Origin of the sequence: Micromonospora hortensis, from assembly GCF_022230935.1 — a bacterium.
GTDB lineage: Bacteria > Actinomycetota > Actinomycetes > Mycobacteriales > Micromonosporaceae > Micromonospora > Micromonospora hortensis.
On record NZ_JAKKFE010000065.1, the window covers coordinates 115344 to 229430 of the forward strand.

109 protein-coding genes and 2 tRNA genes (2 of these 111 running past the window's edge) are annotated in these 114087 nt (G+C 71.8%); 48 read left to right on the top strand and 63 right to left on the bottom strand.

What is annotated here, in order from left to right; translation table 11 throughout:
* On the bottom strand, positions 1-167 hold the 5' portion of the coding sequence (locus NIE111_RS28695; protein WP_238687397.1) for an LLM class flavin-dependent oxidoreductase. It extends 685 nt beyond the left edge of the window; only the first 167 of its 852 coding nucleotides appear in the window; its start codon is at positions 165-167; the stop codon falls past the left edge of the window.
* 99 nt (positions 168-266) lie between these two features.
* Between NIE111_RS28695 and NIE111_RS28700 the strand changes: the two genes are divergently transcribed.
* Positions 267-1148, top strand: coding sequence for an aminoglycoside phosphotransferase family protein (locus NIE111_RS28700; protein WP_238687398.1), 882 nt, complete (start codon positions 267-269; stop codon positions 1146-1148).
* Positions 1149-1301: 153 nt separating this feature from the next.
* Here the strand turns inward: NIE111_RS28700 and NIE111_RS28705 are convergent, their stop codons facing one another.
* Positions 1302-2111, bottom strand: coding sequence for an Fpg/Nei family DNA glycosylase (locus tag NIE111_RS28705; protein ID WP_238687399.1), 810 nt, complete (start codon positions 2109-2111; stop codon positions 1302-1304).
* 157 nt (positions 2112-2268) lie between these two features.
* On the opposite strand from NIE111_RS28705, the gene NIE111_RS28710 reads away from it, so the two are divergent.
* The 3 genes from NIE111_RS28710 to rocD all read left to right on the top strand — a co-directional run bounded on the left by NIE111_RS28710 (position 2269) and on the right by rocD (position 5858).
* Positions 2269-3171: a DMT family transporter gene (locus NIE111_RS28710; protein ID WP_238687400.1), complete on the top strand. Its 903-nt coding sequence runs from the start codon at positions 2269-2271 to the stop codon at positions 3169-3171.
* A 657-nt stretch (positions 3172-3828) separates the two neighbouring features.
* Positions 3829-4644 carry a dimethylargininase gene (ddaH, locus tag NIE111_RS28715; RefSeq protein WP_238687477.1) on the top strand — a complete coding sequence of 272 codons (816 nt, stop codon included), beginning with the start codon at positions 3829-3831 and terminating at the stop codon, positions 4642-4644.
* The gene (rocD, locus tag NIE111_RS28720; RefSeq protein WP_238687478.1) at positions 4644-5858 is read left to right on the top strand and encodes an ornithine--oxo-acid transaminase; all 1215 of its coding nucleotides are present in this window, start codon (positions 4644-4646) and stop codon (positions 5856-5858) included. The genes ddaH and rocD overlap by 1 nt, the downstream gene beginning before the upstream one ends.
* Before the next feature lie 53 nt (positions 5859-5911).
* Here the strand turns inward: rocD and NIE111_RS28725 are convergent, their stop codons facing one another.
* From NIE111_RS28725 to NIE111_RS28755, 7 genes are all read right to left on the bottom strand, one after another.
* Positions 5912-7066: an FHA domain-containing protein gene (locus NIE111_RS28725; protein WP_238687401.1), complete on the bottom strand. Its 1155-nt coding sequence runs from the start codon at positions 7064-7066 to the stop codon at positions 5912-5914.
* Positions 7063-7356 (bottom strand): 4a-hydroxytetrahydrobiopterin dehydratase, encoded by a 294-nt coding sequence (locus NIE111_RS28730; protein ID WP_238687402.1) that lies wholly within the window; start codon positions 7354-7356, stop codon positions 7063-7065. Before NIE111_RS28730 ends, NIE111_RS28725 begins: the two co-directional genes overlap by 4 nt.
* A gap of 122 nt (positions 7357-7478) precedes the next feature.
* Positions 7479-8528 (bottom strand): fatty acid desaturase family protein, encoded by a 1050-nt coding sequence (locus tag NIE111_RS28735; RefSeq protein ID WP_238687403.1) that lies wholly within the window; start codon positions 8526-8528, stop codon positions 7479-7481.
* A gap of 136 nt (positions 8529-8664) precedes the next feature.
* Positions 8665-12132 (bottom strand): SCO7613 C-terminal domain-containing membrane protein, encoded by a 3468-nt coding sequence (locus tag NIE111_RS28740; protein ID WP_238687404.1) that lies wholly within the window; start codon positions 12130-12132, stop codon positions 8665-8667.
* A gap of 48 nt (positions 12133-12180) precedes the next feature.
* Positions 12181-12501, bottom strand: a complete 321-nt coding sequence (gene cutA / locus NIE111_RS28745; protein WP_091406014.1) for a divalent-cation tolerance protein CutA — start codon at positions 12499-12501, stop codon at positions 12181-12183.
* Between the two features lie 21 nt (positions 12502-12522).
* Positions 12523-13527, bottom strand: coding sequence for a 1-acyl-sn-glycerol-3-phosphate acyltransferase (locus NIE111_RS28750; protein ID WP_238687405.1), 1005 nt, complete (start codon positions 13525-13527; stop codon positions 12523-12525).
* On the bottom strand, positions 13527-14360 hold the full coding sequence (locus NIE111_RS28755; protein ID WP_238687406.1) for a patatin-like phospholipase family protein: 834 nt from the start codon (positions 14358-14360) through the stop codon (positions 13527-13529). The genes NIE111_RS28750 and NIE111_RS28755 overlap by 1 nt, the downstream gene beginning before the upstream one ends.
* A 165-nt stretch (positions 14361-14525) precedes the next feature.
* Here NIE111_RS28755 and NIE111_RS28760 point away from each other — a divergent pair, with 165 nt between their 5' ends.
* Complete coding sequence (locus NIE111_RS28760) at positions 14526-16025, top strand: serine/threonine-protein kinase (protein WP_274531797.1); 1500 nt, start codon at positions 14526-14528, stop codon at positions 16023-16025.
* Between the two features lie 18 nt (positions 16026-16043).
* On the opposite strand, the gene NIE111_RS28765 is transcribed toward NIE111_RS28760, so the two are convergent.
* The 8 genes from NIE111_RS28765 to NIE111_RS28800 all read right to left on the bottom strand — a co-directional run bounded on the left by NIE111_RS28765 (position 16044) and on the right by NIE111_RS28800 (position 24127).
* On the bottom strand, positions 16044-17099 hold the full coding sequence (locus NIE111_RS28765) for a glycosyltransferase family 4 protein (RefSeq protein WP_238687479.1): 1056 nt from the start codon (positions 17097-17099) through the stop codon (positions 16044-16046).
* 148 nt (positions 17100-17247) lie between these two features.
* Positions 17248-17919, bottom strand: a complete 672-nt coding sequence (locus NIE111_RS28770) for a BON domain-containing protein (protein WP_238687408.1) — start codon at positions 17917-17919, stop codon at positions 17248-17250.
* 179 nt (positions 17920-18098) lie between these two features.
* The gene (locus tag NIE111_RS28775; RefSeq protein ID WP_238687409.1) at positions 18099-19736 is read right to left on the bottom strand and encodes a trypsin-like peptidase domain-containing protein; all 1638 of its coding nucleotides are present in this window, start codon (positions 19734-19736) and stop codon (positions 18099-18101) included.
* Positions 19737-19798: 62 nt separating this feature from the next.
* Positions 19799-21355: a sensor histidine kinase gene (locus NIE111_RS28780; protein ID WP_238687410.1), complete on the bottom strand. Its 1557-nt coding sequence runs from the start codon at positions 21353-21355 to the stop codon at positions 19799-19801.
* Positions 21352-22053 (bottom strand): response regulator transcription factor, encoded by a 702-nt coding sequence (locus tag NIE111_RS28785; RefSeq protein ID WP_030336721.1) that lies wholly within the window; start codon positions 22051-22053, stop codon positions 21352-21354. The genes NIE111_RS28780 and NIE111_RS28785 overlap by 4 nt, the downstream gene beginning before the upstream one ends.
* A 95-nt stretch (positions 22054-22148) precedes the next feature.
* Entirely contained in the window at positions 22149-22760 is a 612-nt protein-coding gene (locus tag NIE111_RS28790) for a PadR family transcriptional regulator (protein WP_238687411.1), read from the bottom strand.
* Positions 22757-23581 carry a DUF4097 family beta strand repeat-containing protein gene (locus NIE111_RS28795; RefSeq protein WP_238687412.1) on the bottom strand — a complete coding sequence of 275 codons (825 nt, stop codon included), beginning with the start codon at positions 23579-23581 and terminating at the stop codon, positions 22757-22759. The genes NIE111_RS28790 and NIE111_RS28795 overlap by 4 nt, the downstream gene beginning before the upstream one ends.
* A gap of 192 nt (positions 23582-23773) precedes the next feature.
* The gene (locus tag NIE111_RS28800; protein ID WP_238687413.1) at positions 23774-24127 is read right to left on the bottom strand and encodes a hypothetical protein; all 354 of its coding nucleotides are present in this window, start codon (positions 24125-24127) and stop codon (positions 23774-23776) included.
* A 608-nt stretch (positions 24128-24735) separates the two neighbouring features.
* On the opposite strand from NIE111_RS28800, the gene NIE111_RS28805 reads away from it, so the two are divergent.
* Complete coding sequence (locus NIE111_RS28805; protein ID WP_238687414.1) at positions 24736-25533, top strand: helix-turn-helix domain-containing protein; 798 nt, start codon at positions 24736-24738, stop codon at positions 25531-25533.
* Positions 25520-25708, top strand: coding sequence for a DUF397 domain-containing protein (locus NIE111_RS28810; RefSeq protein WP_238687415.1), 189 nt, complete (start codon positions 25520-25522; stop codon positions 25706-25708). The genes NIE111_RS28805 and NIE111_RS28810 overlap by 14 nt, the downstream gene beginning before the upstream one ends.
* Positions 25709-25818: 110 nt before the next feature.
* Here the strand turns inward: NIE111_RS28810 and NIE111_RS28815 are convergent, their stop codons facing one another.
* On the bottom strand, positions 25819-26757 hold the full coding sequence (locus NIE111_RS28815; protein WP_238687416.1) for a lysophospholipid acyltransferase family protein: 939 nt from the start codon (positions 26755-26757) through the stop codon (positions 25819-25821).
* Positions 26754-27527, bottom strand: a complete 774-nt coding sequence (locus NIE111_RS28820) for a GNAT family N-acetyltransferase (protein ID WP_238687417.1) — start codon at positions 27525-27527, stop codon at positions 26754-26756. The genes NIE111_RS28815 and NIE111_RS28820 overlap by 4 nt, the downstream gene beginning before the upstream one ends.
* A 159-nt stretch (positions 27528-27686) precedes the next feature.
* Here NIE111_RS28820 and NIE111_RS28825 point away from each other — a divergent pair, with 159 nt between their 5' ends.
* The 7 genes from NIE111_RS28825 (at position 27687) to NIE111_RS28855 (ending at position 37858) form a co-directional block, all read left to right on the top strand.
* Positions 27687-28334, top strand: coding sequence for a hypothetical protein (locus NIE111_RS28825; RefSeq protein WP_238687418.1), 648 nt, complete (start codon positions 27687-27689; stop codon positions 28332-28334).
* Positions 28335-28476: 142 nt separating this feature from the next.
* On the top strand, positions 28477-29412 hold the full coding sequence (locus NIE111_RS28830; protein WP_091406038.1) for an ABC transporter ATP-binding protein: 936 nt from the start codon (positions 28477-28479) through the stop codon (positions 29410-29412).
* The gene (locus tag NIE111_RS28835; RefSeq protein WP_238687419.1) at positions 29409-30221 is read left to right on the top strand and encodes an ABC transporter permease; all 813 of its coding nucleotides are present in this window, start codon (positions 29409-29411) and stop codon (positions 30219-30221) included. Before NIE111_RS28830 ends, NIE111_RS28835 begins: the two co-directional genes overlap by 4 nt.
* Positions 30222-30508: 287 nt before the next feature.
* Positions 30509-34279: a multifunctional oxoglutarate decarboxylase/oxoglutarate dehydrogenase thiamine pyrophosphate-binding subunit/dihydrolipoyllysine-residue succinyltransferase subunit gene (locus NIE111_RS28840; RefSeq protein ID WP_238687420.1), complete on the top strand. Its 3771-nt coding sequence runs from the start codon at positions 30509-30511 to the stop codon at positions 34277-34279.
* A gap of 119 nt (positions 34280-34398) precedes the next feature.
* Entirely contained in the window at positions 34399-34584 is a 186-nt protein-coding gene (locus NIE111_RS28845; RefSeq protein ID WP_030490374.1) for a DUF6104 family protein, read from the top strand.
* Between the two features lie 92 nt (positions 34585-34676).
* A complete protein-coding gene (gene pta / locus NIE111_RS28850) occupies positions 34677-36746 on the top strand; it encodes a phosphate acetyltransferase (RefSeq protein ID WP_238687421.1) in 2070 nt (689 codons plus the stop codon).
* Positions 36743-37858: an acetate/propionate family kinase gene (locus NIE111_RS28855; RefSeq protein WP_238687422.1), complete on the top strand. Its 1116-nt coding sequence runs from the start codon at positions 36743-36745 to the stop codon at positions 37856-37858. The genes pta and NIE111_RS28855 overlap by 4 nt, the downstream gene beginning before the upstream one ends.
* 117 nt (positions 37859-37975) lie before the next feature.
* Here NIE111_RS28855 and NIE111_RS28860 read toward each other — a convergent pair whose 3' ends face one another.
* On the bottom strand, positions 37976-38149 hold the full coding sequence (locus tag NIE111_RS28860; RefSeq protein ID WP_167362491.1) for a hypothetical protein: 174 nt from the start codon (positions 38147-38149) through the stop codon (positions 37976-37978).
* Positions 38150-38304: 155 nt separating this feature from the next.
* On the opposite strand from NIE111_RS28860, the gene NIE111_RS28865 reads away from it, so the two are divergent.
* Positions 38305-39201: an alpha/beta hydrolase family protein gene (locus tag NIE111_RS28865; RefSeq protein ID WP_238687423.1), complete on the top strand. Its 897-nt coding sequence runs from the start codon at positions 38305-38307 to the stop codon at positions 39199-39201.
* 290 nt (positions 39202-39491) lie between these two features.
* Positions 39492-40457 (top strand): alpha/beta hydrolase family protein, encoded by a 966-nt coding sequence (locus tag NIE111_RS28870; RefSeq protein ID WP_238687424.1) that lies wholly within the window; start codon positions 39492-39494, stop codon positions 40455-40457.
* 194 nt (positions 40458-40651) lie between these two features.
* Here NIE111_RS28870 and NIE111_RS28875 read toward each other — a convergent pair whose 3' ends face one another.
* From NIE111_RS28875 to NIE111_RS28885, 3 genes are all read right to left on the bottom strand, one after another.
* Positions 40652-41614: a zinc-binding dehydrogenase gene (locus NIE111_RS28875; protein ID WP_112583659.1), complete on the bottom strand. Its 963-nt coding sequence runs from the start codon at positions 41612-41614 to the stop codon at positions 40652-40654.
* 170 nt (positions 41615-41784) lie between these two features.
* Positions 41785-42963 carry an NAD(P)-dependent malic enzyme gene (locus NIE111_RS28880; RefSeq protein WP_238687425.1) on the bottom strand — a complete coding sequence of 393 codons (1179 nt, stop codon included), beginning with the start codon at positions 42961-42963 and terminating at the stop codon, positions 41785-41787.
* A gap of 145 nt (positions 42964-43108) precedes the next feature.
* Positions 43109-43474, bottom strand: coding sequence for a S24/S26 family peptidase (locus tag NIE111_RS28885; protein ID WP_372488424.1), 366 nt, complete (start codon positions 43472-43474; stop codon positions 43109-43111).
* Between the two features lie 69 nt (positions 43475-43543).
* Here NIE111_RS28885 and sodN point away from each other — a divergent pair, with 69 nt between their 5' ends.
* The 3 genes from sodN to NIE111_RS28900 are packed head-to-tail and all read left to right on the top strand — an operon-like array spanning position 43544 to position 44960.
* Positions 43544-43948 (top strand): superoxide dismutase, Ni, encoded by a 405-nt coding sequence (gene sodN, locus NIE111_RS28890; RefSeq protein WP_088987805.1) that lies wholly within the window; start codon positions 43544-43546, stop codon positions 43946-43948.
* Positions 43945-44520 carry a GNAT family N-acetyltransferase gene (locus NIE111_RS28895; RefSeq protein ID WP_238687426.1) on the top strand — a complete coding sequence of 192 codons (576 nt, stop codon included), beginning with the start codon at positions 43945-43947 and terminating at the stop codon, positions 44518-44520. The genes sodN and NIE111_RS28895 overlap by 4 nt, the downstream gene beginning before the upstream one ends.
* 32 nt (positions 44521-44552) lie before the next feature.
* Positions 44553-44960, top strand: a complete 408-nt coding sequence (locus NIE111_RS28900) for an ATP-binding protein (protein WP_210784602.1) — start codon at positions 44553-44555, stop codon at positions 44958-44960.
* Between the two features lie 22 nt (positions 44961-44982).
* Here the strand turns inward: NIE111_RS28900 and NIE111_RS28905 are convergent, their stop codons facing one another.
* Positions 44983-45372 carry a hypothetical protein gene (locus NIE111_RS28905; protein WP_238687427.1) on the bottom strand — a complete coding sequence of 130 codons (390 nt, stop codon included), beginning with the start codon at positions 45370-45372 and terminating at the stop codon, positions 44983-44985.
* Positions 45373-45415: 43 nt separating this feature from the next.
* Here NIE111_RS28905 and NIE111_RS28910 point away from each other — a divergent pair, with 43 nt between their 5' ends.
* Together NIE111_RS28910 and NIE111_RS28915 are read left to right on the top strand one after the other, a co-directional pair.
* Positions 45416-46366, top strand: a complete 951-nt coding sequence (locus NIE111_RS28910) for a diacylglycerol/lipid kinase family protein (protein WP_091406065.1) — start codon at positions 45416-45418, stop codon at positions 46364-46366.
* 449 nt (positions 46367-46815) lie between these two features.
* On the top strand, positions 46816-47073 hold the full coding sequence (locus NIE111_RS28915; RefSeq protein ID WP_088950012.1) for a WhiB family transcriptional regulator: 258 nt from the start codon (positions 46816-46818) through the stop codon (positions 47071-47073).
* 138 nt (positions 47074-47211) lie between these two features.
* Here NIE111_RS28915 and NIE111_RS28920 read toward each other — a convergent pair whose 3' ends face one another.
* The 4 genes from NIE111_RS28920 to NIE111_RS28935 are packed head-to-tail and all read right to left on the bottom strand — an operon-like array spanning position 47212 to position 50625.
* A complete protein-coding gene (locus NIE111_RS28920; protein WP_238687481.1) occupies positions 47212-47979 on the bottom strand; it encodes a sirohydrochlorin chelatase in 768 nt (255 codons plus the stop codon).
* A 17-nt stretch (positions 47980-47996) separates the two neighbouring features.
* Entirely contained in the window at positions 47997-48758 is a 762-nt protein-coding gene (locus tag NIE111_RS28925; protein ID WP_210784604.1) for a phosphoadenylyl-sulfate reductase, read from the bottom strand.
* Positions 48755-48916 carry a hypothetical protein gene (locus NIE111_RS28930; protein WP_165435836.1) on the bottom strand — a complete coding sequence of 54 codons (162 nt, stop codon included), beginning with the start codon at positions 48914-48916 and terminating at the stop codon, positions 48755-48757. Before NIE111_RS28930 ends, NIE111_RS28925 begins: the two co-directional genes overlap by 4 nt.
* Positions 48913-50625 (bottom strand): nitrite/sulfite reductase, encoded by a 1713-nt coding sequence (locus tag NIE111_RS28935; protein WP_238687428.1) that lies wholly within the window; start codon positions 50623-50625, stop codon positions 48913-48915. Before NIE111_RS28935 ends, NIE111_RS28930 begins: the two co-directional genes overlap by 4 nt.
* Before the next feature lie 385 nt (positions 50626-51010).
* Between NIE111_RS28935 and NIE111_RS28940 the strand changes: the two genes are divergently transcribed.
* Positions 51011-52519 (top strand): glycosyltransferase family 39 protein, encoded by a 1509-nt coding sequence (locus NIE111_RS28940; protein ID WP_238687429.1) that lies wholly within the window; start codon positions 51011-51013, stop codon positions 52517-52519.
* A gap of 28 nt (positions 52520-52547) precedes the next feature.
* Here NIE111_RS28940 and NIE111_RS28945 read toward each other — a convergent pair whose 3' ends face one another.
* Together NIE111_RS28945 and NIE111_RS28950 are read right to left on the bottom strand one after the other, a co-directional pair.
* Positions 52548-54140, bottom strand: a complete 1593-nt coding sequence (locus NIE111_RS28945) for a PAS domain-containing sensor histidine kinase (protein ID WP_238687430.1) — start codon at positions 54138-54140, stop codon at positions 52548-52550.
* Positions 54141-54165: 25 nt separating this feature from the next.
* A complete protein-coding gene (locus tag NIE111_RS28950; protein ID WP_124776247.1) occupies positions 54166-55197 on the bottom strand; it encodes an SIS domain-containing protein in 1032 nt (343 codons plus the stop codon).
* 188 nt (positions 55198-55385) lie between these two features.
* On the opposite strand from NIE111_RS28950, the gene NIE111_RS28955 reads away from it, so the two are divergent.
* Complete coding sequence (locus NIE111_RS28955; protein ID WP_238687431.1) at positions 55386-57212, top strand: tetratricopeptide repeat protein; 1827 nt, start codon at positions 55386-55388, stop codon at positions 57210-57212.
* A 97-nt stretch (positions 57213-57309) separates the two neighbouring features.
* On the opposite strand, the gene NIE111_RS28960 is transcribed toward NIE111_RS28955, so the two are convergent.
* Positions 57310-58896 (bottom strand): MDR family MFS transporter, encoded by a 1587-nt coding sequence (locus NIE111_RS28960; RefSeq protein WP_238687432.1) that lies wholly within the window; start codon positions 58894-58896, stop codon positions 57310-57312.
* Between the two features lie 105 nt (positions 58897-59001).
* Between NIE111_RS28960 and NIE111_RS28965 the strand changes: the two genes are divergently transcribed.
* On the top strand, positions 59002-59586 hold the full coding sequence (locus tag NIE111_RS28965; protein ID WP_238687433.1) for a TetR/AcrR family transcriptional regulator: 585 nt from the start codon (positions 59002-59004) through the stop codon (positions 59584-59586).
* 42 nt (positions 59587-59628) lie between these two features.
* Here NIE111_RS28965 and NIE111_RS28970 read toward each other — a convergent pair whose 3' ends face one another.
* Both NIE111_RS28970 and NIE111_RS28975 read right to left on the bottom strand, forming a co-directional pair.
* Positions 59629-60138 (bottom strand): GNAT family N-acetyltransferase, encoded by a 510-nt coding sequence (locus NIE111_RS28970; RefSeq protein WP_238687434.1) that lies wholly within the window; start codon positions 60136-60138, stop codon positions 59629-59631.
* Positions 60135-60356: a biotin/lipoyl-binding carrier protein gene (locus NIE111_RS28975; protein WP_181518367.1), complete on the bottom strand. Its 222-nt coding sequence runs from the start codon at positions 60354-60356 to the stop codon at positions 60135-60137. Before NIE111_RS28975 ends, NIE111_RS28970 begins: the two co-directional genes overlap by 4 nt.
* A 221-nt stretch (positions 60357-60577) precedes the next feature.
* On the opposite strand from NIE111_RS28975, the gene NIE111_RS32485 reads away from it, so the two are divergent.
* The gene (locus NIE111_RS32485; RefSeq protein ID WP_372433306.1) at positions 60578-60652 is read left to right on the top strand and encodes a 50S ribosomal protein bL37; all 75 of its coding nucleotides are present in this window, start codon (positions 60578-60580) and stop codon (positions 60650-60652) included.
* Positions 60653-60785: 133 nt separating this feature from the next.
* Here the strand turns inward: NIE111_RS32485 and rsrA are convergent, their stop codons facing one another.
* The 5 genes from rsrA to NIE111_RS29005 form a co-directional block, all read right to left on the bottom strand.
* Entirely contained in the window at positions 60786-61073 is a 288-nt protein-coding gene (gene rsrA, locus NIE111_RS28985) for a mycothiol system anti-sigma-R factor (RefSeq protein WP_030490399.1), read from the bottom strand.
* A 1-nt stretch (position 61074) separates the two neighbouring features.
* Positions 61075-61899 (bottom strand): sigma-70 family RNA polymerase sigma factor, encoded by an 825-nt coding sequence (locus NIE111_RS28990; RefSeq protein WP_210784612.1) that lies wholly within the window; start codon positions 61897-61899, stop codon positions 61075-61077.
* A 235-nt stretch (positions 61900-62134) separates the two neighbouring features.
* A complete protein-coding gene (locus NIE111_RS28995; RefSeq protein WP_238687435.1) occupies positions 62135-62752 on the bottom strand; it encodes an alpha/beta hydrolase family protein in 618 nt (205 codons plus the stop codon).
* Positions 62753-62803: 51 nt separating this feature from the next.
* Positions 62804-63196, bottom strand: coding sequence for a WhiB family transcriptional regulator (locus NIE111_RS29000; protein WP_238687436.1), 393 nt, complete (start codon positions 63194-63196; stop codon positions 62804-62806).
* 196 nt (positions 63197-63392) lie between these two features.
* Complete coding sequence (locus tag NIE111_RS29005) at positions 63393-64103, bottom strand: SOS response-associated peptidase (protein WP_238687437.1); 711 nt, start codon at positions 64101-64103, stop codon at positions 63393-63395.
* A 103-nt stretch (positions 64104-64206) separates the two neighbouring features.
* Between NIE111_RS29005 and aroA the strand changes: the two genes are divergently transcribed.
* The 4 genes from aroA to NIE111_RS29025 are packed head-to-tail and all read left to right on the top strand — an operon-like array spanning position 64207 to position 68401.
* Positions 64207-65508, top strand: coding sequence for a 3-phosphoshikimate 1-carboxyvinyltransferase (gene aroA, locus NIE111_RS29010; protein WP_238687438.1), 1302 nt, complete (start codon positions 64207-64209; stop codon positions 65506-65508).
* 55 nt (positions 65509-65563) lie between these two features.
* The gene (rsgA, locus tag NIE111_RS29015; protein WP_210784616.1) at positions 65564-66640 is read left to right on the top strand and encodes a ribosome small subunit-dependent GTPase A; all 1077 of its coding nucleotides are present in this window, start codon (positions 65564-65566) and stop codon (positions 66638-66640) included.
* A 28-nt stretch (positions 66641-66668) separates the two neighbouring features.
* Entirely contained in the window at positions 66669-67487 is an 819-nt protein-coding gene (hisN, locus tag NIE111_RS29020) for a histidinol-phosphatase (RefSeq protein WP_238687439.1), read from the top strand.
* Positions 67488-67546: 59 nt separating this feature from the next.
* Positions 67547-68401, top strand: coding sequence for a hypothetical protein (locus NIE111_RS29025; RefSeq protein WP_238687482.1), 855 nt, complete (start codon positions 67547-67549; stop codon positions 68399-68401).
* Between the two features lie 34 nt (positions 68402-68435).
* Here NIE111_RS29025 and NIE111_RS29030 read toward each other — a convergent pair whose 3' ends face one another.
* Positions 68436-69635 (bottom strand): glycosyltransferase, encoded by a 1200-nt coding sequence (locus NIE111_RS29030; RefSeq protein WP_238687440.1) that lies wholly within the window; start codon positions 69633-69635, stop codon positions 68436-68438.
* Positions 69636-69859: 224 nt separating this feature from the next.
* Between NIE111_RS29030 and NIE111_RS29035 the strand changes: the two genes are divergently transcribed.
* The 3 genes from NIE111_RS29035 to NIE111_RS29045 all read left to right on the top strand — a co-directional run bounded on the left by NIE111_RS29035 (position 69860) and on the right by NIE111_RS29045 (position 72310).
* Positions 69860-70858 (top strand): SDR family oxidoreductase, encoded by a 999-nt coding sequence (locus NIE111_RS29035; protein ID WP_238687441.1) that lies wholly within the window; start codon positions 69860-69862, stop codon positions 70856-70858.
* Positions 70858-71649 (top strand): ATP-binding protein, encoded by a 792-nt coding sequence (locus NIE111_RS29040; protein WP_238687442.1) that lies wholly within the window; start codon positions 70858-70860, stop codon positions 71647-71649. The genes NIE111_RS29035 and NIE111_RS29040 overlap by 1 nt, the downstream gene beginning before the upstream one ends.
* A gap of 88 nt (positions 71650-71737) precedes the next feature.
* Complete coding sequence (locus tag NIE111_RS29045) at positions 71738-72310, top strand: DUF5709 domain-containing protein (RefSeq protein WP_091406114.1); 573 nt, start codon at positions 71738-71740, stop codon at positions 72308-72310.
* Between the two features lie 7 nt (positions 72311-72317).
* Here the strand turns inward: NIE111_RS29045 and NIE111_RS29050 are convergent, their stop codons facing one another.
* Together NIE111_RS29050 and macS are read right to left on the bottom strand one after the other, a co-directional pair.
* Positions 72318-72971 (bottom strand): response regulator, encoded by a 654-nt coding sequence (locus tag NIE111_RS29050; RefSeq protein WP_196924633.1) that lies wholly within the window; start codon positions 72969-72971, stop codon positions 72318-72320.
* Between the two features lie 23 nt (positions 72972-72994).
* Positions 72995-74119 (bottom strand): MacS family sensor histidine kinase, encoded by a 1125-nt coding sequence (macS, locus tag NIE111_RS29055; RefSeq protein ID WP_238687443.1) that lies wholly within the window; start codon positions 74117-74119, stop codon positions 72995-72997.
* A gap of 119 nt (positions 74120-74238) precedes the next feature.
* Here macS and NIE111_RS29060 point away from each other — a divergent pair, with 119 nt between their 5' ends.
* The gene (locus tag NIE111_RS29060; RefSeq protein WP_238687444.1) at positions 74239-74694 is read left to right on the top strand and encodes an ATP-binding protein; all 456 of its coding nucleotides are present in this window, start codon (positions 74239-74241) and stop codon (positions 74692-74694) included.
* A gap of 120 nt (positions 74695-74814) precedes the next feature.
* Here the strand turns inward: NIE111_RS29060 and NIE111_RS29065 are convergent, their stop codons facing one another.
* On the bottom strand, positions 74815-75753 hold the full coding sequence (locus tag NIE111_RS29065) for a ribose-phosphate diphosphokinase (protein ID WP_238687445.1): 939 nt from the start codon (positions 75751-75753) through the stop codon (positions 74815-74817).
* Positions 75754-75854: 101 nt separating this feature from the next.
* Here NIE111_RS29065 and glpK point away from each other — a divergent pair, with 101 nt between their 5' ends.
* Positions 75855-77339: a glycerol kinase GlpK gene (gene glpK / locus NIE111_RS29070; RefSeq protein ID WP_238687446.1), complete on the top strand. Its 1485-nt coding sequence runs from the start codon at positions 75855-75857 to the stop codon at positions 77337-77339.
* A gap of 15 nt (positions 77340-77354) precedes the next feature.
* Here the strand turns inward: glpK and NIE111_RS29075 are convergent, their stop codons facing one another.
* On the bottom strand, positions 77355-78188 hold the full coding sequence (locus NIE111_RS29075) for a phosphoribosylaminoimidazolesuccinocarboxamide synthase (RefSeq protein WP_238687447.1): 834 nt from the start codon (positions 78186-78188) through the stop codon (positions 77355-77357).
* A 138-nt stretch (positions 78189-78326) separates the two neighbouring features.
* On the opposite strand from NIE111_RS29075, the gene NIE111_RS29080 reads away from it, so the two are divergent.
* A complete protein-coding gene (locus tag NIE111_RS29080) occupies positions 78327-79646 on the top strand; it encodes an ABC transporter substrate-binding protein (protein WP_238687448.1) in 1320 nt (439 codons plus the stop codon).
* Between the two features lie 58 nt (positions 79647-79704).
* Here NIE111_RS29080 and NIE111_RS29085 read toward each other — a convergent pair whose 3' ends face one another.
* Positions 79705-79953 (bottom strand): hypothetical protein, encoded by a 249-nt coding sequence (locus NIE111_RS29085; RefSeq protein ID WP_030336617.1) that lies wholly within the window; start codon positions 79951-79953, stop codon positions 79705-79707.
* A 163-nt stretch (positions 79954-80116) separates the two neighbouring features.
* Between NIE111_RS29085 and NIE111_RS29090 the strand changes: the two genes are divergently transcribed.
* Positions 80117-83890 (top strand): S8 family serine peptidase, encoded by a 3774-nt coding sequence (locus NIE111_RS29090; protein WP_238687449.1) that lies wholly within the window; start codon positions 80117-80119, stop codon positions 83888-83890.
* Positions 83891-84007: 117 nt separating this feature from the next.
* On the opposite strand, the gene NIE111_RS29095 is transcribed toward NIE111_RS29090, so the two are convergent.
* From NIE111_RS29095 to NIE111_RS29120, 6 genes are all read right to left on the bottom strand, one after another.
* A tRNA-Met gene (locus NIE111_RS29095) sits at positions 84008-84084 on the bottom strand.
* Between the two features lie 143 nt (positions 84085-84227).
* Positions 84228-84301 (bottom strand) — tRNA-Met (locus tag NIE111_RS29100).
* Positions 84302-84389: 88 nt separating this feature from the next.
* Positions 84390-84827, bottom strand: coding sequence for a hypothetical protein (locus NIE111_RS29105; protein ID WP_238687450.1), 438 nt, complete (start codon positions 84825-84827; stop codon positions 84390-84392).
* Positions 84828-85316: 489 nt separating this feature from the next.
* Complete coding sequence (locus NIE111_RS29110) at positions 85317-85826, bottom strand: SigE family RNA polymerase sigma factor (RefSeq protein ID WP_238687451.1); 510 nt, start codon at positions 85824-85826, stop codon at positions 85317-85319.
* Positions 85827-86017: 191 nt separating this feature from the next.
* The gene (locus NIE111_RS29115) at positions 86018-89008 is read right to left on the bottom strand and encodes a UPF0182 family membrane protein (protein WP_238687452.1); all 2991 of its coding nucleotides are present in this window, start codon (positions 89006-89008) and stop codon (positions 86018-86020) included.
* Positions 89009-89104: 96 nt separating this feature from the next.
* A complete protein-coding gene (locus NIE111_RS29120; RefSeq protein WP_238687453.1) occupies positions 89105-90118 on the bottom strand; it encodes a YlbL family protein in 1014 nt (337 codons plus the stop codon).
* Positions 90119-90302: 184 nt separating this feature from the next.
* Between NIE111_RS29120 and NIE111_RS29125 the strand changes: the two genes are divergently transcribed.
* Positions 90303-91568, top strand: a complete 1266-nt coding sequence (locus tag NIE111_RS29125; protein WP_274531835.1) for a zinc-dependent metalloprotease — start codon at positions 90303-90305, stop codon at positions 91566-91568.
* 81 nt (positions 91569-91649) lie between these two features.
* Here NIE111_RS29125 and NIE111_RS29130 read toward each other — a convergent pair whose 3' ends face one another.
* Entirely contained in the window at positions 91650-92258 is a 609-nt protein-coding gene (locus NIE111_RS29130) for a hypothetical protein (protein WP_091406135.1), read from the bottom strand.
* 305 nt (positions 92259-92563) lie between these two features.
* Positions 92564-93097: a M48 metallopeptidase family protein gene (locus tag NIE111_RS29135; protein ID WP_238687455.1), complete on the bottom strand. Its 534-nt coding sequence runs from the start codon at positions 93095-93097 to the stop codon at positions 92564-92566.
* 513 nt (positions 93098-93610) lie between these two features.
* On the opposite strand from NIE111_RS29135, the gene NIE111_RS29140 reads away from it, so the two are divergent.
* The 3 genes from NIE111_RS29140 to NIE111_RS29150 all read left to right on the top strand — a co-directional run bounded on the left by NIE111_RS29140 (position 93611) and on the right by NIE111_RS29150 (position 96457).
* Positions 93611-93781 carry a DUF5679 domain-containing protein gene (locus NIE111_RS29140; protein ID WP_167457767.1) on the top strand — a complete coding sequence of 57 codons (171 nt, stop codon included), beginning with the start codon at positions 93611-93613 and terminating at the stop codon, positions 93779-93781.
* Between the two features lie 220 nt (positions 93782-94001).
* Positions 94002-95114 (top strand): TOMM precursor leader peptide-binding protein, encoded by a 1113-nt coding sequence (locus tag NIE111_RS29145; RefSeq protein ID WP_238687456.1) that lies wholly within the window; start codon positions 94002-94004, stop codon positions 95112-95114.
* Complete coding sequence (locus NIE111_RS29150; RefSeq protein ID WP_238687457.1) at positions 95111-96457, top strand: ABC1 kinase family protein; 1347 nt, start codon at positions 95111-95113, stop codon at positions 96455-96457. Before NIE111_RS29145 ends, NIE111_RS29150 begins: the two co-directional genes overlap by 4 nt.
* Positions 96458-96795: 338 nt before the next feature.
* Here NIE111_RS29150 and NIE111_RS29155 read toward each other — a convergent pair whose 3' ends face one another.
* From NIE111_RS29155 to NIE111_RS29165, 3 genes are all read right to left on the bottom strand, one after another.
* Positions 96796-97161 (bottom strand): WhiB family transcriptional regulator, encoded by a 366-nt coding sequence (locus NIE111_RS29155; RefSeq protein ID WP_030490434.1) that lies wholly within the window; start codon positions 97159-97161, stop codon positions 96796-96798.
* A gap of 130 nt (positions 97162-97291) precedes the next feature.
* Entirely contained in the window at positions 97292-97507 is a 216-nt protein-coding gene (locus NIE111_RS29160; protein WP_181518366.1) for a hypothetical protein, read from the bottom strand.
* Positions 97508-97662: 155 nt separating this feature from the next.
* On the bottom strand, positions 97663-99828 hold the full coding sequence (locus tag NIE111_RS29165) for an ATP-dependent DNA helicase UvrD2 (RefSeq protein ID WP_238687458.1): 2166 nt from the start codon (positions 99826-99828) through the stop codon (positions 97663-97665).
* Positions 99829-99920: 92 nt separating this feature from the next.
* Here NIE111_RS29165 and NIE111_RS29170 point away from each other — a divergent pair, with 92 nt between their 5' ends.
* Positions 99921-100163 carry a mycoredoxin gene (locus tag NIE111_RS29170; protein WP_112681335.1) on the top strand — a complete coding sequence of 81 codons (243 nt, stop codon included), beginning with the start codon at positions 99921-99923 and terminating at the stop codon, positions 100161-100163.
* Here NIE111_RS29170 and NIE111_RS29175 read toward each other — a convergent pair.
* Positions 100153-101520 carry an MFS transporter gene (locus NIE111_RS29175; protein ID WP_238687459.1) on the bottom strand — a complete coding sequence of 456 codons (1368 nt, stop codon included), beginning with the start codon at positions 101518-101520 and terminating at the stop codon, positions 100153-100155. The two genes, NIE111_RS29170 and NIE111_RS29175, sit on opposite strands and share 11 nt — an antisense overlap.
* A gap of 213 nt (positions 101521-101733) precedes the next feature.
* Between NIE111_RS29175 and NIE111_RS29180 the strand changes: the two genes are divergently transcribed.
* From NIE111_RS29180 to NIE111_RS29190, 3 genes are all read left to right on the top strand, one after another.
* The gene (locus NIE111_RS29180) at positions 101734-102714 is read left to right on the top strand and encodes a helix-turn-helix domain-containing protein (protein WP_238687460.1); all 981 of its coding nucleotides are present in this window, start codon (positions 101734-101736) and stop codon (positions 102712-102714) included.
* Positions 102715-102788: 74 nt separating this feature from the next.
* Positions 102789-103028: a DUF397 domain-containing protein gene (locus tag NIE111_RS29185; protein WP_112583698.1), complete on the top strand. Its 240-nt coding sequence runs from the start codon at positions 102789-102791 to the stop codon at positions 103026-103028.
* A 213-nt stretch (positions 103029-103241) separates the two neighbouring features.
* Positions 103242-103517 carry a hypothetical protein gene (locus tag NIE111_RS29190; protein ID WP_091406149.1) on the top strand — a complete coding sequence of 92 codons (276 nt, stop codon included), beginning with the start codon at positions 103242-103244 and terminating at the stop codon, positions 103515-103517.
* A gap of 127 nt (positions 103518-103644) precedes the next feature.
* On the opposite strand, the gene nudC is transcribed toward NIE111_RS29190, so the two are convergent.
* The 4 genes from nudC to NIE111_RS29210 form a co-directional block, all read right to left on the bottom strand.
* Entirely contained in the window at positions 103645-104604 is a 960-nt protein-coding gene (gene nudC, locus NIE111_RS29195; protein WP_238687461.1) for an NAD(+) diphosphatase, read from the bottom strand.
* Between the two features lie 67 nt (positions 104605-104671).
* The gene (locus tag NIE111_RS29200) at positions 104672-106015 is read right to left on the bottom strand and encodes a M16 family metallopeptidase (RefSeq protein WP_238687462.1); all 1344 of its coding nucleotides are present in this window, start codon (positions 106013-106015) and stop codon (positions 104672-104674) included.
* Positions 106016-106070: 55 nt separating this feature from the next.
* Entirely contained in the window at positions 106071-107381 is a 1311-nt protein-coding gene (locus NIE111_RS29205; RefSeq protein ID WP_238687463.1) for a M16 family metallopeptidase, read from the bottom strand.
* Positions 107382-107391: 10 nt separating this feature from the next.
* Complete coding sequence (locus NIE111_RS29210) at positions 107392-108507, bottom strand: LLM class flavin-dependent oxidoreductase (protein ID WP_238687464.1); 1116 nt, start codon at positions 108505-108507, stop codon at positions 107392-107394.
* Between the two features lie 173 nt (positions 108508-108680).
* Here NIE111_RS29210 and NIE111_RS29215 point away from each other — a divergent pair, with 173 nt between their 5' ends.
* Genes NIE111_RS29215 through NIE111_RS29230 form a run of 4 tightly spaced genes read left to right on the top strand, consistent with a single transcriptional unit; the run spans position 108681 to position 111834 of the window.
* The gene (locus tag NIE111_RS29215; RefSeq protein WP_238687465.1) at positions 108681-109745 is read left to right on the top strand and encodes an ABC transporter substrate-binding protein; all 1065 of its coding nucleotides are present in this window, start codon (positions 108681-108683) and stop codon (positions 109743-109745) included.
* Positions 109742-110521 carry an ABC transporter ATP-binding protein gene (locus NIE111_RS29220; RefSeq protein WP_238687466.1) on the top strand — a complete coding sequence of 260 codons (780 nt, stop codon included), beginning with the start codon at positions 109742-109744 and terminating at the stop codon, positions 110519-110521. The genes NIE111_RS29215 and NIE111_RS29220 overlap by 4 nt, the downstream gene beginning before the upstream one ends.
* Positions 110511-111395, top strand: a complete 885-nt coding sequence (locus NIE111_RS29225; protein WP_238687467.1) for an ABC transporter permease — start codon at positions 110511-110513, stop codon at positions 111393-111395. The genes NIE111_RS29220 and NIE111_RS29225 overlap by 11 nt, the downstream gene beginning before the upstream one ends.
* Before the next feature lies 1 nt (position 111396).
* Positions 111397-111834, top strand: a complete 438-nt coding sequence (locus tag NIE111_RS29230; protein WP_238687468.1) for an RrF2 family transcriptional regulator — start codon at positions 111397-111399, stop codon at positions 111832-111834.
* Positions 111835-112055: 221 nt separating this feature from the next.
* On the opposite strand, the gene NIE111_RS29235 is transcribed toward NIE111_RS29230, so the two are convergent.
* The 3 genes from NIE111_RS29235 to cspE form a co-directional block, all read right to left on the bottom strand.
* Positions 112056-112256: a hypothetical protein gene (locus NIE111_RS29235; protein WP_238687469.1), complete on the bottom strand. Its 201-nt coding sequence runs from the start codon at positions 112254-112256 to the stop codon at positions 112056-112058.
* 245 nt (positions 112257-112501) lie between these two features.
* Positions 112502-113815 (bottom strand): DEAD/DEAH box helicase, encoded by a 1314-nt coding sequence (locus NIE111_RS29240; RefSeq protein ID WP_238687470.1) that lies wholly within the window; start codon positions 113813-113815, stop codon positions 112502-112504.
* Positions 113816-114039: 224 nt separating this feature from the next.
* Positions 114040-114087, bottom strand: the end of a protein-coding gene (gene cspE, locus NIE111_RS29245; RefSeq protein WP_007464836.1) for a transcription antiterminator/RNA stability regulator CspE. The gene runs 156 nt beyond the window's last position; 48 of the gene's 204 nt are visible here — the last part of the coding sequence; the start codon falls outside the window, past its right edge — the gene reads right to left on this strand; it ends in the stop codon at positions 114040-114042.

Here is a 114087-nt window from a genome sequence, read left to right on the forward strand (position 1 = left end):
TCGTAGAACGGCGCCGGATACTGCTCGGCCACGTCCGGTGTCACCGCGATGTGATCGGAAACCATCAACAGGTCGAAGCCGAGACCCTCCACCGTCTGCGCCCACCGGCGCAGCACGTCGGGGTCGGTGCCCGGGGCGAAGTTCGGTACGTTCACACCAATCTGCACCCGTCCACGCTAGCCACTGTGGACCGGCGTGTGAACGCCGTGGCCCGGCCGAATCACCTGGCGGCCGGCACGAATCGCCGCACGACTCAGGAGCGCCGGATGGATCTGCCCGAGGGACTCGACTGGGTACGCGGATCACAGGCCGGTCGCGCCTGGCTGGCCGCACTCCCGACGTGGCTGAACGAGTGCGCCGAGCGCTGGTCGCTGCGGGTCGGCCCGCCCTTCCGGCAGGCGTACGCCTCACTGGCGCTCCCCGCCCACCTGCCCGACGGCACCGCGGCGGTGCTGAAGCTCCAGTTTCCCGACGAGGAGAGCCGGTACGAGGCCGACGCCTTGGCCCAGTGGGACGGTGACGCGGCGATCCGTCTGCTCGCCCACGACCCCGAGCGGCGTGCCCTGCTGCTCGAACGCTGCCAGCCCGGCACACCCCTGCACGACCTACCGCCGGACCGAGCGCTGGACGTGGTGGTCGATCTGCTCCCCCGGCTCTGGCGACCGGCCGGCGCGCCGTTCGCACCGCTGGCCCAGGAGGCCGCCGGCTGGATCGACCGGATGCCCCGGGCCTGGGAACGGGCCGGCCGACCGTATGAGCGACGGCTGCTGGACGCGGCGCTCGAACTGGTCACCGGCCTGGCGTCGAGCCAGGGCGAGCAGGTGCTGGTCAACCAGGACCTGCACGCCGGCAACATCCTCGCCGCCGACGCACTCGACGCCGCCCGAGGGCCTTGGCTGGCGATCGACCCGAAGCCGCTGACCGGGGAACGGGAGTTCTCGGTCGTGCCGATGGTGCGCGGCCCGGAGTTGGGCCACTCCCCGGCCGCCGTCCGGCATCGACTGCACCGGCTCAGCGATGAACTGGGCCTGGACCGGGAGCGGGTCCGGGGTTGGACGATCGGCCACACGCTGTCCTGGAGCGTCGCCGACGACACCGTCTTCCCCGAGAAGATCGAAGTGGTCCGCTGGCTGCTCGACACCGACTAAGGCCCGGCTCGGCGATCACGCGGCGGTGCCCCCGACCCACCTCCGCGATCTTGCACTTTCTGTCCCGACCTAGGGTGCATATCCACCCATGCCGACAACAGAAACTGCAAGATCGGCGCGGGGGTACGGGGGCGCGGGGCGGGCGGGGCGGGGTCAGGCGGTTTGGCAGGTGGGGCACCAGTACAGGTTGCGGCCGGCTAGTTCGCCGCGACTGACCTCGGTGCCGCAGACGTGGCAGGGCGCTCCCGGGCGGCGGTAGACGTACACCTCGCCGCCGTGCCGGTCCACCCGCGCCGGCCGCCCCATCGCCTCCGGCAGGTGCGCGTCGCGGACCGTGTCGATCCGGCCGTGCTCGACCGCGAGCCGCATGAGCCCGACCAGGTCGGCCCAGAGCGCGTCCCAGCCGGTAGTGGTCAACTGTCGGCCCGGCATCGTCGGCGGCAGCCCCGCCCGGAAGAGCGCCTCGGTCACGAAGATCAAACCGGTGCCGGCCACCACGGACTGGTCCAGCAACAGCGCGGCGAGAGGGGTGGGGCTGCGGGCGATCCGGGCGTACGCCCGCTCCGGGTCGGCGTCGGCGCGCAACGGGTCCGGCCCAAGACGGTCGCGCAGCGCGGCCACCTCGGGTGGGCTGAGCAGCTCGCAGGCCGTCGGCCCGCGCAGGTCGAGCCAGTGCCGGTCGCTGACCAGTCGTAGTCGCACCTGCCCGACCGGCTCCGGCGGCTCCCCCGGCCCGTCGGTGAACGTGCCGTACAACCCGAGGTGTACGTGCAACGTCAGCTCGCCTGCGTAGTGGTGCAGCAGATGCTTGCCGTACGCCTCGGTGCCCTCCAGCACCGTCCCGGAGAGCCGGGTGGCACCCTCGGCGAAGCGGCCCTGCGGGCTGGCGGCGTGCAGCTTGTCCCCGGCGAACAGCTCGGCGTGCCGGGCCGCCAGGCGATGGATCGTGTGTCCCTCTGGCACAGGTGCCAAGGATAGCCAGCCCCGCCCGGTCAGGGCCGTTCTCGGCGACCGTACCCAGGATTGGTGTCAGGAAACGCCCAGGTGGGTATTTGAGGGCCGACACCGCGTGGGTGCCACCCTTTCCGTCGGCCACCACGCATTCATCAGGAGGTGTGTAGTGGTCAGGATTCCTTCGCTGTCCCGCCGGTCCGAGCCGGCACCGACGCGGGACGAGAACCTCGACGGCCGCGTCGACGGCCGCGACACCCCGGTCACCGAGACCGGTCAGTCCGACGACACCGTCGGCCGCCCGGTGGTCACCGACCGGGACGCCGAGCAGACGACGTATCGCAGCGCCGGCGCGACCGGCGGCCAGACCAGCGAGGCCGAGCGGCGGGCAAACGAGCGGGCGGCGGTTGCCCGAGCCGCCACCGGGCGACCGGCGGAGACCGATTCCCGGGGCACCGCCTCCCGCCCGGTCGCACCCGAGCCGGTGAACGGCACGACCCGCCCCGTCGCACCCGAGCCGGTTACCGGCACGACCAGCCCGGTCGCACCCGAGCCCCGCACCGCCCACGGGGTGGAGACCGAGTCCCGGCCCACCGTCGCCCCGACGACGGCGCGCACCGCCGAGCGGGACGCCGACCTCGACAGCACCACCCGTCGGCCCGACACCACCGACCGGGTCGCCACGGACCGCCCGGTCGACCCGACCCCGGGCGTGAGCACGCCCGAGCCGCCGGTGACGCGTGGCCCGAAGCCGCGGGCCAGCCTGCTCGCCACCCTCGGCCTGATCGTCTCGGTCGCCGGCGCGATGTTCGTGCTGACCGGGACCCTGGCCGGGTACGGAATCGGGCTCGGCGCGTTCGGCGCGGTGCTCGCGGTCCTCGGCCTGATGGCCACCCGTCGTCGGCACGTCGCCGGCAAGACCGACGCGCTCTTCGGCGTGCTGATCGGGTTGGCCGCGGTCGTGATCGGGGTGCTCGCGATGACCGGCCAGTTCGACTGGCCGACCACCGACGGCGACTGGGTGCCGCGCTTCCGAGAGTGGCTTGACTCACAGTTTGTGGATCGTTTCTAGCGGGCACTGTTCCGCTCGCCGGTGATGCACCGGCGAACAGCCGGCGGTTCGCCGGCAGCCCGATCAGTCCGGTGGTTCACCGGCCGGGCGACACCCTTTCAGGGGCGGCGGTTCGCCGCCCCTGAAGTGTGTCCGGGGTTCGACGGTTCCGGTCCAGGTCGCCGAGCAGCGAACTCGCGCGTCCCCGCGGTCGGGAGAACCACGAACACCGCCCTTTGCTCTGCATACCTATATGCGCCACCGGGCGTCCGGCGGGGCTTCCACCGGCGTCCGGCGGGCTTCCACCGGGCGTCCGGCAGGCTTCCGGCGCGGCGGCGCCGGACAGTGGTCGACGGATCCGGTACTCGCCGGTGAGGGTGGAACCGGTCTGGCGGCGCATATAGGGCAGCAGAGCAAAGGCTGCGAACGAGTCCTCCGGCCCCGACTCTCGGCCCCCGCCCCCACTCCGATCGCCTCGCCTGCGGCAAGAGACCCGACGCGTCCACGCTCCAACGCAACAAATCGCTTCACACGGCCCGCCACACGCAACGAATGTTCGGTCTGCGCAACTCTCGGTGGTGGATCCTGCCGCTGACGCCGCATACCGTTGAGCAACGGCGCCAGCCCGTGGGCCACGGTGGCCGGGCGCGCCCGACCCCTGGGAGCAGGACAATGACGATGGACGCCACCAGCCAGCGCCTGTTGATGTGCCGGCCGACGTACTTCGCCGTCGATTACGCGATCAATCCCTGGATGGACCCGAGCGCGCCGGTCGACGCCGCGCTGGCCGTCCGGCAGTGGGAGCAGCTGCGCCAGACGTACCTTGACCTGGGCCACACCGTCGAGGAGATCACTCCGGTGCCCGGCCTGCCTGACATGGTCTTCGCCGCCAACGGCGGCACCGTGATCGACGGCAAGGCGATGGCCGTACAGTTCCGCGACCCGCAGCGCGCCGACGAGGCGCCCGCGTACCGGGCCTGGTTCGAGGCCGCCGGCTTCGAGATGTACGACCCGAAGCACGTCAACGAGGGCGAGGGCGACGTCCTGCTGGCCGGTGACCACCTGCTGGCCGGCACCGGCTTCCGCACGGCGCACGCCGCACACGCCCAGTTGCAGGAGGTCTTCGGCTACCCGGTGATCACCATGCAACTTGTCGACCCGCGCTTCTACCACCTGGACACCGCGTTGACAGTGCTCGACGAGTGGACCGTGGCGTACCTGCCGGAGGCTTTCTCCCCGGGCAGCCAGGCTGTGCTGCGCCGGCTCTTCCCCGACGCGGTGCACGCCACGATGGCCGACGCCGAGGTGCTGGGGCTGAACGCGGTCAGCGACGGACGGCACGTGGTGCTGCCCGCGCAGGCCACCGACCTGGCCGCCAAGCTGCGCGACCGGGGCTACGAAACCATCGGGGTCGACCTGTCCGAGCTACGTAAGGCCGGCGGCGGACCGAAGTGCTGCACGCTGCGACTCCGTCAGGGAAAGGCACGCAAGTGATAGTGGATGACAAGCTGCGTACGCCGGGAGCGGTCCGGGACGCCGAGCGCTGGACCGCGCACAACTACCACCCGCTGCCGGTGGTGATCTCGTCCGCCGAGGGCGCCTGGCTCACCGACGTGGACGGGCGCCGCTACCTGGACTGCCTGGCCGGCTACTCCGCGCTGAACTTCGGTCACCGCCACCCACAGTTGATCGCCGCCGCGCACGCCCAACTGGACCGGCTGACGCTGACCAGCAGGGCGTTCATCCACGACCAGTTCGCCGACTTCTGCCGGGAGCTGGCCGAGCTGTGCGGCAAGGACCTCGTGCTGCCGATGAACACCGGCGCCGAGGCGGTGGAGACCGGGATCAAGGTGGCCCGCAAGTGGGGCTACCAGGTCAAGGGCGTGCCCGCCGGACAGGCCAACATCGTGGTCGCCGAGGGCAACTTCCACGGGCGGACCACCACCATCGTGAGCTTCTCCACCGACGAGGACGCCCGCGCCGACTTCGGGCCGTACACCCCGGGGTTCACTGTCGTGCCGTACGGCGACCTGGCCGCGCTGACCGCCGCGATCGACGAGAACACAGTCGCCGTGCTGCTGGAGCCGATCCAGGGTGAGCAGGGTGTGGTGGTGCCGCCGGAGGGCTACCTGCCGGGCGTACGCCAGCTCTGCACCGAACGCGACGTGCTGTTCATCGCCGACGAGATCCAGTCGGGTCTAGGGCGTACCGGCGCGACCTTCGCCTGTGACCACGAGGGCGTCGTGCCGGACATGTACCTGCTCGGCAAGGCGCTCGGCGGCGGCATCGTGCCGGTCTCCGCGGTGGCCGCGAACGCCGACGTCCTCGGCGTGCTCAAGCCCGGTCAGCACGGCTCCACCTTCGGCGGCAACCCGCTCGCCTGCGCGGTGGCGATCGAGGTGGTCCGGCTGCTGGCCACCGGCGAGTTCCAGCGCCGCTCGGCCGAGCTGGGTGAGCGGCTACGGGCCGGTCTGGAAGGGCTGCTCGGCAAGGGGCTCGTCGGGGTACGCGTCCGTGGCCTGTGGGCCGGGCTGGACATCGACCCGGCGCTGATGAGCGGTCGGGAGGCGTGTGAGCGGCTTGCCGCGCGCGGAGTGCTCGCCAAGGACACCCACGGCTCCACCATCCGGCTCGCCCCGCCGTTGGTGATCACCGAGGAGGAGATCGACCTGGCGGTGACCCGGCTGGCCGAGGTGCTTGCCGGCTGACCCGGGAACGTGGTGAAAGGCGGGCGTCGGGATTCCGGCGCCCGCCTTTCGCGTCAGGGGCGGGGCAGGCGCATGGCCATCGTCGGGGCCTCGGCCATCACCGAGGTGGGGGTGAACGGGGCACCGGTGGGCAACTCCTCGGCCCGACCGATCTGCACCCCCGGGTACAGCTCCACCATGTCGTTCTCACCCAGCACCCGGGACTGCTGCGGCGCCAGCGGGATCCGGTCGGACTCGGTCATCGAACCGGCCGGGCGGATGCCGGAGCCGTTGGTGCTGACGTCGGTCACGATGACCTCGCCGACCCGCAGCTCGAAGCGGACGTGACCACGGCTGATCCAGCGCCGGGCCTCGTCGTTGAGCCACTGCCCGAGCATGATCCCGCCGTCCTGCTCGGGAGCCCGACCGGCCACGATCGGCTGTTCCTCGCTGAGCACGAACCGCCGTCGGACCAGGCCGCCGACGCGCACCGCGAGCACCTCGGTACGCGGACGCGGGCCGGCGTCACCGAGCCGTACGCCATGGCGGGGGCAGGTCGGCACGCCGTTGCGCAGCGCGGGCGGCGGCTGCGCTGCGGGGCTGCGGTCGGCACCCCCGGCCAGGTCGGCGAACGCGCCACCCCCACCACCACCGCCGAACAGCGCGCAGCCCGACTCCGGGCAGCGCCACTGGCGGGCCAGCAGCTTGACGCCGGTCGGCGACCGCTTCCCGGCCACCGGCGAGTGCCCACCACCGACGTGCGCGATGAACACCGGCCCGCCGGCGCCCGGCACCGGCGCGACCACCCGACCGGGCTGTTCGACCAGCCACGGGAACCGACCGCGCAACCCGTCGAAGCGGACTCGGCTGAGCACCGGCAGACCGAGCAGGTCGGCGACCTCCAACATCCGGTCGCCCGGGTTGTCGAGCACCTCGACGAGCCCGTCGTCGGCCCAGCGGCGGACGACCATCCGCTCGTTCGAGGTGAGGTCGGCGTCGGAGAGCAACGCCCGGTGCACGACCGCGTAGACCTGGACGCTGTCCTCCTCCAGCTCGCGGGAGAGCGCGTCGATGACCATGCCGAGGCGCAGCAGGCTGGCCGGCCGGCCACCGTCGATGTCCTGGTAGCGGATCACCTCGGCCAGGTCGATCACGGCTCGGGCCAGTGACGGGTCGGTGCAGACGCGACCCTCGATGGCGTCCAACACCTTGCTGATCTCAAATCTCATGCCGCGCTCCGGACGATGTCGTCGATCCGCCCGGCCAACTCGATGTCCCGGTGGGTGACCCCACCGGCCGAGTGCGTGACACAGCGGAAGGTCAGGGTCCGCCATCGGATGTCGATGTCGGGATGGTGGTCGAGTTCCTCGGCCAGGTTCGCCACCCGGTCCACCACGGCGATGGCCGCCGGGAAACTGCCGAGCTGGACGGTACGGCCGATGCCGGTCGGGTCACCCGACCAGTCGGGCAACCGGCTCAGCTCTTCTCGCACCGCGTCCGCGGTGAGCAGGTCTACCATGCGCCGACCCTACCGGGGACGCCGGCCGGCATCGACCAGCGGTAGCGGGATGTCGATCGGCCCGATACGCGCAGGTGGGGGCGGTGCCGTTTGGCACCGCCCCCACCTTCCCCCTGGTGTGTTCAGCCGCGCAGCGGCCGACCCACCTCGTGCAGGTGGCCGAGAGCCTGCCGGTACGACTCGACCAGCCCGGTCTCCGCGTACGGGATGCCCTGCTCGACACAGTAGGCGCGAACGATCGGCTGGGCCCGGCGCAGGTTGGCGCGGGGCATGTTCGGGAAGAGGTGGTGCTCGATCTGGTAGTTGAGGCCGCCGAGCGTGGTGTCCACCAGTCGGCTGCCGCGCACGTTGCGGGAGGTCAGCACCTGCTTACGCAGGAAGTCCAGCTCATCCTCGGCGGTCGGCATCGGCATGCCCTTGTGGTTCGGCGCGAACGCGCAGCCCATGTAGAGGCCCCACAGCGCCTGGTGCACGACGGCGAAGAGCAGCGCCTTGACCGGGGACATGACCGCCAACAGCAGCGCCACGTAGGCGGCGGTGTGCGCGACGAGCAACGCCGCCTCGACCGCCCGGTGCCGCATCGGGACGGCGTACTTGCCGTCCTCCCGCCCGACGATCGCCCGGATGCTCGCCACGTGCAGGCTCAGGCCCTCGAGCAGCAGCATCGGGAAGAAGAAATACGCCTGCCGCTGCGCCATCCAACGGCCGAACCCCCGGGTCTCCAACGCCTGCTCGGGCGTCCACACCAGGGCCCCCGCGCCGACGTCCGGGTCCTCGTCCTCGTGGTTCGGGTTGGCGTGGTGCCGGTTGTGCTTGTCGACCCACCAGCCGTAGCTGATCCCCACCGCCACGTTGCCGGCGAGCAGCCCGACCAACTCGCTGGGGCCACGCCGACGGAACATCTGGCGGTGCCCCGCGTCGTGACCGAGGAACGCCACCTGGGTGGTGGCCACTGCCATCAGGGCCGCGAGCGGGAGCTGCCACCAGGAGTCGCCGAGCAGGAACACGGCCACCCAGCCGGCCACGAAGGCACCGAGGGTGAGCACGATGCGGGTGACATACCAGCCGGGGCGCCGATCCAGCAGGCCCGCCTGGCTGATCCGTCGGGACAACTGTGCGTAGTCACTGCCTCGCCGTCGTACCGGCGGTTCCGCCACCGCTCCGAGCGCCATCGCTGCTCCCGTTCCGCTTGCGCCCGTACCGGTGTGGTTCGGGCTTAATGTCAAGTCTCCCGATCGCGGTAGCCCTCAGTAACCCCGACAACCCCCGAATGGGGGGTAGGGCAGGCCCTACCCCTAATGGTTCGACTCAGGTCAGTCGGCCCACCGCGGCGCGCAGTCGAGCCAGGTCACGTCGACGCCGCTCGTAGGTGGCGGCGAGCCCGACCAGCGCCAGCCCGCCGATTCCCAGGTAGATCCACCGGGGCAGCAGATCCCACCCCCGGGCCAGCTCGTGCAGCGCCAACAACGTCAACACCCCGCCGCCGAGCAGCACCGGCGCCTGCCACCGGCGGGTCGCGCCGGCCAGCACCGCGCCGGTCGCCGCCACGCCGAGGAGCAGTCGCCGCCAGGGCTGCGGGTCCGCCCCGGCCAGCACCGACACGAGGCTGGGCAGCAACGCCGCGACCAGCCCCGGGCCGAGGGCCGGCCAGCTGGTCAGCCCCGGGCGGGTGCGCAACGCCAGCAGGCCCGCCCCGACGGCGAGCGCCGCGGCCGGCAGCGTGTACGCCTCCAGCACCGTCACCCCACCGGCGGCCAGCAGCACCCAGGCCCCGAGCAACTCGCTGCCGGCGGCGATCCCGGCGAACGCCCACCGCCGGCCGGCCGGTTCGCCCCGGCGCAGCAGCCGCAGCGCGACGGCGACACCCCAGAGCACGCAGACGGTGGCGAGGTGCCGCGCCGCCTCGACGGCGAGCACCGCCGCCACCAGCGCGACGGCCTGCGCGGCGGCGTCCAGCACCCGTCCCAGCCGGACCCGCGCCGGGGTGACCGCCGCGGCGGCCAGCACCAACGCTGCCACCGTCAGCAGTGGGTACGCGGCGGCCCGCAAGGGAAGCCCACCGGCGAGCGGGGCGGTCACCGCCAACGCGGACGCCGCGCCCACGGCGGCGAGACAGCCGGCGACCCGTACCTCGAACCGGCGCGCCCCGGCGGCGACCGCGACCGCCGCCACCAGCAGCGCCCCCTCGGCGGCAAGCGTCCCGGCGCGGGTGACCAGGAGACCGAGCACACCGGAGGCCACCAGCACCACGCCCACCGGCACGGCGACCGGTGTGAGCGCCGGGCGGGCCGCCGCCAGCGCGGTGAACAGCAGCGCCGCCAGGCCGGCGAGCAGAACGGCGGCCGGCAGCACCGGCCACGGCGCGCCGATCGCGATGAGCAGCACCGGCAGCGCCGCCGCGACGAACGGCAGCGCGGGTGGCACCGGCAGGCCGAACCGCCGACCGGCCAGCGCGCCGGCCACCGCCAGCACGAGCAGCGCGAACCCGACCGGGAGCACCGTCGGGTCGGCGACGACAGTGGGCACCCCCGACCACACCCGGTTCCCGCCGCCGTAGGGCGACCCGAGCGCGGTCAGCACTGTCGGCAGGGCCGCCAGGACGGCGACCACCGCCAGCGTTCCGCCGGCCGCCAGCAACAGCGCCGACCGGGCCGACTCGCGCCCGTGGGCCGCCGACCGGTCCCCGAGGGCCGCCTGGCCGGGGGCGCTCGCCGATGGCAGCCAGCAGGCGACGAACGTGACACCCAGCGCGGCCAGCGCCGCGTACAGCACGAGCGGCTCGTCACCCGCCCCTACCAGAGGCGCGAGGCCGGGCACTGTCACTGCCGCGACGGCGCCGGTCACGGCGTACCCGATCAGCTCCACCCGGTGGCGGCGGGCCGCGAGCGCCGCGACCAGCGACAGCCCGGCGGCGGCCAGCGCGAGCCGGGCCTGCCACCAGGGCGGCCCGCCCGCGGCGAACATCGCCACCGCCGCTATCCCGGGCAGCGCGAGCTGCCCGACCAGCAGACCCACGCCGGCCACCTCCCGGTACGCGCCGGCGCCCCGCCGGACGGCCAGTGCCAGCCCGACCACGGCGAGCGCGCCGAGCGCCACCAGGGCACCGGTCGGCGCGGCCAGGGCAACCAGCAGCCCGTGCCCGAGCAGGACGGCACCGCCGAGCGCGCGGGTGCGCAGGGCGACCGATGGGGTACCCGGGCGGGCCAGCACGGCGAACAGCAGCGCGACCCCGCCGACCAGGTCGATGGCCACCACCTGAGGCCAGGAGGCCGACCAGCCGGCGGGTACGGCGAAGAGCACCGCCACCGCGCCGGCCGTGACGAGCACCGCCCGCGTGTTCAGAGGGAGCAGCAGCACCGTGGCGCCGATCGCCAGTGCCACAGCGGGTGCCAGCTGCCAACCCCAGCTCAGGTCGGGCCCGGTCCCGGCACCGCTCCAGGGCGGCAGCGACCGGCCGACGGCGGCGACCGCCAGCCCGATGGTGATCAACGCGGTGACCTGCGCCGTACCCGCCGCGACGACCAGCGCGCCGGCCCGCGGACCGGTCCGCCAACCCCCGCCACCGTCCACCGCCGACACCGCCGGCAGGAACCGCACGGCGGCGGCCATCGCCAGCGCCACCATCGCCGCCGCGAGCAGCAGCACTGACGGCCGCAGCTCCGCCACCGGACGCAGCAGGGCGGCGGCGAGCACCGGCACCAGCAACCCGGCCGCCACCGCCCGCAGCGCCCGCCCCCCGACGAGCCAGGCCGCACCGAACCCGGTCAACGCGACAAGCAACAGCGGCACCCCGGCCAGCAGTGGCGAGCCCCCCGCCCGCCCAGCGACCAGCGGCACCATCGCGCACGCCGAGGCACCCACCAGCGCGGCGACGTGACCGGCACCGGCCAACACCCGGCCGACGAGCTGCGCCGCGCCTCCCCGGCCACGCAGCGCGGCCAGCACGGCCAGGTTCAGCGACGCCACCCCGAGCAGTACCAACGCCCACCCCGCCGCGCCCAGCCCGGCCTCGGCAGCGAGCAGCGGCAACGCCGGCTGGACGGCCACCAGGGCGGCGAACCAGGGCCCCGTCAACCCGCTCCACCGGCCGTACGCCACGGCGACCGCCGCGCTGGCCCCCCCGACCAGCGCGGCGTACCGGCTGCCCGGCCAGCCGGTCACGCCCGCCAGGTCCACCGACCAGGCCGCGTAACCGTCCAGCACCACCAGCAGCAATCCCACCGCGGCGAACGTCTCCGCCGTACCGCGCAGCCCCCGCCGGACCGCCAGCAGCGGTACGCCCAGCGCGAGCGCTGTGAACGCCACCAGGATCAACGCCCGCCCGGCGACCCCCACCGCCGCCCAGGCCACCGCTGTGAACACCACCGCCGCGGTGCCCAGCAGGAGTCCACCGAGGACGAAGAGCAGGCCCTGGACCGTGCGGGTCGAGGTCTCCGCCGCACCCGGCCGCGAACCCGTGGCGACCCCGGGGCCCGGACCGATGAACGGCGCCGGGCCGACGACAGGCGCCTGGCGCGCCACGACCGAGGCCGCCAACCCGGCGCGGACGACGGCGGCCAGTTCGGCCCGCCGCCCGGACACTGTCGACAGCCGCCCGGCCAGCTCGGCGTACGCGCGGCGAGCCCGCTCCACCTGCGGCTCAAGCTCGGCGACCTCCCGGCTCAGCCGAACCACCTCGGCGGCGATCGGGTCGGGCGCGCGTCGGCAGCCGGAGCAACCGGCGCTCAGATCGGCCGGTGCACCGCAGGCGGGGCAGGGGTAACGGGTGTCGTCCACCCGGTCATCATCGACAACCGACCGGGGTACGACCCAGAGTGCGCGTACTCAGGATCGGGTGTGCTCGTACACCCAGGTGGCGTAGTCGGGGTTGCCGCTCTCCACCCTGGACACCAGGATCTCCGGCACCTCGTACGGGTGGCTGACCCGGATCTGGTCCAGCAACGCGGTGAGCCGATCCGGTGCGGTCTTGAACTGCACCGACCACTCGGTGCTCGTCTCCATCCCGGACCGCCACCAGTAGGTGCTGTCCACCTGACCACCAACCTGGGCGCAGGCGGCGAGCCTGCCGGCGACGGCCGCAGCCGCCAGCACGTCGGCGACCGAACGCGCGTCCACCACCGTTGTCACCACGCAGATCTCGTCCACGCCCGCACCCTACGCGGACATTTACCGATTAGCGGCGATCCAGGCATCAATCTGCGCCCACCAATCGAAGAGCCAGTCGATGCGTTCCTGCCGTCCGGTCGGTACGTCCTCCGGCGGCACGGACCAGAACCGCATCACGATCCGCTTGTCCATCGGCAGTTCCCGCCACACGTCGGCGACGGTGAGCATCCGGTCCAGACCGGTGTGGGCGACGAAGATGACCCCGGCGTCCGGTGCGGCGTCCAGCGCGGCGAGCATCCCACCGGGTTGCGGGGCGAGCACGTGGCGCATCCGCTCGGCGCGCAGGGCCATCCTCTCCAGGCCGAGGGAGCGCAGGCGGGCGATGGCGCGCAGCCGTCGCCTGGGGGTGAAGTTGCCACCCTCGGGGAAGATCACGAACGCGTCGTTGTCGTCCAGGCCGGTGGCGAGGTGCCCGACCTGGCGTACCGTCTCCTCGCCGCGCTCCGGGGTCGGCGCGATGAACCGGTTGGGCAGCCGGTTGAGCAGCACGTCGATCGCCGGATCCCACTGGAGGCTGTCCTTGAGGACGATCCGTGGCTCGCGGTGGAACCAGTTGACCAGCCCGTGGATCAGGATGAACGAGTCGCCCGGCCCGGCGTGCCGGCAGAGCACCAGCTCGGGCCGGCCGGGCAGCGCGGTGTCCGGGTCGGTGCCCACCACGTCGATGCTCAGGCGCAGTGTCCAGCGTGCCTGCCAGAACAGCACCCGCAGGAACCAGCCGGCCAGCACGTAGTGCGCGCGCTGGAAGGCCGGGGACCGGGCCCGCCAGCCGAAGCCGGAGACGACCCAGAGCAGGAAGAGCGCGAGCAGCGCGGCGGCGTCCCAGACCAGGTAGAAGCAGCCGATCCAGAGCAGTCGCAGCGGGCGCAACCGGCCGGGGACCAGCGGGGACGCGGCTGCGGCGAGCAGCGCCCAGATCGGCAACGTGGTGACCACGAGGAAGGCGAGCAACACGACGGCGGGAGCGAGCAGCAGCCGACGCAGCCACCGGGGAGGCAGCGACATCAACTCTCCAGGTGGGTGGCGAGGTAGCGCCGGGAGGCGGTGTACGCGCGGCTGATCCGCCGGCCCACCGCCGCCATGTCCCGGTACGCCCACGGCGTGTCGTCGCGCGGGTTGAGCCCGCCGGTCGGCAGGACGTGCACCTCCACCCCCTCCGGCAGCGCCGCCAACTCCCGGAAGAAGCGGTGCCGGCGGGAGATCTCGAACGCGACCTGCGCGATCTCCCACGGCCGACGGGGCGGGGTCAGCTCCCGTTCGATCCGACCCACCTGGAGGACGTAGATCCGGCGGGCGCCGACGGCCACCGCCTCGCCGATCGGGATGGAGTTGACGATGCCGCCGTCCACGTAGTGCGCGCCGTCGATCTCCATCGGCGGAAGCAGGCCCGGCACCGAGGCCGACGCCATCACGGCCGGCACCACCGGACCGCTGTCGAACCAGTGCTCGGCGGCCCGCTCGATGTGGGCGGCGCAGCACCGGAACGGCACCCGCAGGTCGGCGAAGGTGGTGTCCACCCCCAGCTCGGTCTCGAGCAGGCGGCGCAGCGGCCGGGGTGAGTGCAGGTGGGTACGGGCGGCGAAGCGGCGCAGTTGCCGGGCGACCGAGTCGCCGTACACCTCGCTCGCCTCCGGCGAGGCCCAGAGCCGGACCAGCCGGTCGGTCACCGCCTCCGACGGGTCCGCGGCGACCAGCGCGCCGTTGACCGCGCCGATCGAGGTGCCGAGGACCATGTCGGGTTGGATACCGGCCCGGAACAGGGCACGCAACATTCCGACCTCGACCGCGCCGAGCACTCCACCACCGCCGAGCACGAACGCCACCGGTCCCCCCGCCATGTCTCTCATCCTGGCACGGGCCCGCAGCCGCCCGGTGGGCCGCTGTCGACCGGCGGTCGGCGCACGGCAGGCACCGTCCGTCGACGGCCGGTGGCGACGGCGTTGACAGGCAGGACGCATTCGCGCAACCTGATACCGCTCCCACCCCTGAGGCAGGTGCGATCGTTGAAGGCAGCGCTGCATCCGGGCCGATTACTGGCTCGCAGATACCGACTTCTGGACCAGATCGGCGCCGGTGGCATGTCGGTCATCTGGCGTGCCCGGGACGAGGTACTGGACCGGGTGGTCGCGCTGAAGGTGCTCGCTCCGTCACTCGCCGCCGACGCGCGGTTCCGGGGCATGGTGCGCGAGGAGGCACGGGCCGCCGCCCAACTGGTGCACCCGCACCTGACCTCGGTGCACGACTACGGCGAGACGGTCGACCCGGACGGCTCGATCACCTCGTTCGTGGTGATGGAGTTGCTCAGCGGCGAGGAGTTGAAGCTGCGGCTCACCGAGGGGCCGTTGCCGTGGACCGAGGCGGTCCAGGTGGGCGCGCAGGTGGCGGACGCGCTGGCCGCCGCGCACCGGCTCGGCATCGTGCACCGGGACATCACCCCGGCCAACGTGATGATGACCGGGACGGGCGTCAAGGTTCTCGACTTCGGCATCGCCACCCGGATCGGCGCGCCCGACGAGGACGAGGACGGCGAGACCTTCGGCACCCCGGCGTACGTCGCCCCGGAACGTCTCGACGGCGCGCCGGCCCAACCGTCCACCGACGTCTACTCGCTCGGTGTGCTGCTGCACGAGGCGCTCACCGGCCGGGTTCCGTATCCGGCGGACACCTGGGAGCAGCTCAGCGCCGCGCTGGCCACTGGACCGCCGCCGACGCTGGCCGACCTACCGGACCTGCCCGCACCGGTGGCCCAGATCTGCCTGCGCAGCCTCGCCCGGAACCCCGCCGATCGGCCGACCGCCCGGCAGGTCGCCACCGCGCTCCGCGACCACGCGCTGCCCGCCGAGCCCCCGACGGCGACCATCCGGGTGCCCACCCAGCCCCTGCCACAGCAGTCGCCCGCCGTCGCCACGGCCAGCGTCCCGGCGGCGGCACGACTGGACGGAGACACGTCGGACGGCGGAACCTCCTCCAGCGCGGGCGAGCCGGCGACCGGGTCGGGCTGGTCGCGGCGGCGGCTGGTGTTGCTGCTGGTGCTGGCCGTCGGGGTGACACTGGCCGGGGTGGCCCTGCTACCCGAACAGCAGCCGACCCGCCGGGCGCAGCCCTCCGCCGGGCCGGTCACGACACCGTCGACGGACCCGCCGGCCCCCGAGTCGTCCGCGCCGATCACGTCGACCCCGCCGACCCCGGCGCCGTCGACGAAGCCGACCACCGGTGCGCCCACCTCGAACCCGGGCACCCTGACCGAGGTCGCGAACCGGGTCGACAGGTTGATCGGCGCCGGCCTGAGCGCCGGCGAGATCCGCGACGACGTGGCCCTCGACCTGCGCAACGAGCTCCGCAACCTGACGGTGGCGGTCAGCTCCGGCCGCGAAGAGCTGGCGCCGCCGGTGGCCCGGCTGCGCGCGAAGGTCGCCGTCCGTCTCGGTGAGGGTGGCATCAGCCCGGCGTACGCCTCTCGGCTCGACGCCGCCATCGCCGAGCTGGGCGCGACCGGGGCCTGACCCGGCGACACCGGGGGGTCAGCGCACCGGCACCCGGGCCGGTTCACGGACGCCGTGCCGACCGAGGGCGAAGCGCCGATAGACGTCCGCGTAGCCGCTCGCCATCCGCTCGACCGAGAAGTTCCCAGCGACGTGCGCCACGCAGTCCTCCGGGTCGAGTCGCTCCGCCTCGAGCAACGCCGCGGGCAGCTCCTCCGACCGCTCGACGACGAGCCCGGTCAGCCCCGGCCGCACCAGCTCCGGCACCGCACCCCGGTTGAGCGCCACCACCGGGGTGCCGGTGGCCATCGCCTCCAGCATCACCATGCCGAACGGCTCGTCCCACTGGATCGGCATGATCAGGCAGCGGGCGTCGACAAGCATCCGCAGCGTCGTCGCGCGGTCCGCGTTGAGCACGACTGTCACGTCCTCGTCGACCATCGGCGCGACGACCTGCTCGTAGTAGCGGCGCTCGGCCGGCTCGTTGCACTTGCCGGCCAACAGCAGGGGCAGTCCGGCCGCCCGGCACGCGCGGATGGCGGTGTCCGGGCCCTTGTCCGGGCTGAACCGGGCCAGCCACAGCACCGGCCCCGCGCCGGGCGTGTGCTTGCGCGGGAAGCCGCGGATGTCGAGCGCGTTGTGCACGGTGCCGGCCCAGGGCAGGTTCGGGTTCAGCCGGCGCTGGGCGTGCGAGATGGCCACCAGTGCGACGCCCGCGTCGATGTCGCTCAGCACGTCGCCGTACTCCCCGACGGGGTTGCCGTGCACCGTCGCGACAGTCGGCACGGCCCGACGGCCGGCGACCAGCGGACCGATGGTGGTGTGATCGTGGATCACGTCGAAGTCGGCGGGGCTGATCAGCCGATTCACCCGGGCCAGGTGGGCCAGCTCGGGCAGTGACTCGCCGAGCCGCTCGTACTGCACCTCGGCCACTGTGGAGACGAAGCCGTCGGCCGCCGTGCCGTGGTCACCTCCGGCGCCGAACAGGGTCACCGAGTGCCCCTGCCCGCAGAGCGCGTCCACCAGGGCGGCGACGACCTGTTCGAGGCCGCCGTAGCCAGGCGGCGGCACGGACAACCACGGCGGAACCACCATCGCGATGCGCAGCGACCGCTCCTCTGGGCGGCCCGCAGGCGAGTGGTTCACGGCCACGAGTCCTCCCCGTTGCTCCCCGGTGCGGCGGCACCGCCGGTCGGCGGCGGTTTCCCGGTGGCGTCCCAGGTAAACCGGACATGGCGGACGATCACCCGCCCACCAGGAGTTGGTCGTGGACCACCCGCACCCCGGGCGCGGACCACGCCACCCGCTCGACCTGATCGCGTTCCCACCAGGAACGGACCACGCCCGCGAGGACCAGCGTGTCGCCGTCCACCTCGACGCTCACCCGCTCGCCGCCGAGCGTGCGCAGCAACGCCCGCTGGACGTCGCGCCGCAGCCGTTCGGCATCCGGTGGCGCCGCGGGTCGTACCTCGATCAGGTTGGTGATCCCGCGTACGCCGTCGAGCCGGCGCACCTCGCCCTCGGCGGCCCGCCGCTGCCATCCGAACTCGACCTCACCGCGCAGCATCAGCCAGCCGTTCGCCACTGTCACGTCCAGCCGTTCGGCGGGCACGAAGCTGTCCCACTCCAGGGCGCGGGTGGCGGCGTTGGCGACCTCGGCATCGGTACGCCCCGGAGTGCCGGGCAGCCGCACCTCCATCTCGTCGGCCACCGCCCGTACGCCGCGAACCCGCTGCGCGCACCGCGTCGCGGCCCAGCCGCGGGCGGCACCGTCCACGAATCCGGTCAGGGTGACAACGCCCTGGTCGACTGTCACCCCGATCTCGTTCGGTCGCAGCCGGGCGTCCCAGGCCAGCTCGGCCAGAACGTCGCGTTGGATCCGCTGGTCGTCGCGGACACCCACCACCTCGGTCATGGCACCTCACCCCCGGTTCCGGTCGTCGCCCTCCGAACCTGCCGGGCAAACGGGTGACGGCGGTTCACCCGATCCGGGTGAACCGCCGTCTGGGCGGAAAAGAGCGGCGGGTGACGGAGCCGACCCCCTCGGCCCCGCCACCCGCCGCCGGAGGAAGGAAGCAGGTTTCACATAGCTGGTTAGGACGTCTCGGCGAGCGTCACGGTCTCCGTCTTCTCGACACCGTTGCGCTTGAACTGGACCTCGACCCGGTCGCCGACCTTGCCGGCCTGCACCGCGCCGACCAGGTCGTCCGAGTCGTTGACGGGCTTGTCGCCGAACCGGGTGACGACGTCGCCGCGCTGGAGGCCGGCCTTCTCCGCCGGGCTGCCCGGGGTGACCGACGCGACGAGGGCGCCGCCGCCCTCGGCCTGGTTGACGCCGACTCCGAGCGACGGGTGGCTGACCTTCTCGCCACGCTGGAGCTTGCCCGCGACGTCCTTGGCCTTGTTGCTGGGGATGGCGAACCCGACACCGATGTTGCCGGTGCTCTGCCCGGAGGTCGCGATGGCGGTGTTGACGCCGATCACCTCGCCCCGGGTGTTGACCAGCGCGCCACCGGAGTTGCCGGGGTTGATCGGGGCGTCCGTCTGGAGCAGGCCGGAGATCGAGCTGACCGGCTGGCCCTGCTGCTGGGTCGGGTCCTGCGGCTGACCCTCACCGGCCCGGATGGTGCGGTCCCGGGCGCTGAGGATGCCCGAGGTCACCGAACCCTGCAGACCGAGCGGGCTGCCCAAAGCGAGCACCTGGTCGCCGACCTGCATGGCGTCGCTGTCGCCGAACTTGGCCGGCTTGAGGTCGCTCACCCCGTTGGCCTTCACCACTGCCAGGTCGGTCTTCGGGTCGGTGCCAATGATCTTCGCGTCGGCGGTCTTGCCGTCGGCGAAGACCACCCGCACGGCGTCGCCGGCGGCGGACGCGACAACGTGGTTGTTCGTCAGCACGTACCCGTCGGCGCTGAGCACCACCCCGGAGCCCTCACCGCTGCCGGTGGTGATCGATACGACGCTGTCCTGCACCGACGCGGCGATCTTCGGCAGGTCGGCGCCATTGATCACGGGAGCCGCGGAGTAGGTGCGGGTGATGCCGCCACCGTCACCGTCGAGGGCGAGCGCGAGCGCCCCACCGGCAACACCGGAACCGAGCATCAGGGCGAACACCGCCACACCGGCACCGGCGAACTTGGCGATCCGGCCCGGCCGGGGGCCGCTGCCGGGCGGCGCGACCTGCGGGCCCCACGGCGGGACCGGCTGGCCCGGGTGGTGCGGGTGCTGTCCGGGGTGCTGGGCGTGCTGCCCGGGGTGCTGCTGGTGCTGGGCGTACGGCATGCCCGGCTGGCCCCCGCCGGCCCAGCCGGACTGTTGACCCGGGTACCACTGGGCACCTGGGTAGTGGCCGGCGGCCGGCTGCGGGTAGCCGGGCTGGCCGGGCGCCGGGTGACCGGAGACCGGATACGGCGGCGCGGACGCGGCGGCGGCCGGACGCTCGTAGCCGGTCGACGGCTCGTATCCGGTCGGCTGAGCGGCGGCCGGCTGACCGGCGGGCGCGGCGGAACCGGGGTACCCGACCGGCGCGGCGGTCGGGGTGACGGCGGTGGCCTCCGCGTCACCGGTGGTGGAGGCGACCGTCGGGTCGCCGCCGGTCGAGACGACCGGTACGGGAGTGGTCGGGGAGTCGGACTGCGCGCGCTCGTCTCGCGGCAGCTCGGCGGTGGGGTGCGACGGCTCGGCGTCGGTGGGGGCCGGCCGGCGCTGCGGGTCGGACTCGAACTCGGTCATGGGACTACCTTCTCCCTCCGCACTGCAATCAACCTGGAACCGTCCTGGAAGTTGGCTGAAAGTCACTCGCCCGCTCCGTCGACCTGTGGCAGCAACGGCAGCCGAACCCGGAAGGTGGCACCACCGCCGGGCGTCTCGGCCACCTCGACCGAGCCGTGGTGGGCGGCGACCAGCGCCGCCACGATGGCCAGGCCGAGGCCGGTGCCGGTGTTGCCGTCGGCCCGCCGGGTACGGGCCGCGTCGGCCCGGTAGAACCGTTCGAAGACCCGTTCCGCCTGCTCGGCCGAGAGGCCGGGACCGGTGTCGACCACCTCCACGACGGCGAAGTCACCCGGTTCGGCGCGCAGCCGTACCCGGACTTCGGCCTCCGGTGGGGTGTGGGTGAGCGCGTTGGTGACCAGGTTGCCGATCACCTGCCGCAGCCGGGCGTCGTCGGCGGAGACGACGAGCGGGCCGGATTCGGGCGCGATCTCCAGCTCGATCCGCCGGTCCGGCGCCATCGCCCGCGCCGCCTGCACCGCGTCGGAGGCGAGCACCGGCAGCTCCACCGGGGTCAGCGAGAGCGGCCGTTCCATGTCCAACCGGGCGAGCAGCAGCAGATCCTCCACCAGCAGCCCCATCCGGGCCGCCTCGTCCTCGATCCGGCGCAGCAGGCCGGCGGTCTGCTCCGGCGCACTTGCCGCACCCTGCCGGTACAGCTCGGCGAAGCCACGAATGGTGGTGAGCGGCGTCCGAAGCTCGTGCGAGGCGTCGGCGACGAACTGCCGCATCCGCTCCTCGGAGCGGATGGCCCGCGCCTCGGACGCCTGAGCGGCGGCGGCGGCGTCCCGGGCGGCGCTCTCCGCCCACCGGGCCGAGGTTTCCGACGCGGCTCGGGCGGTGAACGCCGCCTCGATCTGGGTGAGCATCGCGTTCAGCGCGCGGGAGAGCCGGCCCAGCTCCGAGGTCGGCTCGGCCTGGCCCTCCTCCGGGTCGGGCACCCGGCGGGTCAGGTCACCGCCGGCGATCGCCGCGGCGGTCTGTTCGATCTCGACGAGGGGCTTGAGGCTGGTCCGGACGATCGCCGCGCCGACCGAGGCCAGCATGATCAGCACTGCGCCACCGACCAGGAGGTCTATCCAGACGAGCTGCTTCACCGCCCGGTCCACCTCGGTCAGCGGCTGACCCACTGCCAGCACCGACCCGTCCGGTTGAGCCGCGTAGTAGACCCGCCACCGGGTGAGGCGATCGTGTGAGACGACAGTGCGCGGTTCGCCCTCCGCCGCCTCGAAGTCCTTGCGGCTGGCGGGGAACGTGGGTAGCTGCGCGGGGTCGAAGTTGCGCTTGTCGTACAGGGGGTCGTACACCCGCCGCTCGTCGGCCACGATCACGACGTAGTCGCTGGGCAGCAACGCGCCGACCTCACCGCTGCGCAGCTTCAGAAGCACCTGGCCGAGGCCCTGGGCTGTCGACCGGACCTGCCCGTCGACCTGGCCCTCCAGGTAGTTGCGAAGGAAGTACGCGGTCAGCGAGCTGATCACCAGAAGCGCGACGGCGACCAGCGCGAGCACCGAGGTGACCAGCTTCACCCGCAGCGGAACGCTGCGCACCCGTCCCTTCGCCTGCTGGACCGCGTTCACGCCGCCGGCTTGCGCAGGACGTACCCGACGCCGCGAAGAGTGTGGATCAGCCGGGGTTGGGTGGTGTCGACCTTGCGCCGCAGGTACGAGATGTAGGACTCGACGATGTTGTCGTCGCCCCGGAAGTCGTAGTTCCAGACGTGGTCGAGGATCTGCGCCTTGGACAGCACCCGGTTGGCGTTGAGCATCAGGTACCGCAGCAGCTTGAACTCGGTAGGCGAGAGCTGCACGCGCTGGCCGGCCCGGTGCACCTCGTGGGTCTCCTCGTCCAACTCCAGGTCGGCGAAGGTGAGCCGGGACGGGGCCTGCTCGCCGGTGGTGGTGCGGCGCAGCACGGCGCGGATCCGGGCGGTCAGCTCCTCCAGGCTGAACGGCTTCGTGACGTAGTCGTCGCCGCCCAGGGTCAGCCCACGGATCTTGTCGTCGGTGGCGTCCCGGGCGGTCAGGAACACCACAGGGGTACGCGTGCCGCCCTCGCGGAGCATCCGGATGACCTCGAAGCCGTCCAGGTCGGGGAGCATCACGTCGAGCACCACCAGGTCGGGCCGGTGGTCCTTGGCGGCGTTGAGCGCCGCGCTTCCACTTGTCGCGGTGGCCACGTCGAAGCCCGCGAACCGCAGGCTCGCGGAGAGCAGTTCGAGGATGTTGGGGTCGTCCTCGACGACAAGCAGTCGCGCCTCGGTCTGGGTAGCGGGCATGCGCCCATCATCGGTGACGTCACTGCGCCAGCGCTGGACGCTTCCTGCAAAAAGGCTGTGAGTCGCCGACGCCCGGCGACTCCCGGCGACGCCCGTCAGCGCAGCAGGCGACGCAGCCCGTCCAGGGCGCCGTCGAGCAGCCGGATCGCGGTGCGCAGCTGGGTGTCGGTGAACTGTCGGGCGCGCATCAGCCGGCCCACCTCGACGGTGAACGCGGCCAGCCGCTTGTCGAGTTCGTCGAGCAGCTCGGCCTGCGGCCCGGTGGTCGACGCCGGCCGGGGCGGCGGCGCGGGCGCCTCCCAGCGGGCCCGCCGAGTCTGCCGGGTGGCCTCGCTCAGCTCCCGCTTGAGGTCGCGTGCCGATCCGCGTACCTCGCTGCGGATCTCGCCGGCCAGGCTGGAGAGGTCCGCCACGGAGGCCGCGATGTCCGTTTCCAACGCGGCCAGCTCACCGGCCCGCTGGCGCAGCTCGGCCCGGCCGGCGTCGGTGATGTCGTACGTCTTGCGGCCGCCGGCCGCGGTGTGGCTGACCAGACCCTCGACCTCCAGGCGTTGCAGCCGGGGGTAGATGGTGCCGGCGCTGGGCGCGTACAGCCCGAGGAAACGGTCCTCCAGCAGGCGGATCAGCTCGTAGCCGTGCTTCGGGCCGTCGTCGAGGAGCTTGAGCAGGTAGAGCCGGAGCCGCCCGTGGCTGAACACGGCGGTCACGGCAGCTCCTCTGCATCGTCGTCGACGGCTCGGGCGAGCAGGGCGATGCTCCCCGAGGTCGCGGAAGCCCAGAGCTTACCGTCGCCGGCGCCGAGCACCCCTTCGCTGCTGGGCAGTGGGAACGTCGAGGTGCGCAGCTGCGGAAAGCCGCTGGTGATCCGGCCGGAGGCGGTGTTCAGCTGGACGGCGAGGTCGCTGTCCGCACGGACCCGGACGGTGATGCTGCCCGAGATGGTGGTCAACCGGATCTCGCTGCGCCGGGGGTTGTCCAAATCACAGGTGATCTGACCTGAGACGGTCTGCGCCCGCACCCGGTCGGCGGCGCTGTCGGCGAGGATCACCTCCCCGGAGACCGTCTCCACTGTGAGGTCACCGCGGACGCCGAGTGCCTCCACCGGCCCCGAGGTGAGCTTCGCGGAGGTGCTGCCGCGCAGCCCCATCAGGGTGATCTGGCCGGCGACGACGTTGGCGGTGGTCTGCCGGCGCAGGCCGGAGGCGACCAGCGAGCCCGCGACGAGGCCCAGGTCGGCGAGGACGTCGGCGGGCACGGCGATGGAGACGTCCACCCGGGGATAGCGGTGGATCATCCGGAACCAGCGCAGGACGTCCGACCAGCCCCGACCGCGCTCCTGGCGGATGCTGAGCCGACCGTCGGTGTGGTCGATCAGGATCGGCCGACGGCCGACCTGGGTCACGTCGATCCGGGTCGGCCCGTCGGTGGCGACCACGTTGAGCCGCCCACTGATCAGTCGCACGTCCAGCCGGACGACCGGAGCGTCCAGTGTGAGCCGTTGCGGGCTCTCGACCGTCCATCCGGCCATGGCGTCCCCCTCTCGACGACGCGCGGGAGGCACGCCGAACCTGAGGAGAATGTAACGCGATACATCGCGACACCACAAGACTGTCGCGAGTTGGTCGGGCCGGCGGCCGGATGCACCTCCGCGAGCGCTATACCTCTGAGTCATATTCATGACTCAGAGGTATAAGCCGGTACCACTCCGACCAGCGGGAATCTATGAGCCGCCGGCCGTCGTGGGGAGATCGACGGCTGGCTTGCGGTACGGGCCCCAGGCGACGAAGCGCTGGAACAGGTCGGTCGGGCTGGGCCCGTCGTGCGGGTTCAGGTGGTAGAGATCCTTGGTCGCCTCGTAGTACATGCCGACCAGGAAGATCGCCAGGCCGATGGGGTTGTCACCGAACTCGGCCTTGAGCCGCAGCCTCGCATCGCCACATGGCCAGTGCTGCCCATCCGCTCGGCAGCACCACATCGGGCGCAGCGGAGTGTGCGGAGTCGGCCCGGCTTGGGACCTCGGAAGGTTGGCCGCTGGGCCAGCTTTCGGCGGATGGATCTGAGTGCTGAGTGTCATGTCGACTCCTGCCGTGGGGTTCGTAGCTTGACGGCCACCGTCAGTTGATCTGCGTTGACTCGTTCCACGCGGGGTTGAAGGGCGGCACGAAGCCGCCCGTGCGGGATGGTCCGAAGCGGTCGTTCGGCTGCTCGGGGAAGCCGGTCGCCCGACTCGGCTTACGAGCGGTGCGACAGGAGGGGCAGGCACACTCCCGGCCCCCAGGAAAGCGCCTCGATCGGTGCGGCCTGTGTCGTGGTTGGACCAGGTCGGCATCGTCGTCGTCCACGAATGCACCCCTCCTGCCTGTTGCACGGAGACGGGCCGCGAGCTGCATGTCCCTCCACGACCCGGGCCCCGAATTCTCGGGGTGAGGCCGCTCTGCCACGGGGGGAGCAGAGCGGCCCCGAGCCGTCGTGACCACGGGCGACGGCCCAAGCGGATCTGCCCTTAACTCACCGGAAGGACCGAGGCGTATCCGCTTGGTGACAGTCTGGTGAGGACACCGCTAGTGTCGGAATAGATAGATGCCGACCAGGGAGAAGTCCGGTCGACGGGACTGTTGAGCCGGCCATCCCGGGGAGGTCCCGGGCTTGTCGTAGCGAGGCCCGGGAATCTGAGGAGGAGTTGTGGAAGGTGAGCCGACAGCCGATCTGATTCGCGCCCAGCTACGGCGGGCGCGAGCCAGTAAGGGCCTGAGTCAGGAGGACTTCGGTAAGCGGGTCAACTACAGCGGCTCGCAGGTTTCGGCCGTTGAGCTGGGCCAACGCCCGCTGGACAAGCTGTTCTTGACGCGGGCGGACGAGGTGCTTGAGACCGGAGAGCTCTTGGTCTCCCTGCTCAAGCTCGCCGAGCGGGACGGGGAGCCATCCTGGTTCATGCCGTGGTTGGATGCCGAGCGCAACGCCAAGCAGCTCCGCTACTACAACCCGACCGTGATCCCTGGCCTGCTCCAGACTGCGGCCTACGCACGCCGGATTTTCCGGTTCGATGACCACCGGCTGGAGGAGGAGGTCGACCGGCTAGTCCAGAGTCGCCTCGAACGGCACGAGATCCTGACCAGCAACAGCCCGCCGCAGGTCGTCGCAGTGGTCGATGAGGTGGCTCTACGCCACTGCGATCAGATCATGCGGGAGCAGCTTGCGCATCTGCTCAAGATGGCCGAGCTGCCGAACGTGCACATCCTGATCATCCCGTCGAGCACCGGCCTCCATGTCGGATGGTGCGGCCCGCTGGCCCTGGCCATGGGCGGTGACGGCGGCTGGGTGGGGCAACTCGATAGTCAACTGACCGGGACTGTGGTCGATGTGCAGGATGATGTGGCTACGCTGCTAGCGAGGTGGGAGAGCATCCGCAACGAGGCGCTTCCCCGGCAGCAGTCCATCAAGCTGATGAAGGAAGTCGAGAGCCAACATGGATCTCAGTAACGCTACGTGGAAGAAGTCCACTCGCAGCGGGACCAGCGGCAACGACTGCGTTGAGGTCGCCGACAACCTCCCCAACGTCGTGGCCGTTCGCGACAGCAAGGACCCGTCCGGCCCGGCGCTCACGTTCGACCCGCAGACCTGGAAGTCGTTCGTCGGCTTCGCCAAGCGCGCCTGACATAGCAGGCAAACAGGCCCCTCAGCGCGACGCTGAGGGGCCTGTTCGTGTCGCTCGACGTGGTGGACATCACGGGGGCAAGGCCAACGTGTCGCAGCTGATGCTCCCTCTCAGGCCGCCAGGTCCAGCTCCCGATCGGCAAGCGGAGCCGGCGCGGAAACGGCTGGGGTCACCGTCGGCACCGGCCGCAGACGGGCCCGCGCCACCGCACCCGCCGTCGGCACCAGGTGTACTGCCGACTCGGCGGCCCGGGCCAGCAACCGCCGGTCGGCGTCACGAGCCGGGTGCAGCGCGGCGGCGATCGTCACCGAGACCACCAGCTCCCGCGCCGCGACCACCCGTGCCACCGAACGCAGCAGGGTGTCCGCACCGAGGAAGGCGGCGGCCGTCGTGGTCGACCCGGTGGCCGCACAGCTATAGGTGAGCCGCAGCGGGACCACCGGGCTGCCCGTGTCGATGGCCGCCTGGAACGTCGCGGGCCGGAACCCACCCCCCGGGCGGCAGTCGGTGGAACCGATCCCGGCACACGACGTCGTACCCTCCGGAAAGACCGCCACCGACCGCCCGGCGCGCAGCGCCTCGGCGACCCGGGCGACGGTCCTCGGCAGCGCCAGAGGTCGGGCGCGGTCCACGAAGACGGTGCCCGCCGCCGCTGCCAGCAGACCGACTATTGGCCAGGAGCGGATCTCCCGTTTCGCCACCATCCGGGTGGGCGCGACCGCCAGCACCGCGAGGATGTCCAGCCAGGAGACATGGTTCGCGACCAGCAGCGCGCGCCGCCGGGGCAACCGACCCCGGACCACGAGACGGACGCCGAAGGCGCGCGCGGTCGCCCGCGCCCAGCCGCTGAGCAGCGCCCGCCGTTCCCGAGTGGGGAGCACTGGCAGCAGCGCCACCACCGGGATCCCTGCCAGCAGCATGCCGAGCGCGGCGACCAGCCGGAGCACCCGGCGGGCCACCGGCACCGTGGGCACCTCACCGGCCGCTGGCAGACAGTCGTCGCCGCAGCCCGAGGAGGGCCGCCACAGGTCGCGCGACACCGCGGTCACCGCTGCTCACCGCCGAGGAAGTGCCGCAGGTAGCGCGGGTTCATCCGGTCCAGGGAGAAGAGGACGTAGAAGTCGGCGCACCCGAAGTCGCTGTCGTACGACGGCTCACCGCAGATCCACGCGCCGAGCCGGAGATAGCCGCGCAGCAGCGGCGGAACCGCCACCCGCCCGGCCGGGGCTGCGGCGACCGGGCCGGCGGCAGCCGCCTCGGTGAACCAGGGCCGCAACGGACGGACCCGCAGCGGCGGCGGCGACAGGTGCCGGGCCCGGGCCTGGGTCCACACCTCGGCGACCGTCCGCCCGCGGTCAGCCACCGGCACCGAGGCGCAGCCGCCGAGCCAGCGGGAGCCGCGCAGGTGCAGGTACCGGATGATGCCGGCCCACATCAGGTTGATCACCGCGCCGGAGCGGTGGTCCGGGTGCACGCAGGACCGACCCGCCTCGACCAGGTCGTCGCGGAGCGGGTCGAGCGGGCTCAGGTCGAACTCGTCCTCGGCGTAGCGCCGGGTCGTACGCCCCGGCGGCAGCAGCCGGTACGTGCCGACCACCTCGCCGGTGCTGTCCTCGCGGACGATCAGGTGATCGCAGTACGCGTCGAAGGGGTCCACGTCCAATCCGGCCTCGCCGGGAAGGAGGGTGGCGCCGAGCTCGGTGGCGAACACCTCGTGGCGCAGGCGTTGCGCGGCCGCGACCTGGGTGGGGTCGTCGGCGATCAGCAGGGTGTATCCGCTGGTCTTCAGGGGTGCGCCAGCGGCATGCAGAACGGCCATGGGATCTGTGTAGGTGCCCGGGTTGCCATCCACGGGGACCACTGGTGTCGATCGGATGAACGCCGGCAGGCGAGACCGCTAGCGACGCCCGGCGCAGACCGTGCGAGGCTGCCGGACCAGGCCGGCGACGGCGCCGACACGCACCACCGGAGGTCGACGATGCGCATCGAAACCCGCTACAACGGGCCCACCGGTTCCGGCAACGGCGGCTGGAGCGCGGGGATCTTCGCCGCCGAGGCGGACGGCAGCGGGCCGGTCGAGGTGACCCTGCGCCGGCCACCACCGCTGGACACCGAGCTGATCCTGGTCGACGGCGAGGTCCGGGACCCGGCCGGCGAGCTGGTGGCCGAGGTGCGCCCGGCCGGGGTGATCGATGCCGTCGTACCCCCTGTCGACCTGGAGACGGCGGTGGCCGCCGCGGCCCGCTACCCCGGCCTGGTCGAGCATCCGTTCCCCAGCTGTTACGTCTGCGGCCCGCAGCGGGCGGACGGGCTGCGGATCTTCCCTGGCCGCCTGCCCGATGGCCGGACCGCCGCGCCGTTCCGCGCGCCCGCACAGGTCAGCGCTGCCACGGTCTGGGCCGCGCTGGACTGTCCCGGTGGTTGGGCGGTGCTCGCGCCGGGCCGCCCGTACCTGCTGGGCCGGATCGCCGCCGAGGTCGCGGCGCTGCCCGGGCCGGGCGACGAGTGCGTGGTGACCGGGGCGTTGCGCCGCGTCGATGGACGCAAGGCGCTGGTGCACACCAGCCTGTACGGCCCGGACGGGTCGCTGCTCGGCGCGGCGCGGGCAACCTGGATCGCCCGCTGAACCCGGGCCGTCGTCCGCAGGGATGAGTCGCGTCCGCCCCGCGACGGAGGCAAACGTAGCGACCGCGCCTGATTGACCTTGTTGCCACGGGCCGTCACGCTGTGCCACGGCGTACCTCGACGCCACACACGGGAGGAGAACGATGACTGACGGGCAGCGAAGCCCCACCAGCGACGGTCAGATCGTGGTGTCCGGTCTGACGAAGCAGTACAAGAACGTCCGGGCGGTGAATAACCTGTCCTTCACAGTGGCGCCGGGACGGGTGACCGGCTTCCTCGGCCCGAACGGCGCAGGCAAGACCACCACGCTGCGCATGCTGCTGAATCTGGTCACGCCGACCGCCGGCACGGCCACCATCAGCGGCCAGCGCTACGCCGACCTCGCCACCCCGCTGCGGCAGGTCGGCGCGGTGCTGGAGGCCTCCAGCGCGCACAAGGGCCGCACCGGCATCAACCACCTCCGGGTCATCTGCGCGGCGGCCGGGCTGCCCAAGCAGCGGGCCGACGAGGCGTTGGCCCTGGTCGGGCTGACCCCGGCGGCGAAGCGCAAGTTCAAGGGTTACTCGCTGGGCATGAAGCAGCGGCTCGGCATCGCCGCCGCGATGCTCGGTGACCCCCGCGTGCTGATCCTCGACGAGCCGGCCAACGGGCTGGACCCGGAGGGCATCCGGTGGATGCGTGGGTTCCTCAAGAACCTCGCCCACGAGGGTCGTACGGTGCTGGTCTCCAGCCACCTGCTGTCGGAGATGCAGCTCCTCGCCGACGACGTGGTGATCATCGCGGCCGGGCAGTTGGTCCGGCAGGGTCCTGTCGACCAGGTGCTCGGGTCGATGGCCCAGGGCGCCCGGGTCCGGGTCCGCACCCCGCAGGCCGAGGCGTTGACCGCCGCCCTCAAGGCGCAGTCGGCGACCATCGAGACCGACGAGCAGGGTGTGCTGCTGGTCGGCGGGGTGGACGCCCCGACGATCGGCCGATCCGCCCTCGCGGCCGGGGTCGAGCTGCACGAACTGACCACCGAACGGCCCGATCTGGAACGGGTCTTCCTGGAGCTGACGGCCGGAAAGGCGGGCATCCGATGAACCTGGTCCGATCCGAGCTACTCAAGATCCGTACCACCAGCACCTGGTGGTGGCTGGCCCTCGGCGCGTTCCTCTCGATCGCCCTGGCGTTCGCGATCAACGCGTGGTTGGCCGTCACGACGCTCGGCGGCGACGCCGAGGACATCGGCGTCAGCGCCGAGCAGGCGACCGCGCCGGCGCAGGCGGCGAACCTCTACACCTCGGGCCAGTACCTCGGGCTGATGTTCGTGATGCTCATCGGCATCCTGATGGTCACCAACGAGTTCTTCCACCAGACCGCGACCACGACGTTCCTGACGACTCCCCGGCGTACGTCGGTCATCGTCAGCAAGCTCGTCGCCGCCAGCCTGCTCGGCTTCATGTTCTGGCTGGCGACCACGCTCATCGACCTGGCCGCTGGCGCGATCTTCCTGTCCGCGAACGACTACGGCACTCAGCTCGGCGAGTGGCCGGTGCAGCGGGCGCTGTTGTTCAACCTGCTGGCCTACGCCATCTGGACGATCCTCGGGGTGGGCATCGGCACGCTGATCACCAACCAGCTCGGTGCGGTGATCACGGCGGCGGTGCTCTACCTGATCGGCACCCAGGTGGTGGGTCTGCTGTTCCTGCTCCTGTCGAACGTGCTCGACAGCCAGGCGGTGCTCAAGTGGCAGGTCATCTGGCCCGCTGTGGCATCCCAGGTCATGATCACGGAGGGCACCTCGGAGTTCACACCGTCCTGGTGGGTCGGGGCCCTGGTGCTGATCGGCTACGCGCTGGTCAGCGGAATCGCCGGTGTCCTGCTCACCCGGCGGCGCGACATCGCCTGATGGCGTCTGCGACCCCGGAGCGGCAGTGACAGGCTGGCCGCTCCGGGGTCGGGCGTCACCCTCGGCGACCGGCCGTGCGCGGGCCGGGTGTTACCAGTTCGACACGGTGCGCGCAGGCGTTGCTGAACTTCTGGCATCTTCTGTGAAACCGGCCACGGGACCGAGGCGGAAATGCCTGCGGGATCGGTACGGCGTAGCCTGGGAGCCGTCTAGTCCGTGCTCCTAATCGGGCGCGACGGACCCACCGCGTGCCACACAAACCCGCGTGAAAGAGGCGATTACCGGCCGTGTCGACCCAGCAGACTTCGCAGGAGAACCCACTGGCGGGTTTCGGCCCGAATGAGTGGATCGTCGAGGAGATGTACCAGCGCTACCTCGCCGACCCATCGAGCGTCGATTCGGCCTGGCACGACTTCTTCGCCGACTACCGACCGGCACCGGGAGCGGGCACCCCGCGCGGCGCCGAATCGTCGGACAAGCCGGCCGCCGCCCCGGAGCCGGACGGTCAGCCGGAGGCAGCCGCCACCGTCGCCCAACCGAGCGCCCCGGCCACGCCGGCGACCGCTAGCAAGCCGGCCGCCGCCCAGGCGGCGCCGGCCAAGCCCGCCGCGCCGGCCACGAAGGCCGCGCCGGTGAAGACCACCGCACCGGAGAAGGCCGCTGCGCCCAAGCCGGCCGCCAAGGCCGCCGCGCCGAGCGCCGACGGCCCGCAGACCACACCGTTGCGGGGCGTCGCGGCGAAGATCGTCCAGAACATGGACGCCTCGCTGAGCGTGCCCACCGCGACCAGCGTGCGCGCAGTCCCGGCCAAGCTGCTGGTGGACAACCGCATCGTGATCAACAACCACCTCGCCCGTGGGCGCGGCGGCAAGGTCAGCTTCACCCACCTGGTCGGCTACGCGATGGTTCGCGCGCTGGTCCAGCACCCCGAAATGAACAACTCCTTCGCCGAGGCCAACGGCAAGCCGGCGGTGCTCCGCCCGGCACACGTCAACCTCGGCATCGCGATCGACCTCGCCAAGCCGGACGGCAGCCGCAACCTGGTGGTCCCCTCCATCAAGGGCTGCGAGCAGATGGACTTCCGGCAGTTCTGGCAGGCGTACGAGGACGTGGTCCGACGGGCGCGGCGCAACGAGCTGACCATGGAGGACTACTCCGGCACCACGATCTCGCTGACCAACCCGGGCGGCATCGGCACCGTGCACTCGATGCCGCGGCTCATGCAGGGGCAGAGCGCGATCATCGGCGTCGGCGCGATGGAGTACCCGGCCCCCTACCAGGGGATGTCCGAGGCCACCCTGGCCGAGCTGGCGGTCAGCAAGATCATCACGCTGACCAGCACGTACGACCACCGGATCATCCAGGGCGCGCAGTCCGGCGAGTTCCTCAAGGTGATGCACGAGCTGATCCTGGGCGAGCACGGTTTCTACGACCAGATCTTCACCGCGCTGCGCATCCCGTACGAGCCGGTGCGCTGGATGCGCGATGTCGCTGTCAACTCCGAGGGTCAGATCAACAAGACCGCCCGGGTGCACGAGCTGATCCACGCGTACCGGGTGCGCGGTCACCTGATGGCCGACACCGACCCGCTGGAATTCAAGATCCGCAAGCACCCCGACCTCGACGTCCTGCAGCACGGGCTCACCCTGTGGGACCTGGACCGCGAGTTCCCGGTCAACGGCTTCGCCGGCCGGCAGCGGATGAAGCTCCGCGAGATCCTCGGCGTGCTGCGCGACTCGTACTGCCGCCGGGTCGGCATCGAGTACATGCACATCCAGGACCCGGAGGAGCGCCGCTGGGTCCAGGAACGGATCGAGCGCAAGTACGAGAAGCCGTCCGCCGACGAGCAGAAGCACGTGCTCAACCGGCTCAACGCCGCCGAGGCGTTCGAGACCTTCCTCCAGACCAAGTACGTCGGCCAGAAGCGCTTCTCGCTGGAGGGCGGCGAGTCGCTGATCCCGCTGCTCGGTGAGGTGCTGGAGTCCTCCGCCGAGAACGGGCTGGACGAGGTCGTCATCGGCATGGCCCACCGGGGTCGGCTCAACGTGCTGGCCAACATCGTCGGCAAGCCGTACGAGAAGATCTTCTCGGAGTTCGAGGGTCACCTGGACCCACGCTCGACGCAGGGCTCCGGCGACGTGAAGTACCACCTGGGCCAGAACGGCAAGTTCACCACCCCCGACGGCGAGCACGCGGTCAAGGTGTCGGTGGTGGCCAACCCGTCGCACCTGGAGGCCGTCGACCCGGTGCTGGAGGGCATCGTCCGGGCCAAGCAGGACCGGATCGACCTCAAGCTGGAGGGTTACACGGTGCTGCCGCTGGCGGTGCACGGTGACGCCGCCTTCGCCGGGCAGGGTGTGGTCGCCGAGACGCTCAACCTGTCCCAGCTGCGCGGCTACCGCACCGGCGGCACCGTGCACGTCGTGGTGAACAACCAGGTCGGCTTCACCACCGCCCCGGAGTACAGCCGGTCCAGCCTCTACAGCACCGACGTGGCCCGGATGATCCAGGCGCCGATCTTCCACGTCAACGGCGACGACCCGGAGGCAGTGGTCCGGGTGGCCCGGCTGGCCTTCGAGTACCGGCAGACGTTCAACAAGGACGTCGTGATCGACATGGTCTGCTACCGCCGGCGCGGGCACAACGAGGGCGACGACCCGTCGATGTCCAACCCCCAGATGTACAAGATCATTGACTCGAAGCGCTCGGTCCGCAAGCTCTACACCGAGGAGCTGATCGGTCGCGGTGACATCACCGTGGAGGACGCGGAGGAGCTGCTGCGCGACTACCAGGCGCAGTTGGAGAAGGTCTTCAAGGCCACCCGGGACGCCGCCTCGGCACCGCGCCAGCTCAACCGGCCGCGCCGCGAGGAGGAGCCGGAGCCGCAGGTCGACACCGCCACCGACGCGTCAGTGGTCAAGGCCATCGGCGAGGCGCACGTCAACCTGCCGGAAGGCTTCACCCCGCACAAGCGGATCCAGCAGCTGCTGGACCGGCGGGCCAAGATGTCCGTCGAGGGCAACATCGACTGGGGCTTCGGCGAGATCATCGCGCTCGGGGCGCTGCTGCACGACGGGGTCACCGTCCGGCTCGCCGGGCAGGACTCTCGTCGCGGCACGTTCGTCCAGCGACACGCCTCGGTGGTCGACTCCCGCACCGGCGACGACTACCTGCCGCTGAAGTCGCTCACCGGCGACGGCGACCGCTCCCGGTTCTTCGTGCACGACTCGCTGCTCAGCGAGTACGCGGCGATGGGCTTCGAGTACGGCTACTCGGTGGAGAACATCAACGCCCTCGTCGCCTGGGAGGCCCAGTTCGGCGACTTCGTCAACGGCGCCCAGTCGGTGATCGACGAGTTCATCTCGTCCGGTGAGGTGAAGTGGGGCCAGCGCTCCGCCATCACCCTGCTGCTGCCGCACGGCCACGAGGGTCAGGGCCCGGACCACACCTCCGGCCGGCCGGAGCGGTTCCTGCAGATGTGCGCCGAGGACAACATGCGGGTGTCCATCCCGACGACCCCGGCGAACTACTTCCACCTGCTGCGCCGCCAGGCCCTGTCGCCCAAGCGCAAGCCGCTGGTGGTGTTCACGCCGAAGTCGCTGCTGCGGCACAAGCTCTGCGTCTCGTCGGTGGAGGACTTCACCACCGGCACCTTCCAGACGGTGCTGCGCGACACGGCCGCCCCGGCGCCGGAGTCGGTGAAGCGGGTGCTGCTCTGCTCCGGCAAGGTCTACTACGACCTGTTCCAGGCCCGGCAGGAGCGCGGCGTCACCGACACCGCGATCCTCCGGCTGGAGCAGCTGTACCCGCTGCCGGTGGAGGAGATCCGGGCCGCCCTCGCGCAGTTCCCGAACGCGGAGGACTTCGCCTGGGTGCAGGAGGAGCCGGCCAACCAGGGTGGCTGGTCGTTCGTCGCGCTCAACCTGCTGGAGCACCTCACTGACGTTCGGCTGCGGCGGATCTCCCGCCCGGCCGCGGCCGCCCCGGCGGTCGGCTCGGCCAAGACCCACGAGGTCGAGCAGAACGCGCTGATCGAGGCGGCACTCCCCCGCCCGTGACCTGACCTGAGCACGGAAGCCGGGGCAGGGCCGTTTCACCACGGTCCTGCCCCGCTCCGTCGGTCCACCCGCCATCTCATCCGCCCGGCCCGAGCCGGGCCGAGCACGAGGACGTACCCATGTACTTCACCGACCGTGGCATCGAGGAGCTGGTCGAGCGCCGGGGCGAAGAGCAGGTCACGCTGGAGTGGCTAGGCGAGCGCCTGCGCGACTTCGTCGACCTCAACCCGGACTTCGAAACCCCCATCGAGCGCCTGGCAACCTACCTAGCTCGCCTGGACGACCCCGACGACGAAGACGCCTAACCCCGTTCCGCACCCGGTGATCAAGAAGTTTCGGTCACGATGGGGGCCGGAGCTGACGCAAACTTCTTGATCAACGGGCAGGGGGTGGGAACGTGGCTCGGAGTGTTTACCTCACCAGCGTGGGGTCCGGCGGGGGCAAGTCGACGATTGCCCTCGGGTTGGCGGAGTTGCTGTCCCGCCAGGTCGGGCGGATCGGCGTGTTCCGGCCGTTGGTGGCCGACACCGGCCAGGACCCGATCCTCGCCCTGCTGAGCGAGCGGTACCGGGTCGAGGTGCCGCTGTCCGAACTGGCCGGGGCGAGCTACGCCGAGGCTTCGGCGCTGGTCGCCGACGGCCGCCGGGAGCAGCTCATCTCCGCCATCGTCGAGCGCTACCGGGCGGTGGAGCGGCAGTGCCCGGCGGTGGTGGTGGTGGGCAGTGACTTCGACGAGCCGGGCGACCCGGCCCACCCCCGGGAACTGGCCTTCAACGCCCGGCTGGCCACCGAGTTCGGCAGCGTGGTGGTGCCGGTCGTGGACGGCTTCGGGCAGGAGCCGGCGGCTGTCGCGTCGGCGATGCGGGGGGCGTACCACGATCTGGCCGACCTCGGCGCAACGGTGCTCGCGGTGATCGCCAACCGGGTGACCGCGCCGATGACGCTGCCCGACCTGCCGGTCCCCGCGTACGCCATCCCGGAGGTGCCGAGCGTGTCCGCGCCGACGGTGGCCGAGGTGGCGGCGGCGCTCGACGCCACCCTGCTGGCCGGAGACGACGCCGCGCTCGGTCGCGACGTGCTGGACTTCGTGGTCGGCGCGGCGCACGTGCCGACAGTGCTGGGCCACCTCACCGAGGGCGCCCTGGTGATCACCCCCGGGGACCGGGCCGACCTGCTCGTCGCCGCGAGCGCCGCGCACGTGGCCGGGCAGGTGTCGGTGGCCGGGCTGGTGCTCACCCTCGGCGAGCAGCCCGACCCCAGGGTCATGCGGCTGGTGGAGGGGCTCAACACCGGGTTGGCGGTGCTCTCCGTGCGTCTCGACAGCTACGACACGGTGGCCGCGTCCAGTCGCATCGAGGGCCGGCCCAGCGCGACAAATCCCCGCAAGGTGGAGGCCGCGCTCGGCGCGTTCGAGCGCTGTGTGGACACCGACGACCTGGCCCGTCGGCTGCGGTTCAGCCGGTCGGCGCGGGTCACCCCACTGATGTTCGAGAACGAGCTGATCGACCGTGCCCGCTCGAAGCCCCGGCACCTGGTGTTGCCGGAGGGCACCGACGAGCGGATCCTGCGCGCGGCGGAGATCCTGCTACGGCGTGGAGTGGCCGAACTGACGGTGCTCGGCCGGCCGGACGACATCTCCCGACGCACCCGGGAGCTGGGCATCGACCTCGGCGACGTACAGGTGGTCGACCCGGGCGCCAGCGAGTGGCGCGACGACTTCGCCGCCGAGTACGCCCGGCTGCGCGCCCACCGGGGCGTCACCGCCGAGTTGGCGCACGACATCGTGGCGCAGCCCAACTACTTCGGCACGTTGATGGTGGCCACCGGCCGCGCCGACGGCATGGTCTCCGGGGCCACGCACACCACCGCAGCTACCATCCGGCCGGCGTTCGAGATCATCCGTACGCTGCCGGACGTCTCGGTGGCCTCCAGCGTCTTCTTCATGCTGCTCGCCGACCGGGTGCTGGTCTACGGCGACTGCGCTGTCAACCGCGACCCGGACGCGGCCCAGCTCGCCGACATCGCGATCTCGTCGGCCGACACCGCCGCCCGGTTCGGCATCGAACCCCGGGTGGCCATGCTGTCGTACTCGACCGGCAGCTCCGGCGCGGGCGCCGACGTGGAGAAGGTCGCCGCGGCCACCGCGCTGGTCCGGGAGCGCCGGCCCGACCTGCTGGTCGAGGGGCCCATCCAGTACGACGCGGCGATCGACCCGGCGGTGGCGGCAACGAAGCTGCCCGACAGCCCCGTGGCGGGGCACGCCACCGTCTTCATCTTCCCGGACCTGAACACCGGCAACAACACGTACAAGGCGGTGCAGCGCTCGGCCGGGGCGGTCGCCGTCGGCCCGGTGATGCAGGGCCTGCGGCGGCCGGTGAACGACCTGTCGCGGGGTGCCACGGTGCCGGACATCGTCAACACCGTGGCGATCACCGCCATCCAGGCGGCCACCGAGGAGGCGTCGTGAGTCGGGTACTGGTGCTCAACTGCGGGTCGTCGTCGGTGAAGTGGCGCCGCTACGACGGTGACCGGGCACTCGACCACGGCACCGTCGAGCGGATCGGTGAGCCCGGCGGCGGCCCGGCGGACCACGCCGAGGCGGTCCGGCAGATCCTGGACGGGCTGGACCTGGCCGGGCTGGCGGCGGTCGGACACCGGGTGGTGCACGGCGGCCGGACGTTCAGCGCGCCGGTACTCGTCGACGACGCCGTGCTGGCCGCGATCAAGAATCTGGTGCCGCTCGCCCCACTGCACAACCCGGCCAACCTGGCCGGCATCGAGGTGGCCCGCGCGGCGCTGCCGGACGTCCCGCAGGTCGCCGTCTTCGACACCGCGTTCCACCACACCCTGGCGGAGGCCGCCGCGACGTACGCGATCGACCGGGACACCGCCGAGCGGTACGACATCCGCCGGTACGGCTTCCACGGCACCTCGCACGCGTACGTGTCCCGGCGCACCGCCGAACTGCTGGGCCGCCCGTACGAGCAGATCAACACGATCACCCTGCACCTGGGTAACGGGGCCAGCGCCTGCGCGGTGGCGAACGGTCGCAGCGTCGCCACCTCGATGGGCATGTCCCCGTTACAGGGGCTGGTGATGGGGACCCGCAGCGGCGACGTGGACCCAACCGTGATCTTCCACCTGCGCCGCGAGGGTGGGCTGTCGGTGGACGACATCGACGACCTGCTCAACCACCGCAGCGGCCTGCTCGGGCTGACCGGCGCCAACGACATGCGCGAGGTGCTCGAACGCCGGGCGGCCGGTGACCGGGCGGCGGCGTTGGCCTTCGACGTGTACTGCCGGCGCATCACCGAGTACGTCGGGGCGTACTACGCGCTGCTCGGTCGGGTCGACGCGATCGCCTTCACCGCCGGGGTCGGCGAGCACGCCGCGCCGGTGCGGACCACCGCGCTGGCCGGCCTGGGCCGGCTCGGCATCACAGTGGACGATGCCCGCAACGACGGCGAGGGTGACCGGTTGATCTCGCCCGACGGCGCCGAGGTGAGCGTCTGCGTCATCCGCACCGACGAGGAGCGGGAAATCGCCCGGCAGACCCGGGACGTGGTCGGGGCGGCCTGACGCAACTGAGGCGCGCACCCCCGGGGAACCCGAGGGTGCGCGCGAGTCGGTGAAGCCCGTTCGGTGCCGGCGCCAGCCACGCGACTCGATCAGCGAGACGCCAGCCAGGCGTCTCGATCAGCCGGTCGCCAGCCAGGCGACGAGTGCCACCAGCACCACGACGACCACTGCCGCACCGATGATGAGCGGCAGGCGGGACGGGGCCTCCGTCGGCGCAGCGGTCTCCGGCGTCTGGTTGAAGGCGCGGAACGCCTCGGTGTTGCCGCTGGGGTCCGTGTAGTTCTCAGGCATGTCGGTGACCCTAGCGAAGCCGGCCAGGCGGCACCGTCCCCGGCCCGCGGCGTCCCAGGGGTGGACCCGGCCGGCGGAGGGGACCGACCGGGTGGCGCGTGCACCCGAGCCGGACGGCGGGGCCGCCACGCCCGCCCGGCACCTACCGTGGAACGATGGGGGCGGGCCGGCTGATGGCCGTACTGGTGACAGCGCTGCTGGCCGGTTGTGCGCCGGCCACCGCCGTGGCCGGCGGGGCCACCGGGCCGGTGTCGGCGCGTCGGGCGCCCGAGGTGTCGTACGCCGTCGGCGTGCGTACGTTCACCCTCGATCCGCGCTCGACGCGCCCCCTGCCGGTGACGATCTGGTACCCGGCGTCGACCGATCAGGTGGCGGCCGGACGGTTCCCGGTGGTGGTCTACAGCCACGGGCTGGACAGCCTGCCCGAGCTGCACGCCGGCCTGACCACCCGCTGGGCGGCGGCTGGCTTCGTGGTGGCCGCACCCGCGTACCCGCACACCCGACAGGGTGCCGCGCACTTCACCCGGGCCGACGTACGCCACCAGCCGGCCGACGCCTGGCGACTGATCCGGTATCTGGGCGACCTCGACCGGAGCCCTGTCGATCCCCTCGCCGGGCACCTCGACCTGACCTCGGTCGCCGCCGCCGGGCACTCGGCGGGCGGCTTCACCACCTCGGGCATGTTCAGCGAGGGTCACCCGGCTCGGCTACGCGCCGGGATCGTGATCGCTGGCGGTGGGCTGCCGGGCAGCTTCGCCGGGCCGGCCGCGCCAGTGCTCTTCGTGCACGGCACGGCCGACCCGGTGGTGCCGGTGACTGTCGGCCGGGCCGCGTACGCCCGCACCCCCGGGCCGGCCGGGTTCCTCAGCCTGCTCGGCCAGGACCACGGCACCTACCTCACGCCGGGTCACCCCGGCTTCGCCCCGGTGCTCGCCACCACCACCGACTTCCTGCGCTGGACCCTCTACGGCGACCGGGCCGCCGGTGCCCGCCTCCCCGCCGACGCCCACTCCCCCACCCTGACCCGTTACGAGTCCCGCCCGGCCCACTGACCCGACCGACACAGGTGGCGGCCCAGGTCGAGTTCAAGCAGATGCACCCGGTCTGGATGCCGGAACGACGCGCCCCCGACCGGATCGACGAGATCGTTGCGCTGGAACGAACCGGTACACCCCCAACGCCGCCTTCCCTCCGCGCGCGCTGACCGACGCCGCATGTCGGCGACGCCCGCTCGCCGAACGTGCTACGGCCTGATACCGACCGCGCAGCGCTGGGTGAGTCGACGGGCACACCGCGTCGAAGTCCACCAGGCACGTCGGCGGGGCGAGGCACAATCGGATTCATGCCACGTCGCGTCACCCCCGCCCTGCTGGCCAGCGCCGTGCTCATGGCCGGTCTGGTCGGCTGCTCAGCGGACGCCAGGAAGACCGAGGGTCAGCAGGCGCCCGTCGAGCCACCGCCCGCCGCCACGCCGACACCGCAGGTCCCCGCCGGCGAGGCCCCGCAGCGCGCCTTCGCGGTCGGCGTACGCCAGCTCAAGCTGAACCGGGACGGCCGCGCGCTGCCGACGACGCTCTGGTACCCGGCGGCCGGGCAGTCTGGCGGCGCGGCCAAGCGGTCGGCGACGGCGGCTGAGGGCCGGTTCCCGGTGGTGATGTTCAGTCACGGCCTGGGTGGAAGACCGGACGACTACGCGACGCTGCTGACCCGCTGGGCGGCGGCGGGTTTCGTGGTGGCCGCGCCGACATTCCCGCACACCTCGCGGGGCGCTGACAACAACGTCCTCGACGTGCTCAACCAACCCGCCGACGTGTCGTACGCGTTGGACCAGGTGCTGGCGTTGGACGGCAAGGCCGGCGACGCGTTGCGCGGCCGGCTGGACGGCGAGCGGGTGGCCGCGGCCGGGCACTCCGCGGGAGGGGTGACCACCATCGGCCTGTTCACCGCGAGCCGGGACGAGCGGCTGGACGCGGGTGTGGTGTTCGCGGGCACGGCGCTCGGCGTGGGCACCGCGTTCGCGGGTGCGGCAGCGCCACAGCTGTTCGTGCACGGCGAGTTGGACGAGGTGGTCGAGTACGCGGCGGGCAGGGCCGCGTACGACAAGGTGCCCTGGCCGAAGGCGATGCTGAGCCTGCCCAAGGGCGACCACGGGCGGGCGCTGCTCGGCGACGGCGCGACGCTGCGGGTCGTCTCGGACACGTCGGTCGAGTTCCTGCGTTGGTCGCTCTACGGCGACGCCGACGCCAAGAAGCGCATCTCCACCGACGCGACGCGCGGCGACATCGCCACCTTCGACGACCACCTCTGACGGCCGCTCCGGCACTCGACCGCCACAAGATCGTGCAGTAACCAGGAAATAGTGGCCTCCCACGACGCGGAGGCCACTATTTCCGTGATGTTGCGCGATCTTGCGGCGGGCCAGGCCAGGCCAGGCGGGACCAGGCGGGACCAGGCCAGGCGGGACCAGGCCGGGCGGGGCGGCGACGCCGCGCGCGGTGCGCGTCAGGCCGTGTGGTCGATGACGACCTTGCCGAAGGCGTCGCCGGAGTGCAGTCGGGCGAAGGCGTCCTCGACCCGGCTGAACGGGATGACGCTGTCCACCACCGGGCGCACCTCGTTGTCGGAGCAGAACGCCAGCAGCTCGTACAGCTCGCCGGGCGTGCCCATCGAGGTGCCCAGGATCTCCAGCTGCATGGCGAACACCCGGCGCAGGTTGACCGACGGCTCGTGCCCGGCCGTCGCGCCGGAGACCACGATCCGGGCCATCGGCGCGGCCGACTTCAGCGAGTGGTCGAAGGTGGCCGCACCGACCGTCTCGATCACCACGTCCACCCGCTCCGGCAGCCGGGCACCGGGTTCCACGGCGATGGCGCCGAGGGCCGAGATCCGGTCCCGCTTGACGGCGTCGCGGCTGGTGGCGTACACCCGCTTGCCCATCGCGACGGCGAGCGCGACGGCCGCTGTGGCCACGCCGCCGCCCGCGCCCTGGACCAGCACGCTGTCGGCGTCCGCGACGCGGCCCTTGGTGGTCAACATCCGCCATGCGGTCAGCCAGGCCGTGGGGAGGCACGCCGCGTCGGTCGCCGCCATGCCGTCGGGCAGCGGGATCAGATTCGACCGGGGTACGGCCACCCGCTCGGCGAGCGTCCCGGCAAAGTGCTCGGAGAGGATGGAAACCCCGCGCGGGTCACCTGGTGTGACGACCACCGGGTACACGACCACCGGGCGCCCCTCCGGGTCCAGCCCGACAGCGTCACAGCCGAGGATCATCGGCAGCTGGGCCTCGGTGAGACCCACCCCGCGCAGCGACCAGAGGTCGTGGTGGTTGAGCGAGGTGGCCCGCAACTGCACGGTCACCCAGTCGTCAGCCGGAGGGGTCGGCTCGGGCCGCTCGCCGACGGTGAGCGCGGCGAGCGGATCGGCGTCGTCGAAACGGGAGGCAAAGGCAGCACGCATGATCGGCACGGTAACAAGCTGAGCGCTCGTTAAGAAGCCTGCGCGCAGGCCGGCGGCGCATGCTGCGCCGGAGCGCCCCCGGCCAACGAGTGCGCACAGGCCGGCGGCGTCGGAACGCCCCCGGCCCACGCGTGCGCACAGGCCGGCGGCGTCGGAGCGCCCTCGGCCAACGCGTGCGTTCAGCGGCGGGCGACGCCGTCGCGGCGGGCGGCCTCGGCGACCGCCTCGGCCACGGCCGGCGCGACGCGCGGGTCGAGCGGGGACGGAACGATCGCGTCGGCGGTCAGGGACTCCGCCACCACACCGGCGATGGCGTCCGCGGCGGCGACCTTCATCGCCTCGGTGATCCGGGTGGCGCCGGCATCCAGCGCGCCGCGGAACACACCGGGGAAGGCCAGCACGTTGTTGATCTGGTTCGGGTAGTCGCTGCGCCCGGTGGCGACCACAGCGACGTGCCGGGCGGCCACCTCGGGGTGCACCTCGGGGGTCGGGTTCGCCAACGCGAACACGATCCCGCCGGGCGCCATCCCGGCCACCGCGGCCTCGGGGATCTGCCCGCCGGAGACCCCGACCAGCACGTCCGCGTCGCGCAACGCCTCGGTGATGTCGCCGTGGCGGCCGTCGGCGTTGGTGCTCGCCGCCAACTCGGCCTTGGTGCCGGTCAGCTCGGTGCGGTGCCGGCCGATGATTCCCTTGGAGTCACAGACCACCACCTGGTCGGGGTTGACGCCCCCGGCGATCAGCATCTTCGTCACGGCCACGCCGGCCGCGCCCGCGCCGCTCACCGCCACCCGCAGGTCACCGAGCTTGCGGTCGAGCAGCGTCGCGGCGTTGCGCAGCGCGGCCAGCACCACGATGGCGGTGCCGTGCTGGTCGTCGTGGAAGACCGGGATGTCCAGCGCCTCGTCGAGCCGACGCTCGATCTCGAAGCAACGCGGCGCGCTGATGTCCTCCAGGTTGATCCCACCGAAGGACGGTGCCAGCGCCCGCACCACGGCAACGATCTCGTCCACGTCCTGGGTGTCCAGGCACACCGGCACGGCGTCCACCCCGGCGAACTGCTTGAACAGCACCGCCTTGCCCTCCATCACCGGGAGCGCGGCCCGGGGACCGATGTTGCCCAGCCCGAGCACCGCCGAGCCGTCGGTGACCACCGCGACCGTGTGCGACACCCAGGTGTAGTCGTCCACCAGGGCGGGGTCGGCGGCGATCGCCTCACACACCCGGGCCACCCCCGGGGTGTACGCCAGGGAAAGGTCCTCCCGGCTGGTGAGCGGCACTGTCGAGGTGACGGCCATCTTGCCGCCCCGGTGCAGGAGGAAGACGGGATCAGCGGGGTCCACGGTGGACGACGACATGGTGGTGACTCCAGGATCTGTCGAGCAGATGTGAGGCGGCCTGCCTCGCCGCGAGGTGGGCGGCGAGCGGTGGCACGCGGTGCGGGGGGTCACCCGGGCACTTTCCGAGCATAGTGTCGGCACCACCCCTCGGATGTGAGCAGGGTCATAACTGACGGCGAGGTACCCGTCCGGGGCGTGGCCAGTAGCGGGCCACCACCCGCCCCCGTACGTCGGCCACCCCGTACGCCCGGGAGTCATCGGTGATCAGGTCGTTGTCGCCACGCAGCCACCAGCCGCCGTCCTGCGGCCGAACCGCACGCTTCACCACCAGCAGATCGGGCCGGGTCCGGAAGACCGCGACCACCACGTCGCCGGCGCGGATCGGGCGGCCACCGGGACGAACCAGAACCGCGTCGCCGTGCCGCAGGGTCGGGGCCATGGACGGGCCGGTCACCAGAACGGCGGTCAGCGGCCCGCGCAACCGGGGCACCTCAGCCGGGTGATCGGCGGCCACTGGTTTCACCTCCACTCCGTTCGGGGAGCATTCCCAGGAGTAATGTCGCCTTTGATCATCGCAAACTTCCCATGGAGGATCCCGATGCGACTTCCGCGCATCCTTGCGCCCCGCGTCACCGCGAGCGCTCACTGCGACCTGCCGTGCGGTGTCTACGACCCGGCTCAGGCCCGGATCGAGGCCGAATCGGTCAAAATGATCTGCGAGAAGTACCAGGCGAACACCGACCCGGAGTTCCGCACCCGCGCCGTCATCATCAAGGAGCAGCGCGCCGAGCTGGTCAAGCACCACCTCTGGGTGTTGTGGACCGACTACTTCAAGCCGCCGCACTTCGAGAAGTACCCGAACCTGCACAGCCTGTTCAACGAGGCCACCAAGCTCGCCGGCGCCGGTGGCGTCAAGGGCAGCCTCGACCCGGCCACCGCCGACAAGCTGCTCGCGAAGATCGACGAGATCTCGAAGATCTTCTGGGAGACCAAGAAGGCGTGACCTCCCCGGTCATCCCGACGATCCGGCCGGCACGTCCCGAGGACGTGCCGGCCGTCGTCGCCATGGTGCACGAGTTGGCCGAGTACGAGCGTGCCGCGGAGCAGTGCCACCTCACCACCGAGCAACTGACCTCGGCGCTCTTCGCGACTGCTCCAGGTCGCGGCGTGGCGTCAGACGCGCCGAGCTGGAGCGGTCGTACGACCGCTCCGGCGCTCTTCGGTCACGTCGCGGTGGACGCGCACGACGAGCCGGTCGGCTTCGCGCTGTGGTTCCTCAACTTCTCCACCTGGGCCGGCGTGCACGGCATCCACCTGGAGGACCTCTACGTCCGGCCGGCCGCCCGGGGCACCGGAGCCGGTCGACTGCTGCTCGCCGCGCTGGCCGACATCTGCGTACGACGCGGCTACCAGCGGCTGGAGTGGTGGATGATCGACTGGAATCCGGCGGCCGGGTTCTACGCCTCGATCGGCGCCGAACAGATGAGCGAGTGGGTTCCCTACCGACTCAGCGGCGCCGCGCTCCGCGAGCTGGCCGAGCACGCCACCACCGCCGGCACGCGTACGGGCGACTGACCGGGTAGAGTCCCCGACCGGGGGGATGAGGCGTGACTCAACTGACTGGCCAGCCAGCGACCGACGACGACGTGGTGCACCTCACGGTGCCTGCCGACGGCGGTTACCTCGGCGTGCTCCGCACCGCCACCGCCGGTCTCGCGGCCCGGTTGCAGTTCGCGCTCGACGAGATCGAGGATCTACGGATCGCTGTCGACGAGGCGTGCGCCATGCTGCTCGCCATCGCCACCCGCGACGCCGAGTTGGAGTGCCGCTTCGCGGTCACCGAGGACGCGCTGACCGTCGAGGTGACGGTGCCGACCGTGCGCGGTGCCACCCTGCCCGGCGAGTCATCGTTCGCCTGGAAGGTGCTCACCGCGCTGACCACCTCGGCGTCCGCCACCTCCGCCGACGATCGGGCCACGATCGCGCTGCTCACCCGCCGCTCCGGCGGCTACTAACCGGTCCGACGCACCGGCGGGGTCACTCGAAGCCGAGGGCCCGGGTCGTCGGTGGGCAGATCAGCAGCCAGGCCACGCCCAGGCCGAGCGCCATCAGCGGCACGCCCAGCCAACCCAGTCCGGCCTGGATCATGAACCACCCGATCGGCAGCACCATCAGCTGAAGCACTATCGCGGGGGCTCGTGCGCCCGCCTGACGGCGTAGCAGCGCGCGACCCAGGGCCCAGAGCGCGACGGCCGCCCCGATGGCGAACACTGTCACCAGCAATGCCACCAGCAGGTCGGTGCGGGTGGCCGTGAGGTCGGCCCAGATCAGCCAGACGGCGATCAGCCCGACGACGGCCGCCTCCGCCCACAGCAGCCGGACCGCCCAGCGGAGCGTGACGGGGATCGGGTCCGAGTCGATGGTCACGCGCGCCACGATACCCGGGCTGCCGGAAGGTACAGTGCCGCCCATGCGGGCCGTCCTGGTGGTCAATCCGAAGGCCACCACCACCAGCGAACGCAGCCGGGACGTGCTCGTCCGGGCGCTGCGCAGCGAAGTCGATCTCAGCGTGCGCTACACCCGTCGGCGTGGACACGCCGTGGCGCTGGCCCGGGAGGCAGCCGCTGAGGGCGTCGACCTGGTCGTCACCCTGGGTGGCGATGGCACTGTGAACGAGGTGGTGAACGGCCTGATGACGGCCGAACCGCCGACTCGCGCCGGCGACGCGCCGATGGCGGAGCGACTGCCCGCGCTGGCGACCGTCCCCGGTGGCTCGACAAACGTGTTCGCCCGCGCTGTGGGTCTGCCCCGGGAGTGGCCGGAGGCGACCAGCATGATCCTGGAAGGGCTGCGGCTGGGCCGGAGCCGGACGGTGGGGCTGGGCCTCGCCGACGACCGCTACTTCACCTTCTGCGCCGGCTTCGGCCTGGACGCCGCGGTGATCCACCGGGTGGAGCAGGCCCGGCGGAAGGGGCGGGTCTCGACACCATCGCTCTATCTGCGCTCGATCATGAACCAGTACTTCTTCGCCTCGGACCGGCGGCATCCGGCGATCGTCCTGGAGCGTCCGGGTGAGCCGGCGGAGGCCGAGCTGGCCACCGTCATCATCCAGAACACGGCGCCGTGGACGTACCTGGGCGACCGGGAGGTCAACCCGAACCCGGCGGCGTCGTTCGATCTCGGGCTCGATGTGCTGGCGTTGCGTCAGCTCCGGGTGGCTAGCACAACACGGACAGTGACGCAGTTCCTGTCCCGGCAACCGGATCCACGCGGTCGGCAGGTGTTACGACTCCATGACACCGCGGAGTTCACGCTGGTCTCCAGTCGTCCGCAGGCGTTCCAGCTGGACGGGGACTATCTCGGCGAGCGGGAGAAAGTCAGATTCACCTCCGTTCCGGCCGCACTGAGAGTAATCTGCTAGGTCTCGGGTACTGCCCTTGGTCGACACGGTGGCCACAACCGATCGACTTGGTCGCCGCCACACCGAGGGGCAGGTGCCGGAAATGTCAGCAATGTCACGCGGACTGTACTATATTGATCCTCGACTGTGGCACGGCGGGTAACCAGGAAAGCACTGGAATCCGGACAAATGGGTTGTGGGCTTGCTCACCGCCCGGAGTTTTTCCGAGCGTCACCCTTGACATCGCGACTGTTCGTGAAAGTATTCACAAGCGAACTTGAGTTACCGGGACATTGCCTGGATATGCTCGTCAGGTTGAGCTGTTCCAGCAGGTCCCCGGCGCTGAACGCCTGCTCACGCACTGCCGAATGGACAGACGCTAACTGTCACCATCGGCACTGCGGATGCATATAGGAAAAGCACGACAAGCAATTGTTCGCCACCCATCCAGAATGAGGAGTGTTGCCGCCATGGACTGGCGTCACCATAGTGTCTGCCGCGACGAGGACCCCGAGCTGTTCTTCCCGATCGGGACGTCTGGACCGGCTCTGCTGCAGGTCGAGCAGGCCAAGGCCGTCTGCAGGCGCTGCTCCGTGACCGACCAGTGCCTTCAGTGGGCACTCGAGTCTGGTCAGGACGCCGGCGTCTGGGGCGGAATGAGCGAGGAGGAGCGGCGCGCCGTCAAGCGGCGCGGCGGTCTCCGGGTGTTGCGCGCTCACTCCGCCTGAACCCCAACACACAGCTGTACGCCCCGGTGGGTTCGCCCACCGGGGCGTTCTGCTGTCCGGCACCGGATCACCCAGTGCCCGCACGGGCCGGGATCACCCAGTGCCCGCACGGGCCGGATCACACAGCGCCGGCACGGGTCAGCCCGTAGACGCCAGCACCGGCCGATCGTCGACCCGACGCAGCACCAACTCGACCAACTCCGGTGCGTCGGTCAGCGGCGCGGCGACCGCCACCGCACCCGCCGCCCCGGCCGCCTCGGTCACCGCGTCATGGAACAGCCCCGGCGCGAGGAAGTACGCGGACACCGCGACCCGACGCGCGCCGGACGCCCGCAACCGGGACACCGCCACACCGGCCGCTGGTGGAGCCGCCGAGGCGTACGCCACCCGGCAGGGCACCCCGAACTCCACGCCGAGCGCATCGGCGACCCGGCCCACCGATCGCCGCGCCCGCGCGTCCCGGGTGCCCGCCGCGGCCAGCACCAACGCGTCGAAGCGGCCCGGACGCGTCTCACCCAGCCGTCGGCACAGCCCGGCCAGCAGCCCAGGATCGGGAGTGTCCTCCGCCGGCCCGAGCACATCGGTCACCCGTACCGACAGCGGTGGCCCGGACCGCGTCGCCGCGGCGACCGCCGCCGGAATGTCCACCCGATGGTGGTACGCGGCGGTCAGCAGCAGAGGCACCAGCACCGCCCGGCGGTGACCGGCCACGGCCAGGTCCCGCAGCACCTCGGTCGGCCCCGGCTCGGTGTGGTCCAGCCAACTCGCCCACACCGGTGTGCCCGGCCGGGCCGCCGACACCGCCCGAGCCAGCGCCCGGGTGGCATCGGCAGCCCGTGGGTCACGACTGCCGTGCGCGACAAGCACCACCGGGTCCGCCCCGCCAGCCGCACCGAGGCCGGTCAGGGGCGTCGCCGGGGAGGTCAGACGTGCAGCCCGCACTCGGTCTTCTCGAACATGGCCCACCGGCCGGCCCGCGCGTCCTCGCCGGCCTTCGTACGGCGGGTGCACGGCCAGCAGCCGATCGACCCGTAACCCTGCTTGAACAGCTCGTTGACCGGCACGTTGAAACGGGCGATGTAGGAGTCCACATCCTTCTGCGACCAGGCCGCGATCGGGTTGACCTTGACCTTGCCCCGACGGGCGTCGAAGGTCACCACAGGTGTGTTGGCTCGGCTCGGCGACTCGTCCCGACGCAGACCGGCGGCCCACGCGTCGTACCCGGTCAGCGCCCGCTCCAGCGGCTCCACCTTGCGCAACTGGCAGCAGTCGTCCGGCGACTTGTTGAACAGCCGAGGGCCGTACTGGCCGTCCTGCTGGCCGACGGTGAGCCGGGGCCGGATCGACCTGACGTTCACCGGCAGCGTCCGGGCGACCTCGTCGCGTACCCGTAGCGTCTCGGGGAAGTGCAGGCCGGTGTCGAGGAAGACCACGTCCACCCCGGGGGCCACCCGGGAGACCAGGTGCGCCAGCACGGCGTCGGCCATCGAGCTGGTCACGCAGAACCGCTCACCGAAGGTCTGCGCCGCCCAGCGGGCGATCTCCAGTGCCGGGGCGCCCTCCAGGTCCCGAGCGGCCTGCTCGGCCAGGGCCCGCAGCTCGTCCGGGTCGCGCCGGGCCGGGTCGGCCGACGTCGAGCCGCCCGGGCCCACCAGGCGCAGGCTCGCGGCTGAGACGAGACTCATGAGGTCACCGCCCGACTCAGCAACCCGGTGAACTTCACCGAGAAGACCCGGGTGCAGGCGTGGCACTCCCAGGCGCCGTGACCCGCCTCGTGCGGCCGTAGGTCCTCCTCGCCGCAGTACGGGCAGTACAGAGGTGCCGCTCGGTTCTCGCTGCTCACCGCAGTTCCTCCTCGTCGACTCTGATCACCCAGTTGGCGAACGTCTCGCCCTCGCTCCGACCGGCCAGGTAGCGACGGGCCAGCCGTTCCACGTACTCCGGAAGTTCGTCGGCGGTGGTCTTCAGGCCGCGAAGCTTGCGGCCGAAACCGGCGGTCTGCCCCTGGGCCATGCCCAGCCCGCCGCCCAGGTGCACCTGGAAACCCTCGACCTGCCGGCCGTCCGGGCCGACCACCAGTTGCCCCTTGAGCCCGATGTCGGCCACCTGGGTGCGTGCGCACGCGTTCGGGCAGCCGTTGATGTGGATCGAGATGTCCGCGTCGAAGTCGCGCAGCCGCTGCTCCAGCCGGGCCACCAACTCCTCGCCGCGGGCCTTCGTCTCGACGATGGCGAGCTTGCAGTACTCGATGCCGGTGCACGCCATCGTGCCGCGCCGCCAGGCGGACGGCCGGGCCTCCAGACCGATTCCGCGCAGCGCGTCGATCAGCGACTCCGTCCGCTCCGACGGCACGTCGAGCACCAGCAGCTTCTGGTACGGGGTGAGCCGCACCCGGTCGCTGCCGTGCGCCTCGACCACGTCGGCCAGCTGGCTGAGCTGCGCGCCGGAGACCCGCCCGACCACCGGAGCGGCGCCCACGTAGTGCCGCCCGTCGGCCTGCTCGTGCACGCCCACGTGGTCGACCGGCTTCGACGGCAGGATCGGCGCCGGGCCGTCGAGCAGCGTACGACCGAGGTAGTCCTTCTCCAGGACCTCGCGGAAGCGCTCCACGCCCCAGTCGGCCACCAGGAACTTCAACCGGGCCCGGTTGCGCAGTCGGCGGTAGCCGTAGTCGCGGAAAATCCCGACCACCCCGGCCCACACGTCCGGCACCTCGGCCAGCGGCACCCAGACGCCGAGCCGCTTGGCGAGCATCGGGTTGGTGGAGAGTCCCCCGCCGACCCAGACGTCGAAGCCGGGCCCGTGCTCCGGGTGGTCGACACCGAGGAAGGCGATGTCGTTCGACTCGTACGGGGTGTCCACCAGCCAGGAGATCGACGTCTTGAACTTGCGGGGCAGGTTGGAGAACTGCTTGTCGCCGACGTACCGGGAGACGATCTCGTCGATCGCCGGGGTCGGGTCGAGCAGCTCGTCGCGGGCCACCCCGGCGACTGGGCTGCCCAGCACGATCCGCGGGCAGTCGCCGCAGGCCTCGGTGGTTTGCAGACCGACCGACTCCAGCCGACGCCAGATCTCCGGCATGTCCTCGACCCGGATCCAGTGGTACTGGATGTTCTGCCGGTCGGTGATGTCGGCGGTGTCCCGCGCGAACTCCCGGGAGATGTCCGCGATCACCCGCAGCTGGGCAAGGCTGAGCTGCCCGCCGTCGATGCGGACCCGGAGCATGAAGAACTCGTCCTCCAGCTCGTGCGGCTCCAGCACCGCGGTACGCCCGCCGTCGATGCCCGCCTTGCGCTGGGTGTAGAGGCCCCACCAGCGGAACCGGCCCCGCAGGTCCTGCGGATCGATCGAGGCGAAGCCGCGATGCGCGTAGATGGTCTCGATGCGGGCCCGGACGTTGAGCGGGTCGTCGTCCTTCTTGATCCGCTCGTTGGGGTTGAGCGGCTCGCGGTGGCCGAGCGCCCACTGACCCTCACCCCGTGGCCGGCGCGGCGCTCGGGTCGGGCGAGCCGTCGGGTCCTCGGAACGGGCCGGGATGCTGCTGACCGCCATCGCGGCGTCCTCCGTTGTCTGCTGTGCCTCGGGATACGCGGGGCGCGGCGGCCGGCCCGGCGAAGCGGGCGGGACAACGGTGTCTGAGACAGCCGGCGCGGAGCGCGCCCGAGACAGAATGGTCGGGCGTCGTCAGTAGGCCGGACAGATCGCGCTGCGCACGCGGCCGTAATCGACGTGGCGACGTGCCACGAAGCGGCGGACGACTGCGGCGGTCATGGGCCCATGCTGCCACACCCCATGGGGGCCGGCCAATGTCCACGTGCTGGATCCCACATCACGGGCCGGAGCTCAGCCGACCAGCTGGTCACCAAGGACAGTTCGGGCATAACGGGGAGAGCGCCGGTGACGCCCACGGAGGGGGTGGTCGTGGCAGGCTCGGACCGTGCGGCAATTGTCCGAGAGGTCGGCCGGCGCGGCGTGGGAGCACCTGCGCCGCCTGCCGGTCTGGCTCCCCCCGGCGCTGTTGACAGTGGCGGTGACAGTGACCGGGCTGGGCTCCGCCCAGCTCTGGCGCGACGAATTGGCGACGTGGAGCGCGGCCACCCGGTCGCCCGGCGACCTGGCCCGACTGGCCGGCACCATCGACGCCGCCACCGGGCCGTACTACCTGCTGATGCACCTCTGGACGGGGGTCTTCGGCGACTCCACGATCGCCCTGCGCGTACCGGCCGTGTTGGCGATGACAGTGACCGCCGGGCTGCTCGCCGTGCTCGGCGCGCGGCTCGTCGACCGGCGCGGCGGTCTCTTCGCCGGGCTGCTGTTCGCGGTGCTCCCCGGCACCTCCCGCTACGGGCAGGAGGCTCGCCCGTACGCGCTGGCCACCATGCTCGCCGTGCTCGCCACAGTGCTGCTGGTGGCCGCGTTGCGTCGACCGAGCTGGGCCCGCTGGGCCGGTTACGCCGCCGCCGTCGCCGCTCTCGGGCTCATCCACCTGATCGCGCTCACACTGCTCGCCGCCCACGCGCTGGTCGTCCTCATCGTCTGGTGGCGCGGCCCGGCCCCGGCCGGCATCGCCACCCCGGCCCAGCCCGACGCCGAGCGGGACCGGCGGGTGTGGCGGTGGCTGGTCGCCGTGGTGCCGGTCGCGCTGCTGGCCGGCCCGCTGCTGGTCAAGGCGCGTAGCCAGCAGTCCCGGCAGTTGAACTGGGTCCACCTGGCCCGGCTGGACGACCTGAGCGCGCTGCCCGGCGGTGTGGCCCAGAGCAGTGTGGTCGGTGGCCTGCTGGTGGGGGTCGCCGCGCTGGGCGCGGCCCGGCTCGGGCGGCGCTCCCTGCTGCCGGTCGGCGCGGTGCTGCTGCCCGTACTGCTGCTCTTCGCCGCCGGCACTGTCGTACCGCTGTGGGTGCCCCGGTACCTGGTCTTCGTGGTGCCCTTCGCGTGCCTCCTGGCGGGCGCGGCGCTGGCCGCCGTGGCCGCTCCGGCCGCGCTCGTCGTGGTGATCCTGGCCGGGCTGCTCGGCCTACCCGACCAGGCCGCGCTGCGACGGACCCACGAGTGGCCACGCAGCGCGCCGGTGGACTACGCGGGGGCGGCCCGGGTGATCGCCGACGGCCAACGCCCGGGGGACGCGGTGGTCTACTCGCCCCGACACAGCTGGCTCTTCCTCGATCTCGGCATCGAGTACCACCTCAGCGACCCGCCACGCGACGTGCTGGTCACCGAGGACGAGGTCCGCCGCGGCGACCTGTGGGCCGCCGAGTGCCCCCAGCCAGCACCGTGCCTCGCCGGTACGACGAGGGTGTGGCTCGTCGTCTCCGGCCGGCACGCGGAGCCGCTGGCCGCTGTGCCCGGCCCCAAGGGCGACGCCCTACGCACCGACTTCACCGTCACCCAGGTCTGGCCGCGCCCCGGCCTGACCATTGCCCTGCTGACCAGCCGCCCCGACCGCTGACCGGCCCGTCCACGGGCAGGCCGGCGGCTCAGGTCTGCGAGCGGCCGTCGTGGGTGTTGCGGGCCAGCGGGACGACCAGCATTGCCTCGGTGCCACCGTTGGCGCCGGCACGCAGTTCGATGGTGCCGCGCAGCTCCCCGGTGATCAGCGCTCGGACGATCTGCAGGCCGAGCCGGCTGCCGCGTTCGGCGTCGAAGTCCGGGGGCAGGCCGCGCCCGTTGTCGGTCACCGAGACGTGCAGCATCTTGCGGAACCGGTGCGCGGAGACCACCACCTCGGGTCGCAGCGACGGGTCCACCTCGGGCGCGGCGACCGGCACCATGCCGGAGGCGGAGGCCACCGGGGGATCCTCCGCCTCGTCGGCCGGTGGGAAGCCGTGCTCGACGGCGTTGAGCAGCAACTCGTTGAGAACCATCACCAGCGAGGTGGCGATCTCCGCCGGCAGTACGCCGAAGCTGCCCCGCCGGCGCATGCCGACGCTCACCTCGGTCGCCGCGACCTCGGTCGCCGCGCTGGCCACCCGGTCGACGATGCCGTCGAACTCCACCGCCTCGTCGCTGGACATCGAGAGGGTCTCGTGCACCAGGGCGATCGAGGCGACCCGACGGACCGATTCCTCGAGCGCGACCCGGGCCTCCGGCATCGCCACCCGGCGGGCCTGCAACCGCAGCAGCGCGGCCACCGTCTGAAGGTTGTTCTTCACCCGGTGGTGGATCTCCCGGATGGTGGCGTCCTTGGTGATCAGCGCCCGGTCCCGGCGGCGTACCTCGGTGATGTCCCGGACCAGCACCAACGCTCCGATCGGCACCCCGGCCGGCATCAGCGGCAGCGCCCGGGTGAGCATCGTGGCACCTCGTGCGTCGATCTCCCGGCGGGGTGGCGCCTCACCGCGCAGCGCGGCCAGGATGCCGTTCGAGGCCTCGGTGCCGTCCAGCGGGTCACCGGCCAACCGGCGGTGCAACGCGGCCAGGTCCTCCCCCACGAGGTGCGAGGCGTAGCCCAGGCGGCGGTACGCGGACTGCGCGTTCGGGCTGGCGTAGGTGACCTTGCCGCCGGCGTCGAGCCGGACCAGGCCGTCGCCGACCCGGGGCGCCGATGTGGTCTCGCCCGGATGCCGCGGCGGCGGGAAGGTGCCGTCCGCGATCATCTGCGCCAGGTCGTCGGCGGTGGTGAGGTAGTTGAGCTCCAGCTGGCTGGGTGTACGCGCGGTGGAGAGGTTGGTGTCCCGCCCCACCACGGCGATCACCTCGCCGGCCTCCCCCTCGGCGGTACGCAGCCGAACCGGGATCGCCTCGTGGCGGGCCGGCACGTCGCCGTACCAGACCGGGTCGCCCTCGCGCCAGATCCGGCCCTGGGAGTACGCCACCCCCAGGTGGGCCACCTCCGGACCGCCGACGATCCGACCCACCTGGTCGTCCTGGTAGGCGGTCGGTGCGGTGGTCGGGCGCACCTGGGCGACGCAGAGGAACGTGCCGTCGGCGTCGACCGGCACCCAGAGCAGCAGGTCGGCGAAGGACAGATCGGAGAGCAGTTGCCAGTCGCCGGCGATCCGGTGCAGGTGGTCGATGTCGGCCGGACGGAGATGGGTGTGCTCCTCGGCGAGGTCGCGCAGCGTGGACACGGTGACCAGGGTGCCACGCCGCGCCTCACATCGTCGCGGTGACCTTCTTCAACCCGCGCGGCGCGTCCGGGTCCTCGCCTCGGGTCAGAGCCAGGGCCAGCGCCAACCGCTGCATCGGCAGGATGTCCAGGAGCGGGGCGTACCGCTCGTCGACCTCGGGGACGGCCAGCCGGGTGGCGCCCGGTACGTCGGCGGAGCCGACCACCACGACGTCGGCGCGGCGTTCGCCGAGGCGCGGCAGCACCTCACCCATCGACCGGCCGCCGGGGCCGGAGCCGACCACGGCGAGCACGGGGACCTCCGGGTCGGTCATCGCGAGCGGGCCGTGCAGCAGGTCGGCGCCGGAGAAGGCGAGTGCCGGCAGGTACGAGGTCTCCATCAGCTTCAGCGCGGCCTCCCGCGCGGTGGGGTAGGCGTACCCCCGGCCGGTGGTGACCAACTGCCGGGCGAACCGGTAGCGCGGGGCGAGCTGTGCCGGGGTGCCGTCGGCCAGGGTGCGGGCGGCCAGCTCGGGCAGTGCGTCGAGCGCCTCCCGTTCGGCCTTCGGGAGCACGCCGTCGCCGGCCCGGATCCCCTCCACCAGCATCAGCAGGGCGAGCAGCTCCGCGGTGTACGTCTTGGTGGCGGCCACCGCCCGCTCGTGCCCGGCGGCGATGTCGACGCTCAACTCGGCCACGTCGACCAGCGGCGAGTCGGGGGCGTTTGTCACAGCGAGGGTCAGCGCACCGGAGGCTCGGGCGGCGCGCAGCACCTCGGCCAGGTCGGGCGAGCCGCCGCTCTGGCTGACCCCGACGACCAGCGCGTCGGAGAGGTCGGGGCGGGCCCCGAACAGGGTGACGACGCTGGGCGAGGCCAGCCCGGCGGGGAGGCCGAGCCGGATCTCGGTCAGGTAGGCCCCGTAGAGCGCCGCGTGATCGGAGGTGCCCCGCGCGGTGAAGACCACGTGCCGTGGCCGACGTTCCGCGATGACCGCCGCCACCCGGGCGATCTCGGCGGCGTTGGCAGCGGAGAGCAGGCGCGCGTAGCCAGCCGGCTGCTCGTCGATGTCGGCTGCCATTCCAGCCCCTGCACGTGTCACGGAAACCCTCCCCCTGCGCGGTTGCCGCGCGATTCTTGCTCAGTCTTGCACTTTTGAGCGTATCTCAGCAATCGAACGAGCAGGATTGCGCAGCTGATCACCAGTTGATCTCAATATCAACTAAGCTTTACCCGTTGCACCCGGTCTAACTGCCACGAGAGGACGACGTGCCCGAGGGAACGGACGATCCCGCGCTCTCCGCGACGGAGGAGCTGGCGCTGGCCCGGCTGGCACTCGACGAGGGCGACCTGCACCACGCCGCCGGCCACCTCGCCGGCGCGTTGGCACGGGCCCCCACCCTGCCGGAGGTGCACGAGACGCTGGCCCGGCTCGCCGTGTCGAGCGGCGGCGGCCTCGACCTCTTCCCCATCAACCACCACACGTTCGTCGGCGCGGTCGTCGCCCGCGCCCACCTCCTCGCCACCGCCGGGCGCCCCGCCGAAGGGCTGGAGCTGCTGGCCGCCGCGACGTCGTACGCGCCCGGCACCGAGTGGGCCGGCGTGCCCTGGGTCACCGCGCCCGAGCTGGCCGAACGACTGGAACCGGAGCACATCGCCCGCGTCCTCATGCAGGTCTGCGCCGCACTGCCCGACCCGGTGCCGCGGATCGGCCGGGCCCCGCTGACCCCGTACCTCACGCTCGCCCGCAACGCGGCCACAGTGCACCCCGAACACGGCCTGCTGCTGGGCGCGGCGTCCGCGCTGGCCCGGCGCCTCGGCGAGGTCGAGCTGGCGGTCCGCTGGGCCACCCGAGGGGTACGCGCACAGCCCTCGAAGATGGGCGAGGTGTGGCTCGGGTACGCGTACCGCAGCTCGGGCCGGACCCGTGACGGCCTCGCGGCCCTCGGTCGGGCCGTCGAGCTGGACCCCGACGACCTGGCGATCTACGCGGACATCGCCGGCACCCTGGCCGAGATCGGCCGACTGGACGAGGCGTTGGAGTGGACCGAGCGGGCGCTGGCGCGCGATCCGTCGTTCGACTGCGCGGTGCACACCGCCCACCGCCTGCGGCACCTGCGCGACGGTGACCTCGCCCACCTTGTCGCGCTCGCCGACTTCGTGCGGGACCACCCGGACGACAGCCACGAGCACGGCGACCTGGCCCAGTGCTGCCGAGGTAGGCCCTGGCTCGGCCAACTCACCCCGGCCGGTGGGCCCCTTGTCGACGCCATGCGCCAGGCGGTGGCCGATGACGAACTTGGTCTCGGTGGTGCCGTACGCCTGCCCGCCGCCGCCCCGCCAAGCGCGGTCGGGACGGCGATCTCCACAGCCCCCGGGCTGCGGATCGAGGTGGTCGGCACGCCCGAGCCCGACCCGCGCGAGCCCCGCCGGGAGACCGCTCAGCGGTTGTGGCACTACGCGGACGCCGTCCCGACGCCCGCGCTCGCGGCGCCCTCGGCGACGGCTGTCGAACGGATCGGGCAGATCGCCCACCCGGCGTGGGCACATCCACCGGCGGCGTACGACGCCGCGGTGGGCCTGGCCGGCCTCGACCTGGGCGACCTGCTCGGTTTGCTGGTGCACCCGCCGGCGGCGCCGGCCAACGCGGTGGGTCGACTGCTGGCGGCTCACGACCCGTCGGTCTGGGTCCGTGGAGTGCAGGTGTGGGCCTGTCTGGGGCTGCTGCACCACCGCACCGACGAGCCGTGGGAGGGCTCGACCCGGCGCCGGGTGCTGCTCGATCTGATCTGGGGCGTCGAGGACTGGGTCACCGAGGCGGCACTGTTCGCCCTGGTCACCGCCGCCTGGGTGGACCCCTCGGTGCGGTCGGACGTGGCCCGGGTGGTGGCTGAGCGGCTGGCCGACGCGGCTGCCGTGGCGCGGAGCCGACCGGTCCCGATCGCCGCCTCGCTCGCTCACCTGGCACTCGCCGCCCCGCAGTTGGATCCGGCGACGGCGGCACTGGCCACCGAACTGCTGGCCATCCACTCCCCGCGGCTCCCCCGCCCCCGCAACCCCCTACGCCGCCTCTGGCAACGCCTGCTCCGCCGCTGACTCCCACCACCCCGCGATCTTGCACTTACTGTCGCCGTTTTGTCGGAAACAGTGCTTATGCACGCGCACAAAGTGCAAGATCGCGGAGGTTCGTGGGTCAGGCGACCGGGGCCTTGCCGAGGGCGACCTCGGCGTCCTCCTCCGGGGTGGCCTGCGGCGGCGCCTCGTTCGCGGTGCGCAGCGGGATCTCCTTGATGAACCAGGCGAGCACCGGGATCACGATGGTGAACAGCACCGCCCAGAGGAAGACGTGCGAGATGGCGTCGGACAGACCACCGAGCACCGCCTCGCGCGCCTGGGCGGGCAGTTCCCTGAGCTTCTCCAGGTCCATCCCGGCGCCGGCCTCGCCGCCACCGAAGGCCCGGCCGCCCTCGGAGCTGGCCAGACGGTTGGCGAAGATCGCGCCGAACAGCGAGATGCCGAACGAGCCGCCGATCGACCGGAAGAAGGTGGCCGCGCCGCTGGCCGCGCCGAGGTCCTTCTGCTCCACGCTGTTCTGCGCGATCAGCATCGACGTCTGCATGAGGAAGCCCATGCCGACGCCGAGCACGATCATGTAGAGCGAGGACATCAGCTTGCTGGTGTCGGTGTCGAGCATGGACAGCAGCGCCATGCCCGCCGTCATCGTCACGCCACCGATGATCGGGTACGCCCGGTACCTGCCGTTGCGGGTGATCGCCCGGCCGATGACCAGCGAGACGACGAGCATGCCGAACATCAACGGCAGCAGCAGCAGACCACTGTTGGTGGCCGACGCACCCTGCACTGTCTGCTGGTAGAGCGGCAGGAAGTTCATCGCGCCGAACATCGCGAAGCCGAGCAGGAAGCCGATCACCGAGATCAGCGCGAAGTTGCGGTTGGCGAAGAGCGCCAGCGGCAGGATCGGCTCCTGGACACGGCGTTCCACAAGGCCGAACGCCGCCAACGCGACGACGGCCAGCACGGCCAGGCCAAGGATCGGCAGTGACACCCAGTCGTACTCGTTGCCACCCCAGGTGGTGATGAGCACGATCGCTGTGATGCCGACCGAGAGCAGCCCGGCGCCGAGCCAGTCGATCCGGTGCTCGGTGCGGTACTTGGGCAGGTGCATGGTGGTGATCAGCACGAGCAGCGCGATTCCGCCCAGCGGCAGGTTCACGTAGAACGCCCAGCGCCACGAGAGGTGGTCGGTGATGAACCCGCCGACCAGCGGGCCGGCGACCATGGCGATGGCCATGATGCCGGCGATCATGCCCTGGTAGCGCCCGCGCTCGCGGGGCGGGACCAGGTCACCGATGATCGCCATCACGCCGACCATGAGGCCACCGGCGCCGAGGCCCTGCACGGCCCGGAAGGCGATGAGCTGGACCATGCCGTCCTCTGGGCCGCCGAGCATCCCGGAGCCGGCCATGCCACAGAGGGCGGAGCCGACCAGGAAGACGACGACCGAGGTCAGGAAGACCGACTTGCGGCCGTAGAGGTCACCGAGCTTGCCCCAGATCGGGGTGGAGACGGTGGTGCCGAGGACGTACGCGGTAACCACCCAGGTGAAGTGGTTGAGCCCGCCGAACTCGCCGACGATCCGCGGTAACGCGGTGCTGACGATCATATTGTCGAGCATCGCGAGCATCATCGCGATCATCAGCCCGAACAGCACGACCCGGATGTTGTTGGGTCGAGTGCCGGCCTGGGTTGCCTGAGTCATGGGTAAGCTCCCCCCGAGGATTGCCGTACTTACTTGCCGCCCGGCTAGTCACCTTACTAGCCGCACGGTAAGTTGGGTACAAGCAACGGTCAAGCCATTTGGAGGGTGTGCGTGAGCGAGAGCACAGGCGGCGGAACGCGGGAACGGATCAAGGCCGTCGCGCTCGAACTCTTCACCGAGCAGGGGTACGAGAAGACCTCGCTCCGGGAAATCGCCGAGCGCCTCAACGTCACCAAGGCCGCGCTCTACTACCACTTCAAGAGCAAGGACGACATCGTCGCCAGCTTCGTCGAGGACCGGCTGGAGGGGATGGACGCGCTGATCGCCTGGGCCGCCACCCAGCCCGCCACCCTGTCCACCCGGCGCGAGCTGATCTCCCGGTACGCCGACACGATGTTCGACGGCACTCAGCCGTCGGTGATGCGCTTCTTCGAGCAGAACCAGACCGCGCTCAAGAGCCTCTCCTCCGGGCAGAAGATGCGCGGTCGGATGTTGGAGCTGGCCGACGCGCTCTGCCGGGGCGACGACTCCCCCGCCGCCCAACTGCGCGCGGCGCTGTCAATCTTCGCCGTGCACACCAGCTGGTTCGCGGTCCGCGCGCCGCACATCAGCGACGACGAACGCCGCAAGCTCGCCCTGGAGGTGGCAGACGAACTGCTGGCCGCCATCGGCACGCAACCCGACGCCTGACCGGGCGTGATCGTGCCGGCCCGGGGCTCGTCGGTCGCCGGCTCAGCCGCGCGTCAGCTCCAGCCGCAGGCCGAGCAGATCCACACCCGGCAGCGGTGACCAGTCCTTCTCCGGAGAACGGACGAAACCGCGCCGCGAGTAGAGCCGGTGCGCCGAATCGGCCATCCCGGCCCGGACGCAGATCGCCACCGCCGTGCAACCCAACTCGGTCGCCCGGTCGACACACGCCTCGACCAGCGCGGCACCCACACCCCGCCCCTGGGCGCCCGGGTCGACGGCGAGCATCCGGAACTCCGCCTCGCCCGGCCCGGCCAGTTCGGCGAACGGGGTGCCCGGCAGCACGAACGTGACCGAGCCGAGCACCGCCCCGGTCACCTCGTCGACTGCGATCAGCACCTCGCCGCTGGCGGCTCGGGTCGACACGTCGGCCAGCACCTCGCCGTACCCGTGTTCGCCCTTGAGCTGGCCGTCCGCCTCGTACGCGGCCACTGTCAGCCGGGCCACCGCCGGGAAGTCGGCCGACTCGGCCAAACGGACCCGCAACCCGGTCAAGCGATCACCGCGATCAGGTCACCGTCCTGCACGACGTCGCCCTCGTTGACGACGAGCTGCTGGAGCACACCATCGGACTCGGCGACGACCGGGATCTCCATCTTCATCGACTCGAGGATCACCAGGGTGTCGCCCTCGGTCACCGTGTCACCCGCCGTGGCGACGACCTTCCAGACGTTGGCCACCATCTCGGCGCGGATCTCCTCGGCCATGTCCAGGCCCTCCCTCTTCGCGACGTGCCTGCCGATGTATCCAATCATGCGTCGACCGGCGATGGGCGGGCAGCGGCGCAGCCGGGATGACAGGCCCGCCCTGGGGAAGGCGGCGGCTGTCGACCGCACTACCATCAGCGGGTCGGACCCGACGCCGGACCGCCGGTGGCCGCATCCGCGCCGAGGTCGTGCGCAGGACGGATCCGACCCATCACGAGGAGGTCAGCATGGCGAAGAAGTCCCGGAAGAAGAAGGCTCGTAAGAAGAACGCCGCGAACCACGGCAAGCGTCCCAACTCCTGAACGGGTCGACGGGCCGACTGCCCGTCGCCGCTCAGCCGGCCGAGGCCGGGTACACCGGTGGCCCGGGTCGACATCGACCCGGGCCACCGGTCTTGCCAGCTGGTGCCGGCGCTCGATCGGCCAGCTCAAACGATCAGTCGGCCAGCTCACGAGAGTCGCTGGTCTCGAAGACCACCAGCTCGGTGAGCTTGACCCGCAGCCGCTCGCGCAGCTGATCCGGCGCGGTCTCGTTGCCACAGCAACGCGCCACCAGCGCCCGCACCTCCTGCTCCAGCCCGTACTCGCGCAGGCAGGGCCCGCACTCGTCCAAGTGGTGCCGGATCAGCGAGCGGCGCTCGTCGGCGCACTCCAGATCCAGGTAGAGATACACCTCCGCGAGCACTTCGCGGCAGTCCGTCTCGTGCGGCTCCCCACAGCTCACGTCACACCTCCCGGCCGGCAGCGGCGGTCGAGCCCTTCGCCGAGCGGGCCGCACTGAAGCCCCGCTCCCCGGCGTAACGCTCGAGCAGCTTGCGCAGATTACGACGGCCCCGGTGCAGACGCGACATCACGGTGCCGATCGGCGTGCCCATGATGTCCGCGACCTCCTTGTAGGAGAAGCCCTCGACATCGGTGAGGTAGACGGCCAGGCGGAACTCCTCCGGCAACTGCTGGAGGGCCTCCTTGACGTCGCTGTCCGGCAGCCGGTCCAGTGCCTCGGTCTCGGCCGAGCGCAACCCGCTGGAGGTGTGCGACTCGGCCTCGGCGAGCTGCCAGTCGGTGATCTCCTCGGTGGGCGCCTGGATCGGCTGACGCTGCCGCTTGCGGTAGGAGTTGATGTAGGTGTTGGTCAGGATCCGGTAGAGCCAGGCCTTGAGGTTCGTGCCCTGCTCAAACTGGTGGAAGGCCGCGTACGCCTTCAGGTACGTCTCCTGGACCAGGTCCTCGGCATCCGCCGGGTTGCGTGTCATTCGCAGCCCAGCAGCGTAGAGCTGATCGACGAATGGCATCGCGTCCCGCTCGAATCGGGCCCTGCGCTCGTCCGTCTTCTCGGTGGTCAACCGCACATCCCCTCGCGTCGGATGCTTTCCCGCCGAGGATACGCGCACGGACCTGCCCGCAGATTCACTTCCGGCCGGTGTGCCCGTGCTCACCGCACCCACCACGCCCGGTCCCGCCGTCGCCGGCCACTCCGGACCGTCCAGCAGCCGCTTCAGCTGCCGGGCGTCCCGCTCGTCCCGTTCCAGGCTTCGTGTCTCGGTTGGCACCGGTCACCCCCCTCGCAGAAAAGTCGTCCGGGGGTAGTAACGCGAGATGACCACTGGGGCATTCCGGCCGGTCCTCCCCGTTCCTGGTCCCGGCCCCGACGGCGGCCGGCGCTGGGACCAGGAAGGGCCTGGGAGGACTGGTGTAACGGGCCCTGCTCGGGCCTGCGGCACCAACGGATGCAACGACCCGTGCCCGCGCCGGAAACGGTCGCCCCGGCGAGCCGGCCGCGACGCGTCAGCCGGCCGCCCAGCCCTGGGCGGACAGCCAGTCGCGCACGGCGGCGGCGGTGCCGGCCGGATCGCGGCGCAGGTCGTGCGTCTCACCGGGACGGCTCACCACCTGCACGGCCGGTCCCGGCTCCGGAGTCCCGAACGGATCCCGGTCTCCGTTGACGACCAACGTCGGCAGGCCCGTGCCCAGTTCCGCGGCGCGCGAGCGTTCCGGCCGGCCGGGCGGGTGCAGTGGAAAGGCCAAGGCGACCACGCCCGCCGCGCCCACCGCACGGGCCGTCCGACAGGCCACCCGTGCGCCGCTGGAACGCCCACCGACCACCACCGTCGGCACGTCGGCGTGCCGGTCACGCAGCTCGGCGAGCACCGCCGCCCAGGCCTCGTCGAGGTGACCTGCCGGTGCCGGCGCACGTCGACCGGCGACCCGGTAGGGCTGCGTGACCCGCACCACCGCCAGGCCGGCCGCCACCGACGCGTCCCGGACCGCGAGCAGGTCGGGCGCGTCGACGCTGCCGCCCGCGCCGTGCCCGAGGACGAGCAGGGCGGTGGCCGGGCGGACCGGCAGGTCGGTGTCGATCCACGCCGGACCGCGCGGGGTGTCGATCTCGTTGCTGGCTGGCACCGGCCTATTCTGCGCCGCCGGACGGGCGTCGGGTGCGAACCGGGCCGTCGATCAGCTCAGCGGGACCAGGGCCAGCAGGCGATCGCGCACCGGCGGGCCCGCGTCGTCGACGGCGTCCGGATCGGGTTCGACCTCGCCGCGCCAGGCGACAAGCATCGCCCGTCGTTCCCGCGGCGTGGTGCCGCCCCACACGCCGTGGCAGTCACCGACGTCGAGGGCCCAGGCCAGGCAGGACCCCTGCACGTCACAACTGCGACACAGCGCGACGGCGGCGTCCGCCGGCTCGTTCGGTGCCGGAAAGAATGTCTCCGGATCGACGCTCTGGCAGGTTCCTCTGGTGCGCCATGCGTCGTCCTGCCGCCGTTCTCGCACGGCCCGCAGCAGTCGCGGATCTCGCCGCGCCGCCGCCACCTCGTGCGGGCGCGGCATACGTGCCCGTGTCATCCACCCACCTCCCCCGTGGGACCGGCAAGAGCTGTGGACGTCGTCCGCCCCGTGCGGACCGACAGCCACTACCGGCGCTGTGTTCTATCGCACTTCGCAACACCGGGACAAGGGTCTGCCGGGAACATGACTGAACAGCCAGGAGACGAATCGCGCGGAACCCTGGCAAATCGGCGGCCGACGATGCGCGGCGGCGTCAGAAGAGGGTCAGCTCCTGCGGTGTCACAGTCGGCGCCACCGCCACCCGCGCGGTCAGCTGTGGCCCGTCGTTGCGAACGTCTCCCACCGCCGCGCCCACCGGGCGGATCTCCAACCCGGCCAACTGCTCGGCCGACGCCGGAGTGAGCAGCCGCTCCGGCTCCTCGGTCGGCGCGAGCCACGACGACCACCGCTCGGGTGGCAGCAGCACCGGCATCCGGTCGTGCACCTCGGCCAGGTCGCCGAGCGCCGCGGTGGTCAGCACGCTGAAGGTGAGCCGGGTCTCCGCGTCGGACTTCCAGACCGACCAGATGCCGGCCAGCGCGAGCACCGAGCCGTCCCGGGGGGTCATGAAGTACGCCTGTCGCCCGCCCTCGGGCAGCCGGACCCACTCGTACCAGCCGTCGGCCGGAACCAGGCAACGGCGACGGGAGAAGGACCGGGCGTACGCCCGGCTGGTGGCCACGGTCTCCGCCCGCGCGTTGATCATCCGGGCGGCTCCCGAGGCGGACCGGGACCAGTGCGGCAACAGACCCCAGCGACCGACACAGAGGCTGCGGTGCCCCTCCGGGCTGACCCGGACCAGCGGCACCGGGTCGGTCGGCGCGACGTTGTGGTCCGCCCTGATCAGGCCGTCGGAGTCGTCGGACGACTCGAACAGCGCGCTCAGCTCGCCGGAGCTCCGGGTCGTCGCGTACCTGCCGCACATGGGGCACACGCTAACGCGTCGGAGGCCCCGTCGGCTGTCCCGCCAACCGGGAGTACGAGTGCCGGGCGCCGCCGCCCGCCCGCCGACACGGCAGAATGTAACCGTGGGCAACCTGACCGCGACCCGGCCGCCGCAGCCGTGGACCGCACCGACCGCATCCGACCCGGTGGCGGCGACGCTGCGCCTGCCCGGTTCCAAATCGATGACCGCCCGGGCCCTGGTGCTCAGCGCACTGGCCGCCGGCCCGTCGACACTGGCCCGGCCACTGCGCGCCCGCGACACCGAGTTGATGGCCGCCGGCCTGCGGGCGATGGGCGCACACGTCTCGATCAGCGACGACGAGCGCTGGCTGGTCCGACCGCACCCGCTGGCCGGCCCCGCCCACGTCGACGTCGGGCTGGCCGGCACCGTGATGCGGTTCGTGCCACCGGTGGCGGGCCTGGCCGACGGGCAGGTCACCTTCGACGGTGACCCGTACGTGCGCACCCGCCCACTCGGCCCGCTGGTCGGCGCGCTGCGCTCGTTGGGCGTTCGGATCGACGTCACCGGCACCGGTAGCCTGCCGCTGACAGTGCTCGGCGCCGGCCGGGTCACCGGCGGCGAGGTCGTGATCGACGCGTCGGCCTCCAGCCAACTCGTCTCCGGGCTGTTGCTGGCCGCCCCACGCTTCGACCGGGGCGTCGTGGTCCGCCACGTCGGCCCGCCGGTGCCCTCCGCGCCGCACGTTCGGATGACGGTGCAGATGCTGCGGGCCGCCGGCGCGGCGGTCGACGACAGCACCCCCGACGTCTGGGCAGTCGAGCCCGGCCCGCTCACCGGGCGCGGCTGGGACATCGAACCGGACCTCTCCGGCGCCGTGCCGTTCTTCGCCGCCGCGCTGGTCACCGGCGGCGAGGTCACCTTGCAGGGTTGGCCGCACAGCAGCGGTCAGCCGGTCGAGAAACTCCGCTCGCTGCTGCAGCGGATGGGCGGCGAGGTCACCCTCTCCACAAACGGGCTGACCGTCCGGGGCACCGGCGTGGTGCACGGTCTGACCGCCGACCTGTCCGACGTCGGCGAGCTGACCCTCGTGCTGACCGCGCTGGCAATGCTGGCCGACTCGCCGTCGGTGTTCACCGGCGTCGGGCACATCCGTGGCCACGAGACCGACCGGCTCGCCGCGCTCGCGCGCGAGTTCGGCGGGCTCGGGGCGGACATCACCGAAACACCGGACGGGTTGGAGATCCGGCCCCGACCGCTGCGCGGCGGCGTCTTCCGCACCTACCACGACCACCGGATGGCGCACGCCGCAGCGGTGGCCGGGCTGGCCGTTCCGGGCATCGAGGTGGACGACGTGGGGTGTACCTCCAAGACCATGCCCGAGTTCCCGGCACTATGGTCAGCGATGGTGACCGGCAAGAGCTGACGCGAGAAGAGGACAGGTCCTGGCGACCAAACGGCGGGAGTACGACGAGGACGACGTGCGGGTCCGGCCCGGAAAGTCGTCGCGCCCGCGTACGCGCACCCGCCCGCAGCACGCCGACGCTGTCGACGGGTTCGTCATCGCCGTCGACCGGGGGCGCTACACCTGCGTGCTCTCCGGGGCCGAACGCGGCGTGGTCGGCGCCGAGCTGCCCACTGTCACCGCCATGCGGGCCCGCGAGCTGGGCCGCAAGTCGGTGGTGGTCGGTGACCGGGTCAGCCTGGTCGGCGACACGTCCGGCGCGGAGGGCGCGCTCGCCCGCATCGTCCGGATCGCCGAACGTCGTTCGGTGCTGCGCCGCACCGCCGACGACGACGAGACCACCGCCGAGGGGCGGCTGGAACGGGTCGTGGTGGCCAACGCGGACCAGTTGGTGATCGTCAGCGCGTTGGCCGACCCGCCGCCGCGCACCGGGTTCATCGACCGCTGCCTGGTGGCCGCGTACGACGCGGACGTCGAGCCGCTGCTCTGCCTCACGAAGGCCGACCTGGCCGGGCCGGAGGAGGTGCTCGGCTACTACACCGAGCTGGAGCTGCCGTACGTGCTCAACCGCCCCGACTCCGACCTCGACGCGCTCCGCGCGCTGCTCAGCGGCAAGGTGTCGGTGCTGGTCGGGCACTCCGGGGTGGGCAAGTCGACGCTTGTCAACCGCCTCGTTCCGGACGCGCTGCGCGCGGTCGGCGTGGTCAGCGCGATCGGCCGGGGCCGGCACACCTCGACCAGCGCGGTGGCGCTGCGACTGCCACCGGTGCCCGGGATAGACACCGATCCGGGCTGGATCATCGACACCCCCGGCATCCGCAGCTTCGGGTTGGCGCACGTCTCGGCCGACAGCCTGCTGCACGGCTTTCCGGACCTGGTCGAGGGCACCGTCGACTGCCCACCGAACTGCCCCCACACTGCCGACGAGGCCGACTGTGGGCTGGACGCCTGGGTGGCCGCCGGTAAGGCCGACCCGCGCCGGCTGGCCTCGTACCGTCGGTTGCTCGCCTCCCGGGCCGGCGAGGGTGACTCGCGCGGCGACAGCGACCAGCGCGGCCCCGGCGAGGGTGACCGGCGCGGCCCCGACGAGTGACCCGAAGGGCGTGGGCTAGGTTGCCGGCATGACCGGGTACGCCGACGACCTCGCCCTCGCCCACCTGCTCGCCGACCGGGCGGACGCCATTGCCACGGCCCGGTTCCGCGCGCTCGACCTGCGCGTCGAGGCGAAGCCCGACCTGACCCCGGTCTCCGATGCGGACACCGCGGTGGAGCGGGACATCCGGGCCCTGCTGGCCGAGCACCGACCGACCGACGGCCTGCTCGGCGAGGAGTACGGCGCGCAGCCGCCCGCCGACCCGAACGGCCGCCGGTGGATCATCGATCCGATCGACGGCACCAAGAACTTCGTCCGTGGCGTGCCGATCTGGGCCACCCTGATCGCGCTCTACGACGGCGACCAGCCCGCGGTCGGCGTGGTGTCCGCACCAGCGCTCGGGCGACGCTGGTGGGCCAGCGCGGGTGCGGGCGCGTACGCCGGGCCGGGCCCCGCGGCCGGCGAGCGGATCGGCGTGTCAGCGGTGCGGGGGATCGCGGACGCCAGCTTCTGCTACTCGTCACTGAACGGGTGGGAGGAAGCCGGGCGGCTCGACGCTGTGCTCGACCTGATGCGGGACACCTGGCGCAGCCGGGCGTACGGCGACTTCTACGGCTACATGCTGTTGGCCGAGGGGGCACTGGACGTGATGGCCGAGCCGGAGTTGTCACTGTGGGACGTGGCGGCGCTGGTGCCGATCATCACGGAGGCGGGTGGCACGGTCACGGATCTGGCCGGACAACCGGCCCCCGCCGGCGCTCCGGGCACCGACAGCAGCGTGGTGGCCACCAACGGTGTGCTGCACGCCGACATCCTCGCCCGCCTCAATCGACCAGCCGAGCGCTGACCCCCGGCAACCTCTATCCTCGCCAGGTGGTCTCCTCCGGTTGGTGCTTTCTCGCGGCGATGATCGTCGCGTACGGCTTCGCCAACCTGCTCCAGTCGGTGGCGGCGGCCCGCACCACTGTCCACCACACCTTCGATCCGGGTCTGCTGCTGCGCCTCGCCGGGCACCGGACGTATCTGGTCGGTCTGGGCTGTCAGATCGCCGGTTTCGTGCTCGCCTTCCTGGCCCGGCGGGACCTGCCGCTGTTCCTCGTGCAGGCCAGCGTGGCCGCCGGGCTCGGGGTGACCGCCATTCTCGGCGTGTTGGTGCTGAAGTGGCGGCTGCCGGCGGCGGAGGTGGTGCTGCTGGCGCTGCTCTTCGCGGGGATCACCGCGCTGGTGCTGTCCGCCCGGCCGGCGCCGTCGAAGCAGCTCGGCACCGCCGGCTCGATCGCCCTGCTGGTGGCGTTGGGCCTGATAGCGGTGCTCGGCTTCTTCGCCGTCCGACTGCACGGGGCGCCGGGTTCGGTGGCCCTCGGCTCACTGGCCGGGCTGGCGTTCAGCTCGGCCGCGGTCGCCGCCCGACCACTGGCATCCGCGCCGTCCGCGGAGGCGTTCCTCGCCGACCCGCTGTTCTACCTGCTGATCGCCCACTCGATAGTGGGTCAGCTGCTGCTCGGTCTGGCCATGCAGCGCGGCTCGACGACAGCCGCTGTCGCCGCGATGGACGCCGCCGGCGCGGTGCCGGCCGCGATCGTCGGCCTGCTGCTGCTCAACGACAAGATCTGGCCGGGACGGGAGTGGCTGGCCGCCGTCGGCTTCCTGGTGACCCTGGCCGCGGTGATCGGCCTGACCCGGTATGCCGAACCGCAGCAGCACCGTTCGGTGGCACGCCGTCGGGACCCCGCCATGGTCGGTGCCGGCCGGCCGGGCTGACCGTCCGGCACGGCACCACAACAGAGCTGGAGGCTTAGGCCTCGACCGGCTTGCGGCGGCTCACCACACGTTCGTAGAGGCGCTCCAGCGCACCGGCGGTCCGCTCCCAGGTGTAGCTGCTGCGCACCCGGTCCACAGCGGCGTGCCCGTACGCGAACCGACCGGCGTTGTCGGCGAGCAGCCGGCGCAGCGACACTCCGAGTGCCCGTACGTCACCGGGGGGCACCAGGCGGCCGGTGACCTCGTCGACGACGGCGTCCGCCAGCCCACCCATCGCGTAGCCGATCACCGGCACCCCGCAGGCCATCGCCTCCAGCGAGACCCGCCCGGCCGAGGAGTAGTGCGGCGTGCAGGCGACCACGTCCGCCGACCGGTACCAGGTGGCCATCTGGTCGTGCGGCACCGCCCCGACGAGCCGTACCTGGTCGACGACGCCGAGCTGTTCGGCCAGTTCGCGTAGCCGTCGCGCCTCGGCGTGGTTGGTCAACTGGTCGGCCGGCGGCCCACCGGCGATCACCAGCTCGGCGTCACCGACCAGCCGCATCGCCCGGATCAGGTCCTCCTGGCCGTGCCCGGCGGCCAGCGAGCCCACCGAGAGGATGCGCGGCCGCTGTTCGCGCGGTGCTGCCTCGCCGTCGGGATGGAACAGGTCGATGTCGACGCCGGCCGGCACCAACGCTACCGAGCTGCGTTGCAGACCCATCCGGGTCAGCTCGTCGACCTCGTCGTTGGACTGGGCCACGGCGATGTCGACCGCCCGGGTCAACGCGCGCTCCAGCGTGATCCGCTGACCCGGCCCGTCGTAGTGGCCTCCCAGGTGACGCAACTGCTCGATGCCGAGCGAGTGGAACGTCTGCACCACCGGAATGTCGGTCTCCCGAACGGCGTGCGCGGCGGCCAGGCCACCGACCCAGTAGTGCCCGTGCACCACCTCGGGCCGCCAGGAACCCGACCACTCGTCGGCCAGCCAGCGGCCGACCTCCGTCACGTGCGGGATCAGCTCGACGGTCGGTAGTGGGGTGGGCGGGCCGGCGGGCACCTGGTGCACCTGGTAGCCGTCGACGTTCATCGTCGCCGGCAGCGCCGGGTCGTCCCGGCGCACGTAGAGCCGGACGTCATGGCCTCGCTCGGCCAACTCGGCGGCGACCCTCGCTGTGTGCTGTCGGGTGCCGACCGGCGGGCCGTCGGCGTGGCGGTAGGAACTGGCGTGCGCGCAGACGAGGCCGACGCGCATGGGTCACCTCCCTGCGATCTTTCCTCGGCGGTGGTCCTCCCGGTCAGAGCGTCCCATTAACCCCGCGACGCTGAGCCGAAACCTGGCAGATCAGGAAGAGTCAGCGCGAGTGCCACCGACACTTGCGCCACGGCAAGCACACGCGACACGTGGCGGCACGCTTCGACGATGATCGACAAGCCGTCGTCGGTGTGACCAGGCCCGGCCCGGGGTACCGATCAGGAATGCCGCTGACCCGCAGTCTCGACGATTCGACCGTGGTGATCACCGGCGCGTCCAGCGGGATCGGCACGGCGACCGCGTACGCGTTGGCCCGCCGGGGCTCCGCCGTCGTGCTGGCCGCCCGCAGCGAGCCGGCACTGATACAGGTCGCGCAGCGCTGCCGGGAGTTGGGCGGCCGGGCGCTCGTCGTACCGACCGACGTCACCGAGTTGGAGTCGGTGCGGCGGCTGGCCGAGCAGGCGGCGGCCGAGTTCGGCCGCATCGACGCCTGGGTGAACAACGCCGCGGTGAGCGCCGTGGGGCTGTTCGACGAGATCCCGGTCGCCGAGTTCCGCCGGGTGCTGGAGGTCAACCTGCTCGGGGCGGTGCACGGCATCAAGGCTGCCCTGCCCTACCTGGGCGCCGCCGGTGGTGGTGTGCTGATCAACAACGCCTCGGTGCTGGCCGAGGTGGCCATGCCGTACCAGTCGGCGTACAACGCCTCCAAGCACGGCATCCGCGGGCTGGCCGACACCGTCCGACAGGAGCTGCGGGTCACCGGTCGCGGTCACATCTCCGTCTGCACGGTGCTGCCGGCCACTATCGACACCCCGTTCTTCCGGCACACCGGCAATCACAGTGGTCGGGAGCTGAAGCCGCCTCCTCCGATCTACCCGCCGGAGGTGGTCGCCGAGACCATCGTCCGGCTGCTGCGCCGACCCCGCCGCGAGGCGTACGCCGGCGGCGCGGCCCGGCTGATCGGCCTGCAGTGGCGGCTGGCGCCCGCGCTGGTCGAGCGCACCCTCGGCTGGTACGCCCACCGCACCCAGTTCGGCCCGGGCGCCCGGGTGGACAGCAGCGGCAACGTGTTCCACCCCGATGCTCGGGCGCGTCAGGACGGTGACTGGCACGGTCGGCGGCGACAGTTGGTGCGGATGACCGCCGCGTTCGGTCTGGCCGCCGCCGGCACCGCTGTCGGCACCCTGGCGGCCATCAACCGCCGCTCCCGGTCGGACCGCTGATGGCCGATGTCGAGCGCCCGAATGCGCTGACCGTCACCGGCGCGCACAATGGGACGATCATGTCGAGCTGTCTCGTGGAAATCGACGAGTCGTCAGCGGTGGTCCGGCTGACCGGTGTGCTCGATGCCGCCGGCGCCGAGGCGGTACGCGGCGCGCTGCTCGCCCGTCTGCTGGCCCGGCCCGGCCCGGTGGTGGCCGACGTGACCGGCCTGCGGGTCGTCGACCCGGCCGGGCGCGGCGTCTTCGCCGACGTACGCCGGGAGGTCGCCGACTGGCCCGCCGCGGACCTGCTGCTGTGTGACCCGGCGGTCGACGGGCCCGCCCACCCGGACGCCGCGCTCGCCGGGGTGCCGGCCTGGCCGACGCTCGACGGGGCGCTGGCCGCTGTGGCGGCGACACCACTGGCGGCGGTGCTCACCGCCGACCTGGCTCCGGCGGTGGGAGCGGCCAGGCAGGCGCGCGAGCTGGTCGCCACCGGTTGCGAGCGCTGGGGCATGCCGACGCTCACCGACCCGGCGTGCATCGCGATCACCGAGATGGTCAACAACGTGGTGGCACACGCCCGGACCCCGATGACCGTTCGGCTGGCGCCTCAGGAGGCCACCCTTCACCTGGCGGTTCGCGACCACTCCCCGCGTCAGCCGACCTTCGCCGGGATCTCCCCGCCGAACCGTGCCGGCGGCCGGGGCCTGCTGCTGATCGACACGGTGACCCGTCGCTGGGGCAGCAGCGCCGTACCGGACGGCAAGGTCGTCTGGTGTGTGCTGCACCCCGACGACGAGGCCGCCTGACGGGGCTTTCGCCATCGGCGCACGGTTCGGCGACGTACCGCCGGAGCCCGCCCGGTTATGGCGGCAGGGCAGCGGGTAGTGATCAGACATGCGCGACAACGAGTACCCGACCCCCCTGTCCGACACCGAGGCGCAAGGGCTGCCCGACACCGCCGATGACGACTCGACCGCCAACGACGACGTCCTCACCGGGCGCGAGGCGGACGGTCCGGACCCGGCCCAACTGCCCGGCGATCGGACGCCGGTGGCGGTGGACCGGTTCGGAACGACCGCCGAGGAGCAGCTCGACGGTGAGTCGTTGGACTACAAGCTCGACCGCGAGGTCTACGAGCGCCCGGCGGACGACCCGCTGGCCGGCACCATCGACCCGAAGATCGCCTTCGAGGCGGACAACCTGGAAGCCGCGGCGGAGGCTCAGTTGGACGCCGACGTGATGGATCCCGGGCCGACCTCGGATCCGAACTCACCGGTCTCCCTCTACGACCACGGTCAGCTCGGCACGGTAGCCGACGCCACTGTGGGCCGACTGGTGGAACCGGACGAGGGATCGCACACCGACCAGGAGACCGACTCGGTGGCGTACGACGCCGGATCGGCCGGGGGCGGAGCGACAGCCGAGGAGTTGGCCATCCACGAGACGGAGCCGCCGCGCTCGGTCTGACGTCCGCTCAGTCGTCCAGGCCGCGTTCGATGGCGTACCGGGTCAGCTCGACCCGGTTGTGCAGTTGCAGCTTGCCCAGGGTGTTCTGCACGTGGTTCTGCACCGTGCGGTGCGACAGGCCGAGCCGCTGGGCGATCTGCTTGTACGACATCCCCTTCGCCACCAGCCGCAGCACCTCCGTCTCCCGTTCGGTGAGCTGGGGGGTCGCGGGTTCGGCAGCGCCGGCCGGGCCGGTCCCCCGCCCCGGGCCGGCGGCCAGCCGGCGGTACTCGCCGAGCACCAGGCCGGCCAGGCCGGGGGTGAAGACCGCGTCGCCGGCAGCGGTGCGGTGCACCGCCTCCAGGAACTCGGCGGGCGCTGTCGACTTCACCAGGTAACCGGTGGCCCCGGCCTTCACCGCATCCAGCACGCTCTGCTGTTCGCCGCTGGCGCTGAGCATCAGCACCCGTACGGCGGGCAGCGCCGCGCGCAAGCCCAGGATCACCTCGACGCCGGAGATGTCGGGTAGTTGCAGGTCGAGGACGACGACGTCGGGCCGGGCGGCGGCGGCCACCCGGATGGCCTGTCGTCCCTCGCCGCTGGTCGCCACCACCAGGAAACCGGCCTCGGTCAGGTCGCGGGCCACACCCTCCCGCCACATCGGATGGTCGTCCACCACCATCACTCGGATCGGGTTCGCCGCTGTCACCTCGGCACGCTCAGCTCGATCTCGGTGCCTGCCTCGGGGGCGGACACGATCCGAACCGTGCCGCCCACGTCGGCCACCCGACCCCGGATCGACTGGGTCACGCCGAGCCGGCCCTGGGCGGCCGCCTCGTCCAGTCGACCGTCCGGGATGCCCGGCCCCTCGTCGCGGATCGACACGGTCACCGTCGCCCCCTCGTCCTCGATCAGCACCCAGGCCCGTCCGCCGGCGTGCCGCCCCACGTTGTCCAGCGCCGCGCCGGTCGCGGCGGCCAACTCTCCGGCCACCCGCCGGGGCAGCGGCACCGGGGTGGCCGGGGCGGAGAGCGCCACCGCCGCCGAGGCGTACCGGCCGAGCAGGGTCCGCAGGTCCACCGCCTCGCCGCCGTCCGGAAGGCTCGCGGCGGTCGGGCCGGCGCCGGCGATCAGCGCCCGCAGGGCAACCTCCTGCTCGCCAGCCAGCCGGGCCAGCTCACCGGCCTCCCCGGGCAGGTCGGCGCCGCGCCGCTGGACCAGCGCCAGCACCTGGAGCACCGAGTCGTGAATGTCCCGGGCCAGCCGCTCCCGCTCCCGGGTGGCGGCCTCCAACTCCACAGCGCGCTGCAACCGCTCCTCGGCGCTCGCCGCGAGCCGGGCCACGTGCCCGACCACCACTCCGGCGAGCAGCATCAGGATGACCCCGGTGAACGAGGACTGGCCGATCCGCTCCCGGGTGGCCAGGTCCGCGCCGGCCACCAGCAGCGCGGCGACAGTGCCCCGCCGCCGGCCGCCGGAGACGGCCCAGGCCAGCACCGGGCCGGCCATCCAGGCCACCCCCAGGGTGGGTACGCCGTGGGTGAGCGCCGTCCGGCCGACCACCCACGGGGTGGCCAGCACGATGGCCATCACCACTCCGAGGTCGGCCAACAGCAGCGGCCAGCGCCGCCAGGCCGGTCGGGCGTACCCGATCGCTGTCGCGCCGGTCCAGGCGATCATCAGCAGGATCAGGGCGCCGACGGCGTACGGGTGGGCGTACCGGTCGGCGTCGCGCACCGCGAGCGCGCAGACGTACGCCAGGGAGGCCAGCCTGAACACGGTCAGCGCACGCCACAGCGGCACCTCGAACCCACCCGGCGGCGACGGCATGGCGGTCAGGATGCCACAACCGGGCCGGCGCACGGCGGGCAGCGAGTGCGGTTCGGGAAACCCTGACGTACGGTGGAAAAGCCGCGAAATACTCCGAGATGCGCCGCCGGGACGGGCCCATGACGAACGCAGATCCGCACGCACCGCGTACGGTTGTGCCCATCGAACCTGCCCTCCTGATCGCCGAAGCCTTTGACCAGGCCCAGGTGACCGAGATTCGACACTCGGTCACCTCCTGCGCGCATGCCTCGGGTCTCAGCGGCCAACGGCTGGACGATTTCGTGCTCGCGATCAACGAATTGATCACCAACGCGGTGCGCCACGGCGGCGGGCGCGGCTGGCTGCGGCTCTGGCACGAGTCGGGTGTGCTGGTCTGCGAGGTCGCCGATCACGGGCACGGGATCAGCCCGCAACGTCTGGGCGACCGCAGCCGACCCGCCCCGGACACCGCCGGCGGCTGGGGTCTCTGGCTGGCCCGCGAGCTGACCGACGCGATGGAGGTCGTCACCGGCACCGCCGGCACCACCGTCCGCATCACCACCGGCGTCACCACCCAGAACCCCACCCCGCGCTAACCCCGAACACCCCTCCCCCTCAGCGCGCGATCTTGCACTTACTGTCCCGACGAATCGCCCGAGACCACTCATCCCGACGACACAAAGTGCAAGATCGCGCGGTAAGGGCGCGGGGGTGGATCAGGCGAAGAGGGCTGAGACGGATTCCCCGTTGTGGATTCGGCGCGTCGCCTCGGCCAGGGCGGGGGCCACCGACAGGACCTGCAACTTGGGGACCCGCTTGTCGGCCGGGATGGGCACCGTGTTGGTGCAGACGATCTCCAGGACGCCGTCCTGGTCGCTGAGCCGCTGCAACGCGTCGCCCGAGAAGAGGCCGTGCGTGCAGGCGAGCCGGATCGACCGGACCTTCAGGCCGCGCAGATGCTCCATCAACTCGACCACTGTGCTGCCCTTGGCGATCTCGTCGTCCAGCACGATGACGTCCCGGTCGGTCACGTCGCCGATCACCGCGCTGATCTTGACCAGGTCGTCGCTGAACCGCTGCTTCGCCCCGGCCGCGACCGGCGTGCCGAGCAGCCGGGCGAAGGCCGCGGCCTCCTTGGCGTTGCCCAGGTCGGGCGACACCACCACGGTGTTGCTGAGGTCGTAGCGCCGGAAGTGGGTGGCCAGCTCCCGCAGCGCGTGCAGGTGATCCACCGGGACGCTGAAGAAGCCGTGCACCTGCGGCGAGTGCAGGGTCATCGCGAGCACCCGGTCCGCCCCGGCCGAGGTGAGCAGGTCGGCGACGAGTCGCGCGCCGATCGAGATCCGTGGCGCGTCCTTCTTGTCCGATCTGGCGTACGCGTAGTGCGGGAGCACCACGGTGATCCGACCGGCGGAGGCGCCCCGGGCGGCGTCGATCATCAGCAGCAGCTCGACCAGGTGCTCCTGCACCGGCGGCACCAACGGCTGGATCAGGAAGACGTCCCGCTCCCGGCAGTTGGCCTGCAACTGGACTTCCAGACAGTCGTTCGCAAACCGGGAGACCCGCACCGGGTGCAGCGGCACCCCCAGGTGGGCGCAGATCTCGGCAGCCAGGTCGGGATGGGCGGTTCCACTGAAAACTGCGATGTCGCGCACGTTCGCACATCGTAGGGGAAGCCGACGGCCACCGACGGCGGCGGGCCGGAACCCGCCGTGACGCCTGTCGCGCCGCGCCGCCGTCCGGGTACGGTGCTGCGGTGACCCCCCAGTACGTCGCCGCCATCGACCAGGGCACCACCTCCTCGCGGTGCATCGTCTTCGACCGGGCCGGGGACATCGTCGCCGTGGCTCAGCGCGAGCACCGGCAGATCTTCCCCCGACCGGGGTGGGTGGAGCACGACGCCGAGGAGATCTGGGACAACGTCGAGCAGGTGGTCGCCGAGGCGCTACGGGACGCCGGCACCGACGCGGCCGGGCTGGCCGCCGTCGGCATCACCAACCAGCGGGAGACCACAGTCGTCTGGGACCGCGCCACCGGCCGCCCGGTGGCCAACGCCATCGTCTGGCAGGACACCCGGACCGGGCCGCTACTGCGCGAGCTTGCGTCGGCGTACGGCGAGGAGCGGTTCCGGGCCCGCACGGGCCTGCCGCTGGCCACCTACTTCGCCGGGCCGAAGCTGCGCTGGCTGCTCGACGAGGTCGACGGCCTGCGCGAGCGCGCCGAACGCGGTGAGGTGCTCTTCGGCACCATGGACAGCTGGCTGATCTGGAAGCTGACCGGCGAGCACGTCACCGATGTGACGAACGCCAGCCGGACGATGCTGATGGACCTCACGACCCTGGACTGGGCCCCGGAGCTGCTGGACACGATGGGTGTTCCGGCGGCGATGCTGCCGGAGATCCGCTGCTCCGCCGAGGTGTACGGCACTGCCGGCGGGGTGCTCGACGGGGTGCCGGTGGCCAGTGCGCTCGGCGACCAGCAGGCCGCCCTGTTCGGGCAGACCTGCTTTCAGCCGGGTGAGGCGAAGTGCACCTACGGCACCGGCAGTTTCCTGCTGCTCAACACCGGCGCCAGCCCGGTCCCGTCGACACACGGCCTGCTCACCACGGTCGCCTACCGGATCAAGGACCAACCACCGGCGTACGCCCTCGAAGGCGCCATCGCGGTCACCGGTTCGCTGGTGCAGTGGCTGCGCGACAACCTCGGGTTGATCTCCACGGCCGCCGAGGTGGAGGAGTTGGCCCGCACCGTGGACGACAACGGCGGCTGCTACGTGGTGCCGGCGTTCTCGGGGCTGTTCGCCCCGCACTGGCGCAGCGACGCCCGCGGGGTGATCGCCGGCCTGACCGGTTACATCACCAAGGGGCACCTGGCGCGGGCGGTGCTGGAGGCGTCGGCGTGGCAGACCCGCGAGGTGGTCGACGCGATGAACGCCGACTCGGATGTGGCGTTGCGCCGTCTCCGGGTGGACGGCGGGATGACAGCGAACGGCCTGCTCATGCAGTTCCTCGCCGATGTGCTCGACGTGCCGGTGGTCCGTTCCCGGATCACCGAGACCACCTGCCTGGGCGCCGCGTACGCGGCCGGTCTGGCGGTCGGCTTCTGGCCGGACCTGGCCACCCTGCGGGCGCAGTGGCGCTCCGACGCGCAGTGGGAGCCGGCCATGGCCCCGGACCTGCGCGAGACGGAGCTGCGACAGTGGCGCAAGGCAGTGCGGCGCACCCTCGACTGGGTGGAGTGAGCGCCGCCGCGGCGATCACTCCCAGCGGTTGCCGGTGAGCTTCTCGTAGACGTCGATGTAGCGAGCCCGGGTCGCCTCGACCACCTCGGCCGGCATGTCCGGGGCGGGGGCCTGCTTGTTCCAGCCGCTGCCGGTGGCCCAGTCCCGCACGTACTGCTTGTCGTAGGAGAACTGCACCCGGCCCGGCTGGTACGACTCGGCCGGCCAGAACCGCGACGAGTCGGAGGTGAGCAACTCGTCGGCGAGGACCAGGGTGCCGTCCGGCGCCCAACCCAGCTCGATCTTGGTGTCGGCGACCAGGATGCCCCGGTCGGCGGCCAGCTCGGCGCCGCGCCGGTAGATGTCGATGGTGATCTGCCGGAGCCGCTCGGCGGTGGCCTGACCCACCTTGTCCACCACGTCGTCGTACGTGATCGGCTCGTCGTGCTCGCCCGCCGGGGCCTTGCTCGACGGCGTGAAGATCGGCTCGGGCAGGATCGACGCCTCGCCGAGCCCTCGCGGCAGTGGCACACCGGAGACCGCGCCGGTCTGCTCGTACTCCCGCAGGCCGCCGCCGGTCAGGTAACCGCGGGCGACACACTCGACCGGGACCATGTCCAGCCGCTGGCAGCGGATGGCCCGCCCGGCGAACTCGGCGGGCACGTCGGTGGCCGAGATGACGTGGTTCGGCACGAGGTCGGCGAGCTGCTCGAACCACCAGAGCGAGAGCGCGGTGAGCAGACGGCCCTTGTCCGGGATCGGCGTCGGCAGCGCCACGTCATAGATCGAGATGCGATCCGAGGCCACCAGGATCAGGTCGTCGCCGTCGGCGTAGACGTCCCGGACCTTGCCCGAGTGCAGAAGTTCCACGCGCCCTAGTACACCACGCGATATGGGAAGCCCCTGATTCGACCACCCAGCCGAGGGTGACCGGACGGACGTTGACACCTTCGTGTGCTGCCTGCGTGAATGGTCCGACCGCCACCCCCGTAGGTCCAGGAGAGCCCCGTGCCCGTTGTTCGACCCCCGCTGGACCGCCTCGGCGTCGACCCGGGCCGACGCCGACTGCTCGGCGCGCTGCTCGGCGCACCTCTGCTCGCGTCCGGCGGGCTGGCGGGGTGCAGCGACGGCGCCGCCACCTCGACCCAGGACGGGCCCGTCGAACTGTCGGTCTTCTGGTGGGGTGGCACCAAGCGGGCCGAGCTCACCGAGAAGGCGCTGCGGCTCTACTCGGATCGCAACCCCCGGGTCACCTTCCGGGTCACCTGGCAGGGCGCCGACGGCTACTACGACCGGCTGGCCACCCAGGCGGGCGGCGGGAACGTACCGGACCTGATCCAGATCGACGACGCCATGCTGACCGAGTACACCCAACGTCAGGTCATCCTCGACCTCACCGACCACCACCTGGATCTTCGGGGCCTGCCGGAGGGTCTGATCCGCTACGGCACCGTGGAGGGGCGGACGATGGCGGTGGCCGCCGGGCAGACCCACGCCGTTGTGGTGTTCAACCGGGACCTGCTGCGGGAACTGGAGATGCCAGAGCCCCGCGGCGGGATGACCTGGGCCGACTACATCTCCTGGGCCACGCAGGTCACCGAGGCCAGCAACCGCCGGGTGGCCGGCACGATGGACGGGTCGGGCGACTACCGGGCGCTCTGGCTCTGGCTGCGGTCGCAGGGCGGCGAGTTCTACCGGGGCAACCAACTCGGCTTCGGCGCGGACGAGCTGATCGCGTGGTTCGAGTTGTGGCAGCGGGCCCGCCGGGGCCGAGCCACGCCGAGCGCCGCCCTGGTCGAGCAGGCCGACAGCGGCGAGCCGGCCCGGCAACTCGTGGTGAGCGGGGTGACGGCGGCGTCCTTCGCCTGGTCGCACCAGCTACCGGAGCTGCAACGGCTCACCGATTCCGAGTTGGGCATCGTCGGCGTTCCCGGCCCGACGGGGGCTCAGTGGGCACGAGCGTCGATGTACTGGGCGGCGTTCCGGGGCACCCGCCACCCGGACACGGTCGCCGACGTGATCAACTTTCTGACCACCAATGGTGAGGTTGGCGCGGTTCTGGGCCACGAGCGCGGGCTGAACGCCAGTGCGGCGGTGCGCCGCTACGCCGAGGGCAGCATCACCGACCCGGCCCAGCGACGTGCCGCCGAGTTCGGCGCCAGCATCGCCGACCTGCTCGGGCCGGCGCCGGCGCCGCCGCCCAGGGGGCACGCCAAGGTGCGCACCCTGCTGGTCACCGCCGCCGAGCGCATCCGCGTCAAGCGCGACGGCACCCGCGAGGCCACCGCGCGCTTCCTGTCCCAGGCGATCGCGGCCCTGGCTGTGTGAGCACCGGCGGCCGGCCCCGGAGCCGGCCGCTGGTGACCCGCCGACGCCTCGGGTCCGGTCAGCGCGGCGGGCCACCCCGGCGGTTGCGCATCAGACGCAACACCAGGAACACGACGATCGCGACCACCACCAGGCAGCAGAGCAGCGGGAGCACCCCGAAGCCGCTGCGGCCTCGCCGCCGGGCGGCCTCCACCACGAGTTCGCCGGTGCCCGTGGACGCCCAAGCCGCGACGGGCACGAAGACCGCCAGTACGACCGCACCGAAGACCGCGCTCAGGCGGCCCCACCACTTTCCGAATGAAGACATGTGCCCATCCTCGCCGAAGCGCGCAACCTCGGCACGTCGGTCCACGCCGAATCACGGGACCGGATGGTCCGAAAGCTCTCCGGGCGGTGCGCAACGCGCTCGCAACATCCCGGCAAAGATGATGATCTTTACATGAATCTCTCGAGGTGATCGGATTCGCCTCATGCTCAACTCTGTAGACAGTGCGCGGATCTCTCGCACCCGAAGATCTGCGGCGGCAGCGGTCGGCGTCACCCTCGTCGCCGCTCTCCTCACCCCCACGGCGGCGCACGGCGCCCCGCCACCCCAGCCGCCGCCGACGAGACCCGCTCCGAACGGCAACGCGGACCGCACACCCGTCACTGTCACGCTGATCACCGGCGACCGGGTGACGGTGACCCCGGGCGTCCACGGCGCAACCGATTCGGTGGACGTCAAGCGCGCCCCGGGCGCCACCGGCTCCGTACGCGTCTCCACTGAGGGCCGGGACACCTACGTGTACCCGGACGAGGCGATGCCGTACCTCGCCACCGGTCGACTCGACAAGCAATTGTTCGACGTCACCCAGCTCATCGCCCAGGGCTACGACGACGCGCGGACCGCCGAACTCCCCCTGATCGTCACCCGCACGACGGGTGCGGCGAAGCTCAGGACCGGCACCACGCTGCCGGGCGCGCGGACCACGCTGGAGCTTCCCTCCGTCAGTGGTGAGGCGATCCGCGCCCGCCGATCGCAGGCTGCGGACTTCTGGTCGGCGCTCACCAGTGGACAGTCGCCGACCGGCCGCAGCGCTGTCACCCCGGCACCCTCCTTCGCGGCCGGCGTCGACAAGGTGTGGCTCGACGGCAAGGCGAAGGCCACCCTGGCCGACACCACCGCCCAGATCGGCGCGCCCGCGGCGTGGGCCGCTGGTGGCACCGGCAGCGGTGTCCGGGTCGCCGTCCTGGACAGCGGGGTGGACACCACCCACCCGGATCTCGCCGACCAGGTGGTGGCCTCCCGGAGCTTCATCCCCGGCCAGGACGTGATCGACCGGAACGGGCACGGCACCCACACCGCCTCCACCGTCGCCGGGACGGGCGCCGCCTCCGGCGGCAAGGAACGGGGCGTGGCCCCCGACGCCGACCTGGTGATCGGCAAGGTCCTCGACGAGTACGGCAGCGGGTCCATCTCCGGGATCATCGCGGGCATGGAGTGGGCGGCACGGGCCGAGCACGCCAAAGTGATCAACATGAGCCTCGGCGTGAGCGCCTGGCACACCCAGGACGACCCGCTGAGCCAGGCCGTCAACCAGCTGACCGCCGAGACGGGTGCGCTCTTCGTCGTGGCCGCCGGCAACAGCGGACCAGACCCGTACACCCTCGGTGCGCCGGGCACCGCTGACGCCGCGCTGACCATCGGCGCGGTGGACACCTCCGACCACCTGGCGGGCTTCTCCAGCGTCGGACCCCGGATGAACGACGAGGCCCTCAAGCCCGACATGACCGCTCCCGGGGTGGACGTGCTGGCGGCGCGCTCGCAGCACATCTCCTGGGGCGAGGGCTACTACTACGCCGACAGTGGCACCTCGATGGCGGCGCCGCACGTCGCCGGGGCGGCCGCCCTGCTGGTGCAGAAGCACCCGACCTGGAGCGCGCGGCAGATCAAGGACGCCCTGATGAGCACCAGCGTCCGCACGCCCGACTACGACGCCTACCAGGCCGGCAGCGGTCGGTTGAACGTCGCCGCCGCCTACCACCAGGACCAGGTCATCGCGTCCGGGTCGGTGGACGCCGGACTCGTCGGCTGGGGCACCACGCCCCAGCCCGTCAAGCGGACGATCACCTACACCAACACCACTGACAGCCCGATCGCGTTGGAGCTCTCCGTCGACCACGGCACCGCCCCCGCGCAGACGTTCACGGCAACCGCCGACAGCGTCACGGTGCCCGCTCGGGCCAGCGCGACTGTCGACGTCGTGGTGGCCCCGGCCGGCCTTCCCGCCGGCAGGTACTCCGCCCAGGTCACGGCCCGCTTCGCCGCCGGCGAGGTGCACACGGCCGTCGGGGTCGCCGTCGAGTCCAAGAAGCACGACCTCACCATCCACCTGAAGGACCGCGCCGGCCGGCCCATGAGCGGCGAGGTCGAGGTCGTCAACGCCGAGACCGGCTCCGCCTTCCTGTGGGTGCCGGACGGAAAGCTCACCGCCCGCCTGGCGCCCGGCTCCTACACAGTCGTCACGGCGGCGGACGTGGAGGGTCTGCACGGGCCCCGCTCCCTCGGGCTCGCGATGCTGACCGCTCCCGAGGTCGACCTGACGACCAACCGGGTCGTGGACCTCGACGCCGCACGGGCCCGCCAGGTGAAGGTGGCGACGCCCCAGCCGACCGCCGTCGTCAACAGCAGAGTCGACGTCTACCGCTCCTTCACCTCGAGCGAGCCGACGCCCACCGACTGGAGCGCCCTGCGCGAGACGTTCTGGCCGGGCGCCGCCTACGACAGCCTGTGGGCCCTTCCGACCGGGGACAAGGTGCGCAAGGGCAGCTTCGTCTTCACCACCCGGATCCGCGCCGCGCAGACGCCACTGGCGATCAGCTACCACGGCCGGCACCTCAGCGACCCGCTCGCGCAGCCCGGTTCCCCGCCGCTGCCCGACGGCACCTCGCGCCTGGACGCCGTCTTCGCGGGCGTCGGCGGCACCGCCGACTACGCCGGCGTCTCCGCCCGTGGCAAGGCGGTGGTCGTCCGCGGCAGCGACTCGGTGACCCCCACTGACCAGGCAGCGGCGGCACACACCGCCGGTGCGGCGATGCTCGTCGTGGTCAACGACCGCGCGGGTCGCAAGAGCGATTGGTACGGCAACCCCGACGCCGTGACGCCCGGACCGATCCCGGTGACCTCGGTGACCACCGACGAGGGCGAGGCGTTGATCCAGAAGATCACCGCCGCGGGCCGCGGGCCGGTACGACTGGTGGTGGTCGCCCACCCCAGGGCGACGTACCTGTACGACCTGGTGGACTACCACGATGGCGGGGTGCCGAAGGACCCGTCCGCCACCACCGACCCGCGCAGCCTCGCCCGGATCGATCTCACCTTCTCCCCGCCCCCCGGAAAGCAGTCCAGCGAGACGCGGATGGACTTCCCGCCGTACGAGTACGCGGCGGCACGGCCGTTCCCGTTCGAGCCGGTCGCGCCGGGGCCGCGTACCGACTGGGTCTCCGCGGGTGGCGGCATCAAGTGGATGCAGTACGCCGACGTCGCCGACTGGGCGCGGTCCAACACGGAGGCCGTCGCGTACCGGCCGGGCAGCGTCCAGAAGGACCGCTGGTTCGGGCCCATCACCCGGCCTCGGCTGCTCAGCACCGAGATCCCGTTCCGTGGTGAGACCGCCATGAGCGCCTACATCCAGGGGTTCGGCGACGCGGGCGCGGCGCACAGCGGCGGGGCCAGCATGTCGCAGATCGCCACGTTCTATCAGGGCGACAAGCAGCTGACCCGGTTCGACGGCTGGCCGGAGGTCGGCGCTGGTGACCTGTCGCCGGAGAAGCTGCCGTACCGACTGGTCGTCGAGACCACTGGCAAGCCCGAGTTCAGCCCGTACTCGACCGCCACGCACACCGAGTGGAGCTTCGTCTCCGGCGGCAGCACCGAGGTGCAGGCCATCCCGCTGGTCCAACTGGACTACGGAACGGACGTGGACGTCGCGGGTCGGACGAAGCGCCGAACCGACTTCTCGATCACGCCCGTGGTGGTGGGCAGCACCGCGGCTCGGGACGCCGTGTCGTCACTTCAGCTGGAGATCTCCTACGACGACGGGGCGACCTGGCAGCGGCAGGCCCTGCGGGAGAAGAAGGGCACCTGGCAGGCGTCGCTGAACGCGCCGCACCGGACCGACTTCGTGTCGATCCGGGTCACCGCCAAGCAGCGCAACGGCGGCGGCGTCACCCAGACCGTCACCCGGGCCTTCGGCCTGCGGTAGGACCCGCCGGGGGCCGGTGCCGAAGAGGTGCCGGCCCCCGCGGGCCCTCAGTTCTGACAGCGACACCAAACAAGTCCGGCCCCCACACTGTGGGGGCCGGACTCACATCACTTTCAGTGGTAGCGGGGACAGGATTTGAACCTGCGACCTCTGGGTTATGAGCCCAGCGAGCTACCGAGCTGCTCCACCCCGCGTCGACTGGTTAAGACTAACTCACCCGTTCCGGGCAATGATCACCGGGGTCACCAACCGCTGCGGGGGCCCGTACCCGACGATGCCCGACGTGCCGGACAATGCCGAAAGCCCGCCCCGGTTTCCCGGGACGGGCTTTCTCTCGTAGCGGGGACAGGATTTGAACCTGCGACCTCTGGGTTATGAGCCCAGCGAGCTACCGAGCTGCTCCACCCCGCGTCGGCTCGATAACCGTAGCGCACCGACCCGGGACACCGCAAAGCGACGCCGATACCGCACTCGCCGACACCCCTGACCTGGGCCGTTGTCAGTCGAGCCAGTTCTCGATCGCCGCGACCGCCCGTCGACTGTCAGCATCGACCTGGGACCGAACGGCCGCCGTGTGCTCCCAACCCTGCTCCCAGAGCACCGTCACGACGTCGCCGACCCGGACCGCCCGGACCAGCCGAACCTCCTCCGCACCCGGCTCGCCCATCCCGTCCGGCATCGGAGCCCGCATCTCGAACAGCACCGACCCGTCCCCGTACGCCCCCGAGGCCAGCAGCCGCTGCCGCCACGTCCTGTTGTCGTCGGACAGCTTCTGGTCGGGGCAACCGCGCACGGCCTGCCGCAGCTCCCGCAACGCGTCGTCGGCCCAGCCGGCCCGGTAGATGGTGATGGTGTGCCGGTAGCTGCCGTCCGGAACGTGCCCCGTCGGCGTCCCCGGCAACTTGTAGGCCAGGTAGCGACCACGGCGTTGGACCATTGCCGCGTCGCTGGGCAGGCGCGTCCCGCACATGGTCGGCAGGGCCGGACCCTCCCCGAGGATTCCAGTCCGGTCCGGTTCGGGGCCGCCAGCACGAAGAAGGCGCGGTCCGGGATCGAGGTGGGCGGCCGAGGTGCCGCCGGTCCGGTGGCCGGCTGGGACGGCGTACCGCTCGGGGTGGTCCGCGACGGTGGCGGGAACGAGGGTGTCGACGCCGGGGTCGGCGTGGGTGACGGCCGGGAGGTCGCAGTCGCCCCGGTCGGCAGCGGGCCAGGGGTGTCGGCGGGCGGCGGCAGCGGTGCGGAGCCGTCCGCCGGGTACGCCAGTCGGCCACCGACGGCGACCCCGCCCACGAGCAGCGCCACCGCGAGCGTCGAACCGGCTACTCGGGCTCGGGCCCTCCGGTCGGCGAACCGTCGAAGTGACTCGGGGTGGGTCAGCTCGTGCCCGTCCGCGACGGTGCTGAGCGACCGGTACAGGTCAGAGAGTTCAACTGACATCGTTCGCCTCCAACTCCACGGTGCTGAGGTCGGGCAGCAGCGCGGCCAGCCGGGACCGGCCTCGGGACAGCCAGGACTTCACGGTGCCGACCGGGACGTCGGTCTCCCGGGCGATCTCCTCGACGGACATGTCGAAGAGGTAGTGCAGGGCCAGCGCCTGGCGGTGCGTGGCGGGCAACTGCCGGAGCGCTCCGACCAGGAGCACCCCGTCCTCGCTGGGCGGGGGTGCGACCGCAGGCGGTCCGGTGCGGCTCAGCACCACCCGCCAACGGTGCAGGCGGCGCCAGCGGTCGGTGGCCAGCCGGGCCACCACGAGCCGCAGCCACGCCTCCGGCGCCGGATGCGACGACAGTCGCCCCCACTGCCGCCAGGCCCGGGTGTACGCCTCCTGCACGAGGTCCTGCGCCTCACTGTGGTCGCCAGCGACCGCATAGCCGTACCGCAGCGTCCGCCGGGCGGTGCTGCGGTAGAAGTCATCGAAGCTCTGCGCGTCCCGCACGACTGTTCCCCCTCGTCCCCACCCCGTTGCATTGAGGACGGCGGACCGGCGTCGCAGGTTGCGGAGGTGGAGGGTGCTGTCGGTGACGTGACAGATACGCACAGATCAGGACAACGGTCGAGCCCCCGCCGTTCGGACCTGATGCGGTCCGAACGACGGGGGCTCGGGAAGGAACTGCGTGCGGTGGCGGATCAGCCTCCGGCACTCGGACTGGCACCCGGCGCACCAGCGGCCTGCTGCGCCTGCTGGAACGCGGTGAGCGCCTCGTCGAGGGCCTTCAGCGCCCGCCCGTACCGCTCGAAGTCGCCGGACGCCTGCGCGGCCCGGACCTCGGTGATCGCGGTCTGCACCCGGTCCGCGGCGGCAGCCAGGTCACCGGTCGGCGGTGGGGTGCCCGGGCTCGGGGTCGCCGTCGGCGCTGGCGTCGCCGTACCCGAAGGCGTTGGCGTCGGCGTCGGCGTCGTCGGGTTGCCCCCGGTCGTCGGTGGCGGCGACGTGCCCTGCCCGGCCTTCTTACCCTGCTCGACCAACTGCTTGATGCCGTCGTTGATGTTGTCGGCGAGCGCCACGAACGAGCCGCCGTCACCGTACGAGAGCAGCACCTTCTGCAACAGCGGGTACGCGTCCTGCTGGTTGCTCTTCACGTAGACCGGCTCGACGTAGAGCATGCCGTCGGCGAAGGGCAACGACAGCAGGTTGCCGTACTGCACCTGCGCCTGGTTGCTGGAGAGCAGGTTGAGCTGCTGACGGATGTTCGCGTTGTTCGTCATCTGCTGGTGCACCTGCACCGGGCCGGAGATCCGGGTCTGGTCCGGCAACTCCAGCACCTCCAGCCGGGGCTTCCCCTCGACGTACGACCCGGAGATCAGCGCGGCGAGGTTCTGCCGGCCGTTCGGGGTGACCGCCGAGGTGAGCTGGAACCGAGGGCTCTCCTGCCCGGGGAACTGGGTGAACAGGTAGTACGGAGGCTGCTTCTGGCCGCTGTCCGGGGCGTCCGGCACGTTGGGCACCTGCCAGAAGTCCTGTGCGGAGTAGAAGTCACCCGGGTTGGTCACGTGGAACTTGGTGAGCAGGTTGCGCTGCACCTTGAACATGTCCGCCGGGTAGCGCAGGTGCTCGGTCAGCTCGACCGGGATCTCCGCCTTCGGCAGCACCAGGTCACCGCCGAACGCCTTGTTCCACGCCTTGAGCACCGGGTCGGTGTCGTCGTACTCGTAGAGCTTCACAGTGCCGTCGTACGCGTCGACGGTGGCCTTCACCGAGTTGCGCATGTAGTTGACGTCTTCCCGGGCGAGCTGGAAGGTGCCCCGGTTGGTCAACTCGTCGGTGGTCTCGGTCTGCAGGTTGACCCTCTCCGCGTACGGGTAGGAGGCCGCCGTGGTGTAGCCGTCCACGATCCACTGCACCCGACCGTCGACCACCGCCGGGTACGGGTCGCCGTCCAGGGTGAGGAACGGCGCCACCTTCTCCACCCGGTCGCGCGGGTTGCGCACGTAGAGCAGCTTGGAGTCCTTGTTGACCGCCTCGGAGAGCAGGAAGTTCGACTCCTGCTCCTTGATGGAGTACAGCAGTCGCCGGGTGAAGGAGCCGATCTCCACGCCGCCCTCACCGGTGTAGGTGTAGGACTCGCCGCCACCCTCACCGACCGGCCTGTCGAACTCGGCCTTCTTGTTCGGGTCGGACTGCCCGACGATGGCGTAGTCGTCGGCCGCCATCCGCTCGCCGTAGTAGATGCGCGGCTGCTTGGCCGGGATCTGCTCGGTCTGCGAGGAGCACGCCTCCTGGGTCTTCTCGCCGAGGAAGCCGGAGACGAAGAACGGCTGCCCGCCGCAGACCACCTGGTTGGCCGGGGCGGCCACCAGCCCGTACCCGTGGGTGTAGACGGTGTGCCTGTTGATCCAGGTGTTCTGCTGGTCGGTCAGCTCGCCGTAGTTGATCTCCCGGACGCCCACCACGTAGTCGGAGACCTTGCCGTTCACCCCGTACCTGTCGATGTCCAGCTTCGGACCGAAGTCGTAGAAGCCACGCACCTGCTGGAGCTGGGTGTACGTCTCGCTGACCAGTTGCGGGTCGAGCAGCCGCACGTTCGACACCACCGAGGTGTCGGTCGCCAGGTTCCCCGGTGGGGTGAGATTGTTCGCCGCGTACGGGGTCGTCTCGGTGGCCCCCAACCCGAACGCCGCCCGCGTCGCGTCGATGCTGCGCTGGATGTACGGCGCTTCCTTGTCCTTGGCGCTCGGCTTGACCTCGAAGGTCTGCACCGCCCAGGGGTAGATGCCGCCGATGGCCACCGCGGACACGCCGAGCAGCGCCAGCGAGATCCCCGGCCAGACCAGGTTCCGCATCCAGGCGTTGGAGAACACGAGGATCGCGATGGCGACCACGATCGAGATGTAGGCGAGGATCTCCTTCGCCGGCAGCAACGCGTTGACGTCGGCGTAGCCGGCGCCGTACAACTTGGCGCCCTCGTTGTACTCCAGCAGCATGGCCCGCCGGTCCAACACGTACGCGATCGCCTTCAACAGCACGAAGACCGCGACCAGCGTGCTCAGGTGCGCGCGGGCCGCGTTGCTCATCCGGTCGCCGACGCCCTGCAGGCGGACCCCGCCGAAGAGGTAGTGCACCGCCAGCGCGCCGATCACGGCCAGCACCACAGCGGTGAAGGCGACCCCGAGCAGGTAACGCCAGAACGGCAGTTGGAAGACGTAGAAGCCGATGTCGACACCGAACTCCGGGTCCTTGATGCCGAAGTCACCGCCGTTGCGGAACAGCAGCCACTGGTTCCACCGGTTCTGCGCGGAGAGACCGGCGAAGAGCCCGACCACAGCGGCGGTCAGCGAGATCCAGGTGCCGAGACGCGGGCTGAGCACCATGCGGTAGCGCTCCAGCGTCGCCTGCTCCACCGAGTGCGGACGCAGTCGCGGGCGCAACCGGTAGGCCAGCCAGAGGTTGCCGCCGACGATCAGCGCCATGCCGAGGCCGATGGCGAGGAAGAGCACCAGCCGGGTGAGCAGGACGCCGGTGAAGACCTCGGTGTAGCGAACCTCGTCGAACCAGAGCCAGTCGGTCCACGCCTGGACACCCCAGCCGAGCAGGGTGAAGAGCACGAACACCCCGACCAGGACCGCGATGGTGACGCGCCCGCGCCGGCTCATCCTCGGGAGGGGGCTGCTGCTACGCATGACCACTGTTGGCTCCGCACGCTCGATATGATCGGCTCCGACCAGGCACCCAGAGTACGGGGTGTTCCTGAGCGTGGCGGGGCACGGTCACACCGGTCAGCAACGCGTCGGCTGACCACCCGCCCGCAACGTCTCCAGAGCGGTCATCGCCTCGTCCAACGAGCCCACCCGCAACAGCGGCAGATCGGGCTGCGGATTGCGGACCGCCTCGGCGCAGTTGTCCGCCGGCACCAGGAAGACCTTCGCCCCGGCGCGCTTGGCGCCGACCAGCTTCTGGGCGATCCCGCCGATCGGGCCGACGGCGCCCTCGTCGTCGATGGTGCCGGTACCGGCGATGATCTGGCCGCCGGTGAGGTCGGCCGGGGTCAACTTGTCCACGATCCCCAGGGCGAACATCAGACCGGCGCTCGGCCCACCGATGTCCCCCAGGTCGATGCCGAGCGTGAACGGGTGGGGCTGCTGCTGATCGATCTCGACACCGATCCGCGGTCGGCCGTCCTGCTCCTGACTGGTAACCGTCGCGGTGGCCGGCACGCCGCCACGGGTGTAGCCGATGGTCAACGCCGTGCCCGCCGGCTTGGCCCGGACCAGCTCGGTGACCTTCGCGGCCACCGGCACCGGCTGGCCGTCCACCGAGGTGATCACATCGCCGGCCTTCAGCGCCCCGGCCGCCGGGCCGTCCCCGGCCACCGTCTTGATCACCACCTGCACCGCAAAGCCCAACTCCCGCAGCGCGGCGGTCTCCGCGCTGGTCTGCGACGCCTTGAAGTCCTCGGCGTTGCGCTGCTCGACCTGCTCCGTCGACTCCCCCGGCGGGTAGACCAGCTCACGTGGCACCACCGCCTCGTCGTCGGAGAACCAGCCAGCGATCGCCCCCCGCAACCGCACGGTGGGCTGCACCCCCACCGTGGTCAGCCGCAACTGGCCGGCCGAGGTCGAGGTCTCCCGACCGGAGACCTGGATGACCTCCTTACCGTCGGTCGTACCGAGGGTGTTGACAGTCGGCCCCGGGCCCAGCACCACGTACGGAATCGGCACCCTGAGCACCCCGATGCTCAGCAGGGCGGTGAACAGGGCACCGAGCAGGACCGTCAGGCCACGACGTCTCATGCCGCAGAGCGTACCGATCGGTTGCGGGCCACCCGCCGGATGCGGCGCGCGACTTCGCCCTCAGCGCAACGCCAGCGGCGGCTACCTGGGGCGCGGTCCGCGTACCGTAGATGTCGTGCCTGATATTCCGTTCGGTTTCGCGCTCCCGGGTGGGCAACCACCAGACCCCAACGATCCCGCGCAGATGCAGCAGTTCATGTCGCAGTTGCAGCACCTGCTCTCCGCGCCGGGCAGCGGGCCGGTCAACTGGGACCTGGCCCGGCAGGTAGCAGCCAGCCAGCTCGCGGCCGCCGGTGACCCGGCGGTGTCGATGTACGAGCGCAACGCGGTCGAGGAGGCGCTGCGCCTCGCCGACCTGTGGTTGGAGCCCGCCTCGGCGTGGCCCTCCGGCATCCAGAACCCCGTTGCCTGGAACCGCAACGAGTGGATCTTCAAGACGCTGGACGTGTGGCGCAAGCTGTGCGATCCCGTCGCCAGCCGGATGGTCGGTGCGATGGGCGACCTGGTGCCACCCGAGGCGCGCGCCCAGCTCGGCCCGATGCAGTCGATGGTGGCCTCCCTCGGCGGCGCGCTGTTCGGCGGTCAGCTGGGCCAGGCCCTCGGCTCGCTCGCCGCGGAGGTGCTCTCCGCCGGCGACATCGGGCTGCCGCTCGGCCCGGCCGGCACGGCCGCGCTGATCCCGGCCAACATCCGGGCGTACGGCGAGGGCCTGGAGCTGCCCGAGGACGAGGTCCGCCTCTACGTGGCGCTACGCGAGGCTGCCCACCAGCGGCTGTTCCAGCACGTCCCGTGGCTGCGTGGGCATGTGCTCAGCGCTGTCGAGATGTACGCCTCGGGCATCCGCGTCAACCGGGAGGCGATCGAGGAGGCGATGGGCCGGGTCGACCCGACCGACCCCGAGTCGATGCAGGCCATCGCCCTGGAGGGCATCTTCACCCCGGAGGACACTCCGGCGCAGAAGGCCTCACTGGCCCGCCTGGAGACCGCGCTCGCCCTGGTCGAGGGCTGGGTGTGCCACGTCGTCGACAGCGCCGCCAGCGACCGGCTGCCCAATGTCGTCCGGCTGGGCGAGGCCTTCCGCCGTCGCCGGGCCGCCGGTGGTCCCGCCGAGCAGACCTTCGCCGCGCTGGTCGGTCTGGAACTGCGCCCCCGCCGACTTCGCGAGGCCGCGGCGCTCTGGGCCGCGCTCACCCAGCACCGTGGCATCGAGGGCCGCGACGCCGTCTGGGGCCACCCGGACCTGCTCCCGTCGGACGACGACTTCGCCGACCCGGTCGCCTTCGCGATGAACGACATGGACCTCAGCGAGCTGGACAGCTTCGATTTCAGCGCCCCCGGGGGCGTGGAGGAGAAGGCCCCCGGCCAGTCGGGGCAGCCCGGTCCGTCGGGTCAGTCGGGGCAGCCCGGTCCGTCCGATGAGACCGACGGCGAGGACGACGCCAAGTCCTGACGCCCGCGCATCGATGGCCTGCGCCCCGGGTGCCCGCAGATCGACGGCGGGCACCCGGGCGCGTTCGTCAGGTGCGTCGGTTCAGGTGGGTCGGCCCGACCCGGAGAGCAGGGCGCGGGTCGCTTCCCAACCCTCGAATGCCGGGTCCAGCGTGGCCAGGTCAGCCGGGCCGCGCAGTCGTCGCCAACCGGTGGTGACCGCCACGTCACCCGGGCGCGGGGCGTTGGCGCGCGCCTCAGCCGGCGTCGCCGTGTCCAGTTCCAGCGTCGGCAGCCAGTCCGGCGCGGGCAGTCGTACCGCGACCCCGAGCAGACCCGGGCCACCGCCCTCGACCGGCGCCACAGCGACCGGCCGGCTGGTGAGTGGGCGGAGCAGCTTGCCGACGGTCAGGGCGGGCAGGTCAGGCACGTCACTGACCAGCACTGCCGCTTGGTCGTACCCCTCGAGCGCGGCGAACACGGCGTTCGGCGTCGGCTCGGCCACCTCGTACACCGCCGTGCCGGGCCACACCAGCGCATCGGCCAGGGCCCGGTCGGCCGGGGTCACCGCGACCGCGACCTCCACCTCGTTGAGCGTGGCGAACAGGTCGATGACGTCTTCCGCGAGCGCCGCTCGCCACTGCGCCAGGTCGACACCGGGCGGCGACCAGTGCACCGGCCCGAGCAACGCCACCACCACCCGTCGCGCCATGCCCCGACCCTAGCGCCCCACCCCACCCACCCCACCCACCCCACCCGGCTCGGTCGGCCCGCTCGGCCCGCTCGGCTCGGCTCGCTCCGCAACATGATCGACTCGGCCTCATTGAAGTCGGGGTGTCCCGGCAGCCTGGACAGCGCGTTTTTCAGGAAGGCGAGTGGATCTAGGCCGATCGCGCGTCAGACAGCGGTCGGCGCTCGGCGCGGCGCCGCAGGGTCTCGACCCGGCGCCCGAAGAGCGCGGCGCGGTGTCCGAAGGGATTCGACGGGCTGCGCCAGCGCCTCGGGGGTGGGGGGATCTCAGCTGGGGAGCGGCGGGCAGGAGGAGGCTGCGGCGACCCCTTCGAGGTAGCCGCGGGCGCGTTCCGCCTTGGGGTAGCGGCCGACCAACGCCCAGAACCGGGCGTTGTGGCTGGGCACGATGAGGTGCGCCAACTCGTGCAGCAACACGTAGTCGATCACCCAGTCGGGCATCTCCTGGACGCGGTGCGAGATGCGGATGCTGCGGTCCGCCGGCGTGCAGGAGCCCCACCGGCCGTTCTGGTTGGTGACCCATCGGACGCTGGCCGGCACCGCCTTCGTGGCGTATCCGGGGAGGTAGAGGTCGATGAGCCGATTGGCCCGGGCCAGCAGCTCGTCGTCGGACCGGGCGAGGCGCCCCTCCCGGGCGGCGAGCCGGGCGAGCATCCGGTCGACCCACTCGCTCTCCTCGGCACGGGAGAACTGGTCGGGGATGAGGACAACCACTCGCTCACCGTCACGGTACGCGGACACCGTGCGTCGTCGACGCTGACTGCGCCGCACCTCGACGACCGGCTTGCGCGTCCCCGCCATCACTGGCCCGCGCAGCCTCGACTACGTGTCACGAAGGCAAGCTAATGCCCACTGACCAGGGGTCCGCAAGAGTCAACCGCACGACACGCGCCCGGAAAATGGTGATTGGTCGCCAGCCGTCCCGAAAATTTCTTGACCACGGCGTCATCGCGCCATCTCGTCACCCTTGGTGAACCCCGATGGCACCGGCGCGCGGCACGTCTCCACCGTAGGTGATCACGGCCTCGGATGCCGCCGCGGGGGCACTCGCACGGGTGGCTGTCAGGGTTTGGTCGGCGTGTCCCCGCCAAACTGACTTATCCGACCTATTTCGCCATGCACACTCTCGACGTCGACTTGCTCACAGTGTCGATGCACAGCTGACATGGAACCGCCCAGACCTGGGTAGGGTCCGCGGACCAGCGGTCACGAAGGTGGCCGCGGAGTGAGACCCAGCGCCGGCGCCCCGTGTGGCCCGCCGCCGGGCACCCCGCCGGAACGGCATTGACCGGCGGACGAGACGAGGAGGGCACCGTGGCCGACCAGGCCCAGACGACCTACAACGGTTACTGCGTGAAGTGCAAGGAGAAGCGGGACTTCGAGGGGCACGTCGAGGTCTCGAAGACCGGAATGAACATGGCCAAGGGCAAGTGTCCGGTGTGCGGCACAACAGTGAACCGCATCCTGGGCAAGGCCAAGGTCTGACCCGAACGGGTGGACGGGGGTGGGGTGGCCGGGTGGCCGCCCCACCCCCGTTGCCGGACCGGGAGCGCGTGCCACCGCTGCCAGCCCTGTCGGGTGACCGACAACAGGCGCGAGGGGCTGTGGAAAACCCGTCAAATCCTGTGGATAGCGCTGGACAGCGGCCTGACCGCCTGTGGACAACGATCGACTGAAAGCGAAGATGCGGTCACGATTCGTGACCATGAGCCGCACCGTACTGCCCCGCCCCACCCTGCTGCCCGGCCTCAACCGGCTCTGGCGGGACCGGCACACCCTCCAACTCGGCGTCGGCCCTGGGCCGGCCGCCCTACTGGAGCTGGCCAACCCCCGCGCCGCCCACCTGCTCGACCTGCTCGACGGCACCCGCAGCGAGCGGACCGTGCTGACCCAGGCGGCATCCGTCCAGGTCAGCGCTGACGACGCGCGTACCCTGCTCGACACCCTGCGGGCCGCCGGCCTGTTGGTGCCCGCGCACAGCCTGCTCCCCCGCGACCTGGCCGGTCCGGTCCGCGCCCGGCTCGCGGCGGAGGCCGGCGCGCTGGCCCTGGCCGCCGCCCGACTGCCCGGCACCCCCGCGCAGGTCCTGCGGAGGCGACGTGCGGCCCGCGTCCTGCTCACCGGCCCCGGGGCGCTCGGCGGGCCGCTGACCGTGGCGTTGGCCCAGTCCGGCGTCGGGCACGTGATTCCCCAGCTCACCGGCTCGGTACGCCCCGTCGACCTGATCGGCACCGGCATCCCCGCCGCCGAACTGGGTCAGCCGCTCGCACCGGCGGTGCGGGCTGCGGTCAACCGCGTCGCACCGGGCACCGGCACCCGCCCGAGCCGCGCCGTACGGATCGACCTGGTGATCCAGCTCGGCACGGATCGGCCTCCCGCGCTGCTCGCCGCCGGTCTCGCCCAGCGCCGGCAGCCGCACCTGCTGGTCACACTGCGCGAAGGCGTACCGGTGATCGGGCCGTTGGTCCGTCCACCCGCCGGCCCCTGCCTGCACTGCGTCGAGCTGCACCGGGCGGACCGCGACCCGGACTGGCCCAGGCTCGCCGCGCAACTCGCCGCCGCCGACCCGGTGGCCGCCGCAACGACCGGCGCGCTGCTCGTCGCCTGCGGGTACGCCCTGACCGAGGCGCTGACGCAGCTGGACGGCGGCCAGCCGGAGACGCTGGGCAGTGCCATGGAGATCACCGGTGCCGGCCGTTTTCGTCGTCGGGGTTGGCCGCCACACCCGGCGTGTGGGTGCTCACGAGGCCGAGTGTCCGCACCAGCCCGGCCGCAGAGCAGCAGCGGGGCCCTCCGGTCGGTAACAATGACCGGGTGACCGACATCCCGCGCCGCGCCGTGTCCCGCACCGCCAAGCTCGCCGCCCTGCCGCTCGGCTTCGCCGGCCGGACCGTTCTGGGAATGGGAAAGCGCGTCACCGGGCTGGCCTCCGACGTGATCTCCGCGGAGATTCAGCAGCGCACCGCCGAGCAGTTGTTCAGCGTGCTGGGCCAGCTCAAGGGTGGGGCGATGAAGTTCGGTCAGGCGCTGTCGGTCTTCGAGGCCGCGTTGCCGGAGGAGATCGCCGCGCCCTACCGGCAGGCGCTGACGAAGTTGCAGGAGGCGGCGCCACCGCTGCCGGCCGCCAGCGTGCACAAGGTGCTGGCCGAGCAGCTCGGCCCCGACTGGCGGGACCTGTTCGTCGAGTTCAACGACGTCCCGGCCGCCGCCGCGAGCATCGGCCAGGTACACCGGGCGCGCTGGCGCGAGCCGGGCTTCGACGAGTCGGGCGAACCGAACAGCCGCGACGTGGCGGTCAAGATCCAGTATCCGGGGGCCGGCGACGCCCTGCTCGCCGACCTCAAGCAGCTCTCCCGACTCGGCGGAATGTTCCGGGCCATCCAGCCCGGCCTGGACGTCAAGCCGCTCCTGGCCGAGCTGCGCGAACGGATCACCGAGGAGTTGGACTACGAGTTGGAGGCCGAGTCGCAGCGCACCTTCGCCGCCGCGTACGCCGACGACCCGGAGATCTACATCCCGGAAGTGATCAATGCCTCGCCCCGGGTGCTGGTCACCGAATGGGTGACCGGCACCCCGCTGGCCGACATCATCCGCGAGGGCACCGAGGAGGATCGGGACGAGGCGGGCCGATTGATGGCCACCCTGCACCTCTCCGCGCCACAGCGGGCCGGGCTGCTGCACGCCGACCCGCACCCGGGAAACTTCCGGCTGCTGCCCGACGGTCGGCTCGGGGTGATCGACTTCGGTGCGGTGGCCCGGATGCCGGAGGGCACTCCGGAGCCGATCGGTCGTATCGCCGCGACGGCCCTGCGCGGCGATGCGGACGCGGTGGTGGCGGGGCTGCGGTCGGAGGGGTTCATCGGCTCGGCCGAGGAGATCGACGCCGAGGGGGTGCTCGACTTCATCCGCCCCATGTTGGAGCCCATCGCGGCGGACGGTTTCCGGTTCACCCGAGCCTGGCTACGGGCCGAGGCGGGTCGACTGGCCAGCCCTCGCTCTCCCACGTACCAGCTGAGCAAGCGGCTCAACCTGCCACCGTCGTACCTGCTGATCCACCGGGTGACGCTCGGGTCGATCGGGGTGCTCTGTCAGTTGGAGGCGAAAGCCCCCTACCGGAGCATCCTGGAGCGCTGGCTTCCCGGCTTCGCCCCGGTCGCCTGACCATCGAGGCCCCGGCGCCTGAACACTCGAGACCCGGGCGCCTGAGGACATGGGGAAGGGCGGGTGCCGACCGGCACCCGCCCTTCTGCGTGAGGTGGTATCAGAGAACGCCCAGGTCGCGGGCCGCCTGGTTGCGGCCGGTCATGGCGACGGTACGGGCGGATCGGGTTGCCTCAGTGCTCGTGGTGGTACGACCGGCCTGAGGCCGGCGCATTCGAGCCCGGGTCAACGCTTCGTGGAGTAGTTGCATCTCGAAGGCTCCACTCGGAACGTTCAACATCGTTTTCTCACTCACTGCCGGTGTGCCACCGGCGTAGTTGGAACGGGTCGGGAACATGTCAGGCTGCCAGCCGGACCGCGCCACGCACCTCGGACAGCCCACTGGCCGCCAGGCGCGCCTCGGCCTCGACCCGAAGCTCGGCGTCACGGGCGACGTCCTCCTTACGCGGACGGCCACGGGGCCGCTTACGCGGGACAACCGCGCCACGCTCGAAGATCTCGCCGCCCCAGACGCCCCAGGGCTCCGCTCGCTCAACGGCTCCGGCCAGGCATTCGACACGCAGCGGGCAGTCCCCGCAGAGTGACTTGGCCAGCTCGAGCTCGGTGGGCGAGTCGGAGAACCACAGGTCGGGGTCGAACTTCCGGCAGGGCAGGTTCGCCTCCATCTCGACGCTCATGTCGAGGGGGGCCAACGCCAGACTCATCTCCCGGTCACCTCTCTCTCACTTCGATCTCGTGGATCGCATTCCGACGTACTTACGGCGGGCAAAAAACTGAGGCCGCGGATCCCGGTAAGCGGGTTCCGCGGCCTCGAGGTGAGCCGGAGTCTGATGGTCAGACCGGTTTACCTCGAGGTGGAACGCCGCGGACATCCATGCGCTTCTTGGCGACCTGGATGCCATTGCCCGTGAAGCCACTGGTCCCCTCGACTCCAGCGGGCGCGACGGTCAGGATCAGCTCGGCCTGAACCTGGTGCACCTGTGGAACCGACGGTCGTGCAGCCGCAAGGGCCACCCGGACAGCCGACAGCGGAGCGCAGACAGACGGCATCGCCGCCAGACGCTCATAGGTGAAGATCTTCACGGGAACCACCTCCCTCACGTTCCTCGAATCGACTGGACCGCACCCCGTGAGCAGCCGGAATGGCGCCGCTCGCGTGGTGTGTCCTGAGGCTATTCCTCGCGCCGGGGCGAGGGCAAACGAATTTACGACGAGATTTCGAAAGTTTTCTCCGGGCAGACATCGTCCACCCCGGCACCGGCCACGAGGGCCAGCACCGACTCCCCGTAGAGACCCAGTTTGCGCGGGCCGATACCGGCGATGGCGATCAACTCTTCCGACCGGCCCGGACGTCGCTCGGCCAACGCGACAAGCGTCGCGTCGGTGAAGACCACGTACGCCGGAACCTTCTGCGCACCGGCCACCCGCTGCCGCCACTCGCGCAGCCGTTCGTGCAGCTCATCGTCTATGTCGGACGGGCAGGTGGGGCAGCGGCCGAGCTTGCGGTCCGGGCCGGCGAGCAGGGTGGCGCCGCAGATCCGGCAGGAGACGATCTGGGTCCGCCGTCGTTCAGGACTGCGGGCCGGAGCGGCGCCGCCGGTCGCCCGTTCGGTGCCGCCGGAGCGGTCCAGCTGCGGCAGGAACCGCGACGGCCGCCGGGCCCGTCCGCCCGGCGAGCGCGCGGCGGCGTACGACAGCCACAGCCACTCCCGGGCGCGGGTGATCCCGACGTAGAGCAGCCGGCGCTCCTCCTCGACCTGTTCGACGGTCTTGGCGTAGATGGTGGGCAGGGTGCCCTCGGCGAGGCCGACCAGGAAGACCGCGTCCCACTCCAACCCCTTGGCCGAGTGCAGGGACGCCAGCGTCACGCCGTCCACCGTCGGCACGTGCTGCTGGGCGGCCCGGCGCGCCAACTCCTCGGTGAAGTCGGTGAGGGTGACCGGGCGCTCCACCGAGGCGGCCTCGCCGATCGGCACGACCTCGGGGGTGGCCGCGTACTCCTCGGCGAGCTGGACCAGCGCGGACAGCGCCTCCCATCGCTCGCGGGCGGCGCCGCCGGCCGGGGGCGCGTCCGGGGCCCAGCCGACGGCGGTGAGCGCCTCGACGACGGCGGCCGGCAGCGGTGTCTCCCCCGGGATCGATCGGGTGGCCGCACGCAGCGCGACCATCGCCTGGCGCACCTCGGTCCGTTCGAAGAACCGCTCCGCGCCCTGCACGACGTACGGCACCGCGGCCTCGGTGAGCGCCTTCTCGTACGCCTCGGACTGCGCGTTGACGCGGAACAGCACGGCGATCTCCTTCGCCGGCGTGCCCGCGTCGATCAGCGATCGGCAGCGCGCGGCCACCGCGTTCGCCTCGGCCGGCTCGTCGGTGAAGATCCGCAGGTCCGGCTCGGGGCCGGGTGGGCGTTGCCCGCTCAACTCCAGCCGCAGGCGCGCCTCGGTGCCGCGGGCCTGGGAGATCACCGCGTTGGCCAGCCCGACCACCTGCGGTGTCGAGCGGTAGTCGCGGACCAGCCGGACCACTGTGGCGTTGCGGTGCCGGCGGGGGAAGTCGACCAGGTACGCCGAGGTCGCCCCGGTGAACGAGTAGATCGTCTGGCTGGCGTCGCCGACCACTGTCAGGTCGTTGCGGCCGGCCAGCCAGGCGTCCAGCAACCGCTGCTGGAGTGGGTTGACGTCCTGGTACTCGTCGACCACGAAGTGCCGGTACTGGGTGCGGATCTGCTCGCCGACGTCCGGGTGCTCCTCGATGCCCCACACCGCGGCCCGCAGCATGTCCTCGAAGTCGATCACGCCGTTCGAGCGCTTGAGCTGCTCGTACGCGGTGAACACGTCGGCGACCTTCGTCGGCTCGTGCGGTGTGTCGCGCAGTGCCCGGGCCGCGGCCACCACGTAGTCCGTCGGCTCGACCAGCGACGACTTCGCCCACTCGATCTCGCCGGCCAGGTCGCGGGCGGCGGCCCGGTCGGTACGCAGGCCGACCCGGGCGGCGGCGAGGGTGACCAGTCGTACCTTGCTGTCCAGCAGTTCGGGCATGGCGCGGCCGGCCAGCAGCCGGGGCGCGAAGTACCGCACCTGGCGCAGCGCGGCGGCGTGAAACGTCCGGGCCTGGACACCGCTCGCCCCGAGCAGAGTGAGGCGGTGTCGCATCTCGGCGGCGGCGCGGGCGGTGAAGGTGACCGCGAGCACGTGCCGGGGGGAGATCTCCCCGGAGAGCGCCCGGTGGGCGATTCGGGAGGTGATCGCCCGGGTCTTGCCGGTGCCGGCGCCGGCCAGGATGCAGACCGGGCCGGCGGGTGCGGTCACGGCGGAGCGCTGCTCCGGGTCCAGCCCGGCGAGCACCTGTTCCGACGCTGAGTGAACCACCACAACCAGGAATCATCTCAGCTCCTCCCAGCGTTGCAGCGAACAGGCTCGGCTTGATCCGCAAGCCGCGGCCGGAGGAGTTGGAGGATCCGAGGATGCTGACGATGTATTCCACCCCCTGGTGCGGCTACTGCCACCGGCTGAAGTCGCAGCTCGACCGGGAGGGCATCGGGTACGAGGTGGTCGACATCGAGCAGGACCCGAAGGCCGCGGACTTCGTGATGAGCGTCAACGGCGGCAACCAGACGGTGCCGACGCTGCGCTTCGCCGACGGCAGTGCCCTGACGAATCCCTCGATCACCCAGGTGAAGCAGCACCTGGAGACGCTCAACGCCTGATCTTCCGGTTCATTCTCGGTGCGCGGCCGCCCCACCCGGGGCGGCCGCTCGTCGTGTTCGGGAACGGGTGGCCGCTGTCGGTGGGTGCCGGAGGCCCGGGTCGGTCGGCGTCCTCGGCCGGACGGCGAGGTGCCGGAAGCGTCGGGCGGGTGGGCGGCGTCGGCGGGCGGGCCCCGCCCGGCGCGCTCAGGTGCCGGCCCCGCCACAGGTAGCTGCCAGCGGCGAGGGTGGCCACCCCGACCAGCGCGAACAGCAGCCGGTAGTCCACGAACCCGACCAGCAGGGCACCCGCCCCGATGGAGACCGCCTGCGGCCCGCTGACCATCGCCTGGGTGGCCGCGGCGACCCGACCGACCAGCGACGGCGGCGTGCGGCGCTGGATCAGCGTGTGCAAACCCACCATCGTCAGCGGGAGCGAGACCCCGGCCAGCAGCACCGCGGCGAACCCGAGCCACAGATCGGGGAACGCGAGCGCGAGCGCGGCCGGAGAGAAGAAGGCGACTCCGGCGGCCAGCGTGCCGACCTCGCCGAGCCGGCGGACCAGCGTCGGTGAGCAGAGCCCACCGAGCAACCCACCGACGCCCTGCACGGTGACCAGCACCCCCACGAACGCGGCATCCCGGTGCAGCCCCTGGTCGACGTAGGCGAAGATGAGCGACTCGCTGAAGCCCATCACCAGTGACCCGAGCCCGTAGCCGAGCAGGGCCCGTCGCAGGGCCGGCTCACCGGCCAGGTGCCGCAGACCGGCGCCCAGTTCGGCCGGCCACCGTAGCCGTACTGGCGGTGGCAGCCGTTGCGGGGTGGGCAGCGCGGTGACCACCGCCGCCGCGGTCAGAAATCCGACCATGCCGATTCCGGCCAGCACCCACCCACCGAGCGCCGCGTAGAGCGCCGCGCCCACCAGCGGTCCGACCAGCCGGATCCCCTGACGTACGGTCTGCAGCACGCCGTTCGCGTCGGCCAGCAACTCGACCGGCACCATCTCGCGGATGAGCCCACTGAGCGCCGCGCCGAGCGTGATCGACGAGAGTCCGTACAGGGCGGCCACCAGATAGACGACCCAGACGTCGCCAGCGTCCCGGACTGTGAACAACGGGGCGAGCAGGGCCGCGGTCAGCACGTTCGCGGCCACGAAGAACGGTCGGCGCGGGTAGCGGTCGACAACCCAGCCGACCAGCGGCGCCAGCGTCATCGGCGCGATGACCGCGAAGATCGTGGCACCGGCCAACCCGTTCGAGCCGGTCAGATCCTTGACCCAGATGGCGAGTGCGAGCAGCAGGATCGACTCGGCGGTCATGCTGGCCAGCAGGCCGCCGAAGAGCAGGCGGAAGTCGGGTCGGCGCAGGATCGTGCGCATGGGTCCCTCCGGCGGGATGGCTGCCCAGGTGGGCGAGGTCGACGGGCCGCGACCGCGGGTCCGTCGTCATCCGGCATTCCCGTGGTGCGATTTTCGCAAGACACGCCCTCGCCGGAACCTCCGACACCGGTCGCGCCGTCCATACTGACCGTGGGGGGCGAATTTCATACAGTTACCGTCGCGTCTGCGGCGGTCGACGGGAAAGAGGACACTGTGCCTCCTGCCGCACCCAGCCCGATCCTGCGTCGTCGCCGGTTGGGCGTCGAGCTGCGCCGCCTTCGTGAGGCCGCGGGCCTCACCGGCGATCAGGTCATCGAGCGTATCGGTTGGGCCTCCGCGTCCAAACTGTCCCGCTTGGAGAACGGCCGCAGCCGACCGGACCCGCAGGACGTCGGCGACCTGCTCGACCTCTACGGCGCCGACCAGGCGCTGCACGACGAGCTGCTGGGCATCACCAACGAGGCCGGCGACATGCGCGGCTGGTTGAAGAACTTCCCGGTGATGACGCAGCAACAGCGCGGTTGGGCCGAGTTGGAGGCGGGCTGCGCGGAGATCTCCGAGTACAACCCGGTGCTGGTGCCGGGCCTGTTGCAGACCCCCGGGTACGCCCAGCTCCGGATCATGTCGGCCCGACAGGTGAACGCGGGCGCGGGCGAGCCGGAGCCCGGCGACGAGCCGGAGACCGAGGTGCAGGCGCGGCTGGCCCGCCAGTCGCTGCTGACCCGCGAGCCGCATGCTCCCCGCTACACCGCCGTGTTGGAGGAGGCGGCTCTCGGCCGCCGGGCCGGGCCGCCGGAGGTGCTGCACGAACAACTGCTCCAGCTCTGCGAGTTGGCGCTGCTGCCCAACGTGGCCCTGCACGTGCTCCCCCGGGACACCCAGATCGGCAATTGGTACCTTCCGCCGACCGCCTTCTCGGTCTATCGGTTCGCCGATCCCCTCGATCCGGAGACATTGGCCATCGAAGGTGGCTTCACCGACGTCATGTCGACCGAGTCAATCACGCTAAATCGCTATAAAGTGGTGTTCGAGTGGCTATGCACGGCGGCACTTAACGCCTCGGACACCCTCTCCTGGCTGATCGAGGCGACGGGACGGCTGACCGAGGCGACGCCCCCATCCACAGTGGCGTTCGGGCCGGCAACGGCGCCGACCCAACGCCGCAGGGAATCGGGGCGACTGACGGACCGGTGATCCACGGGGGACCCTCCGTCGGGACGTGCGGCACCACTCGTCCCATCGGATCGCTGCACATCAGGAGCAGAGCCATGAACGAAATCCGCAACACGCCGTCCGTCTCCGCCCACTCGTTGGCGGACGCCCCGTGGCGTACCAGCACACGCAGCCAGACCTCCAACTGCGTGGAGGTCGCCCCACTGGCCACCGGCCCGTCGGCGGTCGCCCTGCGCGACAGCAAGGACCGGGGCGGCCCGGTCCTGCTGTTCAACCGCGCGGGATGGCTCGGTTTCATCACCGGGGCGAAGAAGGGCCAGTTCGATCTGAACTGATTCGGTGACTGGTACGGGGCCGTCGGCGCACTGCCGGCGGCCCCGTCGCTGTACGACCCGGCGACCCTGCTGAGCAGCCATCCGCCGATCGGACGAGGCTCGAAACCGATAGGCGCGTTTCAGTTGCTGGGACGAACACGGGGCGTAACATGACCCTCGAGTACGTGGAACTTCCACACTGGCTCATCCGTCGCGGTTCATCCGGAGACCCTCATGCGGTTCCTGATCGTTCGCACCGACATCCGCGCCGTCGCTGACGGGGACATCGCCGCCGCCTGGGCGGACGGCCACCGACTCCGCGACGAGACGACCACGCCCGAGCCGCGCCGGCAGATCGTGCACGCCGAGGACCGGGACGCCGCGCTGCTGCTGGCCCGCGCCCTTGCCACCGTCGGCGCGGTCCGCGCCGGAAAGCAACGGGTCAAGGTCCTCCCGCTGATCGAGTCGCGGCCCGCCTTCCGACACAGACCGGGCCGCACCGGCACCTGATTCCACAGGTCGTCCGTCGTGGTCGGACCGGCTCCCCCGCCGCGTTACTCGCACCCGCCGACCACGACGGCCCGTGTTCCCGGCCCGTGACCGCCGCGGCAACGGCGGCCACGGGCCGGGACCGTGCTCAACTGTCGGCGTCCACCCATCCGTCCAGCCAGCGGTGGATGAGGAACAGCGCTATCGACGACGGAGGCGGCAGAATCAGCCGGGCCCCGTCACCCACGTCCACCGTCTGCCCGGCCAACGCCGCCCCGATCTCCCCGCGGGAGAACCACCTGGCGTACGCGATCTCGGACGGGTCGACCCGCACCGGCTCGGTCGGGTTCGCGGTGGCCAGGAAGCCCAGCATCAGCGAGCCGGGGAACGGCCAGGCCTGGCTGCCCACGTACCCGATGCGCTCGACCCCGATGCCCACCTCCTCGCGGACCTCGCGCAGCACGGCGGCCTCCGCCGACTCCCCCGGCTCCACGTAGCCGGCCAGGCAGGAGTAGCGACGACCACCCGGAGTGCCCTGCCAGCCGGCGTTGTTGCCGAGCAGGCAGCGGCCGTCCGGGCCGTCCACCCCGTCGTGGACGAGCACGATCATCGCCGGGTCGGTACGCGGCCAGATCCGCCCACCGTTGCGGTCCACCCGGGACCAACCCGCCTCGTCCATGGCGGTCGGCGCGCCGGTGCTCGTCGAGTAACCGTGTCGGGTGTGCCAGTTGACCAGCGCCAACGCGGTGGTGAAGATGCCGGCCTCGCGGTCGGCGAGCAGGTGACCCACCTCCCGGAGGTGGACCGCCCGGGTCCCCGGGATTGCCGGCAGCGGCGCGTCGACAGCGAAGACCGGCACCCCGTCCGGCTCGACACCCAGGAACATCGCCATCGACTCCGACCCGGCGGGCACGTCAGCCGACCCGAACAACACCAACGTCGGAGGCGACGTCTCGGTCCGGGCCAGAGTCCGACCCTCGTCGGTCGAATCGAGCAGCAGCACCCGGGCGCGCAACCACGCCTCGGTCAACCACTGCGAGTCACCCCGCCGGTGCGCGGCCCGATCCAGCGTGGACCGCGCCAACGGCGGCGCCGCCTCCCCGCTCACGCCGCCGCTCCGCTGCTGAGCCCCATGGTTCGCTCACTTCGCTCGCTCACGCCAGCGCTCCGCTCGCTCACGCCTTCTGCTCGGTGTGAACAGTGGTCAGCGCGGCCAGCCCGGGGGTGATCCGCTCCGCGTCGCCGAGCACCACTATCGCCGCCCGAGCCGGGGCAAGGTAGCGGGCTGCCGCCTGCGCGACGTCGTCGATGCTCGCCTTCGCCAACCTCGCCGCGTACTCGGCGAGGAAGTCCAGGCGCAGACCGTTGCCGGCGTACGCGCTGGTCAACGCCGCCAACCCGGCCTGGGTGGACATGCCGAGCTGGAGGGTGCCCAGGGCGTACTGCCGGGCCTGCTCCAACTCCTCTGGCTTCGGCGGCAGCGACGCCAACCGACCCAGCTCGTACGTCGTCTCCAGCAGCGCCGGGCCGGTGACCTCGGTGGCCACGTCGGCGGCGGCGACCAGCACCGACCCGGCGACCGAGTGCTCGATCACCGAGTGCGGGCCGTACGTGTAGCCCTTGTCCTCGCGGATGTTCTCCACCCACCGGGAGGAGAAGTAGCCGCCGAAGATCAGGTTGGCCAGTTGCAGCGGGGCGTGGTCCGGTTCGGTGCGCGACACCGCTGGCAGCGCGATCCGCAGCGAGGACTGCACCGAGCCCGGCCGGTCGACCAGCAGCAGTGGCCCCGGCTCCAGCGGCGGGGTCGCCGGCAGCTCGGCCACCCGCCCGGCACCCGACCAGCCGCCGAGCGCCCGCTCGGCCGCGTCCAGTGCCTTCTCCGGCTGCACGTCACCGACCAGCACCAACTGCGCGCCGGTCGGGTGGACCCGCTCCGAGTGCAGGGTGCGCAGCGCCGCCGGTCGGACGGCACGGATCTGGCCGGGCTCCGGCGTCTGCGTCGCGTACGGGTGCCGGCCGTAGATCCGCTTCAGCAGCGCCTCCCGGGCCAGGTGCGAAGGCTGGCTCTGCGCCACCTGGATCCGGTCGACCAGCCGGTCCCGTTCGGTGGCCACCTCGTCGCTGGGGTAGCTGGCACCGGTCAGCACCTCGGCCAGCAGCTCCAGCATCCGGTCCAGACCGGTGACCAGCCCGGCGCCGGAGAGCATCAGCCGGTCCGGGTCGACGCCCGCGGACAGCCCGCCGCCCACCTTCTGCAACTCGGCGGCGATCTGCACGCTGGTCATCGACTCGGTGCCGGAGAGCATCGTCTGCGAGAGCATCGCGCCGCGGGCCAGGTGGACCCGACCGAACGGCACCCAGAGCCGCAGTTCGACGAGGGGTACGGCGGGCCGGCGTACGGCGATCACTGTGAGCCCGTTGCGCAGTGTGCGCTCGGCCTGCTTGGGCACCTTGAGCTTGCGGGTCGGCCCGAGCGGCGGCAGCGTACGCGGACCGGCAGGAGAAGTAGCGATACTCACTGTGTCACCTTCGTTCGCGACTGTGGGGCTCGCAAAACCGGCTCGCTCCTCGCGCTCACCGAACGCCTCCGGCGATGACCTCGATGGCGGCCCGGCGCTCCGGGCGCACTGTGGCCGCGGCGGCCCGGACCTGCTCCTCGGTGACCTCGCCGACCAGCCGGGGCAGTTCGTTGAGCAGACCCGGTTCACCGCGTTGCTGCTCCAGCACGGCCATCCGCAGCGCCCGACCGAGCACCGCGTCGGTGTCCCGTAGCAGGTGGGTCGCCATCCGGGCCTGGGTGCGGGCCAGTTCACCGTCGGTCAGCCCGTCGGTGGCCAGCCGGTCCAGTTCCTCGTCGATGGTGCGCAGCACCTTGTCCACGTCGCCACCGGGCGGCAGGTGCGCCTGCAACAGCAGCGCCGTGGGGTCGCGGACGTCGAACGGGTCGCCCATGAAACCGATGTATCCGCCGAGGCTGGTCACCGTGCGGTCCCGCTGCACCAGTCGTTCGACCAGCCGCGACGCGTCGCCGTCGGTGAGCACCTCGGCCAGCACCACGTACGGCAGGTAACCGGCGAAGTCGGTGACCGGGTCGGGCACGCGCCAGGCGCCGGCCACCGCCGGCAGCGGCGCCAATGCATCGGTGTACGAGGTGCGCCGCTCGGCACTCAGGTCGGGCTCGGTGAAGTCCGGCCGCTGCGGTGCCGGTCGGGCCGGCACGTCGCCGAAGTGCCGGGTGACCAGTTCGGTCGCCTCGGCCACGTCGATGTCGCCGCTGACGGCCAGCACGGCGTTGCCGCTGGCGTAGTAGCGGCGGAAGAAGTCCGCGGCGTCGGCGACGGTCGCCGACTCCAGGTCGTCGAAGGAACCGTAGCCGTCGTGGGCGTTCGGGAAGGTGTCGAACATGACCGGCGGCAGAGTGAGCCAGGGGAAGCCGCCGTACGGCCTGTTGAGGACGTTGACCCGGATCTCCTCCTTGACCACGTCGACCTGGTTGCGCAGGTTCTCCTCGGTCAGCCGGGGCCCACGCATCCGGTCCGCCTCCAGGAACAGCGCGCGCTCCAGCGCGTTGCTCGGCAGCGTCTCGAAGTAGTCGGTGTAGTCCAGGTGGGTGGAACCGTTGAAGGTGCCACCCGCGCCCTGCACGTGCCGGAAGTGGGCCAGCTTCTCCAGGTTCTCCGAGCCCTGGAACATCAGGTGCTCGAAGAGGTGGGCGAAGCCGGTACGCCCCTCCGGTTCCGAGCGGATGCCGACGTCGTAGACCACCGCCACCCCGATCACCGGGGCACTGCGATCGGGGGTGAGCACCACCCGCAGGCCGTTGTCGAGGGTGAACCGCTCGACCGGATACTTCGTCGCTGGAATTCTGGATCTCCGCGCCGCCACGGAGTCGACCCTAGCGCGTCGGCACCTCCGCCACCCGCGACCTTCCCGGAGCCGCCGCGACCGGGGCTGTCACCAGGGGCAGCACCTCGGCGCCGACCCGCTCGGCCTCCTCGCGGTGCGGCCAGCCGGAGAGGATGAATTCGTCGACGCCGAGCGCGGCGTACTCGTCGATGCGGGCCGCAACCTCGGCGTAGCTGCCGACCAGCGCGGTGCCGGCGCCCTCGCGGACCAGGCCGACGCCGGCCCAGAGGTTCGGTGCGACGGTGAGCCCGTCGCTGCGGCCGGCGTTCAGCGCGGCCATCCGGGCCTGACCCACCGAGTCCATCCGGCGGAACCGGGCCTGGGCGGCGGCGATCCGCTCCGGGCTCATCCCGGCCAGCAGCCGGTCCGCCTCGGCCCACGCCTGCGCGCTGGTCGGACGGGCGATGACGTGCAGGCGGAGGCCCGTGCGCACTGTGCGGCAGTGCTCGGCGGCGAGCGCCCGGACCCGGGCGACCCGGGCCGCGATGGACGTCGGTGGTTCACCCCACATCAGGTACACGTCGGCCTGCCGGGCGGACACCGTCTCGGCAGCCGGGGACGCGCCGCCGAAGTAGACCGGCGGCGGCGCGGCGAGCGGGGTGGCCAGGCCGCCGCCGTCGACCCGGTAGTGCTTTCCGGCGTAGTCGAACGGCCCGCCGGCCCAGGCACGGCGAAGCACCTCGACGAACTCGCCGGTGCGCGCGTAGCGGTCGTCGTGCCCGAGGAAGTCGCCGTACGCCCGCTGCTCGGCCGGGTCGCCCCCGGTCACGATGTTGAGCGAGAGCCGGCCACCCGAGACGGCCTGGAACGCCTCGGCCTGCTGGGCGATCAGGGTGGGCAGCGCGAAACCGGCCCGGACCGCGACCAGCATGCCGAGCCGCTCGGTGTGCTGGGCGACCGCCGCGCAGACGATCCACGGGTCGGGGCAGCCGGCGCCCACCGGTGTGAGAACGGCGGTGAACCCGTTCGTCTCGGCGGCCCGGCCAACCTCGGCCAGGTAGGCCACCGTCGCGGCCCGGTCGTGCCTCGCGGCGCCAGCGGTGACTGTGGCGGCACCGACCTGGTCGCCGTCGCCGGAGGTGGGCAGGAACCAGTGGAAGGTCATCGCGAAGTCGCCTCTCTGCCGGTGACCGAATGCCGGTTACCCTAGCAAGCTGGTAGGAAATACCGACATAACTGAGACGCGCCATCCCGCCATGTGGATGAGCCTTGACGCTGACCGCGGCCTGGCCCACTCTTCCTACCAACTAAGTAGGAATACTGCGGATTGGATGGACGATGAGACGGCTCCCCCTGCGCCGGTTGGTCACCCTGGCCACCCTCGCCGCCCTCGGCGCGGCGACCCTGGGCAGCACCGCCGCGTGCGGCGACGACAGCGATGGCGCGGGCGGCAGCTCCGGCCCGGTGACGCTGCGCCTCGGCTACTTCCCCAACATCACCCACGCGCCGGCGGTCGTCGGCGTGGAGAAGGGCATCTTCGCGGAGAAGCTCGGCACCAACGTCAAGCTGGACCCGAAGACCTTCAACGCCGGTCCGGCCGCCATCGAGGCGGTCTTCTCCGGCGCGCTGGACGCCACCTACATCGGTCCGAACCCGACGGTGAACGCCTTCTCCAAGTCAAAGGGCGAAGCCGTCCGGGTCATCTCCGGCGCGGCCTCCGGCGGCGTGGCACTGGTCGTCAAGCCCGGCATCACCGGGGCGCAGGACCTGAAGGGCAAGAAGATCGCCACCCCGCAACTGGGCAACACCCAGGACGTGGCGATCCGTTACTGGCTCAAGCAGCAGGGCCTCACCACCACCAAGGAAGGTGGAGGCGACGTCAAGATCGTGCCGCAGGAGAACGCCCAGACCATCGAGACGTTCAACAGCGGCGCGATCGACGGTGCCTGGGTGCCCGAGCCGTTCGTCTCCCGCCTGATCAACGCCGGCGGCAAGGTGCTCGTCGACGAGCGCGACCTGTGGCCGGACAAGAAGTTCGTCATCACCAACCTGCTGGTCAGCACCAAGTTCCTCAAGGCGCACCCGGACGTGGTGCAGAGGCTGGTCGACGGTCAGGTGGCCGCCAACGAGTTCGTCAACACCAAACCGGAGGAGGCGCAGCAGGCCATCTCCGACGCCATCGGCAAGATCACCGGAAAGCCGCTGGACCTGAAGCTGATCAAGCAGGCGTGGCCGACGTTGGAGTTCACGAACGACCCGATCTCGTCCTCCCTGAAGGCAGGGCTCGACCACGCCGTCGACGTGGACCTGACCGAGCCGGTGGACCTCAAGGGCCTGTACGACCTGAAGTACCTCAACAACGCGCTCAAGGCGCAGGGCAAGTCCGAGGTCGTCCAGCCATGACGTCGACGACGACGACGCCGCGGAGCGCGACCACAGCGGTCGCGCTCTCCGGCGTGACCAAGGTGTACGGGCGCGGGGCGAACGCCGTCCTGGCCCTGGACGGTGTGTCGCTGAACGTCGCGCCCGGCGAGTTCGTCTGCCTGGTCGGCGCGTCCGGCTGCGGCAAGAGCACCCTGCTCAACCTGGTGGCCGGGCTGGACCGGGTCAGCGGTGGGCAGATCACCCTGGCCGGCGACGCCAACCCGGGCCTGATGTTCCAGGAGCCGGCGCTCTTCCCGTGGCTGACCGTCGACGCCAACGTGGAGGTGCCGCTCAAGCTGCGTCGGCTCCCCCGGGCCCAACGCCGTGAGCGGGTGGCCGAGCTGCTGCGGACGGTGCACCTTGCCGACTTCGGCCGCAAGCGCCCGCACGAGCTCTCCGGCGGAATGCGGCAGCGGGTCGCGCTCGCCCGCACGCTGGCCCTGGACACTCCGGTGCTGCTGATGGACGAGCCGTTCGGCGCGCTGGACGCGATGACCCGGGACATCCTGCACGACGAGCTGGAACGGATCTGGTCCGAGCGCAAACTCTCGGTGCTCTTCGTGACGCACAACGTCCGCGAGGCGGCCCGGCTGGCCGACCGGATCATCCTGCTCTCCAGCCGACCCGGCCGGATCATCTACTCCACCGAGGTGAACATCCCGCGCCCTCGCCGGATCGACTCCCCCGAGGTCGCCGCCATCGCCGCCGAGGTCACCGAGCGGCTCCGTACGGAGGTGGGCCGCCATGGCCAGTGACACCCTGACCAGTTCGGCGCGTACCGACGCGGAGATCACCGGCCTCGACGCGCTGGAGATCGCCGGTCGGGACAAGGAGGTCTCCCGGGGCACCCGGATCTGGGCGGCCACCTGGCCCAAGCTCGCCGCCCTGGCCATCACCATCGCCGCCTGGCAGTTCGTGGTCTGGACGGGTTGGAAGCCGCCTTACTCGTTGCCGGGGCCGCTGGAGGTCGGCCGCGAGTTGCTGACCCAGGCCCAGGGCCCGCAGCTCTGGGAAGGCATAGCCACCACGTTGCGCCGGGCCGCCGTCGGGTACGTCTTCTCGGTAGCCGTGGGCCTGCTGCTGGGCCTCGCGGTAGCCCGGTCCACGGTGCTGCGCGCCGCCATCGGCTCGATGATCACCGCGTTGCAGACCATGCCGTCGATCGCCTGGTTCCCGCTGGCCATCCTGCTCTTCGAGCTGAGCGAGAAGGCGATCTTCTTCGTGGTGGTGCTCGGCGCGGCACCGTCCATTGCCAACGGGGTGATCTCCGGAGTGGACTACGTGCCGCCGCTGCTGCTGCGTGCGGGCCGCAACCTGGGCGCCCGAGGGCTCAACCTCTACCGTTACGTCATCGCACCGGCCGCCCTTCCGGCGATCGTCGCCGGCCTCAAGCAGGGCTGGGCGTTCTCCTGGCGCAGCCTGATGGCGGGTGAGCTGCTCGTGGTCGGCATCTCGCAGACCTCGCTCGGCGCCCAGCTCACCTACTCCCGCGAGTTGTCCGACTCACCCTGGCTGCTCTCCACGATGATCGTCATCCTGGTCGTCGGCCTCGTCGTGGACGCCGCGTTCGGCGCTGCGGACAAGGCGATCAGGCGCCGCTGGGGCGTACTGGACCAGGCCGGTCAGTGACGTGTTCGTCTCCGCGCGCAGCGACTACGCGCTCCGGGCGATGCTCGCCGTCGCTGCCGCCGGTGGTGGCGGCGACGGCGACCGGGTCGGGGAGTTGGTGAAGGCGGCCAGCCTGGCCGAGGTGCAGGACATCCCGCTCAGCTTCCTGCAGGGCATCCTGCTCGACCTGCGTCGGGCCGGTCTGCTGCACAGCCATCGTGGCGCCGACGGCGGGTACGCGCTGACCCGCCCAGCCGACGAGATCACCGTCGGAGACGTGCTGCGTGCGGTCGGCGGCTCGCTCACCACGGTGCGCGGCCTGCCGGCCGAGCGGGCCGGCTACCACGGGGTGGCCGCCGGGCTCACCGACGTCTGGCTGGCGGTGCACGGGGCGATCGCCACCGTGGTCGACAGCACCACCCTGACCGACCTGCTCACCCACGCCCCCACCACAAGGTGAGTCCCGGTCACACCCCCAGCTCCGCGATCTTGCACTTACTGTCCCCGCATAAGAGACATTTCGATCATATCGACATCCGAAAGTGCAAGATCGGCGCGTCGGGAGGGGCTGCGGGGGCGTGAGGCGATGTGGCCGGGCCGGTGCCCCGCCGACCCGACCACATCTCGCACCGATCCTGACCGGGCCTGCCCCTCCGCCGGCACCGGTAGGCCGGTCGCTGCTCAGCCCACGTGTGCGGTCGCCGGGGCGAGGCCCGGGTCGCCGGGACTGTGCAGCTCCACCAGACCGGCGGGAGCGTTACCCGCCGGGGTGGCATGCCAGGGCGCGAAGGCCGCGACCATGGCGAGCAACAACCCAGCGAGCGCGACCGCGACCACCAGGATCAGTTCACGCAGTGCGCCCGAGCCGGCTTCGCCCGCCATGGTCACCCCTCCCGTGCCGGGCCCCCCGCCCGACATCCCCCGTCGGTCAGCCTCGACCACGTCCGGCCGGGGCGCAGTCGGCCAGCCGACCCAGCGAAGGCTGATTACCGACTCAGCAGAGCGGGCCGCACGGCGCGGTCGGCTGACCGGTCGGGCCGCACGGACAGCCGACCGGCCCGGAACACCGCGCAGACAAAACCGACCCGCCCCGCCGAAGCGGGACGGGTCGGTCGACGTGCAGACGATCAGACGGTACGGGGACGACGCGGCCGACGGGACCGGCCCGACGCGCGGTGCGCCGGACGGGCGCCACCATCGGCGGCCGAGCCGCCGGAGGTACGGGCCCGAGAGACGGGCGCCGGCGGAGCGACGATGGTCACCGGCACGCCGGACGGCTCGCGGGCGCCGGTCACCCGGGCCAGCGATCCGTCACCCGCGCGGACCTGGACCGACTCGGGCCGGATACCGGCGGTGGCCATCAGCCGGGACACGTCCCGGCGCTGCTCCGGCAGGACCAGGGTGACCACGGAACCGGACTCGCCGGCCCGGGCGGTACGGCCGCCCCGGTGCAGGTAGTCCTTCGCCTCGGTCGGCGGGTCCACGTTGACCACCATGTCCAGGCCGTCCACGTGGATGCCACGGGCCGCCACGTCGGTGGCGACCAGGGCGGTCACCTGACCGTTGCGGAACTGCTCCAGGATCCGGGTGCGCTGCGGCTGGGACTTGCCGCCGTGCAGCGCTGCCGCGCGTACGCCCTTGGAGAGCAGTTGGCGGGCCAGCCGGTCGGCGCGGTGCTTGGTGCCCATGAACAGGATGGTGCGGCCCTCACGGGCGGCGATCCGGGTCAACGCGTCGGGCTTGTCCGCAGCGTCGACGTGCAGCACGTGGTGGGTCATAGCGGTGACCGTCGCGGTGCCCGGGTCGACCGAGTGGGTGACCGGGTTGCTCAGGAAACGGCGGACCAGCCGGTCCACGCCGCCGTCCAGGGTCGCGGAGAAGAGCATCCGCTGCCCCTGCGGCGCGACCTGCTCCAGCAGCTTGGTGACCTGCGGCAGGAAGCCCATGTCGGCCATCTGGTCGGCCTCGTCGAGCACTGTGATCTCGACCTGGTCGAGCCGGGCGTCGCCACGGTTGATCAGGTCGTGCAGGCGACCGGGGGTGGCGACGACAACCTCGGTGCCGGCGCGCAGGGCGTCCGCCTGCCGCTGCAACGACAGCCCGCCCACGACGGTGGCGCAGCGCAGCCCGACGGCGCGGGCGTACGGGGCCAGCGCGGTGGTGACCTGCTGAGCCAGCTCGCGGGTCGGCACCAGCACCAGGGCCAGCGGGCGACCCGGCCGGGCCTTACGGCCAGCGGTACGGGACAGCAGCGGAAGCCCGAAGGCGAGAGTCTTGCCGGAGCCGGTACGACCGCGGCCCAGCACGTCCCGGCCGGCGAGCGAGTCGGGCAGCGTCGCCGTCTGGATCGGGAACGGCTCGGTGATGCCCTGCGCGGTCAGCGCGGTGAGCAGCGCCGGTGCCAGACCGGTATGAGCGAACGACGGAATAACTGTGGTCATGCGAAAGCCTTCCTCGACGCGGCACGTGTCGAGGGAGGGCGCCGAAGTCGGCGCTGTCAACCGGCGGCGCAAGGCAGCCAGGACTCACAAGCACGAACCGAAAGGGAGTACAGGCCGGCCCGCCGCCGGGCCGCCGCCTGCGTAGGCAGGTGGCAGCGGGGCGGGCCGGTCCCGTCACCGTCACACCCGGAGGGCGCGACAGGTAATGCTGACCGATCCGAAGATCAGAGCGGGCGGATGTTCTCCGCCTGCGGGCCCTTCTGGCCCTGGGT

Bases quoted from the DNA above. Each gene is read 5' to 3' on its own strand.
- NIE111_RS29210 (WP_238687464.1), bottom strand. From the start codon at position 108,507: ATGACCTTCCACTGGTTCCTGCCCACCTCCGGCGACGGCGACCAGGTC.
- NIE111_RS29115 (WP_238687452.1), bottom strand. From the start codon at position 89,008: ATGCGTAGCAGCAGCCCCCTCCCGAGGATGAGCCGGCGCGGGCGCGTC.
- NIE111_RS29145 (WP_238687456.1), top strand. From the start codon at position 94,002: ATGAGCCGCACCGTACTGCCCCGCCCCACCCTGCTGCCCGGCCTCAAC.
- ddaH (WP_238687477.1), top strand. From the start codon at position 3,829: ATGGACGCCACCAGCCAGCGCCTGTTGATGTGCCGGCCGACGTACTTC.
- NIE111_RS29000 (WP_238687436.1), bottom strand. From the start codon at position 63,196: ATGACACGGGCACGTATGCCGCGCCCGCACGAGGTGGCGGCGGCGCGG.
- NIE111_RS28860 (WP_167362491.1), bottom strand. From the start codon at position 38,149: ATGCCTGAGAACTACACGGACCCCAGCGGCAACACCGAGGCGTTCCGC.
- NIE111_RS29030 (WP_238687440.1), bottom strand. From the start codon at position 69,635: ATGCGCGTCGGCCTCGTCTGCGCGCACGCCAGTTCCTACCGCCACGCC.
- NIE111_RS28810 (WP_238687415.1), top strand. From the start codon at position 25,520: ATGGATCTCAGTAACGCTACGTGGAAGAAGTCCACTCGCAGCGGGACC.
- NIE111_RS28735 (WP_238687403.1), bottom strand. From the start codon at position 8,528: ATGGCGCTCGGAGCGGTGGCGGAACCGCCGGTACGACGGCGAGGCAGT.
- NIE111_RS28915 (WP_088950012.1), top strand. From the start codon at position 46,816: ATGGACTGGCGTCACCATAGTGTCTGCCGCGACGAGGACCCCGAGCTG.
- NIE111_RS29125 (WP_274531835.1), top strand. From the start codon at position 90,303: ATGCAGCAGTTCATGTCGCAGTTGCAGCACCTGCTCTCCGCGCCGGGC.
- NIE111_RS29130 (WP_091406135.1), bottom strand. From the start codon at position 92,258: ATGGCGCGACGGGTGGTGGTGGCGTTGCTCGGGCCGGTGCACTGGTCG.
- NIE111_RS29105 (WP_238687450.1), bottom strand. From the start codon at position 84,827: ATGGTCCAACGCCGTGGTCGCTACCTGGCCTACAAGTTGCCGGGGACG.
- NIE111_RS28865 (WP_238687423.1), top strand. From the start codon at position 38,305: ATGGGGGCGGGCCGGCTGATGGCCGTACTGGTGACAGCGCTGCTGGCC.
- NIE111_RS29160 (WP_181518366.1), bottom strand. From the start codon at position 97,507: ATGCCGTCTGTCTGCGCTCCGCTGTCGGCTGTCCGGGTGGCCCTTGCG.
- NIE111_RS28910 (WP_091406065.1), top strand. From the start codon at position 45,416: ATGCGGGCCGTCCTGGTGGTCAATCCGAAGGCCACCACCACCAGCGAA.
- NIE111_RS28755 (WP_238687406.1), bottom strand. From the start codon at position 14,360: ATGGCGGGGGGACCGGTGGCGTTCGTGCTCGGCGGTGGTGGAGTGCTC.
- NIE111_RS29045 (WP_091406114.1), top strand. From the start codon at position 71,738: ATGCGCGACAACGAGTACCCGACCCCCCTGTCCGACACCGAGGCGCAA.
- NIE111_RS28870 (WP_238687424.1), top strand. From the start codon at position 39,492: ATGCCACGTCGCGTCACCCCCGCCCTGCTGGCCAGCGCCGTGCTCATG.
- NIE111_RS28700 (WP_238687398.1), top strand. From the start codon at position 267: ATGGATCTGCCCGAGGGACTCGACTGGGTACGCGGATCACAGGCCGGT.
- NIE111_RS28730 (WP_238687402.1), bottom strand. From the start codon at position 7,356: ATGGTAGACCTGCTCACCGCGGACGCGGTGCGAGAAGAGCTGAGCCGG.
- NIE111_RS28795 (WP_238687412.1), bottom strand. From the start codon at position 23,581: ATGGCCGGATGGACGGTCGAGAGCCCGCAACGGCTCACACTGGACGCT.
- macS (WP_238687443.1), bottom strand. From the start codon at position 74,119: ATGCCGTCGCCGCCGGGTGGGTTCGAGGTGCCGCTGTGGCGTGCGCTG.
- NIE111_RS28770 (WP_238687408.1), bottom strand. From the start codon at position 17,919: ATGACCGAGGTGGTGGGTGTCCGCGACGACCAGCGGATCCAACGCGAC.
- NIE111_RS29225 (WP_238687467.1), top strand. From the start codon at position 110,511: ATGGCCAGTGACACCCTGACCAGTTCGGCGCGTACCGACGCGGAGATC.
- NIE111_RS29235 (WP_238687469.1), bottom strand. From the start codon at position 112,256: ATGGCGGGCGAAGCCGGCTCGGGCGCACTGCGTGAACTGATCCTGGTG.
- NIE111_RS29170 (WP_112681335.1), top strand. From the start codon at position 99,921: ATGCTGACGATGTATTCCACCCCCTGGTGCGGCTACTGCCACCGGCTG.
- NIE111_RS28785 (WP_030336721.1), bottom strand. From the start codon at position 22,053: ATGCCCGCTACCCAGACCGAGGCGCGACTGCTTGTCGTCGAGGACGAC.
- NIE111_RS29185 (WP_112583698.1), top strand. From the start codon at position 102,789: ATGAACGAAATCCGCAACACGCCGTCCGTCTCCGCCCACTCGTTGGCG.
- NIE111_RS29085 (WP_030336617.1), bottom strand. From the start codon at position 79,953: ATGTCTTCATTCGGAAAGTGGTGGGGCCGCCTGAGCGCGGTCTTCGGT.
- NIE111_RS28925 (WP_210784604.1), bottom strand. From the start codon at position 48,758: ATGAGTCTCGTCTCAGCCGCGAGCCTGCGCCTGGTGGGCCCGGGCGGC.
- NIE111_RS28935 (WP_238687428.1), bottom strand. From the start codon at position 50,625: ATGGCGGTCAGCAGCATCCCGGCCCGTTCCGAGGACCCGACGGCTCGC.
- NIE111_RS29025 (WP_238687482.1), top strand. From the start codon at position 67,547: ATGATCGTCGCGTACGGCTTCGCCAACCTGCTCCAGTCGGTGGCGGCG.
- sodN (WP_088987805.1), top strand. From the start codon at position 43,544: ATGCGACTTCCGCGCATCCTTGCGCCCCGCGTCACCGCGAGCGCTCAC.
- NIE111_RS29240 (WP_238687470.1), bottom strand. From the start codon at position 113,815: ATGACCACAGTTATTCCGTCGTTCGCTCATACCGGTCTGGCACCGGCG.
- NIE111_RS29005 (WP_238687437.1), bottom strand. From the start codon at position 64,103: ATGTGCGGCAGGTACGCGACGACCCGGAGCTCCGGCGAGCTGAGCGCG.
- NIE111_RS28765 (WP_238687479.1), bottom strand. From the start codon at position 17,099: ATGGTGGTTCCGCCGTGGTTGTCCGTGCCGCCGCCTGGCTACGGCGGC.
- NIE111_RS29135 (WP_238687455.1), bottom strand. From the start codon at position 93,097: ATGGCGGGGACGCGCAAGCCGGTCGTCGAGGTGCGGCGCAGTCAGCGT.
- NIE111_RS29190 (WP_091406149.1), top strand. From the start codon at position 103,242: ATGCGGTTCCTGATCGTTCGCACCGACATCCGCGCCGTCGCTGACGGG.
- NIE111_RS29120 (WP_238687453.1), bottom strand. From the start codon at position 90,118: ATGAGACGTCGTGGCCTGACGGTCCTGCTCGGTGCCCTGTTCACCGCC.
- hisN (WP_238687439.1), top strand. From the start codon at position 66,669: ATGACCGGGTACGCCGACGACCTCGCCCTCGCCCACCTGCTCGCCGAC.
- NIE111_RS28880 (WP_238687425.1), bottom strand. From the start codon at position 42,963: ATGTCGTCGTCCACCGTGGACCCCGCTGATCCCGTCTTCCTCCTGCAC.
- NIE111_RS28750 (WP_238687405.1), bottom strand. From the start codon at position 13,527: ATGTCGCTGCCTCCCCGGTGGCTGCGTCGGCTGCTGCTCGCTCCCGCC.
- NIE111_RS28960 (WP_238687432.1), bottom strand. From the start codon at position 58,896: ATGACTCAGGCAACCCAGGCCGGCACTCGACCCAACAACATCCGGGTC.
- NIE111_RS29035 (WP_238687441.1), top strand. From the start codon at position 69,860: ATGCCGCTGACCCGCAGTCTCGACGATTCGACCGTGGTGATCACCGGC.
- NIE111_RS28825 (WP_238687418.1), top strand. From the start codon at position 27,687: ATGCGCATCGAAACCCGCTACAACGGGCCCACCGGTTCCGGCAACGGC.
- NIE111_RS28830 (WP_091406038.1), top strand. From the start codon at position 28,477: ATGACTGACGGGCAGCGAAGCCCCACCAGCGACGGTCAGATCGTGGTG.
- NIE111_RS28835 (WP_238687419.1), top strand. From the start codon at position 29,409: ATGAACCTGGTCCGATCCGAGCTACTCAAGATCCGTACCACCAGCACC.
- NIE111_RS29220 (WP_238687466.1), top strand. From the start codon at position 109,742: ATGACGTCGACGACGACGACGCCGCGGAGCGCGACCACAGCGGTCGCG.
- NIE111_RS29155 (WP_030490434.1), bottom strand. From the start codon at position 97,161: ATGAGTCTGGCGTTGGCCCCCCTCGACATGAGCGTCGAGATGGAGGCG.
- NIE111_RS28800 (WP_238687413.1), bottom strand. From the start codon at position 24,127: ATGACACTCAGCACTCAGATCCATCCGCCGAAAGCTGGCCCAGCGGCC.
- NIE111_RS29050 (WP_196924633.1), bottom strand. From the start codon at position 72,971: ATGGTGGTGGACGACCATCCGATGTGGCGGGAGGGTGTGGCCCGCGAC.
- NIE111_RS28725 (WP_238687401.1), bottom strand. From the start codon at position 7,066: ATGAGATTTGAGATCAGCAAGGTGTTGGACGCCATCGAGGGTCGCGTC.
- NIE111_RS29040 (WP_238687442.1), top strand. From the start codon at position 70,858: ATGGCCGATGTCGAGCGCCCGAATGCGCTGACCGTCACCGGCGCGCAC.
- NIE111_RS28820 (WP_238687417.1), bottom strand. From the start codon at position 27,527: ATGGCCGTTCTGCATGCCGCTGGCGCACCCCTGAAGACCAGCGGATAC.
- NIE111_RS28950 (WP_124776247.1), bottom strand. From the start codon at position 55,197: ATGGCAGCCGACATCGACGAGCAGCCGGCTGGCTACGCGCGCCTGCTC.
- NIE111_RS28845 (WP_030490374.1), top strand. From the start codon at position 34,399: ATGTACTTCACCGACCGTGGCATCGAGGAGCTGGTCGAGCGCCGGGGC.
- NIE111_RS29060 (WP_238687444.1), top strand. From the start codon at position 74,239: ATGACGAACGCAGATCCGCACGCACCGCGTACGGTTGTGCCCATCGAA.
- NIE111_RS29090 (WP_238687449.1), top strand. From the start codon at position 80,117: ATGCTCAACTCTGTAGACAGTGCGCGGATCTCTCGCACCCGAAGATCT.
- NIE111_RS29175 (WP_238687459.1), bottom strand. From the start codon at position 101,520: ATGCGCACGATCCTGCGCCGACCCGACTTCCGCCTGCTCTTCGGCGGC.
- NIE111_RS29215 (WP_238687465.1), top strand. From the start codon at position 108,681: ATGAGACGGCTCCCCCTGCGCCGGTTGGTCACCCTGGCCACCCTCGCC.
- NIE111_RS28775 (WP_238687409.1), bottom strand. From the start codon at position 19,736: ATGACCGAGTTCGAGTCCGACCCGCAGCGCCGGCCGGCCCCCACCGAC.